The following is a 106519-nucleotide window of genomic DNA, read 5'->3' on the forward strand; positions in this document are numbered from 1 at the left end:
ACTGCAATGCGCTTCAGGCTTCGGGCACGAATTTCAGCGGCCGCCAGACGGGGATTCCCGTGAGGAGGTTCGGTAGCTTCTTCATCACCGAGCCCATCAAGGACGGGAAGAATATCTACGTCGAACTGGTCGACATCACCGGCAAAGGCGGCAACGGTACGCTCGACAACTACCTGCGCGACGAAGCGCAGCTGTATCGGTGACCGCGATGTTCAAGATGCTGTCCCGATATCTCAGTCGATTTCGTCGCGATCAACGCGGCGCGGTGATTGTCGAGATGACACTGATCACGCCGCTGATGCTGGTTTTGTCCGCGGGAGTGTTCGAGTTCGGCAACCTGATCCATGACAAGCTGCTTATGGAGGCCGGGCTTACAGACGCCGCTCGCTATGCCGCGCGCTGCAACAGTCAGCTTTATACCGACTCCGGGCTGGCGGCGATCAACTGTACCACCATTGCCGCCAACATCGCCGTCTACGGCAAGCCATCTGTAACCGTTGTCAACGGCGTCGTGACCGATACTCCGCGCGTCAGCGGCTGGCAGACATCTAATGTCACCGTGACCACCAACAACTCCTGCCAGGATACCGTGGTGGGCGGCGTTACCCAATATCGCTCCACCACCGCACAAGTCTGCACCGTGCGCGCATCCGGGACCTACCCGTACACCGGTGTCGGGATGCTGTCGTTCATCGGCATCGGGCCGATCACGCTTCAGGGCTCCCACGACGAGCGGTTGATCCGGTTCTGACCATGATCCAGCGTTTCGCAAAATCAGAAGACGGCGCGGCGATGGTGGAAATGACCATCGTATCGACGCTGCTGTTCTCGCTTGTCCTGGGCTTCGTCGATTTCGGCTATGCCTTCTATCAATGGAACGCGGCCACCAAGGCGGTGCAGGTCGGCGCCCGGCTGGCGGCGATATCGGATGCGGTGGCAACCAACCTCGCGACCGCGGGTCCGATCTCGTCTCCCGGCGCCCCGATTGTCGCCGGCGCCTATGGTCCCTTCGTCTGCACCTACACCGCCGGCACGGGCGGCTGCAGCAATGGCGGCGGCTTCAGCGCCGCCAATTTCAGTCGCATCTTTCGTGGCGACACCGCAAACACCAATGATGACGCCTGTCCCAATCTGGCCACAAACCAGCGGCCGGGCATGTGCCACTTCTTCCCGGGCTTGCTGCGCAGCAACGTCGTCGTCACTTACTCGGCCACCGGCCTTGGCTATCAGACCCGGCTAAGCGGTCCGGTGCCGACAATCACCGTCAGCCTGCAGAACAGAACCTTCCAGTTCTTCTTCCTCCAGGGACTGATGGGTTTCGCCAACATCAACATGCCCTCCATGCTGAGCACGGTCACGGGCGAAGACATCAAGAGCACCTGGCCATGAATGCCATCAACACCAAGGTTACACCGACCAAGCGCAAGCAGGTGGCGCTGTTTTCGTCGGATCCGAATTTCAAGCGCGACGTGGCGACGCGGCTCGATGCGCTGGCGATCTATGACGTCAGGGTTTCCGAGACGGACGATTTTCTCAAAGGTCCGCCGGCCGATACGCGTCCCGGCATCGTCATCCTCGATCTCGGCGCTGGCGAGTTGCTCGGCAAGCCCGGCATCGTCGAGGCGCGCGCGCTGTGGGCGACGGTGCCGCTGATCGCGGTTTCCGATGAGCTGACGTCGGAACAGACGCGCGTGCTGGTGCGCATGAACGCCTCGGACTGGCTGCACAAGCCGCTAGACGGCAAAGAACTGCTAAATGCGGTGACCTTCCACGATACAGGCAACCAGGGCACGAAAAGCCGGATCATCACCTTCATCAGCGCCAGCGGTGGCGCCGGTGCCACGACGCTCGCTTTGTCGGCGGCCGAATTCCTGGCCTCGAAATCGGCCGAGCGCGCGGCCTCGACCTGCCTGGTCGATCTCGACTTCCAGAGCGCCAATTGCGGCGCCTATCTCAATCTGTTCAACCAGTTCGATCTCGCGGGCATTATCAATCAGCCGGAAAGGCTGGATGTCGAGCTGATGGATGTCATCAAGCTCATGCGCCCGTCCGGTCTCACCCTCTATGCGTTCGAGAGGCCGCAACTGCCCTTCGAGCCGCACGGCAGCGATTTCGTCTTCCGGCTTCTGGACCTCGTCGCCTACCGCTTCGACGACATCGTCATCGACCTGCCCAATATCGAAACGCCCTGGCACAATTCGGTGCTGTCGACCAGCGACGAGATCTTCATAGTCTTCGAACTCAACGTCGCTTCGCTGCGGCAAGGCAAGCGGCTCTACAAGAAGATCCGCGAACTGCGCGGCAATGCGGTCAGCATCACGCTGGTCGCCAACAAGCACAAGCGCAAATGGTTCGGGAACCATTTTTCGCGCAGCGAGCTAGAGAAGATATTCAAGGCGCCGCACATCAAATCGGTCGCGCTGGACAATGCCCTTCTGACCGATGCCTTGAACCGGGCGATCCTTCCCTCCGAAGTGGACGGCAGGGCGCGCTTCAACAAGGATCTGAAGAAGATGTTCAAAGAGCGGCTCGATGACGCTGCCCGGTAGAGATGGCCTCGTCTCCAGGCTGGCCGGCACCTGCGTGCTCGGCCTGGTGCTGGCGATGTCCGCCCAGGGCTTCGCCGAGGCGCGGTCGGGGCTTTCAGACCGGCCGCCGCTGCCGGCGATGGGCCCCAGCCTGCGCAAGGCGGTTGCCTTTGCGACCACCGAGCAGCCGGGAACGATCATCATCCGCAAGAGCGAGAAGGCACTTTACCTGGTGACCCGCCAGGGCCAGGCATTGCGCTACCAGATCAGCGTCGGGCGTGACGGATTTGGCTGGACCGGGGTGGTGAAGGTCGGCGCCAAGACGGAATGGCCGCAGTGGCGCCCGCCCCGGGAAATGCGCGCCCGCCAACCGGAACTGCCGGAGTTGGTGCCTTCGGGTCCCTATAACCCCTTGGGCGCGCGGGCGCTGTATCTGCTGCGGGACGGACACGACACGCTCTATCGCATCCATGGCACCAACGATCCCTCGGGCGTGGGATTCGATGGCACGTCGGGCTGCTTTCGCCTTACCAACACGGATGTGATCGATCTTTTCAAGCGCGTGCCAGTTGGCACCAAGGTGGTGGTTCAATGACGACGATCAGCGACCCGCATGTACCGACTGTCTCGGCCGAGCCGATTGAACCGCAACTGCTCGGCAAGGATGCGAGCCGGTCGCGGCTGGCCGTCGTCGTCGGCGTTGGATTGACCCTGTTCGCCGTGCTGAACGCAACCGCCGCCATCTACCTCTATCGAGGCATCAACGACCTGCGTACCGTGGAGGGACGTCTCGAGGAACTCGGTGCGTTCGAGCAGCGGATCGTTGCCCGGCTCGATACGGTCAACAACGGTTTTCAAAGCCGATTTGAACGGCTGGACAGCCAACTGCAGGGCAATTTCAACGAAATCAACGGCAGCATATCCAGGTTGGCACAAAACCCACCCTCGGCGCGCGACGACAGCAGCATCGGCGCGGCTGAACCCGTCGTCGTCACCAGCACCGTGGCGGACGCTTCTTCCGACACCAGCGATGTCGCGGCCGAACCCTCGGCTGTCGAGACGCCACGGCCAATCAAGCGCAGGAGTGCCGCACCCCCTGGCCCGAATCCCGCCTACCAGCGAACGGAGACGCCGGACGGCAAGGTCTATTATCGCAAGATCAACTGAGGCGTATCGGGGTTCCGGTGAAGCCGGACGGAGCTGAGCCTCATGCAATTGCCGACGTCCGGACGTTTCGAAACGCCCTATGCCAGACTAAAGATCCCGTCCCAAAGTCATGAGCCGCAGGGCCAGAGACTCACCGCGCAGTCGCGTCTCGCGAAGGAACGCGACATGACAGTACGCGCAGGCCACGAAGCCCAGAACGAGCACCAGGCTGTTCTGCCAAGTAAAATCGATCTTCAGGGCGAATTGGAGGCCGTTGGACATCGGAAATGCCGCGACCGTGCTCGCCGTCTCCGAATGACTGCTGGAAGCGATCATCAGTCCGGCAAAGAGCAGCGCGACGTGGTTGGCCAGGAAGAAGGCGGCCGCCGGTCTCACCCGGCAAGCGCTCCAGAACACCAGTGCCGCGGCAACCAGGATGACGGCATCCAGGGCCATCGAACCATAGAGATACGGGTCGATCTGTTGCCAGAACATCGCCGACAAGGGGCGCAGTTCAAGCCAGATCCTCCACATTGCGGGGCTTGCGGGATAGCTCCCGAGTAGCATGGTCGCTATTCGCTCGCAGGCCAAAACCACCAGGATGAAAGCCGGAAAAGCGAAGAGTAGTATCGGCCTGCGCTTCATTTTAACCTCGACAATCTGGCGTCAGCATAGATTGCAGAGATTGCGCAAGGCTTAACGCAAGGGCGCCACTATGCCCGTGCTTGGCAGTTCATTCGGGCAGCCCTCAATCCACTATCGGCCCTTGCTGCCGTGGTCGCATGGTCTTGGCCGAACGCCGTCCAATTTCCACGGCTGCCTTCCGGCCCATGCAGGCTTTATACGATTCTGCCGGCATTGAGCCGTATGTGCGTCTGGACTTTTCCACACCAGGCAGCGTTTGGCTGAAGCCGCAGCCAACCTCTTTTGTGCCATTTTTGCTACATTTCCCAACCTTGTGGATCAGACCGGTGATTTAGGCTCCCCTAAATTAATAATAACTCACATATTTTCTTGAAATTGTTGGATAGTTGCCTGAGACAGGCTCAGGCTTGGGTCAGCGCCCGCAAGGGCGCAGGGGAAACGTTGGGGCGGGTTAGATGAATACGAGAAGCATCTCGACTGTGGGCAAGCGCCTAGGTCTTTTGATGGCGGCTACGATGCTGACATGCGCAAGTGCGAGTGCGCTTACGCTCAAGGAAGCGATGGCGGTTGCGGTCGAATCCAATCCTGAAATCGGCCAGGCCATAGAAAATCGCGAAGCAATCGAGTTCGAGCTGCGTCAGGCCAAGGGCCTCTATCTTCCCAGCGTCGACGTGGAAGCGTCAGCCGGGGCTCGCCGTCTCGACAATTCCTCCCGACGCGCGCTCTCGATAGAGGATGACGCACTTTATCCGGCGGAAACCGATCTGACGGTTTCGCAGACGCTCTATGACAGCGGCGCAAGGCGGGCCGAATTGAACCGCCAGGCCTCGCGCGTCGACGGCGCGTCGTTTCGTGTGCTGGAGCGGTCTGAATTCATCGGACTCTCGGTTGTCCAGGACTACCTCGAATACATGCTTCAGGCTTCGATCGTGGCAGAGGCAAAGAAGAACCTGGGCTTCCACCAAGCAATCCTCCACGACATCCAGGAAGGCATTGCTGGCGGTGGCTTGAACGAGGCCGACCGGCAACAGGCCGAAGAGCGCCTGTTTGCGGCCAAGGCCCGCATGCAGGAAGCCTCGGAGGAACTGGAGGCCTCGAGGATCCGGTTCTTCAAGACCGTCGGGAAGCCGTTGACCAATGCATCGAGGCCGGCCGATGTTTCCGGCACGCTGCCAAGGTCGCTGGACGATGCGATTGGCCTTGCGCGGGAGAGCAATCCGCGCGTCCACATGGCCAACAGCGATATCGCCGCCGCGGCCTCGCTGGTGGATGCGGCTCGCGCGAAATACGGCCCCTCGATTGTCGCCGAAGGCGTCGCCCGGGCTGGGTATGACATCGACGGTGACAATGGCGACACATCCGACCTGCAGGCACGCCTGGTGCTGCGGTGGAACTTGTATCGGGGCGGCATCGACAAGGCCAATGAGCAGGAGCAGATCCGTCGCACCAGCGAGCAGCGGCTTGCGCAGCACCAGGTGCTGCGGGAAATCGAAGAAGCCGTTCGCACATCGTGGGATCGCCGCTTCCGGCAAGCCGACCTGGCAAAGACGCTGAAGCTGCAGGCCGCTTCCAACGAGAAGCTGGTCGCGTCCTATCGCGAGCAATTCAAGGTCGGGCAGCGCTCGTTGCTCGATGTGCTGGATGCGCAGAATACGCGTTTCAACACGGCGACACTGGCCGACACCGCATCCTACGCCTCTCTCTTCGCCCAATACCGGCTTCTCGCGGCCACCGGGCAGTTGCTGAAAACGATGGACATCCGCCCGCCAAAACAGGCCGCGGCCTATGCGCGGACCGAGTTCGGCGCACCGGAAACGGCCGACACGGAAACCTATGCGCGCACGCCGTCGGAACAGAAGAACGACCTGCCATTCGATATCCTGGCACCGGTCAGGAAAAAGTAAGCGGATGTAAGGACCGATCGAAAGTCCCTAAGGGCAGATCGTGAATCAGCAACCCAACATCCTCTCCCCGAAGGAGGCGTTCAAGGCCTGCTTCTCGGCCATTGCCGGGTATCTCGGCAGGCCGAGCGCGCAAACGGTGCTGTTCGCTGGCGTGCCGCTGTCGGACACGCGTATCGACATCGAAGCCATCCGGCATATTGCCGAGCGCATCGGCCTCGAAATCACCGAATTCAGCCATCGCGAGTTTCTTCGGGGACGCATCGACCTCCCCGCCATCGTGTTTCGCGTCAGTCAATTGCCGGTTGCCCTGCTGGCCGAAACGGAGGACGGCGCATTCACGACCGCTCCCCAGGAAGACGGCCGCGTAACCATCACGAAATCCGAATTGGCCGCCAGCTACATCAGTGGCGGCGTTTCCTTCTCGATAACATATGCCAACACTGCCGAAGGGATGAATGTCGGTTCGGCGCCGAAGATCGAGCGGCGACATTGGCTGACGGGAACGATGGGTCCGTTCTGGCGCACCTATTCGAAGGTTATCCTGGCGGCAATCTTCATCAACATGCTGGCCATCGCCTCGCCGATCTTCACCATGAACGTCTATGACAGGATCTTGCCGAACAAGGCGATATCGACGCTATGGGTGCTGTCGATCGGCATCGCCGCGGTCATCCTGTTCGACCTGCTTCTGAAGACCGCCAGAGCGTCCCTCATCGACTATGCCGGGCGCAAGGCGGATCTGCGCATTTCCTATTTGCTGTTCGAGAAAGTGCTGAACTCGTCCCTGTCGGCGCGGCCAGGCTCGACAGGCGAATATGCAAATCGGGTGACGCAGTATGAATTCGTGCGCGAATTCTTCACGTCCAACACCATCAGCGTGTTTATCGACACCGCCTTCGTGTTCGTCTTTCTCCTGGTCATCTATGCGATCGGCGGATGGCTGGTCATCATACCGGCGCTGGCCTTCGTGGCTTCCGTGATCGTCGGGCTGATCACGCAACAGCGCATCGGCAAGCGTGTCGCGGCCTCCATGAACGAGGCCTCGCAACGGCAGGCCCTGCTGGTCGAATCCATCTCCACGCTGGAGACGATCAAGTCGCTGCGGGCCGAGGCGTATTTGTTGCGAAAATGGGGAGAGCATTCCAAGAACGCGTCCAACACATCCGAGAAGATCAAGCAGCTTTCGGCCGCCGCTGGCAACATAACGCAGGCCATCCAGCAGATGGTCACCGTCGCCCTGATCGTGGCCGGCGCCTACGCCTTCTCGGAAGGACACGTCTCCACCGGAGCCATTATCGGCACCGTGATGCTGGCCAGCCGGGCGGTGTCTCCACTCGGCCAGATCGCCATCACCTTGTCCAGGCTTCGCCAGGCCATGCTCTCCCTGCGCATGGTGAACTCGATCATGGCGCAGCCGGAGGATCGCCCGGATACGGTGGGTTTCGTCAACCGGCCCATTCGCAACGGCGCCATGGTGTTCAGGAATGTCGGCTTTGTCTATCCGGGCTCCGAGAACGAGGTCCTGACCGGTCTGAATTTCTCGGTGAAGCCAGGCGAGCGCATCGGCATCATCGGCCGCATAGGTTCGGGAAAGACAACGATGGGCCGGCTGATCGGCAGGCTCTTCCTGCCGACATCAGGCGAGCTGCTGTTGGACGGGATCGACATCCGCCAATACCACCCTTCGGAGGTTCGCGCCGCGGTCGGGATCGTCGCACAGGCCAACGATCTGTTTTCGGGTACCATCAAGGAAAATCTCCTGATGGCATGTCCGGAGGCGACCGATGAGCAGATCGTCGAAGCGGCAAAGGCTGCCGGCGTCGACGATTTCGTCTCCCGTCACCCGCGTGGCTACGACATGAATGTCGGCGAGCGCGGCACCAATCTCTCGGGCGGCCAGAGGCAGACGATGGCGATTGCCCGTCTGTTGCTGACCAAACCGAAAATCGTCTTCCTGGACGAGCCGTCGGGTTCGATGGACCTGGCTTCCGAGCGGCAGCTGATCAAGCAGCTCAAAGTGGCTTTCGACCGGAACACGACGCTGATCGTTTCAACGCATCGCTTCAGCATGCTCGAACTGGCCGACCGTCTTATCGTCATCGAGCAAGGCAGGATCGTTGCCGATGGACCAAAGGACCAAGTGATACAGGCGCTGCAGAAAACAAGCACCTGAAAAACAGACTTATTGAACGCATTCAATGCGTTGGGGTTGTAGGACATGCTTGCAAGGGAAGACCGGCCGCCGCTTTTCGCGTCGGCGTCCTTGTTCATCATAGGGGCACTGTTTGTGTCTTCCGTCGCCTGGGCGTCCTTTGCCGAGGTCGACGAAATCGCGCGCGGCGAAGGCAAGGTCATACCGGCTTCCAAGACCCAGATCATCCAGGCCAGCGAGCCGGGCGTCGTTCAGGAAATTGCCGTGAAGATCGGGCAGATCGTCAAGAAGAACGATCTCATCATCCGCCTCGACAACACGATGAACACGTCCAGCCTCGGCGAGCAGCAGGCCAAGGCAAGGGCGCTCCGGACGCGCATTGCACGGCTGAAATTCGAGCAGACCGGCAATATAGACGGTCCATTTCCCTGTCCGGCCGAAATTCAGAAGGTCGCGCCGGAAATCTGCGACAACGAGCAGAAACTGCTCGTTGCGCGCCGTGACAACTTCCAGGTCAAGCTGTCGGTCCTCAAGTCGCGTCTCGATCAGCGCCTGAACGAATTGGACGAAGCCAACGCCAATCTCGATCGCCTCACCAAGAATCTCGAAGTCAGCGACCGGGAAACGGCGCTGGTCGAATCCATGGTCAAGAAGGGGCTGATGGCCAGGACCGAGCAGATCCGCGTCGAGCGGGAGCAGACCGAACTGCGTGGGCAGCTGAACCTCGCCGGTGAATCCATCAAGAAAGCCAAGGCGGCCATCACCGAAGCCCAGCTTCAAGTCAACGAGCTCGGCCTGCAGCTGCAACAGGAGGCGCTGAGCGACCTGACCCAGGCGCTGGCCGATCTTTCGGTCGTCGATGAGACCATACGCGGCGCCACCGACAAGGTGGCGCGCACGGACATCCGCTCGCCTGTCGACGGTATCGTCAACACGCTTGACATCAACACGGTCGGCGCCTTCGTGCAGCCCGGCGCGGTCGTGGCCGGCATCGTGCCCACATCCGAGACGCTGCTGGTCGAAGCGCGGGTTTCACCGCGCGATGTTGCCTTCATCCGGCCGGACCAGGACGCGCTGATCAAGATTACCGCCTATGATTTCTCGATCTTCGGCGGTATCGAGGGCAAGGTCTCCAACATCACCGCCGACAGCCTGGTCGACCAGAAGACGGGCGAGCCCTACTACCAGGTACGCGTCGCCACCGAGAGGTCGACGCTGACGCGAGATGGCAAGACCTATTCGATCATCCCCGGCATGATCTGTTCGGTCGATATCAAGACCGGACACAAGACCATCCTCACCTATCTGCTGAAGCCGATCAACAAGGCACGCGAGGAGGCAATGAGTGAACGATAGCGTCACGTCTCCCGCCGCCGATCGCGAGCAGCTGCTGCCGCCCATGGCGACAGAGGATTTCGGGCTGGAATTCCGGGTCGTGGCACGTGGCGGCACGCGACGCGGCATTCGTCTGGAGCGGGCGTTCTGGACCGCGCTGAAGCAGATGGCCGAAAGCCGCAAATGCACGATCGGCATGCTGATCGACGAGATCGCCGACAGCCATGCCCACACCGGAAACCTGACATCGGCAATCCGGGTGGCCTGCATGCGCGGACTGGCCGACGAAAACCAGACCTTGCGAAGGCTTGCGTCGATCAAGACGATCAACGCCATTCTGGTCGCCTGCCCGTCACCGGCTTTTGCGCTCTCATCGTCGAAGAGGATCCTGACCTTCAACGCGCCGTTCCAGCAGCTGGTCAGGCGCCAATTGCCGGTCGCGCCAAGCGAAGATGCGCGCCACGACCTGAAGCTTGCCCTGGATCTCAATGTCGCTGACATATTCGCGCGGCTCGACGCCAATGGCGAAACGCCGGTCGCCACCGGTTTCGTCATCGGCGCGGGCGACCGCCGCTACCGGGGGCAATTGAATGCGGCGCGGGCGCCGGTGCTCGAGCCGGAGCTGCTGATGGCCTTCGTCTTCGGCGGCTAGTGCATATCGCCCGAAAGTGACCCCAGTTCTGGGGAGAAGACATGAGAGCGAAGGCGTGCCGAACCGGGTGCTTCGCTTGGCTATGCTATGGCTGCAGGCCCTCGCCAGGTGCGACCGTCGCAAGTCCGCCCTTGATATCGGCGACTTGGGCCGCGCCGGGCCTGGTGCCGTGGATCCACGCTCGGTCGGTGCTGAACGAGTACAATGGCACGTAGTCTGGAAGATCGCTGTCCCGCGAGACGACGTTGCTCAGGCTGTCCAGAATAAAGACGCCGCTGCCGGTGCTGACAGACAGCACGGCATGAAAGAAACCGCGCTTGCGATCTTGCAAGACGACGAGCGACATGCTCTGCGCCGGAATGCCGGCACGCAGCAGCGCCGCCATCTTGAGAATGGCGAAATCCTCGCAGTCGCCCGCCCGCCGCTCGAGAATTTCGGAAGGTTTGGCCCAGTAGTCGAGCTTGCCGTAAACCACGCTGTCCTTCTTGTAGGCGATCGCGTGATTTATGCTTGAGTTGATGAAGGACAGCTTGTCGACAAACCGCTTGTCCTTGGCGGCGTTGACGATCGCGGTGAAGATGCTGTTCTTGCCGTCGCACGCAGTGCCCGCGGAACAGTCGACGATTGCCTTGTAGACCGGTGCCCAACGCGCGGAAACCGGAAAATTATGCATGGACAGCGCAACCGATCCGAACACGCCGGGAATGATCGCCGCCGTCTGGATGGGATCGATCCCGGCGTTGCCTTGCGCCGTCGAAAGGCCGGTTTCCTGACCGCTGGTGGCCGGACCGTAGCTGCCGAGAACCATGCCTATTCTGTAGGCCGAGGCCGGCTGCCAGGGCTGCCGCCGCAGCAGCGAAATGCCCCCGAGGACAGGAGGCGTTTCGACGTTCGCCAGCAGCGAATCGACACGATCGGCGCCGGCTGGGACCGTGCTGGCGAACGATGGATGCGACAGGCCGAAAATGCCGATTGCCAGCAGCAGCGCTTTGAGCCCGGTTGCCCCCAGGGCAGATTTTTCTTTTGTCATAACGCCCACCTTTGACTGTGGACGCTACCAATCTCGTCTCAAATTATTGGAAAAGAAGGTGGATAAATTTCCTGTACTTCATGACAGTTGTTTTGTGTAAAATTTTACACAAATTTATACTTCCATTTGCCAAGCAACCGAGGCCGGACCCCGCCAAGCGGATTGCACATCGGCCAATGTATATCAGGTTATATGTTTCGAGTTTACCACGCATAAAAAATGCCGAGGCCCGCATATCATAATATATGAAACAGATTGCGGGATAGTTGCAAAGTAGAAGTGGCCCATGTCTCTTTCCGGGAAATACCGAAGGGGTTTGGCTATGACCACCAGTAACGATTTGGACACCGTCTCTCATTCCTGGGACGAGCACTCTGAACATAACGGCCTGCCGTCGCAGGCGCAGGTCGCGGAGGCCAACCCGGCGCAAAAGGCGGCTCCGGCCGCCGCTGAACCGGTTCCCGTCGATGTCGGCAACGGCACGCCCGTCAAACCGGAAGCACCCGCGGAAGCCAAGGCCCCGGCGGCAGCCGCGCCGCACGAATATGTGGCCGACGCCAACCATGTGGTGAAGCTTCCGGCCAACGTCTCGATCGACAACATCAAGGTCGATGGCCATAACCTCGTGCTCGAGCAGGCGGACGGTTCGGTGATCGTCATCAAGGACGGCGCCCTCAACGTGCCGACCTTCATCATCGGCGATGTAGAAGTGCCGCGCGTTGCCTTGATCGCGGCGTTGGAAGCAAGTCATGTCGACGTCGCCTTCGGCGCCGACGGATCGATATCGGCAGGCGCCGGCGGTTCACCCTCGAGTGCCGGCGGAGACTTCTCGGTTCCCCCTGGCGGTATCGGTGACGGGTTCGGCCTGTCGGCGCTGTTGCCGCCGACGGATCTTGCGTTCGGCCAGCCGGAACATCGCGAACTGTTCCCGAGCCTGCTGCCCAACTCCACGCCGACGATCCTCGACCTGAACCCTGAGACCAGCGGCGGCGACACGATCGTGTATGAACACGGCCTGACGTCGGTTGCCGACACCAGCGAGATCAACACCGGAACCTTCGCCATTTCCTCGCCCGACGGAATCGGTTCGCTGACCGTCAACGGCCAGGTGATTTCGGGCGCCGCGCTTGCCAACAGCGCATCGGCGCCGATCAACATCACCACGCCGCTCGGCAACACGCTGACCATCAACGGCTTCGACGCCGCGACCGGCAAGGTGAGCTACAGCTACACGCTTGAGCATAGCGAGCAGCATCCGGCAGGCGCCGACAACAATTCCATCTTCGACAACATGACGGTGACGGTCACCGACACGGACGGCGACGTCTCGGCTCCCGGCACACTGTCGGTTCAGATCGTCGATGACATGCCGGTTGCGCACAATGCCGATGCCGGCGCGCTGACCGAGGACGGCGCCGCGACCACCGTCGGCGGCAACGTCACGACCGACTACAACAACACGTTCGGCGCCGATGGCCCGGCAGCAGCGAGCCCAGTGACCTGGGGCACGGCGACCGCCATGCTGAACGGTGGCGCTGTCAACCTGACCGACTACGGCACGCTGACGCAGAACGCCAACGGCACCTGGAGCTTCGTGCTGGACAACAGCAAGCCCGCGACGCAGGCGCTGGAGACCGGCGATACCATCAACGTGTCGCTCGGCTATACGCTAACCGATCACGACAGCGACGCCGACAGCAAGACCATCACCTTCGAGATCAATGGCGCCCACGACAGCTCCACCGTCACGGTCACGCCGAGCGACGACGCCAATGCCGGTGGCGCTTCCAATGTCGTTTACGAACACGGCCTGACCTCGGTTGCCGACACCAGCGAGACCGACACCGGCACGTTCAAGGTCACCGCCACCGACGGCATCAAGGACGTGACCATCGGCACCGAGACCCACACGCTGTCCGACTGGCTCGGCAAGACCATCAACACGGGTGAAGGCACGCTGACGATCACCGGCGTGACGCCGGCGGGAGCCGGCACGGAAGCCACCTTCGCCTACAGCTACACGCTCAATGCCGCGCAGGCCCACCCTGCCGGCAACGGCAACAACACGCTGCCCGACAGCGTTGCCGTCGCGGTTGACGGCATCGGCGGGACCCACGGCGACGGCACCATCAGCATCGTCATCGTCGACGACGTGCCGGTTGCGCACAATGCGAATGCCGGCGCGCTGACCGAGGACGGCGCCGCGACCACCGTCGGCGGCAACGTCACGACCGACTACAACAACACGTTCGGCGCCGATGGCCCGGCAGCAGCGAGCCCAGTGAACTGGGGCACGGCGACCGCCATGCTGAACGGTGGCGCTGTCAACCTGACCGACTACGGCACGCTGACGCAGAACGCCAACGGCACCTGGAGCTTCGTGCTGGACAACAGCAAGCCCGCGACGCAGGCGCTGGAGACCGGCGATACCATCAACGTGTCGCTCGGCTATACGCTAACCGATCACGACAGCGACGCCGACAGCAAGACCATCACCTTCGAGATCAATGGCGCCCACGACAGCTCCACCGTCACGGTCACGCCGAGCGACGACGCCAATGCCGGTGGCGCTTCCAATGTCGTTTACGAACACGGCCTGACCTCGGTTGCCGACACCAGCGAGACCGACACCGGCACGTTCAAGGTCACCGCCACCGACGGCATCAAGGACGTGACCATCGGCACCGAGACCCACACGCTGTCCGACTGGCTCGGCAAGACCATCAACACGGGTGAAGGCACGCTGACGATCACCGGCGTGACGCCGGCGGGAGCCGGCACGGAAGCCACCTTCGCCTACAGCTACACGCTCAATGCCGCGCAGGCCCACCCTGCCGGCAACGGCAACAACACGCTGCCCGACAGCGTTGCCGTCGCGGTTGACGGCATCGGCGGGACCCACGGCGACGGCACCATCAGCATCGTCATCGTCGACGACGTGCCGGTTGCGCACAATGCGAATGCCGGCGCGCTGACCGAGGACGGCGCCGCGACCACCGTCGGCGGCAACGTCACGACCGACTACAACAACACGTTCGGCGCCGATGGCCCGGCAGCAGCGAGCCCAGTGAACTGGGGCACGGCGACCGCCATGCTGAACGGTGGCGCTGTCAACCTGACCGACTACGGCACGCTGACGCAGAACGCCAACGGCACCTGGAGCTTCGTGCTGGACAACAGCAAGCCCGCGACGCAGGCGCTGGAGACCGGCGATACCATCAACGTGTCGCTCGGCTATACGCTAACCGATCACGACAGCGACGCCGACAGCAAGACCATCACCTTCGAGATCAATGGCGCCCACGACAGCTCCACCGTCACGGTCACGCCGAGCGACGACGCCAATGCCGGTGGCGCTTCCAATGTCGTTTACGAACACGGCCTGACCTCGGTTGCCGACACCAGCGAGACCGACACCGGCACGTTCAAGGTCACCGCCACCGACGGCATCAAGGACGTGACCATCGGCACCGAGACCCACACGCTGTCCGACTGGCTCGGCAAGACCATCAACACGGGTGAAGGCACGCTGACGATCACCGGCGTGACGCCGGCGGGAGCCGGCACGGAAGCCACCTTCGCCTACAGCTACACGCTCAATGCCGCGCAGGCCCACCCTGCCGGCAACGGCAACAACACGCTGCCCGACAGCGTTGCCGTCGCGGTTGACGGCATCGGCGGGACCCACGGCGACGGCACCATCAGCATCGTCATCGTCGACGACGTGCCGGTTGCGCACAATGCGAATGCCGGCGCGCTGACCGAGGACGGCGCCGCGACCACCGTCGGCGGCAACGTCACGACCGACTACAACAACACGTTCGGCGCCGATGGCCCGGCAGCAGCGAGCCCAGTGAACTGGGGCACGGCGACCGCCATGCTGAACGGTGGCGCTGTCAACCTGACCGACTACGGCACGCTGACGCAGAACGCCAACGGCACCTGGAGCTTCGTGCTGGACAACAGCAAGCCCGCGACGCAGGCGCTGGAGACCGGCGATACCATCAACGTGTCGCTCGGCTATACGCTAACCGATCACGACAGCGACGCCGACAGCAAGACCATCACCTTCGAGATCAATGGCGCCCACGACAGCTCCACCGTCACGGTCACGCCGAGCGACGACGCCAATGCCGGTGGCGCTTCCAATGTCGTTTACGAACACGGCCTGACCTCGGTTGCCGACACCAGCGAGACCGACACCGGCACGTTCAAGGTCACCGCCACCGACGGCATCAAGGACGTGACCATCGGCACCGAGACCCACACGCTGTCCGACTGGCTCGGCAAGACCATCAACACGGGTGAAGGCACGCTGACGATCACCGGCGTGACGCCGGCGGGAGCCGGCACGGAAGCCACCTTCGCCTACAGCTACACGCTCAATGCCGCGCAGGCCCACCCTGCCGGCAACGGCAACAACACGCTGCCCGACAGCGTTGCCGTCGCGGTTGACGGCATCGGCGGGACCCACGGCGACGGCACCATCAGCATCGTCATCGTCGACGACGTGCCGGTTGCGCACAATGCGAATGCCGGCGCGCTGACCGAGGACGGCGCCGCGACCACCGTCGGCGGCAACGTCACGACCGACTACAACAACACGTTCGGCGCCGATGGCCCGGCAGCAGCGAGCCCAGTGAACTGGGGCACGGCGACCGCCATGCTGAACGGTGGCGCTGTCAACCTGACCGACTACGGCACGCTGACGCAGAACGCCAACGGCACCTGGAGCTTCGTGCTGGACAACAGCAAGCCCGCGACGCAGGCGCTGGAGACCGGCGATACCATCAACGTGTCGCTCGGCTATACGCTAACCGATCACGACAGCGACGCCGACAGCAAGACCATCACCTTCGAGATCAATGGCGCCCACGACAGCTCCACCGTCACGGTCACGCCGAGCGACGACGCCAATGCCGGTGGCGCTTCCAATGTCGTTTACGAACACGGCCTGACCTCGGTTGCCGACACCAGCGAGACCGACACCGGCACGTTCAAGGTCACCGCCACCGACGGCATCAAGGACGTGACCATCGGCACCGAGACCCACACGCTGTCCGACTGGCTCGGCAAGACCATCAACACGGGTGAAGGCACGCTGACGATCACCGGCGTGACGCCGGCGGGAGCCGGCACGGAAGCCACCTTCGCCTACAGCTACACGCTCAATGCCGCGCAGGCCCACCCTGCCGGCAACGGCAACAACACGCTGCCCGACAGCGTTGCCGTCGCGGTTGACGGCATCGGCGGGACCCACGGCGACGGCACCATCAGCATCGTCATCGTCGACGACGTGCCGGTTGCGCACAATGCGAATGCCGGCGCGCTGACCGAGGACGGCGCCGCGACCACCGTCGGCGGCAACGTCACGACCGACTACAACAACACGTTCGGCGCCGATGGCCCGGCAGCAGCGAGCCCAGTGAACTGGGGCACGGCGACCGCCATGCTGAACGGTGGCGCTGTCAACCTGACCGACTACGGCACGCTGACGCAGAACGCCAACGGCACCTGGAGCTTCGTGCTGGACAACAGCAAGCCCGCGACGCAGGCGCTGGAGACCGGCGATACCATCAACGTGTCGCTCGGCTATACGCTAACCGATCACGACAGCGACGCCGACAGCAAGACCATCACATTCACGATCAACGGCACCAATGACACACCCACGATCACCGGAGACAGCACGGGTGCGGTCGTCGAAGCCGGCAATGCCGATCCCGGCACTGTGATTGCCGGCACGACCTCGACCGATCCGGGCGCACTGACGGCCGGCACGCCGACGGTGAGCGGCACGCTGACCGCACACGATCCCGACGTGGGCGCCACGGCCACCTGGAGCGGCAATGCCGCCGGCACTTATGGCAGCTTCGCCGTCAACCCGACCACGGGCGTGTGGACCTACACGCTGGACAACAGCAAGCCCGCCACCAACGCGCTGGCCGAAGGCGCCAGCGCGACCGAGACCTTCACCGTGACGGTGACGGACGACAAGGGCGCGACCTCCACCCAGAACGTGACCGTCACCATCACCGGCGCCAACGACAGCCCGGTCATCAGCTATGCGGCGGGCAATGCGGCCGGCGGCGTGACCGAAGACGGCACGCTGACCACGGGCGGCCAACTGGCCTCGGCCGATCCCGACACCGGCCACACCGCCGCCTGGAGCATCAGCCCCAACAGCCCGCAGGGCACCGGCACGGCTTACGGCACCTTCAGCGTCAACAGCAGCGGCCAGTGGACCTACACCCTCAACAACGCCAGTGCCGCCGTCCAGGCGCTGGCCCAGGGCCAGAGCGTGACCGAGACCTATACGGTGCGCGTCACCGACGACAAGGGCGCCTGGGACGACCAGCAGGTCACCGTCGTCATCAACGGCACCAATGACACACCCACGATCACTGGAGACAGCACGGGTGCGGTCGTCGAAGCCGGCAATGCCGATCCCGGCACTGTGATTGCCGGCACGACCTCGACCGATCCGGGCGCGCCGACGGCCGGCACGCCGACGGTGAGCGGCACGCTGACCGCACACGATCCCGACGTGGGCGCCACGGCCACCTGGAGCGGCAATGCCGCCGGCACTTATGGCAGCTTCGCCGTCAACCCGACCACGGGCGTGTGGACCTACACGCTGGACAACAGCAAGCCCGCCACCAACGCGCTGGCCGAAGGCGCCAGCGCGACCGAGACCTTCACCGTGACGGTGACGGACGACAAGGGCGCGACCTCCACCCAGAACGTGACCGTCACCATCACCGGCGCCAACGACAGCCCGGTCATCAGCTATGCGGCGGGCAATGCGGCCGGCGGCGTGACCGAAGACGGCACGCTGACCACGGGCGGCCAACTGGCCTCGGCCGATCCCGACACCGGCCACACCGCCGCCTGGAGCATCAGCCCCAACAGCCCGCAGGGCACCGGCACGGCTTACGGCACCTTCAGCGTCAACAGCAGCGGCCAGTGGACCTACACCCTCAACAACGCCAGTGCCGCCGTCCAGGCGCTGGCCCAGGGCCAGAGCGTGACCGAGACCTATACGGTGCGCGTCACCGACGACAAGGGCGCCTGGGACGACCAGCAGGTCACCGTCGTCATCAACGGCACCAATGACACACCCACGATCACTGGAGACAGCACGGGTGCGGTCGTCGAAGCCGGCAATGCCGATCCCGGCACTGTGATTGCCGGCACGACCTCGACCGATCCGGGCGCGCCGACGGCCGGCACGCCGACGGTGAGCGGCACGCTGACCGCACACGATCCCGACGTGGGCGCCACGGCCACCTGGAGCGGCAATGCCGCCGGCACTTATGGCAGCTTCGCCGTCAACCCGACCACGGGCGTGTGGACCTACACGCTGGACAACAGCAAGCCCGCCACCAACGCGCTGGCCGAAGGCGCCAGCGCGACCGAGACCTTCACCGTGACGGTGACGGACGACAAGGGCGCGACCTCCACCCAGAACGTGACCGTCACCATCACCGGCGCCAACGACAGCCCGGTCATCAGCTATGCGGCGGGCAATGCGGCCGGCGGCGTGACCGAAGACGGCACGCTGACCACGGGCGGCCAACTGGCCTCGGCCGATCCCGACACCGGCCACACCGCCGCCTGGAGCATCAGCCCCAACAGCCCGCAGGGCACCGGCACGGCTTACGGCACCTTCAGCGTCAACAGCAGCGGCCAGTGGACCTACACCCTCAACAACGCCAGTGCCGCCGTCCAGGCGCTGGCCCAGGGCCAGAGCGTGACCGAGACCTATACGGTGCGCGTCACCGACGACAAGGGCGCCTGGGACGACCAGCAGGTCACCGTCGTCATCAACGGCACCAATGACACACCCACGATCACTGGAGACAGCACGGGTGCGGTCGTCGAAGCCGGCAATGCCGATCCCGGCACTGTGATTGCCGGCACGACCTCGACCGATCCGGGCGCGCCGACGGCCGGCACGCCGACGGTGAGCGGCACGCTGACCGCACACGATCCCGACGTGGGCGCCACGGCCACCTGGAGCGGCAATGCCGCCGGCACTTATGGCAGCTTCGCCGTCAACCCGACCACGGGCGTGTGGACCTACACGCTGGACAACAGCAAGCCCGCCACCAACGCGCTGGCCGAAGGCGCCAGCGCGACCGAGACCTTCACCGTGACGGTGACGGACGACAAGGGCGCGACCTCCACCCAGAACGTGACCGTCACCATCACCGGCGCCAACGACAGCCCGGTCATCAGCTATGCGGCGGGCAATGCGGCCGGCGGCGTGACCGAAGACGGCACGCTGACCACGGGCGGCCAACTGGCCTCGGCCGATCCCGACACCGGCCACACCGCCGCCTGGAGCATCAGCCCCAACAGCCCGCAGGGCACCGGCACGGCTTACGGCACCTTCAGCGTCAACAGCAGCGGCCAGTGGACCTACACCCTCAACAACGCCAGTGCCGCCGTCCAGGCGCTGGCCCAGGGCCAGAGCGTGACCGAGACCTATACGGTGCGCGTCACCGACGACAAGGGCGCCTGGGACGACCAGCAGGTCACCGTCGTCATCAACGGCACCAATGACACACCCACGATCACGGTTGATACCGGCAATCCTGGTGGCGCCAACGACATGGTGTACGAAGCCGGCCTGCCCGCGGGCTCCAAGGTCGGTCCAACTACCATCGATGTCGACGGCACATTCAAGGTTTCAGATCCGGACGGCCTGAGCGATGTTGCCTCTGTCACCATCAAGGGCACGACCATCCTCATCGCCAACCTGGGCAACAACAATGTAATCAACGGTGATCACGGCACACTCACGATCACGAGTTACAATGCCGCAACCGGGGTTGCGACCTATGTCTATCACCTGACCTCTCCAACCACCGATTTGCCCAACGCAACGGAAACCGACGTCTTCGGGCTAACGGTCATCGACAAGACCGGCGCCAATGCCCAGGCAGCGATCACCATTGAGATCGTCGACGACGTTCCGACTTTAGGCCCCGTGCAGAATCAGCAGACCAACGACGATCCTTCGCAGACACCTGCGGTCGGCACGCTCCATTTTGTCGCCGGTGCCGACGGCGTTGGGTCAACCGTGGCGATCACAGCCGATACGACCGGTCTGACCTCAGGCGGCCACAACCTGGTTACAGTTCAGAACGGCAACGTCCTGACAGCCTATGCCGACAATGATGGCAGCCATAGCTTCACTCCGGGCGACACTGCGGTTTTCACCCTGACCGTGAATCCCACCGCCGGCGCGTCGGGGCAATATGTATTCGATTTGCGGGCACCGCTCGATGGCACGTTAAACCCTGTTTCGATCGGGAGCGGCAGTTCTTTCGGCGCAGGCCCAACTGCATCCATCGTTGTGGATGTGAGCAAGACGAACCACGAGCATATCGTCATGGTAACCGGCTGGGGCGCGTCTATCGATAACAAAGGCGACGTCTCATCCCCAATGTCCTCAAGCCAGGAAGCGGCGTGGCTATTGGGGGGCAACCCGGTGTTGAAGCAGGACGTCAACGTGAACGGCTCGGCATCCGGTTGGGGACTGGACAACAATAATTTCGATCAAGGGGAGTTCATGCGTTTCGACTTCGGAACGCCGAACTCTTACGCAAACTCTTACACCGATCCAGCTGGCACCAATCCCTACGCTGCACCAAATGGTATCACCATGGATAACGTCTCCTATGCGACGTTCACCTTTGGTGCGGTTGATCCAATCACCAACAAGATTGAATTCGTCGCGCATTACATCGACGGAACATCGCAAGCCTTTACTCCAGCGACCGGCGCGACGTCGGTGACCATCCAATCGCCCACCGGGTTACAGATTGCCTGGATCGATGCGTACGAGTCCTCGGGCTCGACGAAACTCAACCTGACGAGCGTCGGGGCGATTTCCACCAGTGTCGACCATACGATCCCCTTTACCCTGCAACTCACGGATGGCGATGGGGACACGACAACGACCGCCAGTTTCTCAGTCCACGTGAAAGATGGCCTGACGCCCAATCTCGCGACTCCAGTCGTGCTCGACCTCAACCACGACGGTGTCCACACGACCGATCTGACGCACTCGACGGTTTCGTTCGACTATAACGGCGACGGCGTCGCTTCGAAGACGGCCTGGGTCGACACGCATGACGGCATCCTGGCGATCGATCTCAATGGCGACGGCAGGGTGAACAACGGTTCGGAGATCGTCTTCACACAGCATGCCGCCGGTGCTCCGACCGATCTTGCCGCACTCGAGCAGCTCTATGACACGAACCATGATGGCAAGCTGACTGCCGCCGATCACGACTTTGCGCAATTTGGTGTCTGGCAGGATGCCAACGGCAACGGCGTGTCGGATCCAGGCGAGTTCAAGTCTCTGGCGGCCTTGGGCATCGTTGAGATCGGTCTTGAGAGCAACCACCAGCAGTCGGTGTCCGTCGACGGCTCGGTCGTGACCTATGGCGAAGCCGCGTTCACTACCGCCGACGGCGCGACAGGTGAGGTGGCTGACATTGGCTTCGGCAATTTCGATAACGCCAGTTCCGGGAGCACCGCGACCATCGCCGGCACTTCGGGCGCCGACACATTCAAGATCGACAATCTGAACATCAAGGATCTGGTCGCCGACTACCATGGCGGCGAGGGCGACAAGATCGACTTGAGCGCGCTGTTCGACACGGCGCCAGCCAATAGCATCAGCAACTACGTGCACTACAACAGCGCGACCAGTACTGTGAGCGTCGACACCAGCGGTTCCGGCAATGCGGCCAACTTCGTGGATGTTGCCGTTCTGCAAAACGCGCCTGCCGCCGGAACAATCAACATTCTCTACGACGACTCGAACCACGTGCAGCACACGGCCACGATTTAGCACTTATGCGTGGCCGAGCTGGCGTGCTATATATTAGCGAAGAATAAAATGGCGGTTTGGAGAGGGACTTAAATGAAGCGTTGTACAAAATTGCTGGCTTCGGCCGCGCTGCTGCTGCTGGCTGGAACGGCGAGCTTCGCCGCCGACATCATCGAAGGGCCAACAGGCGACTATTGCCGCGTCGTGGGGACGTCCAACCTGGTCCTGAACGACAACATCGTCGACCTCAAGCAGCAGGTGGTGAAGCTGATGGACGAATCGGTTGCCGTCGCCAACAGCTCGGAATGGATCAACTCATCCCGGCCTGCCTTCGTCTGGGCTTCGGAAGCCAAGGTCGCCTGCGGCATGGCCTATGGCTATCTGAAGACGAACTACAAGGACGAAGACACGCTCAACAAATGCGAGTGTTTCCACGATCGCATGGTCGAGTACATGCACTGACCGGATGAGCCGCGCCTGTTGGCCATCATGACATCAGACGGATCAATTCCATGGGCGATCGCCGCAACGATCGCCCTGTTCAGCCTTGATCTGTCTGCCGCGCAGGCCGGTGCCGATTGCGTGCGCGGCGCGTTCGTACCCGGGCCACGACAGATGAAATGCTACCGACTATCGCGCCGCCAGGCGCGTCAAGGCACCGACTCCCGGCTGTCGACGGTTGAATAACAGCAAGACGGCGCGGCAAGTCCGCCCTAACATGAGTTGAGGACCAGACCGGGAAATATCCGGCGGCAGACGGGGTGGACCAATCATGGAAGCTGTCCGACAGGGCCGCAGTCCGCAGATCTGGGCGATAGCCCTGGCGCTCGCCGTGCCGTTATCGGGCTGCCAGTCGAAAGGCGGCGTTTCCGAAGTGCTCGATCCGGCCGCGGTCGCCGCGCCTGCGGGACAGAATGGCGCCGCCAGCACCAGTCCGGCCCAGGCGAGCCAGTCGCTCGGTACCGGTTCGGCCAAGGTCACGATGCTGCTGCCCTTGTCCGCTTCCGGGACGTCGGGGGAAACCGGCAGGAAGATGCTCGACGGCGCCAAGCTGGCGATGACGGATATCGGCAATGGATTGCTGACGCTGACGATAGAGGACACGAAAGGCGACAGCGCGCAGGCCGGCAAATTGGCCGTGCAAGCCATCACGACGGGATCCAAGGTCGTCATCGGCCCGACTGAACTGCCGGCAGCCCAGCATATTGCCACGCTGTCCGGCTCGACGCGCCCTCCGGTTCTGGCGCTTGCCGACAATTTCGCCGGCAGCGCCGGGGTTTATGCCGTGCGTCTCAGCGAAGGCGACAGCGCCGCGGCGGGTGCAGCGGGGCTCGCCGCGAAAGGCCGCAAGAAGTTCGTGTTGCTTGTCGCGGAAGGCTCGAACGCCAGCGCCGTGGAGAAGCGGGTGGCGAACGGCCTCAGCATCTATGGCGCGACGCTCGCGGTCACCTTGCCCTATGCGGCCGGCGACGGGGGCACCAAGGCTGTCGACCAGATGGGCTCACTCGTCGACGCTCCCGACGCGGTCATTGTTGCCAGCGGCGATGCCAGCCCCGCGCCCGTCCTTGCCGCCCTCAAATCAAAGGGCATTCCGGGGAAAGCGGTTTCAGTCGTCGGAACCGACCGTTGGCTGGAGCGCCCGATGGATCCGCTGTTCGAGGGGGCATACATCGCCACGCTCGATCCAGGCGAAACCGGACCGATCGCCGACCGCTTCAGGACGACATACAACTACCCTGCCGACGTCAATGTGGCCTATGCCTATGATATGGTTGCCCTGACGGCAGGGATCGCCAGCGCGGTCGGACCCGACGGCTTCAGCAAACAGACCCTCGAAAACCCGAACGGGTTTCGCGGATCGACAGGTCTGTTCCGTTTTCGCGCTGACGGTTCCAGCCAAAGATCGATGCCATTCTATCGGATAGAAAAGGGTGCGCTCAAACTGGTTGCCAAATCGACGTCGGGTTTCTGACCGGCCGCCGGCGGGTCATCGCGCGAACGCCGCGCCGGCCTGATGGGTTGGCATGCCCGCCTGGTGATCGCGATCGGGGGCCTCGAGCTCGTGCTCGGAATTGTCCTGATCATGCGGGCCGGAGCCTTGCTTTCTCTCGACCGGCCCGTCCCTGCGCCATCCCTGGAAATTGCCGGCAAGCAAGCACCCCCGGCAGCCGCGGCCATTCCCGACCGACAGTTGCGGGAACCGGCGCGGCGGATTGCCGAGAGCCTTGTCGCCCCGCCACCGGTCGACCTGTCGGAAATCGAGCGGGTCGAAGCCCGGCCGCCGCTCGGCGAACTCGGCCTAGCAATCCGCCCCAAAACGCCCATGCCGCAAAACTGGCGCGAAACCCTGCTCTACCGTCCGATTGCAACGTCGTCGGCGACTTTCGAATCGATGGGATGGAAACTGGCGATCAGCGGAGCTCTGGACATCGGCGTGGACCAGACCTGTTCGTTTCGCGACGAGGTCTGGCCCTGCGGCCAGCGGGCCCGCGCGGCCTTCAATGCCTGGCTGCGGGGGCGCGCGCTGAACTGTTTCCTGCCGCCGGAAACCGAGCGCTTTGCCATCGCAGCATCATGCCGGCTGGGCAAGCAGGATGTCGGCGCCTGGCTGGTGTCCAATGGCTGGGCGACGGCGCTGCCGGGCGGTATCTATGGCAAGGCGGAAGCAGTTGCCAGGAATGCCGGGATGGGCATCTTCGGACCGCCGCAATAGGCAGCAGTTGATCGTCAAAACGCAGGGTTTTTCGCAAACCGGCTTCGCCCCAGTTATGGAAAAACACCATTCGGCCTTTTTCCATCAAATTGTACAGTTCGGCGAAACCGAAATTACGGCAGGCAGGCCTTATACCAGCAGACCTGACAGGAGATCGGCCGATGACGAGACCAATGGCGACCACCACTGCCCGGCCCTGGAAGCAGGTCGCGTGGCTGACATTGCTCGGAACCGCCGGGAGCCTCGGCCTTTCCCTTGGCCTCAACTACCTGCTCCTGTTCAGCGACGCGCTGACGCCGTTCGCCCGCAGCATGATCACCGCGGGACTGCTGCCGGTGATCATCGGCCTGCCGCTTTTCGCGCTGGTCGGCTGGAATCGGGTCGAAATCCACCGCTATCGGCAGGAACTCAACAGATCCGGGACGTATGACAGGCTGACGGGCTGCCTGAACGGGCCGGTCTTTACGTCGATGGTCGAGCGACGGGCAGCCAGGCGATCGGGGCCAGGACCGCGCTCGGGCGCCTTCCTGATCATCCATCCCGAACATCTACGGTCCATCAACATGCGCTTCGGCCTTGAATGGGGCGACGAGGCCTTGCGGCTCATCGTCTCGACCATCCAGTCGTCGGTGCGCGAGGAGGACCTGATCGGACGCATCGGGGCCTCGATGTTCGGAGTTTTCCTCTCGGGCGCCACCGAAGCGGAGGCCAAGGAGATCGGCGAGCGTATCCGCACGCGCATCGCGCAAGTCTACTTCGCGCCAAAAGGCACCGAGGATGTCCTCACCATCAAGGTTGGCGGTGTGATGCTGGAGAGCGAAATGGAGTTCTCGGACATGTTCCGGTCCGCCGAACAGCACCTGTCCGACGCCCAGGATGACGCCGGGTTTGAACTGACGCACCTCCACAGCTGACAGCAGCCGGCGGCGCCAAAGAGGGTCAATTCAGGAACCAGGGAAATCTGGTGCTGCGAGAGAGGATTGAACTCTCGACCTCTCCCTTACCAAGGGAGTGCTCTACCACTGAGCTACCGCAGCAACGGGCGTCTGAATAACCGGTGACGCCTTGAATTGCAAGGCGTTGAGCCCGCTTTCGACATCATGCCGCGATTTGGTGCGTTGGTGCCAATATGGCACCAGACGGGCACGACACAGCCTTGAGCCTGCACCATCCGGGAGAGAGCTACACCATTTCTGTAACTCGATCGGTGCCATTCTGGTTGCGATTTGAATAGAGCCCCGTACAGAGGTTTCTCGCACCCCCTGCCTTCACTCACTACCCGCGACACCCTTCGCGCGCGTCCTTGGCCCCGCCACGGCTCGAATTGATATGGTTGCGAGGTTTCCCCTGCTACCGATTCCAAGTTGGATGCCTCCTTGTCGCGGACCGGGCGGAACATGTATCCTTAGACGGCGAGCAGGTGGGGGCAACGGGCATGTACAACGGCTGGGCACTTTTCGTTGCCTTGATCTATAGCTTTGCAGTGTTGCCGACATTGCTCGAAAAACTGCGGGCGATCAGGTCAACTGCACCCCGCATCGCCGCATCCGGAGTGGGCATCATAAGTTCTGCGTACCTAGTTCTATGTGGCGGGATTTTGCTGACAGACTGGTCAAATCCTTTCAAAGGGCAAGAGGTCGCCCTAGGCTCGGCCATCCACAACCCAAAGGGCTGGTTGATAGTGGGGGCGATTATTGTCTGGCCATATCTCCTGATCCTGGTGGGATTGGTGATCGGCTACATAGCCGCTCGCGAACTGCGATGGGCGATACGAAGTTCAAACTGACCCGCGATCAGACGCCCTTCGCCTGGGCATAAGGCGACGGCTTTGGAGACGTGTTGGCCAGGTACGCGGTGAACTCTCGCTCGAGCGCGGCCACCGCTTCGGCCTTGGTTGCTGCGCGGCCTCGCTGACCACCGTGCTTGCGCCACCGGTCGTCGTGGGTGGCTATCGACCATGACCAAGAGCCAGCGTTGGGGCCATGCTGCTCGCCGATGATACGGCCGACGGTGTCGGAGCCCAGGAACGTCGGCGAGAAATCGAATGGCAGCGCTCGGCCGCTGATGATCGTCCGGTCCCAATCAAGCCAGAGCCGTGCGCCACGATCTCGGACAAATCGAACTGCCTCGACTATGGTTTCGCAAGACCAGATCGGCTCCCCATCCTCCAGCACCTCGTAGCCATCGGCCGCCGCGTCGCGGACCTTTAATCGATCAGCCGGCACGTTGACCTCCTGCCACCTCGCTGCAGTCGATGCAGCGCTCTAAAATTCGCAACTGGCCTAGCGTGTAGGCCTCTGTTACTCATTGCCATCGGCGCCACAGGATAAGCCATGAGCAACACTGAATCGTCAAAGCCCTCCAAGAGAGGGCCGAGCGTGTTTGTAATATTCGGCTTATTCTTTCTGTGCGCAACTATCCTGGCGTTCGCCGCTAAGGTAGCTTTCCCCACAGCATTCCTGCCCGAAACACCGGCTCAAAAGCAGCAACGAGAGAATGCTGTTTTAGCAGATATCGAAGCAAAAACGGCGGATGCCAAAGCAAAAGCCCAACAGCAAAAGCGCACAAAAGATCTGTGCCATTGGGCTGACGTTTGCTCGACCTATGGGAAGGCCCGCCAGGACTGCGCCGTTGCGGGGGATTTCCAGAATTGCATAGACGTGAAGATGGGCCAAGAGACATGGCGCATCCCCCAATGCGCAGACGACGGGACCCTGCTTCAGCCGCCAGTTGATATGCCCGGCGCGATCGAATGCGCGGGGGTTCGCTTGGAATCCGCCTTAGGCCAGTGAATCGCCAATTTCCCGTAGATCCTGCACCGACGCGTGGCGCAACTTCGATTCGCCACGAAGATAACGCACCCGCGCCGTCATGCCAGGCCCGACCCATTCGACATTGGAGCCTGTCACCGCCGTCGGCACCCCGGCCGGCTGTTCGGCCCGGTTGCGCTCCAGCCGCTGCAATAACCGTTCCTTGATGGAACGGTTTGTGGCGATGACGGCGGTCCCGACGTATTTCCCGTCTCGGGCCATGAGACCCTGTGTTTGCTTGCCGCGTTCGCGCTTCACGCCGATCAGCTCGAAATCGGCGACGTCCCAGCATTTCACCTTCACCCAGGAATCGGACTTGCCGGCACGATAGGGGCTGTTCCTGCGCTTCGAGACGATCCCCTCGAGTCCCATCTTGTCGACGGCCGCGAAGAACTCGGCGCCGTTGCCCTCGACGTGCTGGCTATACTGGATGATGCCGTCGGCTGGCTTCACCAGGTTCCAGAGCTTCGCCTTGCGCTCGATCGCCGGCAGCGCGCGAAGGTCCTGCCCGTCGAGGTACATGATGTCGAAGGCGACGAAGGCGAGCAGCTCGGCGTTCCACGCCATGCGGGAATGCATCTGGTGGAAGTTCGGCCTGCCGTCAGGATCCGGAGCGATCATCTCGCCATCGATGATGAAGGACTTTGCCGGAAGCTTCTCGGCCGCGTCGACGATAGGCCAGTAGCGTTTCGACCAGTCGATCCCGGTCCTGGTCAAGGCGCGAACGCCCGCCCAATCGCGGATCAGCTGGGTCCGGAAGCCGTCGTATTTGATCTCATGGAGCCAGTCGTCGCTAAGCGGTGGCTCCAGGACCAGCAGCGGCTCCTGTGGTTTGATGAACTTAAGCCGGTCCTCGGCGTTACGCATGCACAAAACTCCAAACGCGATTCAAGGCGCGTGTGCCGTTTTGGTTGCATTTTAGCGAAATTGAACTTGGAAATCGTTATGAAGATCGAGGCTGAGGAGTGCCGTGCAGCGCTCACCCTTATCAGGCGCACGATCGAAGACCATTGCCCGCCCGGCGTCCTGCCGAGCGAAGAGATGGTCAATGGGCTCTACGGCCCGGAGCTGATGGACGAGGCCGAGGCGATCGCCACCGCCATCGTCGCGACCGTCGCGAAGCTCCATGTCGCGGCGACGGTGAAGCCGCCGGCGCCGACTATCAAGGCATAGCTGCTGGGGAGAACATCTCGCGAACGTTGACATGCTATCGGCGATAGCATACCCGTCGATGCTATCAGGCGATAGCAACGGAGTTTGATTCGATGGGCGCAGGGCATTCCAAGGCTGGCAAAGCCAGATTGACGCAGATGACGGCAGCGGCTCGCAGCGAGGTCGCGCGGGCCGGCGCGTTGGCGAGATGGGCCAAGGCTGACCCGGCCAGGGCAAACCTGCCCAAGGCCATTTACGGTGCCGATGATCGGCCGCTTCGCATCGGAGAGATGGCAATCCCGTGCTTCGTCCTTCAGGATGAACGCCGGGTTCTGATCACCGGCGGCATGCAGGACGCGCTGCGGATGGCTCGCGGCGGTTCGATGGTCGCAGGCATGAGTCGCTTCGAGCTTTTCGCATCTGGCGATCGCATTAAGCCGTTCGTTTCCAACGAGTTGATGGAGCGATTCCGCAACCCGATTTTGTTCCTCACGCCCACCGGCCAGCGGGCGCATGGCTATGACGCCGACATCCTGGTCGAACTGTGCGAGGCGGTGCTGATGGCGCGCGCTGCCGGGATGCTGCAAAAGCAGCAGATGACCATCGCGCAGCAGTGCGAACTGATCATGCGCGGCCTTGCTCGAGTCGGCATCGTTGCGCTAGTCGACGAGGCGACGGGCTTTCAAGAGGTTCGCAAGCGTAACGCCCTCCACAAGATCCTTGAGGCCTATATCTCGCCGGAGCTTTTGAAGTGGGCGAAGCGGTTTCCCGATTCCTTCTATCGTGAGATGTTCCGCCTTCACGGCTGGGATTATGACCCAGAATCCGTCAGCAGGCCCGGTGTCGTTGGCAAGTTCACCAACACTTACATTTACGAGCGGCTTCCGCCCGGCGTGTTGAAAGAGCTTCACACCATCAATCCGAAGGACGAGCACGGCAGACGGCGCAATCGCCATCACCAATTTCTGACCGAGGACGTCGGCAATCCCCACCTGGAGCGCCAGATATCAGCTACGACGGTGTTGATGCGAGCGTCCGACGACTGGCCGAGCTTCAAGCGCCTTTTCGCCAAGGCCTTTCCCCAATCCGGCGATCAGATCGAATTGCTGCCGGAATAGCTCCAGAACGCAAAAAAGAACCCCACCGGCCGAAGCCGGTGGGGAGACTGGTGATGATGTGGGTGTCAGGTTAGTTCAGGGAGAGCGCCTGTGCGACCTCCAAATAGAGCAGCACGCCGATCGCCCCGGCCAAGAGGAAGATCAGGCCAGCCAAAACGTCCGATGAGGTGCCCGGCAGCCTCACGGCCTCGGTCCTTTCACTTGGTCGATGATCTGCGTCACTGCCAGTAACAACCCGGCAACCGTCAAAATGATCCACATCGATGTGGAACCGAGCCACCGAAGGCGCGTCCAGAGCTTCACCACAGCGAAGCCGGCAGCGAAGTGATCCTCATCGAGACCGAGGAATTCATCCAGCCGGGCGCGCTGCTCCGGGTTGAGCCGGCCTGCCCAAATCAGGGCTTCGCGCTGCTTGCTATCGAGGCGATCGAGCCAGAGGATCGTTTCCGGATCGAGATCCCGCAGCCGACTAGGCACTTCCTTCATTTGCATTCGCCCCGATGCCCTTCAAGTGCATGCTATCTACGCGGCCGCGGCGGGTGCAGGAGCCGGTTCTGCCGGAGGCGGGACGACTACCAACGTCGCGGCAGCGGCCACTGCCGAGGCAGGTTCGACCGACAGACGGGCGATGATCTTCTCCTCGATCGACGAAACACCGCCCATCCATGTCACCAGCCGCCCGGGCGCATGGTCGATGACATATTGCAGCGATTTGGCAGTGACCTCGTTGGCGACATCGACTTTCAGCACCTTGCCCTGTTCCGCGCCAGCGACGGCGTTGATGCCGTAGCTGATGGCTTTGGTGAGGAGCTGATCGACCTGCATGGTCTGCAGGACCTGGACGACTGCCGATGGAAGCTGACGCATGGCCCATGCGACTAGCGCGCCGGCGACGGCGATGATGACTTCGGCGCTGCCGCCAAGCCAATCGCCGATCGGGATGCCGACCTGCGTCGTGGTCTGGACCGGGCTGTTTGCCGCCGTGGCGACGGTTGAGACGGTATCGGCCAGAGCCGGCGCCGCAAGGGAAAGAGCGACGCTGGCAATCGCCAGCGCCGCAAGAGCGAACTTGCGCATGGATGGAATCTCGCTGGTTTGAGGGTTTACTGTGCGGCCGGCTGCGGGGTTCGCGCCGCCATGTAGGCCGCGAGAGCGGCGTCATAGGAGGCATCGATCTGGGCGTCCAGCGCCTTGAGGGCGGCGACCTGGTCGGGCGTGACCGAGCTGCTGTTCGACAGCGCGGCGATGATGTTGCGGATCAGAGGCACGACGTCCTGTGCCTCCTGGACGGCGACCGGGATGATGTTGATCAGCTGAGCGATGATCTCGTTGATCTTGGCCGAGCTGGTGATCATCGGGATCAGGGACAGCAGGGTCTGAAGCAGAGCGGCAAAGGCGGACCAGTTCACGTGGGTATCTCCTTGAGGGGGTTCGACGTTCAGCCGTGGTAGGCTGAAACAATCTGTTGGATGGTGTCGGTGGCGGTCTTCAGCGCGTCATAGACGCCCGCGTCGCCGAGCTCTCCCGGATGCGAAGCCAGGAAATCCTCAAGCGAGTTGCGCGCCGTGGTGCCGGCATTTATTGCCGGGACGAGCTTGGCCTGGATGGCGCTGTCGTCGCAGCCAACCGGCGCGGGAACCGGCGTGCAGTAGACGAGATAGTTCTTGGCCGTGACCTTCGCGGCGTCGAACGCGTTGACGGCGATCGCCACCGAGGCGGGCGAGACCTTGCTCGAGGTGATGGTGTCGATCGCGCTGGTGACATTGGCGCAGCCGGCGAGCGCGAGCATCGCCGCTGCGGCAAACAGCAGTTTCATGGAAGCATCCTTCGATGTGGATTGCCGGCGACCGGCCGGCGCGGTTTGATCAGCAGTCCCGCAGCACGCCGTGGTGCAGGAAGCCGTGGAAGTCGGGAACGGCAATCGAGCCAGCACCGGCAGCGCAAGTGTGGCCGTTCTTGTCGACGTGGAGCGTGCCGTCTTCGGGTGAGCCATGGCGCACCCAGCAAAAATGTTCGTTGTCGTCGGGCATCGTGCAATTGCTGGCGCGGCTATCGATTTGCCAATCGCGATTGCCCGGCAGTCTCACCACCAGCGAGCGGTGATCCGGCCCGACCATGTATCCACAGCCGGTCGGGCCGTCCTTCCTGCGCTCGGATATCCACCAAGCGTCCCAGCAACTGCCGACCGGAGCTTGATCGAGTGTCGTCCGCTCCCCGGTGGCCTCGCAGACATAGACCTGCCGACCGAAGAGCTGAAACGGATCTTCAGCCGCGAACGGCCGGCCGCAGGCGCCACAGGCTGTTGGCCATCGCGGATCATCGACGGGCGGCTTGCGATCTTCTCGCCCATCGATATAGCCGTCCTTGGTGTAGAGGATATCATCCTCGCCAATCTCGAACATGGCGTTGCAATAGCTGCCGCTCGCCACGCATTTGTGCTTGTCGCTCGACGTATACCTGCGAAGCCAATAGCGCTCACGATCGGTCGGCGCCCACCAGGTGCAGCGATATTCGATCACGCGGGAATCTCCGTGCTGCCCTCGTCGGTCGGCCGCTCGTCGCTCGTCTTGGTCCAAGCGACCAGCTGCAGTCCTTCCGGATAGACGCTGTCGGGAAGGCGAGAGAGGGACGCGAAGGCGGCGTTCGCCGGCGCTTTGTCGAGTTCCAAAACCCGTTCGGCCAGCCGCACAACGGCATCGGTCTGATGGTCGGGCGTGAAGTAGAGCGTCGCCTTCGGAACGTCGCTGCTACCCCAGGTGAGCGCAAAGATCGTCGGCCGCACCGGCGGCGACCAAGGCGTGTCCGGCTTGCCCTGCCAGAATTTGAAGCGCGCGGCGAGCTTGGTGTCATAGCCGTTGCGGGCATAGCCGGGGCCGTTGTAGCCACGGGCGAAAGCGGCCCATTGATGGGTGCGCAGCTCATCGTCCAGATGGTCGGCCTTGATGAAGTTGACCGCAGCCTGCAAGCCTGCCGGCTCGCCGCCAGTGACCATATCTGTGACCATGTCCTGAACGCTGTCATAGCCAGCCGAGACATAGTTCTCGCCGAGAACCTGGCCGATCTGCCAGGACGCCGATTTCAGCGCTGCCGTCTCGTCGATCGCCATGGCGGCGATGAGATGCGGGTAGCTGTCGGCCGGATAGGGCTTCTCGCCCCAATTCGGATAAGCGAGGCCTTGGCTGACCGCTGCGGCGCGCTGGGCGCCGGCGAGATTGCGGTAGAAGACATGCGGCTCGAAAAGCATCTTCGGCCGCCCCTCGCTGTCATAGCCGCCGCCAAGCGTCTCGACGTCGAGGAAGGCATGCACCTCATCCTCGCCGACGCCGATGCCGTAGCCGATGCGCGGCAGATCGGTGTTGCTCAGGCGCACGATCGCGCTCTTGAACGATGTGTCCATTTCGGTTCCTTCCAGATTGCTTGGGATGGGGCCATGGGCTAAACACCACGGCCATGGATCAGGTAGTCGAAGCCAGGACGACCACGACTGGCGTGAAGAACAGCGAAATCGAGATGCTGCGCGCCGTCGCAGTTTTACTTGTCATTTTGAACCACATCACAATCCTGATCCCTTGGGAGCAAGACGTTTGGTGGCCTCTGTTCGCGCGCGCCAGATTCTGGTACGGCGTCGACATATTTTTCGTGATTTCCGGCTACGTGGTCACGGCGTCGCTGTTGCGCGAATACAGCCCCGAAATCCGCCCTGCCAAGTTTCTGGCCTCATTCGCCGTGCGAAGGGCTTATCGCCTCTTGCCGCTATCGTGGGCTGTACTGGCCTTTGTCATTCTGCTGTCGGCCGTCTGGAACTCGCTGGGGTCTTTCGGCACGCCCTACGCCAACCTCGCAGACGCCGTGTCCGTGCTGTTCTATTCGGCGAACTGGCATTCCTATTCGTGCTGGAAGCAAACGGTGAAGGCCTGTGGGATCAACAACGGGCTCTATTGGTCTCTCTCGCTGGAGGAGCAGTTCTATATCCTGCTGCCGCTCGCCATGGTCTTCGCGAGAAAGCACCTGGTGGCAATTTGTATCGTCGGGATCCTGATCCAGATCCCGTTCGACCGCGTCGCCACGCAGGCTCTATGGTTTACCCGAACAAGCGGCCTGCTCTTCGGTGTCTTGATAGCCTTGGCTCGCGCCAACCCAGACAGCTATTTTTTCAAGCCGAGCCTGTTGAGGAACGACCTGATCCGCATCCCGCTCTTCGCCTTCATGTTGACGGGGCTGGGGATGATAGCCATGGGCTCGATCGTTACGTTCCCGCTCTTCCTGCTCGCCCTCGGCAGCGCGGCTCTGGTCTGGGTGGCATCCTTCGACGAAGGCCTGCTCTTCAAAAAGCGGCACCCCCTTTTGATTTGGATCGGCAGTCGATCCTATGCCATCTATCTGCTCCACACCGTCAGCTTCCTCATCGTGAAGGAGCTTCTGGCCCGGATCGCTGGAGCCGCCAACATCGTGACGCCCACCTATTCGGTGATCTATCTGGTGGCCAGCCTTGGCCTCACCGCGGCGTTAGCGGAACTGTCGGCGCGCTATTTCGAGAAGCCCTTGCAGCGACAGGGGCGGCTTATCTCGCAACGCATACGAAACACCCCGGAAGGATACCGATCATGATCACCGCAGAAAACCCGCTCGGCGGCGAGCTGCTGCCATTCAAGACCCCGGAGGAGCTCGCGGCGCTGGTCGGGCGCAAGGTTCGCTACCTCACGCCCGACCACATTCAGGACATGGGCGGCAAGCCGCACTTTTTCCCTGATGCCGGCATCGTCACAGCCGCCGATCGATCCTCCATCCAGCTCGACAACGGGGTGTCGCTGCCGGTCGAGCGCATCAAGGTCCTGGCTGCCGGCTAGGCCAATTCCCTTTTACGGAACGGCGACACCAACGGAATTTCCGGTGCCGGCATTTGTCGTCGGCGTCGTCACCAGCGTATAGGAATTTGTCGCACAGACCCAATGGCTGGAGTTTGTGTTGAGCACCACGCCGTTGCTCAAGTGGAAGAACACGTTGCCCGTGATCACGCCGCCGCTGTTGGTTGGATCATTGTCATTTGCCACGATGCCAAAGCCGCCGACCACGCCGACATTCTCAAAGATGTTGCCACGGATCGAAAACCAGATGGCAGCATGATTGTTGATGAAAATGCCATGGAACGATGCGGGCACCGTGAAGGTGCTGTCGTGAATTTGCATCCCATCGATCGCCGCCAGGACGGCAATCTGCTCCTGCGACGTGTTGAACTGGCTATCACCGACGACAAGTTGCGCCGTGTTCACCGAGGCCAGCGGTACAGAAATACCGGTCACGCCATTGGTGAAGTTGGACGATGTAATCGTGACGCCCTGCGCATAGGTGCCGTATAGAAAACCAACCGCAGTGTTGATGAAATTGGTCTTGCTCACATTGAGGATGAGCGCATAGCACGACGGCGCGTTGTTCGACTGATAGATCAGCCCGTTCGGGTGGTTGCCGGTATCGCCCCAAAAGTCGACATCGGTGACATTGACGAAGGAAAGCGTATTCAGCACCAATTCCGAGGTCCAATACAAAGTGGACGGATAGGAACCGGCGCCGCGAAACGACAGATCGCGAAACTCGGAAGAGAATTTCGATCCGGTGCAGTCCAAGCTATTAACGGTCAACGCCCCATGTGTGTTGGCACTGCCGCTTTCGAAATCCAGACCCACAACCTGCACCGACTGTTCATTGCCGGTGTTCAAGGTCATGCCGCTGACATTGGCATTCCACAGAAGATGCGAGACGCTTTTGCCCATGCCAAAGATCTTGATGCTCTGGCTAGGCGTCGCCGTCGCGTTGGCGCTGAACAAATAGGTTCCCACGCCGAATTTGATGCAGACATCTTTCGTGCCGAAGGATGCGACAGCGCTGTTCCATGCAGCGAGGTTGTCTGTCGAGCCGTCGCCTACCCCTCCGAATGCCTCGATTGCCACGCAGCCTGAAACGAAATGCTGGCCAGCGGTGTTGGTCACATCGTCGCCGGCCGCATTGGTAAAGCCCAAATTCGTCCGAGCTGTTGCCGCGCTCGCAAGGTCAGAGAGATTGTTGGCCTTGAGCGCTGCAAGCGGGTAGTCGGCGGCGACCAGCGCACGCATGGTGGGAGCGCCGGAACTGCCATTGGGGGCTGCAAAGACCGTGTTGGCTGCGGCGCTCGAATTGTTTGCCCCGGTACCGCCATTGGCGACCGCAACAATTCCCGTGACATTCGTTGCCGTTGCGGCGTTGCCGGTCGTGTTTTGGTTCAGTGTCGGCACATCGTTGGCAACGATGCCCCGAAACACCGGAGCGCCTGCGGATCCGTTTGGAGCTGCGAAAAAGGTATTGGCGGTTGCCAATGAATAGTTGGCGCCAGTGCCGCCGGCATTGAGCGCCAGGGGGGAGATGCCGGTAATCGAGCCGCCAGTGATGGCAACCGCACTCGGATCCTGCGTTGCGATGGCGCCAAGCCCGAGATTGGTCCTGGCGCCGGCAGCGGTCGACGCGCCCGTGCCGCCATCGGCGACGGCGAGATCTGTGATGCCGGTGATCGTTCCCCCGGTGATGGCGACGGCGCCGGCATTTTGCGCCGCCATCGTGCCGAGGCCGGAGATGTCTGCCACAGCCGGCTGGCCAAACGTCATGGTGCCGGTGGTGTCGATGCCCGTGGCGAATTGATGCGACGGCGCGCTGATCGAGATGACGCCGCCGAGAACCGACACCGTCGGCGCCGGCAAGCGGGCACCGGCAAGCGTTCCGGAATTGATCTCAAAGGCGCTGATGCTCTTGTTTGTCAGCGTTTGAATGTCGGTCGTGCCGACGACATCGCCGACCGGCAACGGCTTGCCGCTGTCCACAAGGGTGGACCCTGCCGTGTTTCCGAAGACCGGGATATCGCCGATAATCGTCGAGGAAGGCCCCAGGATGGGCGGTGAGCCAAGCCAATCCTGCTTCTGCTCGAACCAGGTGTTCCACTGCGCGACGGTCGGCACCATGCCATAGGACATGGCCGGGTCGTGCGGTGCCGACTGAGCAAGAGATGCGGTCGCATAGCAAATGAATGCCAGCGCCGCCGTGAAGCGTCGCAACATGAGAGATGTTCCTATTTTTTAGGGAAGGGGTTGGGGAGGCCGAGGCCTAATCAGGCGTATTCTTCGACGATGATGAGGCCAGCCGCGCCGTTGCCGCCGGCCAGAGCCGTCGATACTCCGATGGCAGCCGCGCCCGAGCCGCCGCCTCCTGGTCCCGTAGCTGTGCCGCCCGGACCGGTCCCGGAAACGAACGGGTTCGCGCCTGCGCCGATGATCGATGAGCCGCCAATACCGCTCACCATGTCCGTTCCGAAAAACCCGACGCCATAGCCGCCCGTCTGACCAGGAGATTGGATCAGGTTGGCACCACTCGGCACGCCTCCCTGCCCGCCAGCAGTCACCGATGGGATCGAGAAGTTTCCGCCGAAGGTGCCGCCTGTGCCGCCAGTCACCGAAATGAAGCCACCGAAGGAGGTGGTGCCGCCTTGACCGCCAAGACCTCCGGCAACACCCACGCCGCCAGCTCCTATGGTCACGGCAACGGAACTGAAGCCCGACGTCAGCCGCGATTTGCCGTAGCCACCGCCGCCACCGCCACCGCCCGTCTTGAACTCGCTGGTGTTCAGCGCGACCACGCCGCCGCCTGCGCCGCCGGCGCCAACGACCGTCACCTGAATGGCTTGCGTGCCCGGGCTCGGCGTGTAGGTACCCGTCGCCGAAATGACGCGCGTGGCAATGAGGCCGCCGGAGGCCGAGAACCGCCTCCAGCCAGCGCCGCCGGTGTCGGGGTTCGAGGTGTTGTCATCGACGGTGCACAGCCACCAGAGGCCGGGTATCGTCACCGAAGCGACGAGGGCACCATTGGGATAGCCGCCGATCGCGGTTTGAAACGTCGCGTCGTAGGCGATCGGACCGCCGGCCGAGGCCCACTGTAGCCAGGCCGTCATCTGCTTGATGATGCCGTTCATGTCCTGGCCAAACGGCGGAACGCCACCGGCTCCCGTTGGCAGGAAGTTCAATGGCGGGAAACCGTCGGTCAGCGATGCCGCGCCGTTCCTGATGCCGATCTGCGAGGCGACGGGGATCGGATTGATGTAGCCGGCGCCAGCATTGTTTGCCCACGGGATCGGGAATTTCGCCGGGATGGAGTTTGACTTCACCTGAATGCTCCTATGGGGCCACGATGACCGACGCGAAGACGCCGGTTGATTTGGGCAACACGCCGCTGGACTGGACGATCGCCAGCTCCACCGGCGTCAGCGCGAACTTGAAGGTGTAGGTCATCGTCATGGTGATGATCGGCGACCCGGAATAGAACGGCGCCTGGTTGAAGCCCCAGGCATTGATGGACTCCTCGAAACCGAACCAGTCCCCGTTGAAGGCCCCCTCGGTCACGTAGCAATTGCCGCGACCGGGAAAGAGGTTGAGCAGGATCCGGTTGATCGCCGGGATCGAGCCATTGGTGATGTTGGCCGCGGCCTTCGCGAAGATCAGCAGGCGGTAAGCCTCATCCGACAGCGCATAACTGTTGGTGAGCGGCGCGCCCGAATAGAAGGGGCCTTGGCCAAACGTATCGGAGCCTGGCGTGGCTTCCTTGAAGCCGAACCAGTCCCCCACCTGGACCTGCAGGATGCGGTTGACGCCGACGATGCGGCCCCACACGTCGAGGCCATAGCCCTGTGCGGTATCGACGTTCCAGATGAAGTCGAAGAACGCATCGAAGTTGGCGGTCTGGTCGAGGTAGTCAAAGATGTCCTCGATCAGCCGCGTCAGGATCGGGCTGTTGGCATATTGCGAGATGATGGTGCGCCACACGTCGAACGGCGGAATGTCGCCAAGCGGGCTGACGCCTATGACAAAGCTGCCAATGGCGTTGCTGCCCGCCATCGGGGGATGCGGGTAAGGAGGACCGGTGTCTGCCATGGATCAGCTCAGCGTGACGACGATGTTGGCGGCCGACAGTGTCGGCACCTGGTCGATGCGCACGTTGAGATCGAACAGGTCGGCGGCGGCCGAACTCATCGGCTCGCTCCCCACGGTCTGACTGTTGTTCACCGTATAGGTGCCGACCCCTCCAGTTCCGGTGCCAAGCGCTACAATGCGCGTGCCGGGCACGACGTTTCCGCTGGCGTCGAAGATGGTCTGGCCGACCGCCAGCGCACCGCTGGTCACTGCCGAAACCGTCAGCGTTGGGCCGGAGATTGCCCCGGTGAAGACAGCCTCCGGATTGTTCGGCGAGCCGACCTCGATCGAAACGATCCGCACCCATGAGCCCAGGAGGGCAACGGGGGCGTAATAGCGGCTTGCGTAGAGGGTCGCGCCGATCTTGGCCCGGATGCCGCCATCGCCACCGGCAAACGCGCTGATCAGGGCGTTCTGGACCTGCGTTGCCGCATCGGCCGGCACAAGCGCGCTGCCGACCAGGTTGACCGAGAAGACGATCGGCAGCGGGTCGGGGATCTCGAACGCCACGCTGTAGGCAGGGTATGGCGGCGAGTATCCCGGGCTTTCGTCGAGCACGATGACGGTCGTGTTGCCATTGTAGGCGCAGCCCGGCGCCTTCCTCGTCCAGATGGCGCGGGCGATGTCGTCGGCATTGCCGCCCACGGCCGCGACATAGAGCGAGTTCGGATAGAGCGAGACGCCGCCAATGACCTGGATTCCGTTGGAGTTGTTTTCGGTCACGAACGCATCGATGACGTTGGGCACGGCGAGCACCGCGCCAAGCACCGAAGGCAGGGAGCCCTGCGAGTTCAACGCGACGGAAGCCGCCCGCCGAGCCTCGAAAGCCGATCGGCTCTCGACATTGTTGCCGACGATGCCGTCTTCGGGATTGTTGATGGAATCCCAGCCCGGGATCGCCCGGAAAATCTGGTTCAGCGTATCGGCGGGGCAAGGAATTGGCCCGTAGACGGTGCACTGGAACGGCAGGACGACAGTGCCATCCGTGCCAATGACGCCATCCTCGGTGCAAAGATACTGATTGCCGTCTGCTGCCAGTGCCAGCGATCCGGCAGGGATCGAGACGCCCGGCAGGCCATTGCAGAGTGCCTGCACGACCGTCGGCTGCGCCGGGTTGCGCTCGAGGAAGTAGATGCGCGCGATGGCGTCCTGCATGCGGCCGGAGGCGAAAGCAGGATCGACCTGGTTGGTGAAGTAGAGAAAGGTCGCGTTGACCTCGTCGATCACCGCTGTTTCGCTGCTGGCGAGCTGCCCCTGCGGCGTGTCGAGAGCCGGATTGAGCCCGCCCCCGAAGGCGGCGTTGATGTCTTCCGTGACGCCGGCGAGGACTTCCGCGGCCGACGGGATCAGGAACCCCGTGTTGGTCCACTGCGGCGGGGGAACGTTGGTGGTATCGACCATGTGCTAGAAGCCCGCTGCGGTGGTGTTACCGTCGGCGTCCGTCACCTGCACTTGGCCGGTGATCGCGCGATCGGTCCATGACTGGATGAAAGTCTGCGCCTTGACGACGCCGGGCACCGTCAAGGCGGCCCGGTTGAAGTACGCCTTCATGAGCGAGATCGGGGGGGCCCGGCCGAGGATCTGCTCGAAATACGGAATCCCCTGTGTGGTGTCGTAGTAGAGTTCGCCCTGGAACAGCCGGATCGCGCTCGCCGCGTCCTGCGCCAGCGAATAGGCGTCATCGGCCACCGCGATATTGCCCGAGGTGTCGGCCACCAGGTCCCACGTGTCTGTGGTCAGCAACAGCGTTTTCATCAAGCCGGCTCCGGCGGTCCCGAGGTTCCGCCGCCGGGGTCGACGCCGGAGTGGATATGGTTGAGGAGGCTTATGTTGGCGCCTCCAGACCCGGCGATGACGTCTCCGGTTACGAGTAGCTGCGCCGTGGTGATGGTGATGGAGCCGGCCGCGAACTCGATGACCTGGCCGTTCTTGTCGAAGAGCTTGATCCCGCCCTCCGTGAACTGGACCGCCTGATCCTGGTTGGCCGGGTTGACGATCGCACCCTGATAGATGCCGTCGGACATGTGGCCGCGACGGAAGCTGCCCGGGTTCGACTGCTTGCCCGCATTGGCTTTCAGCGACGAGATGTCCCGGTCGGGAATTGTCATATGGCCGATGTCGCCGACCTTCGGGTCGTTGATGATGCCGTTGGTGCCGCCCTGGTTTCGCATCGTGGCGACGCCATAGATGGTGCCATGGGGCGTCTGGTTGCCTTGCCCGTCGGTCTGATTGATCAGCGGCATCACGTCGATCGTGGGCGGCGCGCCGACGCCACCGCCATGCACGGCAACGACCTTGACCGGGATGCCCGTGCGATGCTGTGCCAGCTCCTGGCGGATGAGGAAGCGGAGCCGGTTGATCTCGCTGGTGTCATCCGAGGTGGTCTGCTGACCGAAATAGCCCTGCGCGCTCATGCCGGCGCCTGCGCATCAATGGCGATGCATTCGAGCAGCATGAACCACTTTCCGTGCGGCATCTGGGACTCCAACTGATACTCGAGACGGTTGACCTTCCACGTGCCGCAGGCTGGCGTCAGGTCGCTCCTGATCTCCACCTTGCCCTGGTATTTGACGGCCGGGTTGTAGAGCGCCCGGACCAGGACGAACGCCTGCTGGAAGAAGGGGTAGCCGACCATGCCGGTCTGCGCCGAGATCAGGACCGTGTCGCTGTCCCGCGCCTTGCCCGATGGCGTGATGACCATCGTGCCGCGATCGATGCCGACGTCGAAATTGCCATCGCGCGCGATCGCCAGCGCCTGGGTCCAAGCAGTGCCGGGGTAGTAGGGGTTGGCGAACTTGACCTTGACGCCCGCATCCTCGAACGCGAGGCCCATCTGCCCCGCCAGGCTTTTCATCATCTGCGAGGCGTCGCCCGAGCCCTTGATGCTCAGCGGCGGGATCGGCTTTGCGGCATGGAAGACGCCAGGCAGGGAGCTGATGCGGAAGCACACGTCGGGCATTGCCTGCGCATCGACATAGGCATAGACGATGGCGCCCGTCCACACGACGTTCTGGCCGGTCTCGTCATCACCGGCGAGTACCGAAATCCCGTTCTTGTACATCTGGAGATACTGTGAACCGACTGTGGATAGCTGGTTCATCACGGCCAGCGGCAGCCCCCAGATGGAGATTTCAGCTTGCCCCGAGCCCTGCCCTGCGTTGACGATGTTGCAGGACACGCGCAAACCGAAGACTTCTGCGGTGTTGCCGCCGCCCTCAAACTGCCCGTTGGCCAGCTCGAACTCGACGGAAATTCGCTTCTGGCTGAATGCCATCCCGACCACCGCCTGCCATGAAAAAGGTTACGACCATGAAAGTCCTTGCCGCCGCGACAGCCGCTCTCCTCGTTTTCACCATCGCGCCAGCGCTGGCGAAGCCGAACAAGGCCGCGCTCGAAAAGACCTATCTCGAACTGAATGACCGGTGCCGCGGCGGCTCTGGCGACGATCCCGACACCATCAAGGCGTGCGACCAGCGCGAGGCGGTGTCGGCGCAGCTGAGCCACATGCACATCTGCTTTGCCGGCGACCGGTTCAAACGCTGCAGGTGATCAGCCGAGGCCGGCCGGAAGCTCGCTCGCCGACACGTAGGCGAGGCTGTAGCGCGTGCCGAGCCCGGTATAGTTCGGGTCGGTGTCGCCCTGGTTGTCGATGAAGAGCAGGTCGCCCGAAAACCCGAGATAGAGAGACCGGACGATCCGGTTGAGGTTCTGGCAGATCACGCCGCCGATCACCAGAACGTTGTCGACATAGAGGTCGATGAACAGGCCGGTGCTCTTCTGGTAGAGGCTGATCTGCGAGACCTGGCCGTCGAGCGTCACCCCGACGGCCTGGTTGGGCACCGCCTGCAGGGGGATGATGACCATCAGAAGCCTCCGATCGGCAGTCCGGACGCGGCGAACTTTGTGACTTGCGCATTGCTCGCCGGCGCTGTCTGCACCGTGCCGCCGTTGACCTGAGACGCGCCGCTCGGATCCTGCGTATTCGACATGGCGGCGCTGGGTGCCTCGCGCACTTCGATCATCCAGATATCGACCGAGAGAAGCCCCATCCCCTCATTCGCGCGCCGGCTGTAGTCGTAGTGGGTGAAGTTGCAGGACAGATAGACCGCCTCCGGCGTCACCACGTCATAGAGGTTGGTGTCGCCGGCGACGGCTGCGATCGACGCCAGCATGGCGGCGCGGTTGGCCGCCGATCCGCCGGCGGTGAAGCGCAGCCGCGCATCGTAGGGGATTTGGACCTTGTCGTAGCTCTCGAAGGCCCCGCGCTCGACCGGGAAGTCAGAGATCGACCATTGCTGGCGATACTGCACCTCCACGACGTTGTCAGCGATGATCACCGGCACGCCGCCGAAGTAGATGCCCCAGAGTTGCTGCGAGAACGCACCCGACAGCAACCCGATGGCGTCTTGTGTGAGAAGCTCCAGAATGCCGGCCATCACGCCAATCCACTATTTGCCTGAGCGGTGAAAAGACGCCGGTTGAGCGCGTCGTTGATATCCGAGGCAACGCCATTGGCGTCAGTCGCCTGGGAATGGACCTCGACCTTGCCGATATGGTTCTCGACCGAGCTGTTCGACGTCGTGGCGGTGTGGGTGCTCGAGATGTTCGAGAGGGCCGCACCCTTTGCTCCGGTGTTGATGCCGCGCATGCCCCGGTACGTCTTGCCGGTGAAGTTATCCATGCCGTTCCAGGCATTGAAACCCTCGGCGCGCTCGTACATCGATGCGCCGGTGGCGCCCTGCGCATCGGTCTTGGCATTGCGCAGCGCGCGGCCGGCGGCACTCTCTGGACCGTTCAGCTCCGAGAGCGAGAACTGCAACTGCGTGTCGAAGTCGTTCCAGTCCTTGCCATGCGCCTTCGCGTAGGCCATGAGGCGCGCCTTGCGGGGGCCAAGCCATTGCGCCATGCCGGTCGCCCCGATGCTGTTGACCGTGCCAGGACCGCCGCCCGCCTCGACATTCATCCAGCGAGACACGAGCCCCCGCGCGCCGGCATCAGAGAGGCCGCCGGCCGTGAGCGTCTGGTAAGCCTGCGATTGCCGCTCCGGCGTCCACCAGCCCTTTGTGCCCCCTGATGCCCGTTGAGGCCCACTGGGGCCGTCCGCGCCCACCATGCCACCAGCCAGCCCGCCGAGCTTGCCCGCTGCCGTGCCGGTGCTGCCAGCGCCGAACAGGCTGCCAATGCCGTTGACCAAGCTGCTCCAGAAACCGCCGCCCTCGCTCTTCTGGTCGGTGATGGTGACGGGAAGCGGATTGCTCTTTGAAACAGTCTTGCCGTCGACCGTCGTTTCCGGCGGCTTGCGCAGATGCTTCATCAGGAAGTTGCCGATCGTGCCATGGTCGCCGGCATGAGGATCAGCCCGCAGATGCGAGCCACCCCATTTGATCCCGGCCGCACCGGCAAAGAGCAGCCCGACACCGGTGGCGAGCGTGCCGAGAAGGCCCATCCCTGCACCGGCCCCGGCGGCACCGGCACCGCCCGCGGCGGCTCCCCCGCCAGCGAGCAGGCGCATATTGCCCAGCACGCGGAGGAACTTTGATCCGAGCCAGAGACCGAACAGGATTTCGGTCGCATGCACGATGCCGCCGAGCCCGTCGACCACGTCCTTCGCCCCGCTGGCGAAATTCTGCATGCCGGCGCCGACGGCGTTCCAATCGATCTTTTCGAGGAAGTCGATGAACCTCTTCACCGCATCGACGATGCCGGTCTTGATCCAGTCCTGGTTCTTGTCGATCCATGCCGACATCTTGTTGGCCGCATCGACCAGGACCGGGCCGAGCTTGTCATAGATGGCGTTGGCGAGCGCGATGATGTTCTGGAGGAGTTCGTTCCAGCTCGCCTGGAGCTTCTGCGCGGACTCGATGGCCGCGTTGCTCGGCGACAGGCTTTTCTCCAGCTTGCCGAGATACGTGTCGATGTTGCGGCCCATCTGGTACATGAGCTGCTCGGTGGCCGGATCGATGCCCAGCGCCTTGGCGACATTGTGTGCCGCCGAAGGGTCGATGTTGTGCAGCCGCTGCAACGCGGCCGAGACGTCCGAGAGATACCGGTCGAGCCCATGGTTGGGGTCGATCGACATGCCGGTCCACGCCTGCAACTGCGAGAATTCGCGTGGCAGCGCCTGGCCGTTCTTGTTCAGGTCGTAGAGCTGCTTGTTGACGCGCTCCAAGGTCGAGGCGGTGGCGTCGGCCGAGCCGCCGAACCGCTCAGCCGCATTCTCCCAAGCCGCGATGCGCTGGGGCGATTCCCCAAGGCTCGAGGCGAAGCGGCCAAGCGAGGCGTCGGCGTTCGTGATCTTGCGCACGAACTCGCTCAGCGCCTGCGAGCCGGTGACAACCGCGAAGAGTTCGAGCACGCGACGGGTGATCAGGTTGACCGTCTCGGCAGCCTTTTTCGAGCTGTCTTCGATCTCCTTGCCGCCCTTGCGGAAACCGTCCTGCGTCTTAAGCCATGCGTCGGCCTGCTTCTTCTGGCCCTTCTCGAAATCGGTCGGATCGAGGCCGAGCTTGACGATCAGGCTGTCAATGACCGTTGGCATTCTCGTCTCTCTTCCTGAGCAGCATCATGTTGTGGGCGTCGACCATCGCCACCTCAAGGAGGTCGTGGACGTCCTCGATCGACAGCCACTCGTCTAGTTCCCGGAGCGAGGTTTTGCCCTTTGAGAGAACCTGACCGATGGCCCTGGAGACGTTTCCGTATTCGACGAGCTGGACACCGGCGACGGCAAGTTCGAGGTCGATTTCGACTGGCCGCCTTTGGTAAAAAAACCGATGTGAAGGTTGATCACCTCCTGGCGCAGCTGGATCAGCGTCGCGATCTCCTCGATGTCGCCCTCGAACAGCGGGCGCACGATCGCCGGATTTTCGAGGTTTGGCTTGAAGGTGACGCACTCCATCATCTCGTCGAGCAGCGGCTCGGCTTCATCGAAAGCGATCTTGGTAATCGCCTTGATGCCCATGATGGCGATGCCCTGCATGCCCATGCTGGTGAAGTCGTCGGGAAGGTCGATGCCGGAGCGCGCCACGGCGAGCAGGGCACGCATGGCCCATTTCTCCGCGCGCGTCGCCGGCATCTCTTTGATGTGGAACGTCTTGCCCTCATCACGGCCATCGTCCGTGATGGTGACGTCGATCTCTTTACGCATGTCTTACCCTCAGTTCGGAACGCTTTGAACGCTCTCCCAGCGGATCGCGAAACGACGCGGCTGCAGGATCTTGCCCGCCGCCGGCATCGGCGGCATGCTCACCAGGAAGCCCTTGGTCGAGATGTAGGAACGCCCCACCGACACCAGCGTCGTGCTGCCGTTGGCGGTGTAGACGTCCTTGGCTTGCCTCTGTGTCGCAGCCCAGGTTTCGAAGAAGGCGATCGACGGGGAATCGGCCTGCAACACAAAGGTCTGGTTGGTCGGGTTGAAGACGAAGCCGCCCGACAGGATGCCATCGACGCCCATGGCGGTCTCGACCTGGTCGACGTTGTCCATGTCGTAGATGTTGTCGGCGGCGAAGCCCTGCAGTTGGATCGGTGTCGGGAACACCAACGGCACCGTGAGGGTAATGACCGCGTTCGCGGCCGTCAGAGACGTCATGGTCTAAGCTCCTATCGAGGAATGGGTTGCCGCTTACTGGACGAGGGTCGAGGTCAGCTCGATCACCTGGACGGACTCGCCATCCATGTACCAGAAGTTGATCGGCGGGCTCTGGCGGGCCTGGCGCACCTGCGGGGTGGCGTCCTTCACCTGGAGGTACCAGCCTTGCAGCTGGAGGGTGTCGCTCGCCTTGACGCCGGCCGCCGAGTTGATCTGCGCGATCTGGAGTGCCGACAGCGTGACGCCGGCGCGGATGGCTCCGAAATTCAGCGCCTGGTTGATCGGGTCGAGGCAAGCGGCCTTGATCAGCTCATAGCCCGCCGCGTTGTAGGGCACCGAGTTGATGTTCTGGAGGAGCTCCATGAGGGCGAGCTGGAGCTGGTTGTTCAGCCAAATCTGGTTGATGTAGCTGTCCAGCCATTCGAACTCGCCCGACACCGTGCCGTTCTGGTACTCCAGGAACTGCTGCGCTGCCGTCGCGTAGGCGCCGTAGAAGTTGTAGCCGTTGGCGATGAGGTTGCTCGCCACCGTCGCCGTCGTCACGCCTGCCACCAGCCCATCCTGCCCCCGGAATGCGAAGGTAATGCGACCGTTGGTCTGCTGGAAGTCGATCGAGGCGGCGGTACCGCAGATGAAGGCGGCGATCTGCGCCGGCGTCGTCATGCCGCCCGAGGGCTGATAGATCGTGCAGACGCCGTCGAAATTGTCGGTCTTGACGATGTTGCCGAAGCTCGACGTGGCATCGCCGCTTTCGGTCGCGGTGATGTCGGTATCCCACGCGATATAGGCGAAGCGCTTGTTGGTGTTGTTGACCCATTCGGCGAAGGCCAGCTTCTGCGCCGTGCCCGAGCCGCCATCCGGCTCAAACATCGTCATGAAGGTCGCCCAATTCTGGGTGAGCTGGGTGATCGCCGCCATGAACGCTGCAGGCGTCGTCCCATCGGCACCCTGGGAGAGCGTCCCACCGGTCGCCTGCGTCAGGAAGAGATCGTCGGAAACCGTGCCGGTCGCGAAGGCAACGGTCGACGCCGCGCCGTTGATGCCGGAGGTGATGACGAAGCCGCCACCGACGGAATCGTAGGAGACGCCCAGAGGTGTCGCCGACGCCGTGACAGTGCCGCTCGCAGCCGTCTGCGTCTTGTCGACGAAGTACGTGCCGGTAAGGCCTTGGCCGCTGCCAAGCTGCATGATGCGGGTGCCAGCGGTCACGCCGGTACCAGAAAGGGTCTGGCCGACCGACAGCGTTCCGCTCACGATAGCGCTTACCGTGAACGTGCCATAGGTGGCCGAGATCGCCTCGCTGGCGACCTCCTGTTCGATCGAGACCGCATATTGGCCGATGCCGCCAGGGGTGCCGGAAAGCTGGTTGGTGATCTGGGTTCCGGCCGCAACGCCGGTGCCCGACAGGAGAGCGCCGGCGACGAGCGAGCCCGACGTCATTGCCGTCACATAGAGGACGTTGCCCGCGATCGAGCCGGTCACTGCGGCAGTCGCGGCCGCGATCGCGCCGGTCACTGTCGCTGCCGCCGGCGGGCTCGCATTGAGGCCGGTCTGGATCAAAGCCGCCGCCGCCGAGAAACTTGTGGCGGTGGAGAGATCGATCGCGTTGGCGGTGCGGACATAGCCATCCACGTCGATGATCAGCGTGCCGGCCACCGCCTGGAGTTGGGCGAGCGAAAGCTGGTTGGCTCGGCCGCCGCGCAGATAGGCCGCGACCGAAGCCGACGGATACTGCGCAAACAGGATGGTGGCGGGCCTCTGCGTCGAGTTGTTGAAGCCGTTGAAGTAGACCGCGGCGATCTCGGTCTCCTCAGCGGAGGCGCCGAAGAAATTCGCCACCGAGACGCCGTCATTGGGGAAAGACAGCACCGCGCCGACGGGGACGCGGGTGTTATGGGTCAGCACGAGGCCGTTCATCACGAGCGCGTTGCCGCCCGCATTGAGAACGTTCGGAATGACGTTCACAAGCTGCGAGGCCGGGATGGTCGTCATGGACCAGGTCCTTTCTGTTTCGATTGAGGGTTTAGGCCGGATAGGTCGCTTCGACGGTGAAAACGTCGATCACGGCCTGGTCGGCGAATTGCTGCGGCAGGCCGATTGCCTGGTTGGCCTGCACATGCACGTCGACGACATAGCGGGTCTCGTATTGCTGCTCGCCGTTGAGGAACGGAACCTGCCGGGGATCCTCGGCATAGAGAGGCGCGCCATCCATGCCGGCATCGGCGAAGTACCGTGTCGCCCGCTCATCGCGGATCAGGGTGGCGATCGTCTGCGCCATGTCGGAAGCGTTGCCATCCGACGCGCTGTGCACGTCGAGCTGGATCACCACGTCGGTCGGCTGCATGATGGTTTCGGCGCCACTCGACAGCTTCTGCGCCGTCACGGTCTGCGCCGGCGATACGGTATAGGTACCGTCTCCGCCGGGCGTGCCGTCGATCTGGGCGCTGATCAATGTGCCGTCGGCCACCGGGCCGCCGAAGACGGTCGCGCCCGCCAGGAGCGCGCCGAACTCGACCAGGGTTACAGTCATCACCTCATCAGCGATCGACGCCTCGAACGCGCAGTCCTGGAACGTGTCGACGTTGGTCGAGAGGCGACCGCGGCGGATGACGTTCATGGTGACGAAATCGCCGGCGGGTTCGGGGACGCGGTTGTCCTGCGCGCTCACCACCTCGACGCCGGCGGGCAGGTATTTCAGAAGGAGGCCGCGCAGCACCGTCTGGATGGCGGATTGGTTGGGTACCGGGCCGCTCATCAGACGCCAGTGCCGATCCCGCGCACCGTGCCGTCGGCCGCGCCGAGCGGCATGCACCAGAGCACGTCGCCCGTAGCGAGCGGGAAGGTCGCGAGGATCTCCGACAGCAGAACGAACTCAGTCAAGTCGGCGGCCGGCTCGACCGCCGCGATGGCAGCCCTCACATTGCCGACGCTGGTCTTTTGCAGCTGCACAGAGGCATAGGCCTCGCCGGCGGCAACCTGCGTCCACACGCCGGTCGGGCAAGGCACCGTGAAGGTCGCGTTCGCCATTTTCAGGCTCCATCCATTTGTAGGGTCAAGGCGCACTTGCACCAGTCGGGCCACGACTCGAGCACGTAGGCGACGAGCCAGGTGTTGCCTTCCGGGAAGGTGCCGGCGGGAAAGACGAAGAGATCGCCGCCGGTTTGCAGCTCGCGCACCACGCCGAGGGCCGAGCCGTTCAGGTAGACGGCCCGGCGCACGCCCTGAATGTTCAGGCCGTCAAGGTGCTCGAGATCACTGTAGCTCAGCGCCTGCGCCTGCACGGGCACGCCAGGCACGTCGGTATAGCTTGGCGTGCGCGTCCCATCGGCCGCCGTGGCATAGCCGGTGGACCGTTTCAGCGTGGCGGTTACGAAGGGGTTGACCGTCGCAATCGCCGCCGAAACGATCCCGTGCAGGTTCATGGCGATCAACCGACGCGATAGACGGAGAAGGTGTTGGGGGCAGTGCTGCGGAAGCGCAGTATTCCGCTCGACGGGATGGTCGGGCCGCTATGCGCCGGGAAGTCCATCGAGCCGACCAGCGTCATGCCGGCGTTGGTGGTGATGGTCGCATCCTCGGCATCGACGATGGAGGTGTTGATCACCGAGACGTCGAAGGAATCGTTGACCTGGAAGTCAGCCGGCAGCGCAGCCTGGAGCGCGGTACCGGTCGGCAACTGCTGCGCCGAGGGAGCGGCACCGCCCTGGTTGATGGTGATGATGCCGGCGAGCAGCTGGGCCGCTGTCAGCGTGCCCGAGACAGTGACCGCCGCCGGTGCGCCCTGCGTGTTGCCGATCGCGCCGGTGGGGGTCCAGATGGCCGCGCCGACGGTCGCATCGACACAAATCCATGCGGTGTCGCTGGCGGTGTTCACCCACGCCGAGCCGACCTGGTAGCCCTCGTTGGCGTCATCGGTCACGGCAGGATCGCTCACCGCGGCGAAATTGTTCTTGAATGCCAGGTCGGCGGGGATATCGCCGACGTTGCTCGAAAAAAGGACGGCCTTCATCTCAGTGGTCTCCGGTTCAGGATTTTACCGCATAGTCGACCGAAGCCAGCATGTGGCCAGTGTCCACAAGCTGCTTGTCGTTGCCCTTTCGGGCGATGGTGGCGGGTTGCAGGGGTGGGCCGTCATAGGCGGTGATAGCCGCCTGCAACTGGCCCTTGATGGCTGCGCCGGTCTGGCCGAGCGTCTTGTCCGCGTCATAGTCGTTCGCGATCAGGAGGTTGCCAACGGCATCGGGCCATTCGGGGCTCTTGTCGGCGATCATGCCACGAAAGAACGGGCGCGGCGGCGTGTCGCCGCTGCCGAACTCGTTCAGCGCCGCGACCAGCGCGACGGGTGTGCCGTCGGGATAAGTCGCGTCCTCCAGGAAGCCGATTTCGACAGACGTCGCTTTCTGGAGGCTCCTCGATATCTCGGCAAGCCTGGCGGCGAGCTTGTCGCCGCCCATGAGCTGCACCATCGCCTTACGCGCTGCCCTTGGACGCCTTTGCCTTGACGTCGACAGCGGCATCGGTGGCGTCGATTGCGCCCGTCGCGCCGGTATCGCCCGTCGCGCCGCCCGTGGCGCCGGCATCGCCGGTTGCGCCCGTCGCTCCAGCCGTCTCGGCATCGCCCGTCGAACCGGTGGCACCGGTGGTGCCCGTGTCGCCGGTCGCGCCCGTCGCTCCGCCCTCGGCACTTACCGGAGCAGCAGGCTCGGCAGCGGGTGTCTCGTCGGAAACCACGGGAGCCGCCGGCGACTCGAGGCGAGCACTGCGCTCAAGAGCCTGGATGCGGTCTTCGGCGTATTTACGGAAGGCGCGGAACTCGCGCTGCAATTGAAGGAGGAGGTCCATGGATGATGTCCTTTACTGGTTGAGCCAAGGGTTGAAGAAGCGGACCGGCCCGGGCATGTAGCGCATCGTCCGGTAGGCAGCCGTGGCCTGCCAGAAGGCCGCGCCGAAGGGGGTCTGCATGAACCAGGCGTTGCTTGGTGTCATCGGGAAGTCGGCCGCCACCGAGACGCTGCCCTCGGATGCATCCGAGACGCGCCCGACGATGCCCGACGGCTGCTGGCCGTTGGCGCCGTACATGAGCTGGCAGATGTGCGCGACCATCAGGTTGAGAAGCGTGGTCTGCGTCTCGGCCTTGGTGACGGGGCCGCCGCCATCATTGCGGCAATAGAGCACCGCCACCGGCAGCGCGCCCTGCTCAACCTGCGGCTGGCTGAGCGAGGCGAACTGCGGGTAGATCGCCACGAAGGTCGCATAGCTGAAATCGACGATGACGCCCATGATGGACCTCCCTGGGCGTTGTCGTGTTAAGCCGCCTTTTCGTCCGCCTTGTAGGCCTGGATGCCGCGCGGCAGGTTGTTGGGATCGATCGGCTCGAAGCCTGACTTCTGCCTGTCGTATTCCTTGATGAAGCCCTCGACCATGTCGGTCTCGGAGTGCGCCCAGATCAGGTTGTTCTTGACGGCGTCGAGATCCTTGTTCTGGTCGAGCCACTTCTTGAAGAAGTCGGCGTCGACGCCGTGGGTCAGCGCGTAGCTGCTGCCGATCGCGGCCGGCGCCTGGTCGGTGCCGCGATTGTAGCGGCGGTTGTAGCCTTTCAGGACGACAGGCTCGCCGATCACCTGGGCGCGCTTCACCTTGCGAAAGCCGCCGCCGGCGGTCGGCTCGTTCATGTCCTCCATCGTGTGGAGGCGCATGATAAGGCCATGGGGAAGCTTGCAGGCGACGGTGACAGTGGCGGACATCGTTGTACTCCGGTTGAAAAAGGGGGCGTTAAGACAACGCTTCGTCGACGACGCGATAGGGGCAGCGCAGCAGTGCGGCGATCTCGGTGCGCTTGCGGCCGATGCCTGCCAAGCGCCGGATTTCAGCGGTGTTGTCGGCCGCTGGCGCGGGCAGCTCTGCGACATCGTCCGCTGGCTCAGCGATCACGACGCGCGTCTTCTGGTTGATGTTCGGACCGCGCTTGCGGCAGTTGGCGAGGTTGCGCCGCTTCAACCGGAGGCGCCCCGCGAGTTGGCTTGGGTAGCTCTCCGAGACGCCGTACCGTGACGCGATCTCGAGGGTTGGAACGCCCGCGAGATAGGCGCTCATGATCGCGTCCCGTTTCTCTTCGCTAACACGGTGCATTGCGGCTCCTGGGGTCGTCCGAGCCGCGGCAGAGATGATCAGAGGTGCCCCCACCAACTATCACCAGTGACGCGGCCCGAACGCTGGAGCGGATGCCAGGTGTCAATCCTGGCTCAGCGCCTGTGGAACAGGCACCTCTCACGGAGCATCCGCAAACTGTGGTGGGAGACCCGCTCAGCGCACCCGGCAAAAAGCGCGCCGAGCAGGTCCCCTGGCTCCCCTTGCGGGAACCGTTGCGAGGCTGCGTTGCGCGCCTCGCTGTCCTGGGAGGACATCTTGAATTCAGAGGGCGAGCGCGGTGCCGGTCCGTCCGTTTACCCGCTCGCCCCATACGGGCCTTCGTTCCCGCTTATCGGCGCAATCACACAAGCATTGGCGCTCGTGGAGTTTGAACGTTTCACGATCGTCGCGACCGCCCTTATGTTCAGGGAGCCTCCGGCTAACTTTTCGGTGTCCCGGACCTCTACCCGTGACCGCGTGGAGCGCCGTCACCGACCTTTCTCGAGAATGGTTGCCCGGCCTTCCATCCGAGCTGGCCGCCGGGCTCTTCCATGGAAGAGCTTTCTCGACAGTCGGGGCGCGGCGGCTTCCCCTTGGATTGGTGCCCGGTCTTTCACCCGGGCTGGGCCAGAGGCTTGCCTTTAGCGCCATCCTCGCCTTTCAATCTCGGTTTCAGCGCCAACGCATCGACGAGATGTCCAGGGTCTGGATTTGGTTGCGGGGGTCCGATTTGAACGGACGACCTTCAGGTTATGAGCCTGACGAGCTACCGGCTGCTCTACCCCACCGACGGATTGGTGCCATATTGGTTACAAACGTGTCAAGAGTGGTAACAGGCGAACTTGCGCAGAAACGCAAACTGACCCGAATGCTTGCAGATGGCGGATGGAGAGGGATTCGAACGCGTCAAAACCCTTGTTCTACTTCACACGGTGGAGATATGTTTCCGCCCCTGCGCGGGTCATGGTTTTGCCCCCGCCCATTGTGAGGGAACCGATGGCGAAATCACACGTGACGGCGCTGGACGCCGAAATCTTGCGGTCTGCCTTCCTGAAAGAGGTCCACGAGCGCGACGCGCCCGAGAGTCAGTGGCGGGAGATGGCTATCCAGCTAGTCCGATCATATACCGGACAGAACGAAGTCGATCCCAACATGCTGGAATGGCTCATACGGAAATGAAAAGCCCCAGCGCCGAGGCGGCGCTAGGGCTTAGGCATGTACGCTGTACCGGCATGACCTAACGTTAGACTGCGCTCATATAGTGAACGAATGGTGAAACGCGGCCAGGCCGGCGTCGCTTAGACGCCGAGCATCTGCGAAATGCCCATCGGCTGGCGGATGATCGCGCCCCAGGTGCCGCTGGTCATTTTCTTCTTCCACGAAGACATCGCGCGGATGATGGGGTGCGTGCGAAGCTTTTCGTTGAAGGAGCAGTAGCCGGTCTTCTGGCCGTCGATGGCGTCAGCGATCAGCTGCACCAGGTTGCCGCCCGCGATGCCGACAGGGTTGATCGCGGTCTGCGCGCCATACTGCACAGCCGTCTCAACGCGCAGGTTGGGGAAGTTCTTTTTCAGAAGATCCTCGACGTTGACGTTGAAGGAGTTGGTCGCAGTCATGGCGAGCTGCGATTCCGGCGACAGCGCCAGCGTCATCTTGGTCTTCTGGTCGATGAGGCCGGCGGTCTGGGTGACGAGTTGCAGCCAGAGCGACTGGATATCGGCGTAGATTTCGTTCGCCGTGGCGACGATCTGGCCGTTGTTGATCCACTTCACGCCGCCATAGGCCTTCGGAGCCGGAGTGACCGGAGCCGCAAGGTTCGGATCGTTGAGCAGGCCATAGTTCTGGAGGCCCTGCACACCCTTGAAATAGGTGGTGTTCAGGAAGCGGGCGAGCACGGTGGTGCCGGCGCCGTCGACCTCGCCAACCCAATTGACGCGGCCGAGGCCGGCGCGCTCGATCTCCAGCTCGCCATACTCGGCGATCGTCTGGAACAAGTAGGACTGGCGCTGCGGCCAGTTCATGTTCGCGCCAGAGCGACCGTTGTCGTTATAGTCGCCATAGCTCGACACCTCGCCCGTCTGCTCGACGGTCGGGAACATCGCGGTCTGGTCGATCCAGGTGCCCTTGCGGGTTTCGCCGAAGATCTCGGCGGCCTGCGTCGGGGCGAAGAGGACGCGGTAGACCTCCGGGTCGACCAGCGTGGTCAGGAACGCCGGAATGCCCGAGTTCGCCGTGGTGGCCAGCTGGGGCTGCGCATCCATGGCGAAGTGGTTGGTGCGGTAGCCCTCGACGATATAGGCGCGGGCCTCGGGCAGGTAGATGCCGGCCGCCTCGAACATGGGGCGATGCTGCGCCCAAGTTGCGGCGGCCGTGTTGAAGTCGTGGAATTGCATGGTGGTTCTCCTCACAGACCGCCGGCTTCACGGGCCGGCGCATGGTTTCGAGGTTGACGGGAGGGGTTGGTTTAGCCCTGCGGCCAGGAGCTGATCTTCATCAGCTCGCCCGGCTGGGCGAAGGAACGCACGGTCCACTTGGTCTCGACGTTGGTGGCCGCGGTGAGCGCCGCCGATGCGACGACGGTGTTGACGTCGACGGCATAGGTGCCGGCGCCGCCGGCAGGACCGGTAAGCTGCTGGCGGATGGTGGTGACGGCGCTGATGCCGGCACCGGTCAGCGTGTCGCCGACGCCGAAGACGCCTGCGATCGTGCCGCCCGCCGTGAACACGCCATAGGTGCCGGCAATCACGGTACCGGGATCGACGTCCTGGTCGGGAATATTGACCGCATAGGTGCCGACGCCGCCGGGCGTGCCGGTGAGCTGCGAGACGATCTTGGTGCCGCTGGCGACATCGGTGCCGGAGATCGTGGTGCCGGGATAGATCGTGCCCGAGTTGACCGCCGTGACCGCCAGGACATTGCCGACGATGGAGCCGACGAAGCCGCTGGTGGCGGCAGCGATCGAGCCGGCCGACGTGGTCGCGCCGTTCGGCGAGCCGGTCGCTGCGGCGGTGGCCTTGCCGTCGGCGTAGTTGGCATAGACCTTCATGCCATCCAGAGCCGGGGTAGCGCCGTTGTTCTTCACCCAGAAGTCGCCGCCATCGAAGACGGTGATCGGGAAGCCGGCAGGAACCAGCATGGTCGATTCCTGCAGATACTGCTCGATCAGGCCCTGCTGCTCGCGGTGGATGAAGCCGGCGACCGGGCCGGTGCCGAAGTTGTTGACGACTGCCGGCGCATTGTCGCTGTCGACCTGGGCATAGCTCTTCCAGGCAAAGCGGCCGATGATGACGCCGAGCGCGCCGGCGACCAGAGCGCCAGCCGCTGCCATCACGGTGGTGCGGGGGTTGGTGGAAGCGAAGTCGCCCTCAACAGCCGGGGCGGGATTGTAGGCGGCCTGCGTCTGAAAGCCAGACATGGGCGATTCTCCTCATGAAAAAAGCCGGCTCGGTGGCCGGCTCGAAGGGGTTTCAGGAATTAAGCCGCTCGCCTTAGAGCGACTTGACGATGTGGGTCTTCGTGACCGGAAACATCTCGTGGAACGAGTTGACGCCGGCCGCGTCCATGGCGACGCGGTGCTGCGGCTGCGCCGGGGTAGAGCCCGGCAGCGGCTGAGCCTTGAGGATGGCGGGAAGCGCCGACGGGTGAATGCCCTCGATGTCCACGCCAAGCGAGGTGAGCGCGGTGCGGTAGACGGCTTCGGCGCTGTCATGGGCCATGGCCAGCTTGCCGATGTAGGGGCGCACCGCCTCTTCGGCGACGCGGATATCGTTCGCCGTCTTGATCATCTCGGCGCGGACCTCGGACTTGGCTTTCGACACTGCGGAGGCAATGGCCGAATCCATGGCCTTTTTGCCGACCTTGTCGTCGTCTTCCTCGGCATCCTCGGCGGCCTTTTTCTTGGCCTCTTCCTCGGCGGCGTCCTTGGCGGCTTTCTCCTTCTCTTCTTCTTCGGCGGCGTCTTTGGCGGCCTTCTTCTTGTCTTCGTCTTCGTCGTCGTCCTCGTCCATGGCCTCCTGCGCGTCGGCCTCTTCGTCGAGGGCGAGCAGAAGGGCGTCGAGGCCGTCGAGCTTGGCGTCAGCGGCGAGCTTGCCCTTCGCGGCCTTGCCGACCGCATCGATGAGCGCGGGTCGCTTGGCCTTGAAGTTCTTGGCAGTGATGCCAGCCAGAGCCGGGCGCAGATCGATCTTCTGATCGGCGGCCAGCTTCGGCATGACGTGGGCAAGGATCGCGCCGTGGGCGACAGACGCCATGCGCGACAGCAGTGCCGTTTTCTTCATTTCCGTGATCTCCTGTTTGCTGTCGCCGACAACCACATCAGGCCCGGCGCGGCCTTCCTCAACCAAGGCGACGTGATTGGCGGAAATGTCCCGCATCACGCCGTCGTAGGATTCTCCAGCGAGCGTTCCGGGCGTCATGTCGGCCCGGTAGCGATAGCTGCTCGAAAGTTCTTTCTGCCGATCGGATTCGATCAGCGCGATTGCTGCCCCATCCCAGATGCTGAGCGGCGCCATGAGGTAGGGCGCATGGAACTCGACGGCATCGCCCAGAGCTCCGACAACGGCTTCGCGCGGGTGTTCCTTGGCGCTGACCGGAATGTGCTTGAGCAGGAGCGGCTTGCCGACGAACGTCGGGGCGGCCTTGGCCAGTTCCTCGGCATCGCGGTAGAGGTAGTAGAGGCGTTCGGGATCAAGCCCCAGCGCCTCGAAATCCGGGATTTCCCTGCCGTAGTAGGGGCAGACATTGGCCTTCGAAATCGGCGTCATCTCGACGCGCAGGTGGCCGTCCTGGTCGAACGTGCGCACGCTGTTGCGATCCATGGCCAGCGCATCGTTGGCCTGCTTTGGTCGTGCCATGCCGGTGCCCTCGCATTCGTCGCAGACGATGCCAGGACCGGCCAGCTCACCGGTTCCACCGCAAAGCTGGCAATCGCCGGCGACGTCCTCATCCCTCGCCCACTTCACGAAGTTGGAGCGCAGTTGATCCCACGCCTCGGGAGCCATGTCGGCAGCGATGCCAAGGCGCTCGTCCAGCATGTCGCGCAGGCCCGGATGCACCGGCTCAGGCAGCGAACGAAGGGGGGCCCAGGCATATCCCGAGTGCTCGGCTGACAGCGTCGGCTGGAACTTCTCGACCACCGGCTGCGCATACGTGTAGTGCAGCCAGCTCTGTGGCGTAGGGCGCACGTCCAGCAGTTTCGCCGGGCCGGCCTCCAGGAACATCTCAGCCCCGGTCGCTTCCTCTGCGGTCTCGCGCGTGGCAGCCTGGAGGGGCGTTTCGCCTTCCTCGGCCTTGCCACCGGGCCAGCACCAGTGGCCGGGCCAGTTGGTGTCGGTCGACGAGCGCCGCAGCACCAGGACGTCGCCATCGGGCGCGATCAGCATCATCGAGGCGGCTTGGCCTGCGCTATCCTTGCCGACGAACTCTTCGGCGACGGCTTTCGGGATGCCGAGCACGCCCCGGCCCTCGGCCGCAGCGTACATCGCGCGGCGTTGGGATTCTGAGGTGGCAGGCATTCGTTTTCCAACCTATGTTTCGATTGACCGTGCATGCATTATCTGCTTGCAATTCAGGGGTGCTTGCATATATTGCTTGCATGAACAGCAAGCAGACAAGGACCCTCGCAGCGGTGTTCGCCAACCCGGTTTCGGGCACCATCGCGTGGGCGGATATCGAGAGCCTGCTGCTCGCTGTCGGATGCACCATCATCGAAGGAAACGGCTCTCGCGTCCGGTTCGTCTTCGACGGCCATGTCGCCAGCTTCCACCGCCCTCATCCGGCCAAGGAGGCGAAACACTACCAGGTCAGAGACGCCAGAGACTTTCTCGCGCAGATAGGAGTAAGGCCATGAAAGGCATGATCTATAAGGGTTTCGGCGCCCGGATCGAATTCGATTCTGGCGACGAAATCTTCAGCGGCAAGATCGCCGGCATCAGCGACGTAATCGGCTTCCACGCCGACACCGTTGCCGGTCTAAAGACCGCCTTCCACGAAGCCGTCGACGATTATGTGGAGACCTGCAAGAAGGTCGGCAAAGAGCCGCAGAAGCCCTATTCCGGCAATCTGATGCTGCGTGTTGACCCTCGGGTTCATTCTGCGGTCGCCATCGCTGCCGAGCTGGCCGGCAAGAGCCTCAACGAATGGGGCGAGGAAGTGCTGGCAAAGGCCGCCCGCGCCAACGACAACTATGAAGAGGGTCGGTTTCTGGCCACTTAAAGGCCGCCACCCAGCGCGTTACGAGAACCCCTTGATAACCGGCTTGCCGACACAGCGGCAACCCGGCTCCTCACCTGGTCGGATGAAGCGTTTGACGGCCGGGTCGTACCAGCCCCTCGAAATCTTGTAGCGGACCTTTTCACGGCCAGCCGCGACGTGCGTGGGGCGAGGTTCTTTCCCGCCGCCGCTGTGGTGCCATTCGGCTTCGTCGATGCCGAGCGCCAGTTCGCGCGCCGTGGTGAAGGCCGACGTCGCCTTGTTGTTCTGGTCGAGCGCGATGAAGGCAGCGCGCCGCCTCGAGATGCCCGAGAAGCGCTCCAGCTCCTCCACCAGCCCGGCAAGGTCGCGGCCGGTCTGGACCGAGCGCATCACCGCGCCTTCGACCTGGTCGAAATACTGCGAGGGGATCGACTTGATCAGCGAGACGTTGGCGTTGACCGTCGCGTCGACCACGTCGCGCATCTCTGCCGTCATCTTGAAATCGACCGAGATGCCGCCCTCGCGCAGGATCTTGCGAAGCGCAGCACTGGAACGTTTCTCGACCGAGAGGGCGAAGTAGTCGCCCAGCCGGTCCGATGCGACATCGAAGCGCTTGGTCCACTGCGCGGCGAGCTTGCGGATCGATCGGCGCAGCGCATCCGCCGGCGTCTCATCCTGCGCCATGCGGGGCGTATTGGCCCGGTAGGAGGCTTTGAGCCAGTAGATCACGCTATCGCTCATAGCGTCGATCAGGCGCGTCAGGCGGCCCCTATAGGCGACCTCAATCCCGACGTTGGGTCGGACCGGGGGCAGCACCTTTTCGTTGCGCTTGGCCGTCTTTCGGCTTCGGAGGCTCGACATCACGATCCCTCAGCGTCTCGGCGATCTCGCGATCGTCGGGCGTCTGTGCTTTGAGGAGTTCCCAGAGGTTGAGCGTGATCAAGCGGTGCCGGCGTTGTCCGTGACGGGAGCCGCACTATCTGCCGGCTCCTCGACATTGGCAACATCGGCGTCCCAGATAAACCGTTCCAAGCTGAGAACGGTTTCGATGATGTTGTCGGCATGGACGCTGGAATCACGCCCCACGAGTTCGAGAACCCGTAGCCGAATTTCGCGCCTCTCGTTCATGCCGCTTCCTCTTGCTGGCCAGAGCCGCCCTTGACGACAAGGCCGTCCTCTTCCTCTTCCTCCAGGTCGGGCACGTCATCGACGTCGATCGACGAGAAGTCCGAGTCCGGATCGGCGGCAACGCGCTTGCGCGATTCCTCGGGCGCGATCACGCCGGCGTCGATCAGGATCACGTCACGCTCGGCCTTGGTCTTTTCAACCTCGGCCGCTTCCTTCTCGTTGGTCTCCTCGAGTTTCTCGAACTCGAAGTCGATGCCAGGATCGACCTCGCCCCAGAGCGAGATCATCACCAGGCCGAGCAGGCGGTGCAGCGGGTGCCGGAACAGGTGTTCCTGGAACGAGTGCACGTAGTCGTTGAAAACCCTGATCTCGCCCTCTGAGGAGGCGTTGAGCCCTGCCGGCTGGGTGCCGAGCAGCTTGACCAGCGGAATGTGGCTGACCGATGCCATGTGCTCCTGCGACTGCGCCTGGAGCATGTCGAGGCCGGAGAGCGACGCGGAGACGTTCTTGAAGTCTTCCGTGTCCTTGTCGATCATCATCAGGCCGCGATTGGACCTGACCAAATTGAAAAGTTCGGCGCGCTTGAAGAGCTGGTCGCCATCCGCCTGCAGGGTCTCCTGCAGGTTGCTCGCCAGCACAAACACCGTAAACGCGCTGATGATGTCGTTCACCGACTGGCGCGTCTCCAGCCAGTTGTCGACATAGGGCTTCACCATCTGCGACAGCGACAGGCCGCCGAAGGAATAGGTCGGCTTCAACAGGTCGGGGACTTCGCGCCCGATCAGGGTGATCAGCCGCGAGGTGTGAACGATCTTGGCCTGCACATACCAGCTATCGGGCCGATACCAGTTGTCCTTGAGGGGATCGTTCGAGTTGTAGTTGGTCGGATAGCACCAGACCGCCTCGACCGTGCGCAGCGCCGTGATCGGCTTCTTGGCGAGCTTGGCGGCCGAGAGCTTGTCCCAGCCGTCGCCGATCGGCTTTTGCAGCTCGTCGGGATTATCGGTGTCGCCGGTGTCGATGTAGATGTGACCGCGGCCGAAGAAGCCATCCTGCTCGGCAGCGCGGCAGAACATGTCGCGCACGTTGAGGCGCTTGAACTCGGCCTCCAGCTCCGTGATCTTGTCGGCCTTGTCCTCGCCGTCGTTCGAGGTGAAGCGAATCCACTTGCGCGTCATCTCGGTCGCGATGGTCTCGGAGATCACCCGGTATTCCGGGCGCTGCGCCAGCTCCGACAGATAGGCGTAGCCGAGGAAGGTGATCCCTTCCGAATAGTAGCCGCTCAGCGCAAAGCCGTTGGCCCAGGATTGAACCGCGCCGACGGCGCTGTCCATGGCGAGGCCAGTGTTGCCGTTCGGCAGAACGCTTGCCGGGTGCTGCGGCAAGGTGAACACCGGCGCTTGCTGCGCCGGCGCTGCCTTCTGGCCACGCAGAGCCGACAGCATCGCTTCCGAGATGCGGGTGGGTCCGCGCGTGCCTGGTGGCATGGCGGCCAGCGGCGCGGCGTTCTGCGCCTGCACGGCTGGCTTGCGCTTCAACAGGCGGCGAGCGGCCCTGAAAAACCTCCTGATCATCGCGGCCCCGGCTGGGCGGCGCGGCGAAGCACGTCGTCGCTGATCACCATGGCCCCCTTGATGTTGAGCAGCCTCGTAAAGGCGCCGGAAGATGCGTCGACCTGGTCCATGAGCTTGCCGGACGGGAAGATGCAGAGTTCGTCGAGATAGAGTTCGTTCCACTCGCCTTCGACGATGAAGACGTTGCCGTATTCGCACTGAGCCGAGAACGGCTCGGCGCGCGTGATCTTGTCGCCGGTTTCACCCTCGGCATGGACGCGGTAGCCGGCCAGATCGGACACATAGTCCTGCACCTGCGCCTTGCCGGCCTGCCCCGGATCCTGTGGCAGGCTGATGTTGACGGTCTTGCCGTCGATCGCTGCCGTGGCCTTGATGGTCTTGCGGACCGACTTGCCTTCCTCGCGGAGGGTGACGACATGGCCGACGTAGTAGTGGCCGTCTTGATCGCGGCCGAGCTTCACGCCAGCGGTGCGCGCGCCAGTGCCGCCCTTCGTGCCGGCCAAGTCCCAATGGCGGACCCAGACCGTGCCCTTCGGGGCTTGCCGTACAAACTGGCCGTCGAACCAGGCGCGCTTGAACATGCCGCCTTCGCGCGGCGCGGGCCGTTGCTGGAACTGCCCCGCCGAGGCGTGGCTGCCCATGATCTTCTTGTCGCGCTCCACGACGTGCTTGGGGAACCGCTCGACGAACAGCAATTCGCCATCTTCGGTTCGCGGATCCTGGGGGTAGACCGTGCGGGTCTGCGCCTTGGCAGCTTCGGGATCGTCGGCATTGGCCGGATCGTCGAAGCGCCAGGCATGCTTCTTGCGGTCGTAGCGCCCCTCGACCGGTTCAGTCTCGAAATAGGACGGCTTCACGACCGAGTAGCAGCGCCGTTCGGGCTCATACTCCATCGGCAGCATGACGTGCTCATAGCCGTAGTCGTTCGCCAGGATGACGCCCGAAGGGTCGTCCTCGTGCAGGCGCTGCATGATGACGATGATCGCCGACGAGTCGGGGTTGTTCAGACGGGTCGGTAGCGCTTCCTTGAAGGTGTCGTTCGCCGTCTCACGCTCGACGTCAGATTTCGCCATCTGGACGGAGAGAGGATCGTCGACGAGCACGCGATCGCCGCGCGAGCCAGTCATCGAGTTGAAGGCCATGGCTTCGCGGAAGCCGGTCTTGTTGTTCTCGAACTTGGTCTTGGTGTTCTGGTCGCCGATCATGGCGAAGCCATCGCCCCAGCGTTTCTGATACCAGTCGGACTGGATCAGGCGGCGGGTCTTGACGTTGTCGCGGATCGCCAGCGAGTCCTTGTAGGACGTGCCCATGAACCGCAAATGCGGCATGTTGCGCGGTCCCCATTCCCACGCCGGGAAGAAGACGCCGCATGCCATCGATTTCATGGTGCCGGGCGGCACGTTGAACAGCAGGCGAGTGATTTCGCCCCTGCTCACCGCCTCCAGGTGATCGCCGATGGCATCGATGTGCCAGCCATGCCTGTACGGCTGACCGGGCTCGAGCACATGCCATCCGCGCTTGATCAGCTCGACCATGGAGCGACCACAGGCCCGCCGGTCTAGCTCAATGCGAATGTCGTCCGGGGTCGGCGGGATGACGCCTGATATGCGCGCCATGTGTCACTTTCCGCCGGCTGTGCTCTCCCGCTTTTCTGCGGCGCGCAGCAGGATTTCCAATTCCTCGTCCGACATGTTGGCGAGATCGAGCTTCTGCGCCGTCTCGACCGGGCCGCCGTTCTTGCCCGTGGTCTCGACGCGGCGCACAAAGCCCCGATCCTTGCCTTTAAGCTCCAGGTACCAGCGCACCGTCTGCATATCGCCGGAGCGAAGCGCGATCACCACCTGGCCCTCGGCCACGTCGAGCAGCTCGTCCGCGATCTCGGAATCGGCCTCCTGGATTTCAGGGTGCTCGTTCAGGAAGGCGTAGAGCGTCGTGCGGCCGACGTTCAGCCGCTCGGCCGCAACGGTCTTGATGCCACCGCACTGGCGCAGCATCGCAATGACGCGCGGCACGTCGCGGACGGTAAGCTTGGGCGATGCGCCGCCCTTGCTGGCCTCTGCCGGCTTCGCCTCTGGCGCTGCCTGCGGTGCCGGCTCAGCCTTGGGAGCGGCTGCAGGAGACACAGGAGGCTTCGGCTTGCTGGCCGGTTTCTTCTTGCCCCGCGCCGGCTTTTTTTTCGGCCCCGCCGCCTTGCCTTTTGCCGGTGCAGCCTTGGGCTTTGCGGTCGGCTTTGATGCCGTCACGCTCGACTTGGTCTTGATCACCGGACGACTCGCGCGTGTGAGTGTTCGGAATGTTCGGGATGGCCCCCACCTGCTGCCAAGTCCCAACCCACGATGAACATGGTACCGCGAGGGCAAACGACGACGGAGTAATCATCCTGCAAAGCCTTGCTGGGCTTGCCGTTGGTTGACTTGAGCAGAAATGCAAACTGGCCCGTGTGCTTGACTGCCGCTGCCATGCTGACCACCGACGCTGTGCTACGCATGTCTGAATGCATGGCGATCACACAAACAGGACGCGTGCGAGACAGACGAGGAAGCCGAACGCGAGGAATGCGCCGACGATGATGGCGGGTGTCGCGGAAGCGGGCGCGGCCGGGATTGCGCCGGGCTCGGAGAACGCGCCGCGCAGATTGGGAAGCTCATGCCGCATCTGGTTTGTCCTCCGCTTCGGCTTCGAGTTGATCGAGCCGTTCGCCGGCAAGGCGCGCCATGGCTGCAAGCGCAATGCCCGAGTTGACGATGTTGAGCCCCTGCTTGGTGCGAACGATGGTGTCGAAGAAGTCATCGAACCTCGACTGCGGGGCGGCATGGATGCGGAAGCGCTTCGCCCTTTTGGCGATGGCGTCCATTTCGACCTCGAACTGCACGCGCTCCTCCGGGAGGAAGGCGAACAGCAGCTCGTCGTATTTGATGTTGGCGCCGCCGAGTGCCGCGGCACCTGGTCCCTTGTCGCCGGAAAGCACGCTGTCATCGAGACCGGAGAACTTCTTCGCATCGATGTCGAGTGAGGCGTAGAGCTGGGCGAGCAGCGACTGGTCATCTTCGCCGTTGATCGAGTTGTGGCTCAACTGGATCGCCACCTTGCGCTTTTCGCTGAGTGGCGAGGTGATGACGAGCGCGTCGACCAGCGGCAAGCCGGCCTCGATCGCGGCGGCGGTGCGGTGATGTCCCGACAGGATCTCGAGAGAGCCGTCCTTGTCCTGGCACACCAGGACCGTAGTGGTCAGGCGGCCGTCGATTTTGACATTCTCGACGAGGCGCTTGAACATGGCAGGCGCCATGTAGTGCGCGTTCTTCTCGCGGCGCCGGAGCGTCTTCGGGTCAACCTGCCGCGCCTCGACATCGAGGGACTTCCAGTCAACGGTTGAAGTGCTTGCCATACCACCACTCGAACGCTTGTTGCGGCGTCTCATCGATGCGGGCGCCGACGTAATGCAGTCTGAATTTACCTTCCGGCCCGTCGATCTCTTCGCGCTTGGTTTGCTCGAAGATGCCGCGATATTTCATCGAGACCGGATGCTCGGAAAACGCTGACGTCTGGACCTTGTTGAAGCGGTCGACAAAGCGCTTGCCCATATCGCGCAGGATCTCGCCGTTGCAGGCGAGCCTGGTGACGAGCTTCGACAGCCTGCCCTCACGCGAGATGGAGAAATCCGACAGCAGGTAGATCGACTGGCGCGCGAATTTGTCGAGGTTGTAGATGAGCCCGCCGACCAGCATGTCATCGACGCGCACCAGGTAGTTGACCATGCCCGGCGTGTGGGTGATGCCCTTTTTCAGGTAGACGTCCTTGAGGAACGTCATCTGGGCGGCATCGGCCCGGGCGATCGTCACCACCGAATCCGGCTTGATCTTCTCGATGTCGATCGGCTTGTAGCGGAAGGGAGCCGACCGCGGCACGAGCTGCAGATACGACGACTTGCCCGTCGACACGTAGCAGTAGTGCGGGTGCCCCCGGCCGGAGACGAATTCCAGCTCCGGTTTCAGATCGTCGTAAATCTGGTCCGAGAGGATGCAGTAGGGGACGCCCGCCTGCCGCACGCGCTCGATGAGACCGCGCAGCGCCTTGGGGTCGAACAGCTCATATCGGGGAGCGTCCCATTTGATGTTCTCGGCCAGGAACTCGAACATCTTTTCGTAGCCGCCCTTGTAGAACGGCGGATAGGAGAAGATCGCGGCCTTGCGGTCGATCGCCTCCTCGAGGTGCAGGATCCAGTCGCGCGGCGAATAGCTCTTGATCGGGATCATGCCCGGCAGCTTGCGGACCTTCTCCAAGGTGCGCTCGACGTAGCCGGCGAAGTTCGCGACCAGGTGGTTGCGGTGGCTGGTCTTGTAGACGTTGGCCTTGCCGCCGGCGAAGCGGCCGAGATTGAAGCCGACGGCAAGTGCTGCCAGGCGCTGATCAGGTTCCCTGAAATCGAACTCGTTCACGAAGTCGAGCGCGCCGTGGAATTCGTAGTCGATCGGCTTGCCTAGCACATAGCCGGCAATCGCCGAGGAGTAGAGGCTGACATCGTTCGAGTGCATCTCGACGCCGGGGAACGTGGCGAGCGTGATCTGCTCAAACCGGAACGTCCCAGAGCAGCAGTTATACACCCTGCCCCATTTGTCGACTTCGGAAACGCGAAGGATTTGCGCGATGCACTCCTTCGGCACAACGCCCTGAAACATAACGCAAAACGCCTTGTTTTTTCTCTTGCAATAGGGGTGTAACCCAATAAGTTACTTGTAACCAAATTGGTTACTTCCCTACTGCGAAGGACGCCCGAAATGAGCCTCGTCACCATCACCGAAGGCCTTCACAAGAAATCCGGTTTCACCGGTCCTCGCCTGCAGGCGGTCACGTTCGCGACCGCGCTCGTCATGGCCGATTATGCGGGCTCCGAGCATCAGGACTATTTCCGCCGGCGCTTTCGCGAGACCTTGGAAACGCTGGATGGCGAAGCCGTCAGTGACGTCGTCGGCTTCATCGCCGGTCAGCTCGGCATCAAGCCGGGACCAGTCGAAAACGCCTTCTGATTTGGGGGAGCGGCCCGAAGCGCACAGGAGAATCAGGCTGCCTGTTTTTAGCTCGTCCCCCCCGGCTTCTGTCAATAGACATTTGCAACCATTTTGACACCACCCCTACCACGGAGAAGACCAGTGACCACCGCGAACGCCATCATCGCTAGAGAGCGACTGGACTATTTCACCTACATGCTTCGAGCCTCGGGCTGGAGCGAGGATGACGGCCATTGGCTGGCGCCGCTGCATTTGCGCGAGCAGCTGGGGAGGGTCGTCGGCAGAGGGCACGTCGCGCTCTGGATCGCGGTTGCCGCGCAGATTCAGCTCGATACCGAAGTCGTCAAGCTCGGCGGGGAGGCACGGTAATGGCCAGCTACCTGTCACCCACCGGGAGCCCGATCACCGGCACCCTGGAGCGCCTGACCGGGCGTGCCCACCTCCTCGATATCGACCCGGAGACCGGCGAGCCCGAACACTCCGGCGGCACCGAAATCTTCTGGAACGATCAGGAGACCGCCAAGCGCAACGGCAAGATCGTGTTCCTCGACGAGGAGGGAGACGAGTGGACCTTCGACCAGCTCACCCGCGAGGACGGGGACGAGGAAGACGAGGAGGCCGCGTGATGCCCCGCTACCTCGTCACATGGGAGATCGACTACGAGGGCGAAGGCGATCCCGAAGCCGCTGCTCGCTGGGCGTGGGAAATCCTGCGCAAGCCGCACTCCACCGCGAACGTTTTCACGGTGATCGACGAAGACGGCAACGAGACAAAGCTCGACCTGGCCGAGATCGACGAGGAGCGCCGGGAGCGCGCCATCACCAGCGTCGGCGACGTGCTGCACAGATTGCGGGAGAGATTGCAGGGGGGTGACGATGCCCATCGGTAGTCACCATTCCGCGGCGGCCGGCACAGACGTCTGGTTGACGCCTCCCGCTATCCTGGCCGCGCTCGGCGGCGCTGAAAGCTTCGACCTCGATCCCTGCGCGCCGCTCGATCGGCCGTGGGACATGGCGCGCCAGCACTACACCGTGGCCGACAACGGTCTACCCCGGTCCTGGCACGGTCGCATCTGGTTGAACCCGCCTTACAGCAACAACGTGATCGGCCGCTGGATGGGCCGTATGGCCGACCACGGCCATGGAATCGCACTGATCTTCGCCCGCACCGAAACGCAGGTGTTCCACGATTTCGTGTGGCGCGCGGCCGATGCGCTGCTGTTCATGGAAGGGCGGCTGCATTTCCACGACGCCGGCGGGACTCGAGCCAAGGCCAACGCCGGCGCGCCGTCGGTGTTCTGCGCCTATGGCGCCGATGACGCTGACCGCCTTGCCGCCAGTGGCATTCCCGGCGCGTTCGTGCCGCTGCGGCTGCGCTCGCTGATCTTCGGCTTTGCCGCCGTCGGCTCATGGGTCGACGAGGTGTTGAAGGTGATGCAGCGCGCCGGCGACGCCGTGCGCCTGGACGATCTCTACCGCGAGATGGCCAGCAATCCGAAGGCCGGCCGCAATCCGAACTGGCGCGCCAAGGTGCGCCAGACACTCCAGCGCGGGCCGTTCGAGCCGCTGGGCGACGGTGTCTGGCAAGTCGCAGAAGGGAGGCTGCTATGATGGCAAAGGCGAAGAAGGAACCGAAGAAATTCGCATGGCAGATGGAGGCCGTGGCGATGCGCCGCGAGCAGGACGAGATCGTCGCCATGCTGCGCAACGGCCCCGGGATGACTATCTGGTGTCGATCGCCCGGGAAGCCCTCTGCGGCTACCACGCCGCGATGATGTCCTTGCTGTGCACCCTCGCCCAACATCAAAAGCGTCGATGTCTATCGGGTAGGTGGCCACCTACATTTCTTCACCCTAGTTGCCGCAGTTCTTGATCTTGGCGGAAAAATCCCTCAGCGATTTGGCGTATTCCACCAAGGCGAATTGCGCGGAAACCCGAGCATCCGCGACGTCGGCGGCCGGCGATTTGGCCTTCTCGGGCATATACGGAATCGCGTCGCGGAAGACGTCCCCACTAAGGCTCTTGATCACCTCGTCGAGCTTCGCGGCGCTACTATCGGCCGAAGCGCTGAGAGCGTTGCAGCCGACCGGGCTCATTTGAGCCGCGGCCGGGGTCGCAGAGATGATCAGCGCAGCAAGGAGGATCTTCATCGGTAAAGCTGAACCTCGTCACGAAGGAAGTTGTCTAGCGTGCCGTTGCCGGCCTTCGTGGTGATATCGATGATTTCACCCCAGATATCTGCGTCCGGCGCGCCGCCAGCGGGCTCAGTCAGGAACACGCTCGCAAAAGCTTGGACGGGATAGTTCCCACCTGAGCCTTTGACCTGGTTGGCCACGCAATCAAGTAGAGCGACGTAGATCATTCGGCGCTTCGGATCAGTTGATGCTTGCTGCGGATTGCATTGCGGTGACGACGCTTCGGAGCCAGTTGCCGGGTGGGTGAGTTCGTAATTGTACACCTCCCATCGACTGGCATTAACATCGAGTCCTGCTGGCGGCCATGCGGCGCCATGGTTGACGGTCCAATATCCGGCTCGATCCCAGGCGCCATCGCCGAGCCTGGTCGGTATGGCGGTGCTGCAAGCCGGTAAGCATGTATCTTGGGGGAGTGCCATATAGCTTGATGCCTGCGCCGCCGTGGGCGCCACGTAGGAGCAATTGCCCTTGTTGTCTATCTGCTTGACCATGCCCTTAAGGACATTCGGGGCCGGTGGGTAAGTTGCCGGGTCGTATCCGTTCTTGGCGTAGATATCGAAGCGGACGTTGATGCCGTCATTGACGGGCGGGATGTTGCCCGGCTTCGTGTCGACGCCGTCATCCTGGTAACACGCTTGCGGTTTCGTGGAAGCGAACATGCCAGTGATATCCTGTGTCGCTGAGCTTCCGGATGGCGTTTGAAGAAAGCCGTAGTCGCCCGGACCATACTGCACGCTGGCGCCTCCGCTCTGTATTTTGAGATGCATCATCGGCCGCTTGTGGCCGCGCAGCGTTGCGCCCAAGGACTCCAGGTCGCTATAAGGGTTACACATGAACATCGGGGTGAAATCGCAGACAGAGCTCGAAAATCCTGCGACGGCGGTTGCGCCTACATTGAAAGAATTGCTGGCGCTTGAAGACAAAAAAGTGGCCGGGAAGATCGCAGCGAAACCGACCGGGGTTACCTTGATCTCGACGTAGCGAGCCAGTTTGGCGTCGGTGATTTCGTCGGTGATGACGTTTGCTGCGGCGATCGGCAGATTGTCGGTGGCGGGGAGCGACTTCAGATAACGCCGCGTCACACCGGCAGCGGTAAGTGCGGGTGGCGGCCCGGCGGTGGTCGAGAATGTATACTTGTTGCCGGTCACGATGTTCGCCAAGGCGCGGTCCGCTCGCACGATGCTATCCGATCGACCATCAAGTTCGGCCGCCGTTGCAAGCGCCAGCGCATCGGCGCCCTTCTGCAAATCGTTGTGAAGGTTGTTGACCCGGCTCATGTCGATCGCCAGCAGCGAAAAACCGATAAGCGCCGGCAGTGTAACTGACACCAGGATCAACGCGATACCGCGCTGATCATTCCAAAAATTACGCAAGACACGAAACATCGCAGCAACCCCTAGCCATGCCGCAACAATTTTCCCCGTTGTCAAGCATAGGCGCGGCGAAGGAATGCAGCAAGGGGTTGAATTAGCAATTGGTTAAACACCTCAAGCAACCTGCCCCGCAAAGGCGGAAGGACACGTAATGGCATCCGCCCGTGAAAAGTAAGCGCTTGCACGGGTGCTCGCTCATGAGGCGGCTATGTGAACCCTCCAGCCGACCTTGGCGGCGGGGTGTCAACCAGCGTCGATGACGCCTTGCGCAGCGGCAAGGGCACTGGTCGCTCTTGGGCCGCGCTTGCGCTAGCGCTTCGACTGCTGGAATACGGCATCGACATGGCTCGGCTGGGAGCTCGCCGTGCCCGACGGGGAATCCCCATGTACGGCCAGCCGGGCCGTTTCATCCTCTTGATCCATGTCTGCAGGAACGACGTCCAGTATCCCGGCCTATTCGGCCTCGACGGGCGCGTCATCGACACGCGGCAGCCGTTGCGAGGGTCATGGCAACCACCCTGCTCTTGGCCATGACGGGAGAGACGTTCATGCTCAGCTCGCAGCCGATCTGGGTCCGCAACGTTGCCGTCGCGCTCGCAGTCGACGACCGTGGAAATATCCCCCTGGAGGACCTTGCAGCATGAAAGACATGACCCCCGGCGTGCTCGCCGTCTTGCTATTCTTCGTTGTCGGCGCATTCGCCACCAATCCCATCCTTGGCGTTGTGGTCTGTGTGGTCTGCGTGATCTGGGCGAACATCGACTACAGACGCGAGCAACGCGAGAAGCGCGACCAAGACGACCGCGACCGCTAAGGCCGCATCCTGCAAGTCAACATCGGTGCCGGTGGGGCTCCAAAGTAACTTTTTCTGTAACCTACTTGTAACCAGATTGGTTACAGTCTAAGTTATTGTTGTTACTAGTTATTCCCTACCACGGAGCCCCACGATGACCACCGCACACACCTTCGAGCTTAAGGCGATCAGCTACAATAGCCGCCTAAGCGAGGAAACCAGCTGCTACTCTGCCAAGCTCTACATGGACGGCAAGCACATAGCCGACGTTGGCAATCGCGGCCATGGCGGCTGCGACGAGCAACACCCGATCAACCGGTTCGACCTCGACGCGCTCAACCTCGAGATCAAGGCCACCTATCCCAAGACCGTATTCCACGGCATGGAGTTTGACCAGGACCTCGAGAGCATCTGCGGCGACCTGCTTTCCCGCTACCTCACCTTGCGCGACATACGCCGCCCGATGGGCAAGGCGATCGTTTTCCTCGCCAAGGGCGACGCCATCGCCGAGGGCGTCCGGACCATGAAGTACAAGGTCACGATGACGCCGGAAATGAAGGCGCAGGCGATCGCCAACGTCAACGCCAGATACCCCGGCGCTCTGATCCTCAACGACATGACCGACGACGAAATCATGGCGCTGGTCGCTGCCCAGCCGGTCGAGGCTTAAGCCGATGTTCTACTGCGACGAATGCCTGGACCCCTGCCGCTGGCACGATTCCGGACTTTGCGCCGGATGCCGCGAGCGCCGCGCTGACGCTATCGCGGCCGAAGAAGCGGACTTCGAATACGACGCAACGGCCGAGGGAGGCGCGATGCAGACATAGAGCAAACCATCCCCTTCGATAGGGCGGTGGGAGTCGTCCCGCCGCCTGTTCCTACCCCCTACCACAGAGACCAGGACCATGAACAAGCCCACCGAATACGAGTTTACCCTGCCCGACGGCAGCAAGCGCTACGAGATCGTGATCGAGCGCAAGGACGTCTTCACCTTCAAGGCGATGCACGGCGCCACCAGCGCCAAGCCGGTCGAGGCGAAGCCATGAACGCGCTGATCCCCCGCAACACCGTCGAGCAGATCGTGGCCTATCGCGATGCAGCGGTGGCCGCCTATCACGGCGCATTCGCCTTTATCGAGCAGGCCGACCGGGAATTGAAGAAGGCCGCGGCGCTCTGGAAAGCGGCGGCCGGCGAACATGCCTCCTCTCGCTACGGCGAGCGCGACAACCGCGAGGTCAGGGCATTTTTCGATGCAGTCGATCTGCCCGACGCCGAGCAGTGGAAGCGGACGGCGATCCGCCTGATCGACATCTCGTGCTGGAATTATCTGGTCAAGATGACGGACCTGGAAGTCCTGATGGACAAGCAGGCCAAGGACGAGCTGCGCGACACGTTGAAGTGGGTGCCAGAGCGCTACGACCACCGCCACGGCGACGGCAAGGAACTGGTCAATCTCGACGAGATCATGGGGATCCCGCCGGTCACGGTCGACAACGTGTACGCCACAATCGACAAATGGGCCGGCGAATCCGAGATGATCTTCCGGCGCGGCATAGCGACGGCCTTTTCCAAGCTCGACCGCCGTTTCCGCTCTCACGACGGATTCAAGGTCGGGAGCCGCATGATCCTGACCTATGCATTCGACCGCGACCATGGGCACGTGTCGTATGGTGGCACGTGGGACACCGTTCGCGACATCGAGCGCACGTTCTCCGTCCTCGACGGCAAGAAGCCGTCTTACAACAGCATTGAGAACGTGGTCCGCGCCGAGCGCAAGGGCTACCAGCCCCAACAATCCGAGCATCATGGCGAGTATTTCAAAATCCTCGCCTACAAGAACGGCAACGCGCACCTGTGGTTTACCCGCGACGACCTGGTCTTGAAGGTCAACAAAATGCTGGCCGAATATTACGGCGAGGTGATCGGCGACGCGCAGTCCAAAGAGCCCGATGACCTGTTCCGCAACCGCAAGACGACGCCGGCGAAAAACTTCGGTTTCTTCCCGACACCGGACGGCGCGGCCGAGCAGCTGATCAATGGCGTCCCGCTCCTCCAGCCGATCGAAAAGCCGCGCCTCACCATCCTGGAGCCTAGCGCCGGCACCGGCAATCTGGCGCGCCGCTGCGTCTCCAGCATCAAGGATTTTGCCGACCACCACGGCTACGGCCAAGCCGAGCGCATGGACCGGTGGCGCAAGGAATACCGGTTTGACAACCAGGTCGATTGCGTGGAGCTGCAAGGGCCGCTGGCCGCCGCGCTCGAGGCGCAGGGGATTTACCGGAAGGTCTACGCCACCGACTTCCTGTCGCTGCGCCCATCCGTCACCGGGCTTTACGATCGGATCGTGATGAACCCGCCCTTCGACATGGAGCGCGATATCGACCACCTCGTCCACGCCCTCGACTTCCTGAAAGACGACGGTTGCCTTGCTGCCATCATGTCGGCCGGAACCGAGTTCCGCGAGACGCGCAAAGCCATCGCCTTCCGCGCCCTGATCCAGAAGCTCAACGGCAGTTTCCGCGACCTGCCCCATGGGTCTTTCGCCGAGGTCGGAACCTACGTCAACACCATCACCGTGAAGGTCTGGAAGGACGGCAGACGAAATCACTTTTAGGTTGACCTAATTGTAACCATTTTGGTTACACTATAGATCACTATTGGCACCACGGAGACTGTCCCCATGATTCCCCTACGAACCCCACCAGAAGACGAGGAGGACCGGCGGCGCCGGCAACCTTCCATCACCCAAGCCCTCGACATGTGGTCCGCTTGGCATTGCGATTGGTCGCCTCTCGGCGCCACCGGCAACTACACGCTGGACATGCAGCTCGGTGACGCGTTCCGCCATCTGCTCTACCGCCCGGTCCTGGGCGATCGGCTGTCGTGGATCGAACGCCAGCTTCGCCGGCCACGCCGGCGCGGTCTGGACGATCGCTACCAGGCCGAGCTGATGAAATGGTGGCTCGACCTTTTCGAAGCCGAGAAGCTTCCCCTCATCGATCAGCGATCCAAGGCGAGGAGCCCGCAATGCGCTTTATCCTGATCGACGCGAGCAATCGCAAGGTCTTCGACATGATGACCCCTCACCGCATCGACGAGAATTTCATCGCTCGCACCCTGCGCCGCGACTGCGTCGAGCGCGTCGAACTGGCCGACGATCTTGATCTGTGGGTGTCATCCGAGCCGGTCAGAGATCGGTTCCGATTCTTCTCCGACGGGCCGGAATATGTGGGGAGCGGCATGCTCACCGGTCGCACATGGCTCGGCGACTTCAAGAGCCTGCCGCGCTGGTTGACCTATGAGGCGATCAACGGGTGGGTGGCCTGGCCGCGCTGCTACGAAGCCCCCCAGGCTCGCCGGAAAATACAAAGGCCGACCGGGTTGCCCCTGATCGGCCGCTCCCTCGACCCCTACCACAGGATCCTGCCCGAAAGCGCGAGAGAGAACCCGTATCTAATGCAGATGTACGGTTAGGACAACGCACCAAATCGGCACCAAACAGTTCTATTTTGGTTGCAGCAGAAGTTCCACAAGTTTACAATTTGGACGTGACCAAACCCCTACCACGGAAGGCTACAAGATGCGCATTTTTACCTCCAGCTGGTTTCATCCCCTGCCCAGCACCATCCAGAAAATCGGCGTCTCCAGGGGAACGCCGCGAGGGTACGCCGCCGGCTACCGCAAAATGCCGGAGCTGGCTCCAGGCCCATGGTTCAAGACCGCCAGCGAACGCGATTACAAGCAGCTCTATTTCGAAATCCTGGCAAAACTCAATCTCGCCCAGATCGTTGCCAAGTTCGAACAGCTCTCGGGCGGCAAGGACGTTGCCCTGCTCTGCTACGAGGCACCGACGGACAACCAGTATTGCCACCGCGCCTACATCTCGGTGTGGCTGAAAGAAAGGCTCGACCTCAATGTCTTTGAATATGGGTTGGAGAGCCAGGGTTGCGGGTGGAGCCACCCCAAGCTGCCGGCGCAATACCGCCTGCCGGCAAAGCCCGAACCCCTCCAGGTGAGCCCCTACATCGGCGCCGTGGCACCAGACGCGCAAGGCCGCCTCTGGACCGTGGTCGGCATCAATCCAGATCAGGTCGACCAGGCGCTGGTGCGCTCGGGAGAAGACAGGCGCTCGATCTCGGTCGACGTCCTGCATAGCCGGTTCCAGCCGGTCAGCTGATCACCGCCGAAGTGGTTGAATTTATTGGCTTTTTTAGTTGGCACCACTTGTAACCGTTTTGGTTACAGGCTAAGTTATTGAAGTAACTTAGAAATCTGGACCAATGTCGCAAAGCCGCTTCCTTTCACCACTGCAGTCTTTGTCAGAACAACCCGACGAATGCGGGCTGGCAACTGGTGACTTCTCGCTCATTCATCCGGCGGCCGAAAGCCGCTCGGGAGCGCGGGCCGGGCACAGCACAGCCGCATGCGAGACATCGGTCTTCCCTACCACTGGAGACCAGACCATGCCTAAGCCCATCGAAGTCCACACCTACCTCTACGAGCGTTCCCATGGCCGCAAGCCGAAGGGATTTGGCGGCTGGGGTTTCATCGTCATGGACGAGAGCTGCGACCGTGAGGTCGAGTTCTTCTTCACCCCGGCAATGACCCTGTCGGACGCGAAGGTTTGGGCGAAGGCGCATGTCCGCACGAACTTCGCCGAGCAGGTGGCGACCGGCTACCTCGGCCTCGAAGTCGCCCCCTGATCGAGCGCCGCCCTTCGGGGCGGCGTTTTGCTTTCCAACCCCTACCACCAAGGAGAAGAGAAATGTTCATCGTTATCGTCATTCACAATGGCGAGAAGTGGCCGCTGCGCGGCACCGTCTGGGCCTACAGCATGGATCGCGCCGAGCAGTTCCCCAGCGAGCAGGCGGCAAAAGCCGCGCTCGACAAGGCCAAGAAATTCATGAAGCCGGCCATTTTCAAGAAGGCCCGCATCGAGCCGGTGTCGGCATGAGCGCGGCCCGGTTCCACAACGCGCTGCGCATCCTGCTCAGCCTGGACGGCTACGACCTGATCAACGCCGGCGTCGCTGACGAGAATTGGGGAACGCCCGAGGCCTCCGAACGCGACCAGATGGCCGCGTTCCTTTCGGATCCTGCCCGCGAGGCGATCCGTATGCCGGATGCCAATTTCGACCGGCTCGTCGCGCTCCTCGAGAGCCGGCAGCCGTCGGCGCCGGTCGCCACCAATCGCCCCGGCGATCAGGCCGCGATCTATGCCGAAGAGACCGGCGTCGACTACGCGACCGCGCTTGTTCACTGCAACATGGATTGAGGAACTACACCAATGTCTGACCGGATATTCATCAGCGTCGCGGCCAACGGCCACTCAACGCCTGATCTCGACCACGTTTACGTCTCGTTCTACGGCCCCAAGGGCGGCACGAGAGGCACCGAAACCATCACCCTCGAATCCGCGAAAAAGCTTCGCGACGATCTCACCCGCGAGATCGCCAAAGCGGAGGGCCAGGCCAATGGCTGACCTTCGCACCTCCGACGAGCTGATACAGGCGATCAAAGCGCTGGCGCCGGGCGGTAGTGTCTCAGTTTGAAATTAGGGCTTGGGTCGAAGCGCGATAGCGGCCGTGTCAAGCATTAAATGTTCAGTTTGAAACGACAAGGCGGATACCTGGACGCCCACCGAGATAAAGCCGCTCAACGTCTTCTGGCCTGAAAGCTAAAAGTTCGGCGAGATCGTCGGTTGAATATTTCAGCGTCTCCCGGTGGAAATCCACGATCTTTTTCAGGCGATTTGGGGTTTCAATTTCAATATCGATTGGCTCCTCGCCGTGGAAAACCTTGTTGTACTGAATACTCATAAATTTGTATTGAGATGGGGTGATTATCTTTAGATCATGTGTTCGCCGGATAAGAGCCTTGATCGAAACTTTCCAGTAGGCCTTCACCCTACCAAGGTTCCCGATTTTTGCCCCGGCGAGATATGGCTTGATTTCAGCCGCCGGCATTAAAAAGGCGGCGGCAAAACGATGTGCCTCACTTTCCATTTTCTCGTCTTCGTCGGGAACTGAGTGCATAACCATGTGCCCAAGTTCGTGAGCAAGGGAGAAGCGAAATCTGTCCCCGGGCACATCTTTGTTCATGAAAAAGAGCGGCGGCATTCCTTCGATGCGGAAACTGAGGCCGTCCAGAAGGTTCGTGCCGAAGCGCGCGAGAATGACTATCCCACCGGCATCCTCTATTAGTTCGACAACGCTTTGAATTGGGCCGCGAGGGACCATCCAGTATGCACGGAGGCGCTCGGCTACCTTCTCCGGCGTGAGACCAGCTTCGTCCAGATCAATTTGGGGAATGGGCTTTGCGACCTCAAATTCGTAGGAGCGCAAAAGCTTCGCAATGTGTTGGCGGCGGATATTGATCACAGCACCAATGCGCGCGAGCGGCTTGGCGCCCAACTTGGCGCGCTTCCTGAAATGGAAATGCGGGAACCCCAACGCTCTCTCTCGTTGAAAGAAAAAAGCTCTTGGGAAGCCCAGTGCCGCTGAAATGCGGTCCAAGGCATCGTCACCCGGTTGAGTGTTCAGGCCATGCTCAAGCTTGGAGATGAAAGCTTGCGTTATTCCAGATTTTTGCGCCAGCTCGGCTTGCGTAAACTCGCGCGCGTCCCGCGCGAGTTTCAGCATATCCGGGTTGAATACGTCGCTACCCACCACGCCTCTCTCTTGCTCGCTCTGCATCGAAGTCCGCCCCCTCCATGCCGCCGAACCTTCTCGGCGTGATATCATCCCACCGGGCGACGCCCTCGATCATCGTGACCTGCGCCGTCCAGAAAATGTTATGGCCAATAGGCCGCGCGATCATGATCCGCTCCAAGGCGCTACCAGACGCGTCCATCTGATAGCCGGCGGTGAGCCGATATGCCGGCTCGGGGATTCCTGGCAGCGGTATTTGGTCGTCGTAGTCCTGCTGCTGGCGGGTCTGGTAGTTGCGGTGCTGGCCGTTGGCCCCGACCTTCTTGAAGCGGGTAAGGGTGCTGTCCATGTAGTTCAGAACGTGCAGGCCCCTTACCTTGATCGAATGCAGACCAGCCATTTCGTCGGCGGCCCCGATCATACGTTTTTCTGCATGGGAATAGATGCAGTTCGCCATGGCGCGGTTGTCGTGTTCCGCGCGCGCCTCATTCGAATAGGCTTCGCTGAAGTAGAAAGAAACGGATTCATCAAGGATGCGGTAGATTAGCGGCAGAACCGGCGCTGCCGCCTCCATCGCTTCGTTCTGGTCTGTCTCACGATCAAGCATGACGTGCTCCATGATTCGAAGCAGAACCCTGCTCTCAATCTTGAGCGAAATCAATGCAAAATATAACTGGAAAAATAACTATTCGCGGAAGCGGTGTTTTATCAGTCTTTTTTCCAGCGGCTTTCCGCCGCCTTCTTGGCGATCTCGGCGCGCCTTTCTGGCGTCATGTTCTCGGCGCGCTTCTTGCCGCCCTTCGCGCCAAGAGCCTTGGCGGCAGGGTCTTTGCCATCGTCAACGATGTCGTCAGCTTCCTCGCCAGTAGCAATGCGCATGACGCGGACGGCATTGCCGATCACGTCGGCGGGGCGCTTTTGGCCTTTAGGTCCGGTCGGCATCTTTGTATGGCCTACCTGTGAAACATCGACTGGCGCGGGTTGAACTTCCCTTGGTGCTGTCGTCGATTTTTTTTCTTCTTTTTCTTTTTGGGTATTGGGGGAGCGTCGGGGCTCCAGCCCCAACCCGATGAGGACAGGACGGTTGAACCGCCCCGGTAATCACCACCGCTCTGCCTGCGCACCATCGCGCCTCTCCCCCTATGCTTTCCGCTAAGCATATAGGAGTTTGGTGCGGATCGCGACAAGCGCGGCGTTAAATTTCAAACTGAGACACTACCCGCCGGGCTATTACACCGAGCGCGACGGCTGCAACTGGTATTGCCTCACCTCATACCACGACCGAGTCGCCGAGGAGTTCGCTCGGCGAGACGACGCACGTCGGTGCATCCTCTGGCTCGCCGGCGAGCCGATGCCGGAGGGTTGGCGCATCACCAGGATCAGCAATCTCGTTGCGATCTCGACTGCGGCCAAGGCTACCGCGCGACGATCTGGACACGATCGGTTGCGAAGGCCTTCCCGCTTCGCGCTGCCGCTCTGGAAATTTCTTTGTAACCCACTTGTAACCGGATTGACTACAACCTAAGTTATTGATGCTACTAAGAAATTCCCTACCACGGAGACCAAGACCATGAAGAAGCGCATCGCCCTCGACCTCGTCATCCCGAACCCGAACCAGCCGCGCAAGCATTTCGACCCGGTGAAGCTCCGGGAGCTGGCGGAATCGATCCGCGAGCGTGGCCTTATCCAAGCCATCAGTGTTCGCCCGGTCGACGGCAAGTTCATGATCGTGGGTGGTGAGCGCAGATGGCGCGCTCACCAGCTGATCGAGGCGTCCGACATTCTCTGCGAGGTCGTCAAGATCGACGAGAACGAAATGGCGCTGCAGGCGATCGTGGAAAACCTCGCCCGCGCCGACATCAAGGCGATGGAAGAGGCCCGCGCGTTTCAGGCCATGCTCGACCGCGGCTGGACGGTCGAGAAGCTGGCGAAGGATATCGGCGTCCAGCAGGCGCGCATCACTGCCCGCACGGCGCTGCTCAATCTGGACGAGACCATCCAGTCGCTGGTCGACAGCAATCAGTTCCCGCTCGGACACGCAAACTATCTGGTCGACCTTCCCAAGCACGATCAGATGCAGATCGTGAAGGCATTCACGAGTGGGAAGCTGAAAGACTGGTCGGGCGTCCGCGCTGCCGCGCAGTCGGTCCGCGACCGCATCGAGCAGGGCGGCATGTTCGACGACGACAACACGCCCGAACCTTCGAAGGACGATATCGCTGCCATGAGCAGGATGGAGAAGACGGTCGAGCGCATCATCGCTGCGATCGCCGGCGGCTTCAAGGATGGCGAATGCGTCGCCTTGAAATCGGTCGACCCGACCAAGGCCGACAAGTGGGCCGACACACTGGCAGCGGCTTCGCGCACCATCCGGTCGATGGAGTCGCAACTGCGTCAGGCACATGCCCGCTCGGTGTTGATGTAGGAATCCGCACCGCCGGCTCCGGCCGGCGGCTGTGGTAGGGAGGGGCAGCGGATTGGTCTCCGCTGCCCCATTTTTTTGTCGAGTGTAGAGGCACCGCCAGCGCGCGTCAGTCGCCGGCCTTCCCGTCACTCATGCGACGGTCGTAACGCTCGTCCTTGGCCGCCTCTGGCGGCGCAGTGTTCGATTTCGAGAGTTCCTTGTCTCTCAGCTTGGCGCACCGCTCGCAGCACTGCGAAGTGATCTCCGGCGACAGCCAGCCCGACGGCGCGTCCTGCGCACCGCAAAGCGAGCGGGCGAGACCAACTCCGAGCCGGCGAAAGTAGTGGGGAGTCCCTGCGACGCCCCTCTTTGCCCAGCCCTCGGTGAAACCCTTTTTGTCAGTCATGGCTATCGATGCTCCACCGGGATCACGCGGCCTTTTCGAAAGATGCGCTCGGCCGCGTCGCGGGCGCTGGTGATGGTTTCGCCATCTCGCCTCAAATGACCATTGAAGTAGCGCAACAGGTTCTCCGTGACCGCCTTCCATGCCTCCAGCTCGGTCGGGAAGACCCTTGGCGCGCCACAGGGTCCAAGCACTGGCTCGGCTCTGCCATCCTCGGCAAAGCGCAGCATGGCGTGATGACCACCGACGACAGGCGTTGTGAAGCCCGCGAAATGGTTCAAAGCATGCACTCCTGGCGGACAGAATTGGGGTGTGGTGGTATGACCTTGCGCGGGACCTCCATCGGCAAGTCCGCCTCGGCGAAAGTCTTGGCGAGAAGGTTGGTTGCAGACGGCTCGCAGAGAATATTAGCGATCGGGAACATACGGCTCCTGCGGGAGTTTCTTGGCTGAAGGGACCTCTGGGAGGTTGCTATGAGAAAACTGTTCCTTGCGTCGGTGATTGCGATCGCCTCTGCCGCAGCCACGGTCGTGCCTGCGGATGCACAGTTCTTCGGTCTTGGCCCGTTCGGCGGCTTCGGCCCGTTTGGGGGTGGCCCGTTCTACGGCGGCGGCCCGTTTTACGACTATGGCGGCCGCTATTACGGCCCCCGCTACTATCGCGACGGCTACGTGGTCCGCTACCCGCATCGCTACTACTACCGACACCGTGACTATCGGCGCTGCCACGTGAAGTGGGTGAGACACTGGCACCATCACCGCCGGGTGGTGGAACGCGTTCGGGTTTGCCGGTACTGACAAGGCTGAGATCGGCTGCGGTTGCTGGATCTTAACCTCGGCTGACGAGCGGATGTGCTTCATGCTGCCGCTCCCGGCTGATAGTGCTTCCAGTCGACACGGTTGATGATGGTCGGCCCGGCATATTCCCCGACAAGGTTTTGCTCCCAGACCACCCAGCAGGTATTCATGCGAGACGATGCTTCGTTGCCATCCCAACCATCGCGGTGCATCATCGGGAGACGGCGGGAGAAGATGTGGACGCGCGCCGGCTTGCACTCGTCCATGGCGTAGTTGCGGTCGGGATCGTCGAAGCCGCAGAGGAAATTCAGGTTGAGCAGCAGCGCCATTTTCGGCGGCCGGTGCACGCGCAGCGCATGCGCGACGAAAGCATTGAGCACCGAGCCGTAGGGCGGGTTGGAGACGATATCATCGCCGCCCTCGCCTGCCTCGCTGGTGAGGAAGTCTTGCACGTCCTGCACGACGCCATGGCGATCGATGGTGCCATAGTCGATGAGATCGGAAAGCACGACTTCGTAGCCTGCCGCCTCCAGCATGCGCGAGATTGCGCCGCGACCGCATGCCGGTTCCTTGATCCGGCCGGCGAAGGTCTCCAGCGCCAGGAGCGTGTGCATCGCTTCCGGACACGTCTCGTAGAGATTGTTGCCCCGCTCGGCGGCGCTGGCGCTGTCGGTGCCGATCGCCACGCGCAGGTTCGCGCGGCTCGGCTCGAGTCCGGCGGCGACGCGGCCGGCGATGGCGCGCTCGACAATGCCAGGATCTCGCCGCTCGGCATCGGCCAGCCTGCGCGCTTCGTGGATTTCCCTTCGCGTCAGTCCCGCCTCGGCCGCAGTGAAACCGTTCTCGTCTGGAACGGTTTTTTTCGGTCGCCCGCCCTTCGATGCCTGGCCTTTTTGCTGCGCGGCGGACCATTCGGTTGCGATCGTGATTTTGGCGCGGGTCTCGATCAGCAGGGCATCGCCTTGAAGCCGTCGTGCCTTGGCAATCAGATGCTCGCCGGCATGGAAGCGCGCGGCATAGCTGCCTGCCGCCTTCGCCTGGTCGTAGGCACCAGAGGCCAGCATCCGAGCGAAGGCGACGTCACCGTCGTCGAACAGCATCCGGGCTCGCTCGATGACCTGCGCGAGACCGGAATCGTCGAAAGGGACAACAGCGTCCATGGCCTATGCCATTTCCGCCAGCTTGGCCCGCGCCGGGTCGATCACGTCAAGCGTGGTGCGTATCTGGAACAGATCGGCATCAGTGTCCTGGTGGCACTTGTCGCGAACCGCCTTGGCGTCGGCCACGATCCTTTCATAGTCGGCGGTCGCGGTGGCCTTGATCGCCTCCAGCTCGGCTTCCTTTTTGCGCGCCTGTTCGACGATGCGTTTCAGGACGTTGCCGGCATTGGAGATCATGGTGCGAACTGACCGCTTCGGCTTGTCAGCTTCGGCGGACAGCGCATTGTCGACGGCTGCGAGCAGATCATCATCGTCGTCGATCGGCTCACCGGCGGAATTTTGTACGACTGGCATGTTCATTTCAGCTGATCCTCAGGTGAATGCCGCGACACGACACGCGCGGGATTGCGCGGCCGCGAAGACGGCGAAAGAAACGGGAAAGGCGGGCGCTCATTGCGCTTGATCGCCGTATTGATCGGCAACGACGGCGCCGACGATTTCGTCGATCCACGCCTCGCGCCACCAAGCCGTCTTGCGGTAGGTCGGAAGGTTGCTGGCGGCAGACCCCATCCCGGAGCCGTAGCCGCAGCATCTGGCGATGCTGATCCTGCGAGCATCGGGGAACGCGTCGACCAGAGCCGCGAAGGCAATGTGCCGTCCGCGTGACTCCCGCTGCGCAACCTGCCCGAGGGCCGTCAAGACAGGGTTCGTCCCAGCCAGACGACAGGCCATGACGATGGCGAACGCGATCTGATCGGCTGTCGGAAACATCAGATTACCCCCGCAGCGAACCGGTCAGCTTCCCGATCAGCTTGCCGTTTGAGGAGTGCGATCAGCTCGGCATGGGACCAGACGGTCGAGCGCAGCGCGGCGGCTTCGGCCATGAGCACGCTGTTCAGCGTTTCGAGACTGGCGCGGTACCAGTGCTGCCCGAGATGACCGTTCGCCAGGAACCGCTCGGCCGCCAGCACAAGGGTGCGCGCCACCACCAGCCCGGGCGTCCAGAGGACGTTGGCGAAGTGAAGCCTCTCCCATCGGCCAGGTTGCAGCTGGGGGAGCAGCGCTTCGATATTCTCGGCCGGGGCAAGACGGAACACGCCGGGATCGGCATCGAAGCCGACGGCAGTGACCGCGGCATAGCCGGCGCTCTTGCGGCGCTCCACCAGGTTGCGGCTCATCGCGATGTCACACGGCATTTTCTTGGGCCTCGCGCCGGCGACGGTTTTCCTCGCGCTTGCGTTCCTTCCGGCGCCGCTCGATTTCCCGGATCGTCAGACGACGGAAACCACGGCTAGTGCGGACCAGCCCGAACTCCTGCTCGATGCCGGCGAGGATCTGGCCCAGCACCCGGCTCTTGATGTCGTGCAGCGACTGCCTCGACATGATGTCGATGCGGTGTCTGTCCCAGACGCGGGTGCAGAACTCCGGACCATGACCGCCGGCGTGGGCGAGGAAGGTGCGCTTATAGCGGAGCGCATCTTGGCCTTGCCGTCCTGCCCGCACGAAGCGCAGCAGGTCCATGATGTCGACCATCCGGTCGGCGGCCGACTGGTGAACCACGATCCGAACTTCGGACGTGTCGTATTGGGGCATGCCGTCCTGGAGGCGCGACCGCTCGCGGATAAAGGCCTCGCCTTCGGTCTCTCGGGACGAAGGCATCGCCGACCCCATCCGTGACACCATGCGGCGCTCGACGTTCTGCATCTGCCGTTGCGTGTCGACGGCATCGGCAAAGAGCAGCCAGAGCAGATCACGCGGCGTGGGCAGGCCCCGCTTGTTCTTCGTGAAAAAGATGTCCTCGGCATGCCGCATGTGCTCGATGAAGCGGTCGATCCGCTTCTCCTTGTCGGCCGGCGTATCGAGAAAAAGACGTCCCATTCAATCAATCCCGACCTGCCGAAGCAGGTGCCGTTTCAGTTACAGATGTTGCCATTTTGGTTACACTCTGGGCAAGCGAAAGATCGCTCGGCCACCGTGTTTTCCGCAGGATGCGGCGACACTTAATCGTGCTTTCCACGCCCCTCTCGCCATATTGGCGACGGATGGAGCCCAGCCATGCGCCCCACTCGGGCCGCTCCGGCGTGATGACAAAATCCCCGTCCTTGTCGATCGGCGGCGCGCCATGGAACTCGAGGAACAGCTGCTTTTTCATGAAGGGGATCATCAAGGGCTTTTCCTTCCGAAGGATCATGGTCGTTCGGTAGGGCTCGGCCTCAGCCAGGACGATGGCGCGATGCTCGGCGCTGAGCCTGAAGAACTCTTTCGACGCGGCCTCACGGCTGTCAGGGCGCGACTTCTCAGGCCATGTCGACCACAAGATATCAAAATCCCCCCCGCCTAGCGCGTCAGCGCGCCCTGGAGGTTCTCTTACTGGTTCTCTTACAAGGTTAGTGTCCGGATTCCGGACACGGCTATTGGCATTTTCCGGACACGGCTTTGCCTCTTTTCCGGACACGGCTCCGTGTCCGGATTCCGGACTCGGCACCACCACATCTTGTTCCGCCACGAAGTCGGCCTCGAACGAGAACCGGTAGCGCGTGTTCTCCTGCTGCTTGGTGCGGGGGTTGATATGCTGCTCGCGGCGGATGAGGCCGATGCGCTCCAGGATCTTGAGATGTTCGTTGAGCGCGGACCGCGACATCTCGCAGTCATAGGCAAGCTTGTCCTGGGAGGGGAAGCAGCCGAGGTCGGGGTTGTGGCGGTCGCAGAGGTGCCACAGCACCACCCTGGTCGCTGGCTTCAATCCGCGCTGGGTGATTGCCCAATTGGTTGCAGCGTGGCTCATGCCCCTGCACCACGGGTGGGCGCATAGGTGCAGGTGTATCCGCAGCGCCGCCACGGATAACCCGACCCCGCTTCTGTTTCGACGTACATGTCGCTCTCTCAACGTGAGGAGCGGCAATTCCTACAAATTACAAATGGTATTGCCGTTCAAATTCTAGCTAAGCACCGCCCCGATTGCCGTAATCGTGGCGGCAAGTATTTCCTTCGTTTTAGCCGCGCCGACCGTCTCTTCGAGATATGCCGCCGCCGCGACCATATGGACTGTCGCCGCGCGCTCGGCGGCAGACAATCCAATGCTCCTGGCTATCATACAGAAGCCGGCCATCACGGTTTTTACTTCACCGTGTAAGGTCGGTCCGTCGTCCGTCTGCTTCATTTATTTCAATTCCTCCTTAAATGTTTCCGACTGAAACATTTCGCGTGGCACCAATGGTGCCAAGTCGACGAAGAATGAAATCAAGTCTTCGCGCGCAAGGGCCGTGGCATAGTCAACGCCGCTCTCTGGCATCAGCAACCTTCGCCAATGGATCGTTTGCCGGCGCCAGCGAGGACCCGGCTTTCTGGCAAAGGCGGTTGTAGCGGCCGAGCAGATCGAAGATGGCTTTGCCGTTCCAGTTGGACGCATTGCCGTACCACGCCTCACGGACGCGCCAGTGACCGCGCGGATAGCCCAGGTTGTCACAAGCCGCGTTGATCTGCGCCTTGATGCCCATGCCCGGTTTGATAGGACCCGCGGCCTTGAAGACCACGTCTTGTAGCTCTGCTGCAATGTCTTGCATCGATTCCTCACGAACAACAGGAGAAGGAACGACGAACAGTCGGGATTCTCGGATGCCCTGTCGGACACCTCCAACGATTTCCGCGTCAATGTCGCGACCGGGACAAGGAGGCTGCGGATGACCGATGACGACAACACCTGGACACCCATAGGCCTCGCGGCCTGGAGCGTTGTCGAGAATACCGACCAACTTCGGACGGATAGAGGGAACTTGTTGATTGTACCTCGGGCTAGGCCGAAGCCAGTCGCTTCGCAACGACATCAGCTGCCTCCTTGCCCAACCAATCGCTTGCCGTCACCTCGCCGTCGGTCATAACGACGATACGGTCGAGGTATGGTTGCTTCGGCATCCGGCCAGCCTCGTAGCGGTCGACCGACAATCGGGTGCAACCGATTTCGCGGCCGACCTGGGCCGTACTCAGGCCGCGCCCCACGCGCCACTTCTTCAGCCGCGCGCCGGGTGCCGTTTCAAGGGGATGATCAGCTTCCATGCGCTGGATTTGGCACCAATCTGGTTACAAGTCAACGTTTGTAACCAGATTGGCACAGTTTCGCTGTGAAATAATTTGCGGTAACGACTCGATATGAGCAATGGCATCAAGCACTTCCGCGAGAAGAAGGGTATCAGCAAGGCTGAGCTGGCGCGACGCGTGGGCATCACTCGCCAGCACCTCGGCCGCCTGGAGGAGGATGAGCGGAAGCTGTCGGCAAAGTGGGCTGAGAAGATCGCTCCATTTCTCGATTGCCAGCCGCAAGAGCTGCTTTTTCCAGACCTTAGCCAGATTGATCTGACCAAGTTCAACAGCGTCTTCGAAATCCTCAAAGGCAATGATCCCAAGCCGGAATCCCCGGCTATTGCGCTCGACGCCGACTTCCTGGAGCGCATGGTGCCAGACGTGTCTGCGCACAACCTCCGGTTCATGATGGTCGACGCCTACCAGGCCAACGGACTTGTAACCAAAGGTGATGCGCTTGTCATCGATACGGATGACAGCGAGCCGAATCGACCGGGCCTCTATGCCCTTGACATCGCCGGCGTGGTGCAGTGGCGGTACCTGTCCCCTATGACGTCAGGCGCCGTACAGGTCCACAGCGACAACAGCGCTGCGAACAATGAGACCGTCGACCCGAAGGATTTGAAGGTCGTCGGCCGCGCCCGCCTGCGGATTTCGACATTGTGAGGTGATTTTTTTTGCCCCGGTTGTAACCATTTTGGCTACACCCCTTGCAAAACGAACCAAATCGGTTACGATCACTTCACGCAGAAGGATCGCTAGACCGATGGCCCAGTTTCCCCTGGTTGTATTTCTCCATCAAGGCTCGCGGTCTGGTGTCGAGTATCTGCGTGTTCCCGGCCGGGTTGGTGCCTGCACCCCCGCACCCCACGTCCAGCACCAGCTCGGTCGGGTTCTCCCAATCTGAAGGCAGACCGCACCCACGACCGCTTTGTCGTGCCCTTTGTGGTGCCAAAATGGTTTCACGTGTAACGCAAAAGGATACAGACGATGACGGTGGACCAATACGCCTGGTGGCGTCAGGCCCTAGAACTGGCTGGCGGATATCGCGAGCTGACCCACGATCAACTGCTCCAGCTTGGCCCCTCGGCCGACAGCCCGGAGTCAGGATTTTTCAGGAACCGTCCGTTCAAGGATGCGCCGCTTGTTCCCGTCGCCATCTGGCGCGACGCGTCGGGCACAATCTTCTGCCTGCAGAACGACAAGGAAGCGGAGGCCGACAAGGTCTGGAATTACGCCTGCCGCAACCCGATCACCGAAGCGCTCTATCATTCGGTGCTGGCGGGCGGCGCATGGCCGGACGAGCCGCCGTCGGTGGCCAAGGAACATAACCTTCCGCCGAATACTGGCGACCTCCACAAGGATCTCGCGAGTGAGCTGGCGGCCGAGAAAGAGACGGTCGAGAGATTCCTGAAAAAGCCGATCGAGACCCAGGAGCAGGCCGATCAAGCCGGTGTGTGGGCAAAACGGCTCGCCGGCATTGCCAAGAAGGCGGATGAGCAATTCACGGTCGAGAAAAGGCCGTGGCTCGATGGCGGCAATGCCGTCGACGAGAAATGGCGCGACGTTCGGACCGAATCCAGCGGTCTCGCCAAGAAGCTGAAAAAGCACGGTGAGGCTTGGCTGCAGGAGCAGGACCGGCTGGAGCAGGAACGCCAGCGCAAGGCCCGTGAGGAAGCCGCTCGCATTCAGCGCGAGGCCGAGGCCGCGGCACAGCGCGCTGCCGACGCCGCGCGCGGCGCCGAGGAGGAGAAAGCCAGGCGTGAAGCCGACACCTCTCCCGGCATCGCCAGCTTGTTCGCGCAGGAGAGCGAACAGGAAGCCAAGCGCCTCGAGGCCGAGAAGGAAGCCGATCGCTTGGCCCAGCAGGCGGCAGATGCCCAACGCGAGGCTCTGGCCCGCCCGGTGTTCGCCGGCAGGACCGGCGCGAAGGTGTCTCTCCACACCTATTGGGTCGCGAAGATCACCGATTACGACGCGCTCGTCCTGGCCTTGAAGAACGATCCCGAGGTGCGGGACGCCGTTGAAAAGGTCGCCGGTCGCCTCGCCCGCAACAAAGACGCCACCCTGCCAGCCGGCATGGAGCGGGTTCCAGACAAGAGGGCAGCATGACCGACCAGAAGATCGTCGCCGTGAAATTCGGCGAGGGTGACAAGACCTATGACTATTTTGCCGGGGCCTTCGACGTCGCAGTCGGCCAGCGCGTCATGATCCCGGTTCGCGGCAAGGACATGTCGGTCACGGTCGCAGAGGTCAAGGACCATTCCGAAGCGGCCAAGGTCGCCATCCTCGGAATAGACGTGCGCACCGACGAGCAGCGCGCCGCCAAGCACCCGAACAGGCAGCGCCAGTGGGCGCCCGACGGGACATTGCTAGACGAGAACGGCAACCGGTCGATCTTCGACGACGTGGACCAGTAGCCATGAGCTGGGTGCGCCTCGCCATCATCATTCTCTGGCTGCCGGTCAGTCTGTTCGCGTTTTTCGGAACGCTACAGCGCGAGCTCCGGTCGGCCTTGTGGTTCGCGTGGAACGCCATGCGGATCGAACACGACGCAATGCGCCACACCTGGCGCGTCAACCGCTTCAACCCCGAGGATTGGCAATGAACGAACGAGCACAGGTACCGGCTCTAATGGTCGGCGGCGCTATCAGCGCCATCATCCCTCAGTCGATCGAGGAAACGTGGCGTCTCGCGACCATGATCGTCGAGGCAGGCCTGGCACCGCAGGCCCTTGTCGGCAGAGAGCCAAATGCGGATGCCGGCGACGAAGCCTATAAGCGCTGGGGCAAGAAGGGCACCAGCGCGGTCGCGATCGTCATCATGTCGGGCGCGGAACTCGGGCTGCCGCCCATGGTGGCGTTGCGCAGCTTCACCGTCATCGGCGGTAAGCCGGCGCTCTACGGCGACGGTCTGATCAACGTCGTTCGCAAATCGGGCAGAGCCAAGTCGCTAGAGCTGGGCTATCTGCGCGATGCTTCGAAGGAAGCGCTCCTCAATCTCGGCCTGTCCAAGGACGTGGTCGCTCAGATGAACACCGTCGACGAGCGCACCATAGGCTGGTGCAAGGCGGCGCGCGCCGACACTGGAGAGGTGAAGGTCGAGGCCTACTCGGTCGCAGATGCCAAGCAAGCCGGGCTTTGGGACGAACGCCCGACCCGTCGCGGCAAGGTCTGGAAGAACAACCAACAGGTGTGGGACGATGTCCCCAACGACTCCTCTTGGTTCCGTCATCCCAAGCGGATGAAGCAATGGCGCGCGGCGGGCTTCTGCCTACGCGAGCTTTTCGGCGACGTCCTGGGCGGTATCCGAGACGAGTTCGAGGCCCGCGACATTGCCGGCGACGTGATCGACCATGACGACGAACCGGTCGCCGTTACGAGGAAGCTCACGCCACCATCGCCGCCCAAGCCGCCGAGCCCGGATGCGCCACGTGGCATAGACAGGATACCCGACAACGGCTTCGACAAGGACTTGCTCGACGTGCGCGACGGCGACGAAGAGGGCGAGGCTTTCAGCTACGGGAAGTTCTTCGATGACTTTCAGAACGCAATCGACAGCACCGCCAACGAGGCCGAGGTTGAGGACGTCTGGACTGACTTCGACGTGGAAGCCCGGTTCCAGGACGACGCCGACAGCCGCCGATTGGCGGACGATATCAAGGCGCGTCGGCTGACCGCAATCTCGTCGCACGGCGGCTGACATGGCCGGCCGCATCGCAATCCTTCCCGACCATGGCGCCCAGGTTCTCGGTCCGCCCGAGAACTGGCGGCCGCGCGCGCTCAGCGTCCGCGAAAAACTGGAGATCGTCGTGCGCCAAGGGGGCAAAGAGCCCAGCGGCGCCCGGCTCAACCCGCTCGACGGGGTCCAGTTCGACCACGACCCGGCGCTACAGCGGCGGCGCTGGAGCATTGAAGCGCAGGACACTATCCCGCCCTCGTGTTGCCTTGAGCACATTGTTGCGCTGAACAAGCCGACCCACGGGAGCAAGACGGCCAAGGTCGACGTGCCCGAGATCGCAAAGCTCAAGCGCCTCGAGGGGCGCACCGGCCAGAAAAAGATCAAGCGGAAGATCCCCGGGCAGAAGCTGCAGTCGAGACCCTTTCCGAAGCTCAAGAGAGGGTTCCGGTGATGCGTTCGAGCTACAGCGAAATGGCCGTGACGCAGGCCTTCGTGTTCATCACCGACAACTGCCGGCCGGGATCGATGAGCGTCACCAATGACGCCGAGCGCGTGGTGCAGGAGTGCCTCGGCATCTACGGCGAGCGCCGCATCATCTACCGCGACAGCGAAGGCGAGTGGGCCGAGCTGCTGCACACCGGCATCCAGTTCCGGGGCTTCGCGCCGTTCGAGGGCGACATACCAGGTCAGGAGCGGGCAGCATGACGCCGGTCCAGAAGAATCTCGCCCGCCATGCACTTGGTCTCGACGGCCGGCACAAGCAAACCTGGCGCAACCACTTCGTCACCGGCGAAGGCAGCACCGACTATCCCCATTGGGTGGCCATGGTCGAGGCTGGCTGGGCGACGAGACGAACGGGCTCGGTCCTTACCGGCGGCGATGACCTTTTCCGCCTCACGCGGGCCGGCGCGGAATTGGCGGTGAAGCGCGGCGAAGCCCTCGATCCGGAAGCATTTCCAGTGGTGCCGGCATGACGCCGATCGAGTTTGCCCAGCGCTGCGCCAGGATTGCATCAAGAGCGTCGGCATGGGCCGGCGACGTTCTCGATACCAGCACCGAAAAACCGGCCCGTCGCGAAGATGTCGAACGCTTCATCACCGAGATGCGCGAACGTCTCAATTACATCGAGGAGAAACTGAATGGCTGACCAAATCACGCATCCCCCTCGCCTCTCTGACCTGCAGTTGCAGATCACGCAGGCGCAGACGCAGGCAAAAATGGATTTGCTGGAGCGCACGAACGAGAGACTGACGAGCCACCTGCAAGCGATCTTCGACGGCATCGGCCGCAACGAACAGGTCGAGCTGGTCTATCCCGGTGGCGAACTGGTGTTGATCACCAAGGCTCGGCCGCGCCGGGCTGGCGAGGGTGGCGAGTGATGCCGATCCTCTCCGTCTACATCGACGAAAAGACGGCAGCTCGCATGCGCTCGATTGCGGCCGAGAAGGGCCGGTCGGTCGAGGAGCTTGCAGAGTGCGCCGTCTCCGAAGCCGCGCTCAACTATTTCAGGCTCGCGCCAATCAACTCGGATCCTGGTCGTGCCGATGGCGGCACGAAGATCATCACCACCCACACCAACATCGCGGGGGCATCATGAGCGCCGCCTTCCTGTTCCTCGGCGCGATCATCCTTCTCGGGGCGGTCGCGCATAGGGCATACATCGAAATCACCGGCAACGGCATGGCGGTTGAGACCTCCGTGCTTCTGATCTGGATCGCGAGTTTGGGTGCCTTCCTTATCGTATGCGGCGCGCTGTTGGGAGCGCTGTGATGGACAGTGCATTTGGACATGTCCAAACCGAAATTGATCCGCGAGACGTGGCGCTGATGAAGCTGCACGACATGCTCAAGGCACGCAACGCGCCTAAGCCCGGCAGCTTCATCAGTCTCGACGAAGATCAGAAGCGGGAATATTTCCGCGTCGCGCGCCAGCGTAACCGGGCCAAGGTGCGCGCCGCCCCCTCGGTCGCCGCCACCGCAGCCAACATCAGTCAGGCGCTCGCCGACGCGGCGCTGATGATCCTCGCCACCGGCGCGCCCGGCGCCGACCAGGTGCGCAAGGTGCTGCAGACGATCTTCGCGCAGCGGCCGGGTGTCCCTATCGCGGTCGAGACCAAGGCGAAGAAGGGCAAGCTCAAACCGAAACTGATCGCCAGGAGTGACCCATGAACGGTCTGCCCGTCCTGCCGGCGAAATGGATGCTGCCGGGCAAATCCCAACCTCCAACCACCGACATGCAAGGATCGCTTCTATGAGTGGCATTCAAGAATTGAAACGCGACCAGCTCCTATCCGAGATCGGCGAAGACGTCGTCACCGCCGACATGCTGGCGGCGAGACTCGGCATCTGCACCCGCACTGTCTATCGCTACGTGAGCCAGCTCCGCGAGCGTGGCCACAAGATCCTGTCGGGGCCAGGCTTCGGCTACCTGAGACTCGAGCGCCGTCCGGAGGTGCAGCCATGACCGCCGGAGAGACAAAAAAGCCCGACGCCACCGCTCGCAAACAGTCCGATCGAGAGGCGTCGCCGATCGTCATGGATCACCAGACGATGCTCGTCTATCGCGATTTCATGCTGGCCGGCGGTGCCGAGATGGGCGAGCGACCCGCACCAAGACCTGACCACAAATAGACAGCTTTTCTACTTGACTTCATTGTAACCAAAATGGTTACGTGATGCATCGATTTGGCTACACCAGGAACCAGAAATGAACGAGTTGCCCGCCATAGTCGTCGCCGGCTTAGGTCGATGCGGGACATCGTTGATGATGCAGATGCTGCATGCCGGCGGCGTGCCCTGCGTTGGGGACTGGCCAGATTTCGAGACGAACGCCAGCATGTTCGGTCAGTTCGATCCCAAGGCGTTCTCGGCCCTTCGCGGCAAGGCGATCAAGCTCATCACGCCCGCGGACCTGCCCATTGGCCCGATGCCGCGCCATGTCGTCATCTGGCTCGATCGAGACCCGCAAGAGCAGGCCAGATCGCAGTTGAAGTTGCTGGACCGGATCGGGGCTCCGGTGGCGAACAACCGGAAATCGATGCGCGTCTTCGTCGCCGGCCTGCGCCGCGAACGGCCCTTGAACATGGCGGCGGCCGGCGTCGGGCGGCTTCCAAATCTGAGGCTGAGTTTCGAGCGCCTGATCACGCGGCCAGCCCATACCGTTGCCGCGCTCGAGGCGTCCCTGCTTTCGTACGGATACGACACCGTCGACAGCCGGGCGATGCAGCGGCAAATCCGTCCGCGCTCGCCCGCCTGCTACCCCGGCATGATGGAGTTCGAGCTGCTCAATTCCCAAAGCTTCGAGCGGCAACGCTCGCAACCAGGTCGCCCCGGGGCCGCCCTTTAGGTCCCACGACGTCAACCCCTACCACGGAGAGTAACAATGGAAGACAAGAGCCTACGCCTTATCGAACTGACCGCCGGGATTGTCTCGGCCTATGTCGCCAACAACCCGGTGCCGGTCGGCCAGCTGCCCGACCTGATCGCCAGCGTCAGCGGCGCCGTGAACAAGCTTGACGCCCCTGCGATCGTCAACGCGACCGCGCCCAAGGAGCCGGCGGTCAACCCCAAGAAGTCGATCCTTCCCGATCACATCATCTGCCTGGAGGATGGTAAGAAGTTCAAATCCTTGAAGCGTCACCTTCGGACCGAGTTCGGCATGACGCCCGATGAATACCGCGCCAAGTGGAACCTTCCCGCCGACTATCCGATGGTCTCGCCGAATTACTCGGCGACGCGCTCGGCGCTGGCGAAATCGAGCGGCCTCGGCCGCCACGCCAAGGTTGTGCCGATCCGCGCCAAAGCCGGCGCGCGCCGCGCTTTCGCCTAGGCAGGGCAATGAACGTCAGCACCGTCGTAGATCGGCTCGCGAAGGGCGATCACCTGCACCTCGGCTTCTCCAGTGGCCAGAGGCGTTGGTGGTTCGAAGGGCCATTCCAGGCCATCCCCGAGCATGTCATTCACGCGGCGGTGCGTGATGGGGCTGTCGCCGTGATCGAGGCCGGCGACAGCCTTTTCGGCCTCAAGGGAAATTCGCAGACTTGGCTGGTCGAGGAGGGTTCCGATGTCCGGTGATCCATGGGCCAGCTACGACGCCTGGAAGACGACGCCGCCCGACTGGCACATGCCCTACTGGATGGACCCGGACCGCGACGAGCTGGCCCGCATGCACCGCAACTACGATCTCACGCCGTTCTTCGATGGCGACGAGAGCCGATACGAATGGCTTTGTGAGGAGCGCGACGAGCTGGCGCGCATCGATGCCCATGAACGTGCGCCCGAGGATGATGACTTCGAGGAGATGGAAGCATGAGCAGGTCAGGCTACGTCGACGACATGGACGACCAATGGGCACATATCCGCTGGCGCGGCGCCGTCAAGAGCGCCCTGCGCGGCAAGCGAGGGCAAGCCTTCCTGCATGAGATGGCGGCCGCGATGGACGCAATGCCAGTCAAGCGCCTTGTGGCCATGGAGCTTGAGACGGCCGGGGAAGTCTGCGCCATCGGCTCCGTCGGCCGTGCGCGCGGCGTCGACATGAGCAAGCTCGATCCTGAGGACTATTCGACCGTCGCCGGCACCTTCGGCATCGCTGAATGCCTCGCCCAAGAGATCGTCTACATGAACGACGAGTTTTGGTACTGGTCCTGCGACGAGAAGGGCTACATCAACAAGGATGAGGCCGGCCGGCACCTCAAGATCACGCCCGAGGAGCGGTTTGCGAAGATGCGCGCCTGGATCGAAGGGCACATCTCCAAGCCTGCCAAAGCGAAGGCGTCGCCATGATCGAGCGCCTGGACGACAAGATCGAGCTTTGTTGCAACGAATGCGGCGAAAGCGCCGGCCGCGTGTTCGACCGCGATGACTTCGACGTGATGATCCAGCACGCCAAGGACGGCGGCTGGCGCGTTTTCAAGGTCGGCCGCGAATGGCAGCACAACTGCTCGGACTGCCGCGATGACCGTTGAATGCAGCCACACGATCACGCGCGGCCGGCTCGGCGCCAAGGGCTCCTGGTGCGAAGGGTGCGGGATCAAGGTGCTGGAGGTGCACGACCGCCCTTGCGGCGAGTGCCGGCACTACAAGCCCGACGGTCCACGGGTTGGCATCTGCCTGCCCAAGCTGATGATGGTCACGGCCGACATGAACGTTACCTATTACGTGGTCGACGGGCCGGGCCGCTACGGGCTCTGCTTCGAGGCGATTGAAGGGACACCGTCATGACCTGGCTCATCATCCCGATCGCCATCACCGCGTTGATCGCCCTCTGGCTGTGGCGCCGGCGCGGCCGGCGCGACTTCAATGCGATCGACGACCTCGAGATGGCCATCTATGCCGTCATCACCACATGGCTGTTGTATGCCGTGCTTCTCACCGGAGGCTGGCTTTGAGCGAAGCGCCCGTCTTTTCGGCATCGTCATGAACGACCAGCCTCCCGAGGTGCTGACCGTCGCCAAGACGCCAGACTACTGGTCGTCGCTTTTTCACGACAAAGGGTTGCGTATGTCCGCGAGGTCGTTGCGCGAGAAGGCCATCAAGGCTGGCCTCTGCTACCAAGTCGACAAGAAAATATTGATCTCGCCGCGGCAGATCGACGAGTTGTTTTTGTGGAGTAAGTCATGCCGCTCACCATCTACAAGCGTGGCCGGTTCTACTGGCTCACGGGAACAGTCCCGACCAGAGAAGGCGAGCACCGCGTACACGAGAGCACGGGCCAGACTGACGAAAGGCAAGCGGACAAGGTCCGGCTGAGCCGAGAGAACGCCGCGCAGAGGGAGATCGACCTCGATCCCAAGGACCGCTACACCTTCGCCCAGGCCGTTGAGCTTTACCTCAACGCGGGCAAGGATGACCGTTTCGTCCTTCCGCTGCTTGATCACTTCAAGGACACCAGGATCTCGGACATGACCGGGACGGACGTGCGCGCCGCCGCCAAGGTGCTTTATCCGACTGCGGTCTACACGACGTGGAACCGGCAGGCGGTGAGCCCGGCCCGGGCCGTCATCAATTTCGCGGCCGACGAGGGCAAGTGCCGTGAGGTGTTGATCAAGGGCTTTTCGAAGAATGACCGCGATGCGCGCCGGTCGAGCGCGCCGCCGAAGCGCGCCGTCGATCGATCCTACATCAACACGTTCCGCGACCACAGCGACGACCCGAGGTTGAGCGCCTTGATGCTGTTCCTGTTCCAGACCGGCGCCCGCATCTCCGATGCACTCAAGCTGGAGGACGAGTCGACCGATATCGACCTGGTGAACCGCAAGGTCATCTTCCGCGACATGAAAAACGGCGAGGATGGCGAGGCCGACCTCACCATCGAAATGGTCTATGAAATCCAACAGCTCCGCGAGTGGAAGCGGGAACGACTGGCCGCATGGGAGGTGCGCGTCCCTTGGGATCGCAAGCGAGCTGGCGAGCGTCACAGCGGGCGCGGCGCGAAAAAGCCGAACAACAGGCTGTTCGGCTATATCCAGCGCGGCTCGGTCTACAAGGACATCAAACGCATCTGCAAACTGGCAGGCCTTCCATATCTCGGCACGCATCAGCCAGGACGCCACAGTTTCGCAACCGAGATGATCGTGCGGCACGGTGTCGACGTCGCCACGACGGCCGCCAAGGGCCGGTGGAAGACCAAGAAGCTGCTCATGGAAAACTACACCCACGCCGAGAAGGGCACGGGCGTCATCGACAAGGTGTTCGGGAAGAAGAAGCCGCGCCCGCCGGCGAATGGTGACAACGGAACCAAAGTGGCACCGAGACCTTACACCAGCCGAAAACGACCAGCCTGATAACGATATGAATTTGTTGGGAAAAGTGGCTTGGTGCCAGTTTGGTTACTCCCTTACCAAGGGAGTGCTCTACCACTGAGCTACCGCAGCCGCTGATGGCGGGGCTTCTGCCATATCGAACCGGCAAGCGCAAGGCCAAGAACAACGCTTCTGTGAAAGCCTTTGCCGAATAGCTTTCAATGACATGGCGGCGCCACAATGTTGGCTATCCCTGAACGGCAGGTTTGGCCGGGTCGTCGGCCGGGACGGGACGATGAGCGACAAGACGATATCACCGAAAAAGGGCGGCACGGACCGCAAGGACCGGCTCGCCGAGCAATTGCGCGCCAATCTGCAGAAGCGCAAGGCGCAGTCGCGCTCGCGCCGCACGGGTGAAGCCGACCAGAGGCCGGACGGGCTCGGTGCGGCCCAGGAAATACGGAAAGATTAACTCAAATCGGCCACTCTTGGCCCGGATGCGTGGAAATCCTATTTCTTGAACCACACCGGCCAATGGTCTAGACGGGCCGATACTCAAACGATTGAACCGGCCTTTTTGGCCGAGAGGGACATTCTCCAATGGATCGCATCAGAATTGTCGGCGGCAACAAGCTTGCCGGGAGCATTCCGATCTCGGGCGCGAAAAACGCCGCTTTGCCGCTGATGATCGCCTCGCTGCTGACCGACGACACGCTGACGCTGGAAAACGTGCCGCATCTGGCCGATGTCGAGCAGTTGATCCGCATCCTCGGCAATCACGGCGTCGATTACTCGGTCAATGGCCGCCGCGAGAAGCAGAATGAAGGCTATTCGCGCACCATCAACTTCTCCGCACGCAACATCGTCGACACGACGGCGCCCTACGAGCTGGTGTCGAAGATGCGGGCTTCATTCTGGGTGATCGGCCCGCTACTGGCCCGCATGGGCGAGGCCAAGGTATCGCTGCCCGGCGGCTGCGCCATCGGCACGCGCCCGGTCGACCTGTTCCTCGAAGGCCTGCAGGCGCTTGGCGCCGATCTCGACGTCGACACCGGCTATGTCATCGCCAAGACCAAGAATGGCCGCCTGGTCGGCAACCGCTATGTCTTCCCCAAGGTCTCGGTCGGCGCCACCCATGTGCTGATGATGGCGGCTTCGCTGGCCAAGGGCGAGACAGTGCTGGAAAACGCCGCCTGCGAGCCTGAAATCGTTAACCTCGCCGAATGCCTCAACGCCATGGGCGCCAGGATTTCCGGCGCCGGCACACCGACCATCACCATCGACGGTGTCGAATCGCTGTCGGGCGCGCGCGTGCGCGTCATTCCCGACCGCATCGAGACCGGCACCTATGCCATGGCGGTCGCCATGACGGGCGGCGACGTCGTGCTCGAAGGCGCGCGGCCGGAACTGTTGCAGACCGCGCTGGACGTGATTTCGCAGACGGGTGCCGAGATCACCCAGACCAATTCCGGCATCCGCGTGAAGCGCAACGGCGCCGGCATTTCGCCGGTCGACGTGACGACGGCGCCCTTCCCGGCCTTCCCGACCGATCTGCAGGCGCAGTTCATGGGCCTGATGACCATGGCCAAGGGCAAGTCGCGCATCACCGAGACGATCTTCGAGAACCGCTTCATGCACGTCCAGGAACTGGCCCGGCTCGGCGCCCACATCACGCTTTCGGGCCAGACGGCGATCGTCGACGGCGTGGCGAAGCTGAAAGGTGCGCCGGTCATGGCCACCGACCTTCGCGCTTCCGTCTCGCTGGTCATCGCCGGCCTCGCCGCCGAAGGCGAGACCACGGTCAACCGCGTCTACCACCTCGACCGCGGCTTCGAGCGGCTGGAGGAAAAACTGTCCAATTGCGGCGCGGTGATCGAGCGCATTTCCGCCTGACGATCGAACGGCGGCAGCTTCGGACGGAGGCTGCCCGGGCGGCCTTCATCCCCCTGCCAGCACCGCAAAGCCGAGGCAATTGCCTCGGGCGGAAGTCGTGTCGCGGTTGCACCGGCCGGAAAGACCGCCTAACAGAGGGCTGAAACCAACCTTAGGTACAAATCCCGCATGGCCCTCAAGCTTATCGCGCTCGACGACCAGGATCTGAGCATCGTCTCGGCCCATGTCCAGGACGCCGTGATGAAGGTGTCGGACCTCGAATTCCTGCCTGCGGCCAAGCGTTTTGTGCTGACCATGAACCGTTTCGTCTGGGAGGCGAAGTCGGGTCTGTTCCGCCAGCACAATGAGCGGCGGCAGGCCGTGCTGCATTTCGACCGGGTGCTGGGCGCCAAAACCAATGGCATTGCCCGCGACAAGCCGGCCGAGGTGCTGTCCCTGCTGGCGATCAGCTTCATCGAGATCAGCAAGCCGGCCGGCATCGTCGAACTCATCTTTTCGGGCGGCGGCACCATCATGCTCGATGTCGAATGCATCGAGGCCCGCCTTGCCGACATAGGCGGCGCGTGGGAAGCCACGTCGCGCCCCATCCACAAGGCTTGAGTGCCCATGGCCATCACGCTTCGCCAGTCCGACGCCGATTTCGAGCAGCGCTTCGCCGCTTTCCTGACGACCAAGCGGGAAGTGTCCGAGGACGTCGACGCAGGGGTTCGCCAGATCATCGCGCGTGTGCGCGCCGAAGGTGACGCGGCACTGATCGACTATACGCAACGATACGATCGGGCCGATTTGAAGAGCCTCGGCATTGCCGTGTCGAAGCAAGACATTGCGGCCGCTTACGAGACGGCCGATCCAAAGGCGATCGAAGCGCTCGAATTCGCGCGCGATCGCATCCGCTCCCACCACGAGCGGCAGCGGCCGAAGGACGATCGCTACACGGATGCCGCCGGCGTCGAGCTCGGCTGGCGCTGGACAGCGATCGAGGCGGTTGGGCTCTATGTGCCGGGCGGCACGGCGAGCTATCCAAGCTCGGTGCTGATGAACGCCGTGCCGGCCCGGGTGGCCGGCGTCGAGCGCGTTGTCATGGTGGTGCCGGCGCCGGGTGGCATCATCAATCCGCTGGTGCTGGTGGCGGCCGACATATCAGGCGTGACCGAAATCTACCGCGTCGGCGGCGCGCATGCGATCGCTGCCCTTGCCTATGGCACAGAGACCATAAAGCCGGTTGCCAAGATCGTCGGACCGGGCAATGCCTATGTCGCGGCGGCCAAACGCCAGGTGTTCGGCACGGTCGGCATCGACATGATCGCCGGCCCCTCGGAAGTGCTCGTGGTGGCCGACGGCAGCAACAATCCCGACTGGATCGCCGCCGATCTGCTCGCCCAGGCCGAACACGATGTGTCGGCGCAATCGATCCTGATCACCGACGATCCGGCCTTCGGCAAGGCGGTCGAACAGGCGGTCGAACGGCAATTGCAGACCCTGCCGCGCGGTGAAACGGCAGCGGCGAGCTGGCGCGATTTCGGCGCGGTGATCGAGGTCGCGACTATCGAGGCCGCGCTGCCGCTGGTCGACCGCATCGCCGCCGAACATGTCGAACTGGCCATCGACGATGCCGAAGGTTTCCTGTCGCGGATGCGCAATGCCGGCGCCGTCTTTCTCGGGCGCCACACGCCGGAAGCCATCGGCGACTATGTCGGCGGCTCCAACCACGTGCTGCCGACGGCACGCTCGGCGCGCTTCTCGTCAGGCCTGTCCGTGCTCGATTTCGTCAAGCGCACCTCGATCTTGAAACTCGGGCCGGAGCAATTGCGCGTGCTCGCGCCAGCGGCGATCGCGCTCGCCGAGGCGGAAGGGCTCGACGCGCATGGCCGCTCCGTCGCCATCCGGCTGAACATGTAGGCCGAGATGACGGGCTCCGATCAAACCCGCGCAAAACTGATCGATGTCGAACTCGATGAATCGATCGGCCGTTCGACGCCCGATGTCGAGCATGAGCGGGCAGTGGCGATCTTCGACCTGATCGAGGAGAACAGTTTTCAGCCCGTCAACGACAGCGGGGCCGGCCCCTACCGGCTGAAACTGTCGCTGGCCGAGCAGCGTCTGGTCTTTGCCGTTACCCGCGAGGACGGTACCCCGGTGGTCACCCACATCCTGTCGCTGACGCCGCTCAGGCGCATCGTCAAGGATTACTACATGATCTGCGAAAGCTACTACGACGCCATCCGCTCCTCGACGCCGAGCCATATCGAGGCGATCGACATGGGCCGGCGCGGCTTGCACAATGAAGGTTCGCAGACGCTGATGGACCGGCTGTCCGGCAAGATCGACATCGACTTCGACACGGCGCGCCGGCTGTTCACGCTGGTCTGCGTGCTGCACTGGCGGGGCTAGCCCTGGCACCCGGCGCCCTGCCCCGCTCGATCCTGTTCGTGTGCGGCATGAATGCCGTGCGCTCGCCAATGGCCGAGCAACTGGCGCGCCGGATGCTGCCCGCCACTATCTTCGTCGCTTCGGCCGGCGTGCGCGCCGGCGAGCGCGACCCATTCGTCGATGCCGTGCTGGCGGAGGAGGGCCTGTCGCTGGGCGAGCGTCATCCCAGAACGCTGGACGATCTCGAGGACGACTATTTCGACCTGATCGTGACGCTGGCGCCGGAAGCGCACCATGCCGCGCTGGAACTCACCCGCTCGCTCGCCGTCGAGGTCGAATACTGGCCGACACAGGACCCGACTGGCGCCAGCGGCACGCGCGAACAGATCATGGCGGCCTACCGCGAGGTGCGCGAGCGGCTGAAGTTGCGCATAAGCCGACGTTTCTTGGCTTCAGAGGCAAAAAACGCGACGGATTAAGCGTGTTCACAAGCGGACGATTATCATATAGGTTCCGCCGAAATTCCAGCCGGGGCGCTGGAACTGCCATCCAAGCAAAGGTATCGAATGCCGAAGGAAGAAGTCCTCGAGTTTCCGGGTGTCGTGACGGAATTGTTGCCGAACGCGATGTTCCGGGTGAAGCTCGAAAACGAACACGAGATCATCGCCCATACGGCCGGCCGCATGCGCAAGAACCGCATCCGCGTGCTGACCGGCGACAAGGTTCTGGTCGAGATGACGCCATACGACCTGACCAAGGGCCGCATCACCTACCGCTTCAAGTAAGATCAAGCCTGACTGGTCCGCGATGAGCATTTTGCAGAAGCTGGTGCTTGCTTCGGGTTCGCCGCGCCGCATCGAACTGTTGCAGCAGGCCGGCATCGAGCCGGACCGTATCCTGCCAGCCGATATCGACGAAACGCCGCTGCGTGCGGAGCATCCGCGCTCGCTGGCCAAGCGGCTATCGACGGAAAAAGCCGAGAAGGCGTTCGCCTCGCTGAAGACCGAGACGGACTATGCGCCAAGCTTCGTTCTGGCCGCCGACACGGTGGTCGCGGTCGGGCGGCGCATCCTGCCCAAGGCCGAAACGCTGGACGATGCCGCCAACTGCCTCGGGCTGCTGTCCGGCCGCTCTCACCGGGTCTATTCCGGCATCTGCCTGATCACACCGGGCGGCAAGCTGCGCCAGCGGCTGGTCGAGACGCGGGTGCGTTTCAAGCGGCTGCCGCGCGAGGAGATCGAAGCCTATGTCGCCTCGGGCGAATGGCGCGGCAAGGCCGGCGGCTATGCCGTCCAGGGTCTCGCCGGCTCGTTCGTCGTCAAGCTGGTCGGCTCCTACACCAACATCGTCGGCCTGCCGCTCTATGAGACGGTGGCCCTGCTATCGGGCGAAGGCTTCAAGATCCATCAGAACTGGCTGACCGCACGGCCATGAATTCCGACTCCAAAGTCACGCCGCTGCGGCCAAAGCGCCCCTGCCCCGAATGCGGCAAGCCGTCGGCGCGCGACACCTTTCCGTTCTGCTCAGCCCGCTGCAAGGACATCGACCTCAACCGCTGGCTGAAGGGCGCCTATGTCATCAAGGCCCGCGACGACGAGGAAGAACCCGACGCCGACGAGCCCAAGTAAGACCGAGATCGCCCGTCAGGCAGCCTCGGTCTTGCGGCTCACGCGCGCCCAGGCCGGCAGCCAGTCGCCGTGAGCGGCCAGGAGATCGTCGACCAGTGACCAGATCTGGTCGAGGTCGAGTTCGGCCGCCGTGTGCGGATCCATCATCGCCGCATGATAGATGTGCTCGCGATTCTCGCTCATCAGCGCCCGCACCGTCAGTTCCTGGACGTTGATGTTGGTGCGGATCAGCGCCGTCAGCTGCGGCGGGAGATCGCCTATATAGGTCGGCTGGATGCCGGAAGCATCGACCAGGCAGGGCACTTCGGCAGCGCAGTCGCGGGGCAGCGAGGTGATGCAGCCATTGTTGCGGACATTGCCGTAGATCACCGACGGTTCGCTGGTCCAGACCGAGTTCATGATCGAGGAGGCATACTCCCTGGACTCCTCGACCTCGATGCGCTGCGCCGAGCGGTAGGCCTGCGCCTGGTCTTTCCAGCGCTCGATCTGCTCGATGCAGCGCTTGGGGTATTCGTCGAGCGGAATGCCGTATTTCTCGATCAGATCGTGGCGACCTTCCTTGATGAAATAGGGCGTGTATTCGGCGAAATGCTCCGAGCTTTCGGTGACAAAATAGCCAAGCCTGGTCAGCATCTCGTAGCGCACCTTGTTGGGGCAGCGCGGATTCCAGCCCGGCTTGGGCGCGCGACCTTCGCGATAGGCGCGCACGAGATCCGGATAGAGGTCGCGGTAGGAGCCGTCGGGCTGGCGGTGCTCGAATTTTAGGTAGAAAGCCATGTGGTTGATGCCGGCCGAGCGGTAGCGGATGTCTTCGTAGGGAAGGCCGAGATCATGCGCCAGTTCCATCGCCGTGCCCTGCACCGAGTGACAGAGCCCGACCTGCTTGATGGCGGGGTATTTCTCTGAAATCGCCCAGGTGTTGATCGCCATCGGGTTGACATATTGCAGCATGATCGCTTCGGGGCAGACGGCGAGCATGTCCTCGCAGATCTTCCACAGATGCGGCACGGTCCTCAGGCCGCGCATGATGCCGCCGACGCCGAGCGTGTCGGCGATCGTCTGGCGCAGGCCATATTTCTTCGGCACTTCGAAATCGGTGACGGTGCAGGGCTCGTAGCCGCCGATCTGGAAGGCGACTACGACGAAATCGGCGCCGGCAAGTGCCTTGCGCTGGTCGGAATAGGTCTCGGCCTTCGCCTTCACGCCGAGCGTCGCGATCAGCTTGTTGACGACGATGGCGCTCTCTTCCAGCCGCTGCGGATTAATGTCCATCAGCGCGATCGTCGCGCCCGAGAGTGCTGGCCGCTGCAGCACGTCGCCGACAATGTTCTTCATGAACACGGTCGAGCCGGCGCCGATGAAAGTGATCCTGGGATGTCTTGCCATACTAACCTCCGGCATATGTTCAAGCCACGTCGAAAGCGGCTCGGACGAGCCGTTCGGTGTAGGCGGTCTTGGGATTGGTGAGGACCTCGTCGACAGGTCCCTGCTCGACGATCTTGCCGTGCTGCATGACGATGACGCGGTGGCACAGCGCGCGCACCACCTTGAGATCGTGCGAGATGAAGAGGTAGCTGAGGCCGCGCTCGTCCTGCAGCTTGCGCAGTAGGTCGATGATCTGCGCCTGGACGGAGAGGTCGAGCGCGGATGTCGGCTCGTCGAGCAGGATGAATTCGGGCTCAAGCGCGATGGCGCGGGCGATCGCGACGCGCTGGCGCTGCCCGCCAGAGAATTCGTGCGGGAACCGCGACAGGATATCGCCCGGCATGCCGGCGCTGACCAGCGCCTCACGCACCCGGTCCACCCGCTCCGCCCGCGTCGCGCCGATGCTGTTGACGACCAGCCCTTCCTCGATGATCTGGCCGATCGTCATGCGCGGATTGAGCGACGAGAACGGATCCTGGAAAACGATCTGCATGCGCGAGCGCAGCGGCCGCATCTCGTTGCGCGACAGGCCCTGGATCGGTTGGCCGTCGAAACGGATTTCGCCGCGCCTGGTGTCGATCAATCTCAGCAGCGCCTGGCCGAAGGTGGTCTTGCCGGAACCGGATTCACCGACCAGCCCCAGCGTCTCATGGCGGCAAAGCTTGAGGCCGAGATCGTCGACGGCGACCAGTTCGCGCCAGTCCGGCTTCAGGAAACCGCCGTGGCGCAGCATGAAGCAGACGCGCACATCATTCGCCTCGAGGATGGCGCCGCTGCCCTCAGGAAGCGGTTGCGGACGCCCGTGCGGCTCCGCGGCGAGCAGCCGCTGCGTGTAGGGATGCTGCGGGTCGGCAAACAGCCGTTCGGTGACGTTGTGCTCGCACATCGCGCCATGCTGCATGACATAGACATAGTCGGAGAATTTGCGCACCACTGTGAGATCGTGGGTGATCAGGATCACCGCCATCCGCAGCTCTTTCTGCAGATTGCGGATCAGGTTGAGGATTTGCGCCTGGACGGTGACGTCGAGCGCGGTGGTCGGCTCATCGGCGATCAACACGTCAGGATTGTTGGCCAGCGCCATGGCGATCATCACGCGCTGCCGCTGACCGCCCGAAAGCTGGTGCGGATATTGCTTGAGCCGTGCTTCCGGCTCGGGGATCTGGACGTGCCGCAGCAGCTCGAGCGCCCGTGCCCAGGCTTGCCGGCGGCTCACCTTACGGTGCACCCGGATCGCCTCGACGATCTGGCTGCCGACCGTATAGATCGGGTTAAGCGAGCTCATCGGCTCCTGGAAGATCATCGAGATGCGGTTACCGCGCAGCTTGCGCCGCTCGCTCTCGGGAAATTTCAGGATGTTCTGGCCGTCGTAACAGATGCTCGATTTCGGCGACACGGTGGCCCGGCGCGACAGCAGCCCCATGACGGCGCGAGCCGTCACCGACTTGCCGGAACCGGATTCGCCGACGATGGCAATCGTCTCGCCACGATAGAGCTGGAACGAGATGTCCTTGACCGCTTCGACAACACCGTGCTCGACCTTGAAGGCGACCTCGATATTGCGAGCGTCGATGATGGGCTGGTCCTGGCGCCCGTCATGGTCATGACGGACGGTGGGGGCGAAGGATTCGGCGAGTACGACGGTCATCCCAGCCACCTCAATACGGATCGACGGCGTCGCGCAGGCCGTCGCCCAGCGCGTTGAAGGCAAAGACGGTGGCGAGCACGAAACCGACTGGCGACAGGATCCAGGGATAGGTGCCGATGACGGAATAGGTCGCGGTGTCCTGCAGCATCAGGCCCCAGGAGATCAGTGGCGGCTTGACCGCGAAGCCGAGGAACCCGAGGAAGCATTCGAGCAGCACCACCGTCGGGATTGCCAAGGTGACGGCGACGATCACGTGGCTCATCACATTGGGCAAGATGTGCTGCAGGATGATGCGCCGGTCGGTGGCGCCGACCGCCATGGCGGCGCGCACATATTCGATGCGCGCCAGCGCCAACGTCTTACCGCGCACCTCGCGCGACATCTGCGCCCAGCCCAGCGCCGACATGACGATGATGACGAAAGCGAGGAAGACATTGGTCGGCGCGGTGACGGGGATCAGCGTCGTCAGCGCCAGATAGAGCGGCAGCTGCGGGAAGGCGAGCACCAGTTCGACGAAGCGCTGCATCCAGATATCGAACCGGCCGCCGAAATAGCCGGAAACAGTGCCGACCGTGGTGCCGATGACGGTTATGATGAAGACGACCGTCAGCGCGATCATCAGCGAGACCCGTGAGCCATGGATGGCGCGCGACAGC

The 106519-nt window shown here is 62.6% G+C and carries 140 protein-coding genes and 2 tRNA genes (2 of these 142 cut by a window edge); 78 read left to right on the forward strand and 64 right to left on the reverse strand.

The window, feature by feature from the left end; translation table 11 throughout:
- The 6 genes in view from JG747_RS30785 to JG747_RS30810 are tightly spaced (at most 5 nt apart) and all read left to right on the forward strand, a layout consistent with a single transcriptional unit that may run on beyond the window.
- A protein-coding gene (locus JG747_RS30785; protein ID WP_202360685.1) for a TadE/TadG family type IV pilus assembly protein crosses the window boundary here: on the forward strand, positions 1-203 show its final stretch. Its footprint begins 1300 nt before the window's first position; 203 of the gene's 1503 nt are visible here — the last part of the coding sequence; its start codon lies beyond the left edge, outside the window; it ends in the stop codon at positions 201-203.
- Positions 204-208: 5 nt separating this feature from the next.
- Positions 209-751 (forward strand): TadE/TadG family type IV pilus assembly protein, encoded by a 543-nt coding sequence (locus tag JG747_RS30790; RefSeq protein WP_244748280.1) that lies wholly within the window; start codon positions 209-211, stop codon positions 749-751.
- Between the two features lie 2 nt (positions 752-753).
- A complete protein-coding gene (locus JG747_RS30795) occupies positions 754-1389 on the forward strand; it encodes a TadE/TadG family type IV pilus assembly protein (RefSeq protein ID WP_010914078.1) in 636 nt (211 codons plus the stop codon).
- Positions 1386-2549 carry an AAA family ATPase gene (locus JG747_RS30800; protein ID WP_202360687.1) on the forward strand — a complete coding sequence of 388 codons (1164 nt, stop codon included), beginning with the start codon at positions 1386-1388 and terminating at the stop codon, positions 2547-2549. Before JG747_RS30795 ends, JG747_RS30800 begins: the two co-directional genes overlap by 4 nt.
- Positions 2533-3123: a L,D-transpeptidase gene (locus JG747_RS30805; RefSeq protein ID WP_064980361.1), complete on the forward strand. Its 591-nt coding sequence runs from the start codon at positions 2533-2535 to the stop codon at positions 3121-3123. The genes JG747_RS30800 and JG747_RS30805 overlap by 17 nt, the downstream gene beginning before the upstream one ends.
- Positions 3120-3695, forward strand: a complete 576-nt coding sequence (locus JG747_RS30810) for a hypothetical protein (protein WP_202360688.1) — start codon at positions 3120-3122, stop codon at positions 3693-3695. Before JG747_RS30805 ends, JG747_RS30810 begins: the two co-directional genes overlap by 4 nt.
- An 87-nt stretch (positions 3696-3782) precedes the next feature.
- Here JG747_RS30810 and JG747_RS30815 read toward each other — a convergent pair whose 3' ends face one another.
- A complete protein-coding gene (locus JG747_RS30815) occupies positions 3783-4319 on the reverse strand; it encodes a hypothetical protein (RefSeq protein WP_064980365.1) in 537 nt (178 codons plus the stop codon).
- A gap of 455 nt (positions 4320-4774) precedes the next feature.
- Here JG747_RS30815 and JG747_RS30820 point away from each other — a divergent pair, with 455 nt between their 5' ends.
- The 4 genes from JG747_RS30820 to JG747_RS30835 are packed head-to-tail and all read left to right on the forward strand — an operon-like array spanning position 4775 to position 10362.
- Positions 4775-6223: a TolC family protein gene (locus JG747_RS30820; RefSeq protein ID WP_081295854.1), complete on the forward strand. Its 1449-nt coding sequence runs from the start codon at positions 4775-4777 to the stop codon at positions 6221-6223.
- Positions 6224-6263: 40 nt separating this feature from the next.
- Entirely contained in the window at positions 6264-8396 is a 2133-nt protein-coding gene (locus tag JG747_RS30825) for a type I secretion system permease/ATPase (protein ID WP_019860379.1), read from the forward strand.
- A gap of 45 nt (positions 8397-8441) precedes the next feature.
- A complete protein-coding gene (locus JG747_RS30830) occupies positions 8442-9731 on the forward strand; it encodes an HlyD family type I secretion periplasmic adaptor subunit (RefSeq protein ID WP_202360689.1) in 1290 nt (429 codons plus the stop codon).
- Positions 9721-10362 (forward strand): ribbon-helix-helix domain-containing protein, encoded by a 642-nt coding sequence (locus tag JG747_RS30835; RefSeq protein ID WP_019860381.1) that lies wholly within the window; start codon positions 9721-9723, stop codon positions 10360-10362. The genes JG747_RS30830 and JG747_RS30835 overlap by 11 nt, the downstream gene beginning before the upstream one ends.
- A gap of 85 nt (positions 10363-10447) precedes the next feature.
- Here JG747_RS30835 and JG747_RS30840 read toward each other — a convergent pair whose 3' ends face one another.
- Positions 10448-11392, reverse strand: coding sequence for a transglutaminase-like cysteine peptidase (locus JG747_RS30840; RefSeq protein ID WP_038644568.1), 945 nt, complete (start codon positions 11390-11392; stop codon positions 10448-10450).
- Positions 11393-11714: 322 nt separating this feature from the next.
- On the opposite strand from JG747_RS30840, the gene JG747_RS30845 reads away from it, so the two are divergent.
- From JG747_RS30845 to JG747_RS30870, 6 genes are all read left to right on the forward strand, one after another.
- Positions 11715-22262 carry a beta strand repeat-containing protein gene (locus tag JG747_RS30845; RefSeq protein ID WP_202360690.1) on the forward strand — a complete coding sequence of 3516 codons (10548 nt, stop codon included), beginning with the start codon at positions 11715-11717 and terminating at the stop codon, positions 22260-22262.
- A gap of 72 nt (positions 22263-22334) precedes the next feature.
- A complete protein-coding gene (locus tag JG747_RS30850; protein WP_027047245.1) occupies positions 22335-22703 on the forward strand; it encodes a hypothetical protein in 369 nt (122 codons plus the stop codon).
- Positions 22704-22721: 18 nt separating this feature from the next.
- Positions 22722-22928: a hypothetical protein gene (locus tag JG747_RS30855; RefSeq protein WP_141700907.1), complete on the forward strand. Its 207-nt coding sequence runs from the start codon at positions 22722-22724 to the stop codon at positions 22926-22928.
- Positions 22929-23013: 85 nt separating this feature from the next.
- On the forward strand, positions 23014-24213 hold the full coding sequence (locus JG747_RS30860; RefSeq protein ID WP_069091282.1) for an ABC transporter substrate-binding protein: 1200 nt from the start codon (positions 23014-23016) through the stop codon (positions 24211-24213).
- 63 nt (positions 24214-24276) lie between these two features.
- The gene (locus JG747_RS30865; RefSeq protein WP_236952272.1) at positions 24277-24954 is read left to right on the forward strand and encodes a thermonuclease family protein; all 678 of its coding nucleotides are present in this window, start codon (positions 24277-24279) and stop codon (positions 24952-24954) included.
- Between the two features lie 161 nt (positions 24955-25115).
- Positions 25116-25868 carry a GGDEF domain-containing protein gene (locus tag JG747_RS30870; protein WP_027047246.1) on the forward strand — a complete coding sequence of 251 codons (753 nt, stop codon included), beginning with the start codon at positions 25116-25118 and terminating at the stop codon, positions 25866-25868.
- Between the two features lie 48 nt (positions 25869-25916).
- Here JG747_RS30870 and JG747_RS30875 read toward each other — a convergent pair.
- Positions 25917-25991, reverse strand: a tRNA-Thr gene (locus JG747_RS30875).
- A 398-nt stretch (positions 25992-26389) separates the two neighbouring features.
- Here JG747_RS30875 and JG747_RS30880 point away from each other — a divergent pair.
- On the forward strand, positions 26390-26740 hold the full coding sequence (locus JG747_RS30880) for a hypothetical protein (protein WP_244748282.1): 351 nt from the start codon (positions 26390-26392) through the stop codon (positions 26738-26740).
- Between the two features lie 7 nt (positions 26741-26747).
- On the opposite strand, the gene JG747_RS30885 is transcribed toward JG747_RS30880, so the two are convergent.
- Positions 26748-27179 carry a hypothetical protein gene (locus JG747_RS30885; protein ID WP_202360691.1) on the reverse strand — a complete coding sequence of 144 codons (432 nt, stop codon included), beginning with the start codon at positions 27177-27179 and terminating at the stop codon, positions 26748-26750.
- Between the two features lie 108 nt (positions 27180-27287).
- On the opposite strand from JG747_RS30885, the gene JG747_RS30890 reads away from it, so the two are divergent.
- Positions 27288-27746 carry a hypothetical protein gene (locus JG747_RS30890; RefSeq protein ID WP_202360692.1) on the forward strand — a complete coding sequence of 153 codons (459 nt, stop codon included), beginning with the start codon at positions 27288-27290 and terminating at the stop codon, positions 27744-27746.
- On the opposite strand, the gene JG747_RS30895 is transcribed toward JG747_RS30890, so the two are convergent.
- Entirely contained in the window at positions 27735-28631 is an 897-nt protein-coding gene (locus JG747_RS30895; protein WP_202360693.1) for an ATP-dependent DNA ligase, read from the reverse strand. The two genes, JG747_RS30890 and JG747_RS30895, sit on opposite strands and share 12 nt — an antisense overlap.
- A gap of 78 nt (positions 28632-28709) precedes the next feature.
- On the opposite strand from JG747_RS30895, the gene JG747_RS30900 reads away from it, so the two are divergent.
- Complete coding sequence (locus JG747_RS30900; protein WP_202360694.1) at positions 28710-28937, forward strand: hypothetical protein; 228 nt, start codon at positions 28710-28712, stop codon at positions 28935-28937.
- A 326-nt stretch (positions 28938-29263) separates the two neighbouring features.
- Positions 29264-30034, forward strand: coding sequence for a P63C domain-containing protein (locus tag JG747_RS30905; protein ID WP_202360695.1), 771 nt, complete (start codon positions 29264-29266; stop codon positions 30032-30034).
- Between the two features lie 180 nt (positions 30035-30214).
- Here JG747_RS30905 and JG747_RS30910 read toward each other — a convergent pair whose 3' ends face one another.
- The 6 genes from JG747_RS30910 to JG747_RS30935 are packed head-to-tail and all read right to left on the reverse strand — an operon-like array spanning position 30215 to position 33431.
- Positions 30215-30520, reverse strand: coding sequence for a hypothetical protein (locus JG747_RS30910; protein WP_202360696.1), 306 nt, complete (start codon positions 30518-30520; stop codon positions 30215-30217).
- 36 nt (positions 30521-30556) lie between these two features.
- Positions 30557-31111, reverse strand: coding sequence for a hypothetical protein (locus tag JG747_RS30915; protein ID WP_202360697.1), 555 nt, complete (start codon positions 31109-31111; stop codon positions 30557-30559).
- A 26-nt stretch (positions 31112-31137) separates the two neighbouring features.
- A complete protein-coding gene (locus JG747_RS30920) occupies positions 31138-31443 on the reverse strand; it encodes a hypothetical protein (RefSeq protein WP_202360698.1) in 306 nt (101 codons plus the stop codon).
- Positions 31444-31472: 29 nt separating this feature from the next.
- Positions 31473-31850 carry a hypothetical protein gene (locus tag JG747_RS30925; RefSeq protein ID WP_202360699.1) on the reverse strand — a complete coding sequence of 126 codons (378 nt, stop codon included), beginning with the start codon at positions 31848-31850 and terminating at the stop codon, positions 31473-31475.
- Positions 31851-31899: 49 nt separating this feature from the next.
- A complete protein-coding gene (locus JG747_RS30930; RefSeq protein ID WP_210384459.1) occupies positions 31900-32553 on the reverse strand; it encodes a hypothetical protein in 654 nt (217 codons plus the stop codon).
- Positions 32550-33431 carry an N-acetylmuramidase family protein gene (locus JG747_RS30935; protein ID WP_202360701.1) on the reverse strand — a complete coding sequence of 294 codons (882 nt, stop codon included), beginning with the start codon at positions 33429-33431 and terminating at the stop codon, positions 32550-32552. The genes JG747_RS30930 and JG747_RS30935 overlap by 4 nt, the downstream gene beginning before the upstream one ends.
- A 53-nt stretch (positions 33432-33484) precedes the next feature.
- Between JG747_RS30935 and JG747_RS30940 the strand changes: the two genes are divergently transcribed.
- Positions 33485-34642, forward strand: a complete 1158-nt coding sequence (locus tag JG747_RS30940) for an acyltransferase family protein (RefSeq protein WP_202360702.1) — start codon at positions 33485-33487, stop codon at positions 34640-34642.
- On the forward strand, positions 34639-34881 hold the full coding sequence (locus tag JG747_RS30945; RefSeq protein ID WP_202360703.1) for a hypothetical protein: 243 nt from the start codon (positions 34639-34641) through the stop codon (positions 34879-34881). Before JG747_RS30940 ends, JG747_RS30945 begins: the two co-directional genes overlap by 4 nt.
- Positions 34882-34893: 12 nt before the next feature.
- Here the strand turns inward: JG747_RS30945 and JG747_RS30950 are convergent, their stop codons facing one another.
- The 7 genes from JG747_RS30950 to JG747_RS30980 are packed head-to-tail and all read right to left on the reverse strand — an operon-like array spanning position 34894 to position 42289.
- A complete protein-coding gene (locus JG747_RS30950; RefSeq protein ID WP_202360704.1) occupies positions 34894-37113 on the reverse strand; it encodes a beta strand repeat-containing protein in 2220 nt (739 codons plus the stop codon).
- Positions 37114-37163: 50 nt separating this feature from the next.
- Positions 37164-38213 (reverse strand): glycine-rich domain-containing protein, encoded by a 1050-nt coding sequence (locus JG747_RS30955; RefSeq protein ID WP_202360705.1) that lies wholly within the window; start codon positions 38211-38213, stop codon positions 37164-37166.
- 10 nt (positions 38214-38223) lie between these two features.
- A complete protein-coding gene (locus JG747_RS30960; protein WP_202360706.1) occupies positions 38224-38976 on the reverse strand; it encodes a DUF2612 domain-containing protein in 753 nt (250 codons plus the stop codon).
- A gap of 3 nt (positions 38977-38979) precedes the next feature.
- Complete coding sequence (locus tag JG747_RS30965; RefSeq protein WP_202360707.1) at positions 38980-40416, reverse strand: baseplate J/gp47 family protein; 1437 nt, start codon at positions 40414-40416, stop codon at positions 38980-38982.
- Between the two features lie 3 nt (positions 40417-40419).
- The gene (locus JG747_RS30970) at positions 40420-40770 is read right to left on the reverse strand and encodes a hypothetical protein (RefSeq protein WP_202360708.1); all 351 of its coding nucleotides are present in this window, start codon (positions 40768-40770) and stop codon (positions 40420-40422) included.
- Complete coding sequence (locus JG747_RS30975; protein WP_202360709.1) at positions 40770-41429, reverse strand: hypothetical protein; 660 nt, start codon at positions 41427-41429, stop codon at positions 40770-40772. The genes JG747_RS30970 and JG747_RS30975 overlap by 1 nt, the downstream gene beginning before the upstream one ends.
- Entirely contained in the window at positions 41426-42289 is an 864-nt protein-coding gene (locus JG747_RS30980) for a baseplate hub protein (RefSeq protein WP_202360710.1), read from the reverse strand. Before JG747_RS30980 ends, JG747_RS30975 begins: the two co-directional genes overlap by 4 nt.
- Positions 42290-42324: 35 nt before the next feature.
- Between JG747_RS30980 and JG747_RS30985 the strand changes: the two genes are divergently transcribed.
- Positions 42325-42564, forward strand: a complete 240-nt coding sequence (locus JG747_RS30985) for a hypothetical protein (RefSeq protein ID WP_202360711.1) — start codon at positions 42325-42327, stop codon at positions 42562-42564.
- On the opposite strand, the gene JG747_RS30990 is transcribed toward JG747_RS30985, so the two are convergent.
- The 19 genes from JG747_RS30990 to JG747_RS31080 form a co-directional block, all read right to left on the reverse strand.
- On the reverse strand, positions 42565-42879 hold the full coding sequence (locus JG747_RS30990; RefSeq protein ID WP_202360712.1) for a phage baseplate plug family protein: 315 nt from the start codon (positions 42877-42879) through the stop codon (positions 42565-42567). It abuts the gene before it with no gap.
- Positions 42879-43451 carry a hypothetical protein gene (locus JG747_RS30995; protein ID WP_202360713.1) on the reverse strand — a complete coding sequence of 191 codons (573 nt, stop codon included), beginning with the start codon at positions 43449-43451 and terminating at the stop codon, positions 42879-42881. Before JG747_RS30995 ends, JG747_RS30990 begins: the two co-directional genes overlap by 1 nt.
- On the reverse strand, positions 43451-45553 hold the full coding sequence (locus tag JG747_RS31000; protein ID WP_202360714.1) for a phage tail tip lysozyme: 2103 nt from the start codon (positions 45551-45553) through the stop codon (positions 43451-43453). The genes JG747_RS30995 and JG747_RS31000 overlap by 1 nt, the downstream gene beginning before the upstream one ends.
- A 93-nt stretch (positions 45554-45646) precedes the next feature.
- Positions 45647-46159: a hypothetical protein gene (locus tag JG747_RS31005; RefSeq protein ID WP_202360715.1), complete on the reverse strand. Its 513-nt coding sequence runs from the start codon at positions 46157-46159 to the stop codon at positions 45647-45649.
- A gap of 9 nt (positions 46160-46168) precedes the next feature.
- Positions 46169-46600 carry a phage tail fiber protein gene (locus JG747_RS31010; protein WP_202360716.1) on the reverse strand — a complete coding sequence of 144 codons (432 nt, stop codon included), beginning with the start codon at positions 46598-46600 and terminating at the stop codon, positions 46169-46171.
- Positions 46601-46633: 33 nt separating this feature from the next.
- A complete protein-coding gene (locus JG747_RS31015; protein WP_202360717.1) occupies positions 46634-48592 on the reverse strand; it encodes a DUF3383 domain-containing protein in 1959 nt (652 codons plus the stop codon).
- Between the two features lie 31 nt (positions 48593-48623).
- Positions 48624-49355, reverse strand: a complete 732-nt coding sequence (locus JG747_RS31020; protein ID WP_202360718.1) for a phage neck terminator protein — start codon at positions 49353-49355, stop codon at positions 48624-48626.
- Positions 49355-49627, reverse strand: coding sequence for a hypothetical protein (locus JG747_RS31025; protein WP_202360719.1), 273 nt, complete (start codon positions 49625-49627; stop codon positions 49355-49357). The genes JG747_RS31020 and JG747_RS31025 overlap by 1 nt, the downstream gene beginning before the upstream one ends.
- 2 nt (positions 49628-49629) lie before the next feature.
- Complete coding sequence (locus JG747_RS31030; protein WP_202360720.1) at positions 49630-50022, reverse strand: hypothetical protein; 393 nt, start codon at positions 50020-50022, stop codon at positions 49630-49632.
- Positions 50023-50027: 5 nt separating this feature from the next.
- On the reverse strand, positions 50028-50609 hold the full coding sequence (locus tag JG747_RS31035; RefSeq protein ID WP_202360721.1) for a hypothetical protein: 582 nt from the start codon (positions 50607-50609) through the stop codon (positions 50028-50030).
- Positions 50610-50625: 16 nt separating this feature from the next.
- Positions 50626-51054, reverse strand: coding sequence for a hypothetical protein (locus JG747_RS31040; RefSeq protein ID WP_202360722.1), 429 nt, complete (start codon positions 51052-51054; stop codon positions 50626-50628).
- A gap of 16 nt (positions 51055-51070) precedes the next feature.
- The gene (locus tag JG747_RS31045) at positions 51071-51442 is read right to left on the reverse strand and encodes a hypothetical protein (protein ID WP_202360723.1); all 372 of its coding nucleotides are present in this window, start codon (positions 51440-51442) and stop codon (positions 51071-51073) included.
- Between the two features lie 12 nt (positions 51443-51454).
- Positions 51455-51880 (reverse strand): DUF4054 domain-containing protein, encoded by a 426-nt coding sequence (locus JG747_RS31050; RefSeq protein ID WP_202360724.1) that lies wholly within the window; start codon positions 51878-51880, stop codon positions 51455-51457.
- A 26-nt stretch (positions 51881-51906) separates the two neighbouring features.
- Positions 51907-52344, reverse strand: coding sequence for a hypothetical protein (locus JG747_RS31055; protein ID WP_202360725.1), 438 nt, complete (start codon positions 52342-52344; stop codon positions 51907-51909).
- A 28-nt stretch (positions 52345-52372) separates the two neighbouring features.
- Complete coding sequence (locus tag JG747_RS31060) at positions 52373-52693, reverse strand: hypothetical protein (RefSeq protein WP_202360726.1); 321 nt, start codon at positions 52691-52693, stop codon at positions 52373-52375.
- A 748-nt stretch (positions 52694-53441) separates the two neighbouring features.
- Positions 53442-53517, reverse strand: a tRNA-Met gene (locus tag JG747_RS31065).
- A gap of 510 nt (positions 53518-54027) precedes the next feature.
- The gene (locus JG747_RS31070; protein ID WP_202360727.1) at positions 54028-55122 is read right to left on the reverse strand and encodes a hypothetical protein; all 1095 of its coding nucleotides are present in this window, start codon (positions 55120-55122) and stop codon (positions 54028-54030) included.
- A gap of 71 nt (positions 55123-55193) precedes the next feature.
- The gene (locus JG747_RS31075; protein ID WP_202360728.1) at positions 55194-56144 is read right to left on the reverse strand and encodes a structural cement protein Gp24; all 951 of its coding nucleotides are present in this window, start codon (positions 56142-56144) and stop codon (positions 55194-55196) included.
- A 73-nt stretch (positions 56145-56217) separates the two neighbouring features.
- Complete coding sequence (locus JG747_RS31080; RefSeq protein WP_202360729.1) at positions 56218-58242, reverse strand: DUF2213 domain-containing protein; 2025 nt, start codon at positions 58240-58242, stop codon at positions 56218-56220.
- A gap of 80 nt (positions 58243-58322) precedes the next feature.
- Here JG747_RS31080 and JG747_RS31085 point away from each other — a divergent pair, with 80 nt between their 5' ends.
- Positions 58323-58577, forward strand: a complete 255-nt coding sequence (locus tag JG747_RS31085) for a type II toxin-antitoxin system HicA family toxin (protein ID WP_202360730.1) — start codon at positions 58323-58325, stop codon at positions 58575-58577.
- Positions 58574-58942, forward strand: a complete 369-nt coding sequence (locus tag JG747_RS31090; RefSeq protein WP_202360731.1) for a type II toxin-antitoxin system HicB family antitoxin — start codon at positions 58574-58576, stop codon at positions 58940-58942. The genes JG747_RS31085 and JG747_RS31090 overlap by 4 nt, the downstream gene beginning before the upstream one ends.
- Positions 58943-58960: 18 nt before the next feature.
- Here the strand turns inward: JG747_RS31090 and JG747_RS31095 are convergent, their stop codons facing one another.
- From JG747_RS31095 to JG747_RS31130, 8 genes are all read right to left on the reverse strand, one after another.
- Positions 58961-59782, reverse strand: a complete 822-nt coding sequence (locus JG747_RS31095) for a phage head morphogenesis protein (RefSeq protein WP_202360732.1) — start codon at positions 59780-59782, stop codon at positions 58961-58963.
- A 78-nt stretch (positions 59783-59860) separates the two neighbouring features.
- Complete coding sequence (locus tag JG747_RS31100; protein ID WP_202360733.1) at positions 59861-60049, reverse strand: hypothetical protein; 189 nt, start codon at positions 60047-60049, stop codon at positions 59861-59863.
- Positions 60046-61623: a DUF1073 domain-containing protein gene (locus JG747_RS31105; protein ID WP_202360734.1), complete on the reverse strand. Its 1578-nt coding sequence runs from the start codon at positions 61621-61623 to the stop codon at positions 60046-60048. Before JG747_RS31105 ends, JG747_RS31100 begins: the two co-directional genes overlap by 4 nt.
- A complete protein-coding gene (gene terL, locus JG747_RS31110) occupies positions 61620-63239 on the reverse strand; it encodes a phage terminase large subunit (protein ID WP_244748284.1) in 1620 nt (539 codons plus the stop codon). Before terL ends, JG747_RS31105 begins: the two co-directional genes overlap by 4 nt.
- Positions 63240-63242: 3 nt before the next feature.
- Positions 63243-63887, reverse strand: a complete 645-nt coding sequence (locus tag JG747_RS31115) for a helix-turn-helix domain-containing protein (RefSeq protein WP_202360735.1) — start codon at positions 63885-63887, stop codon at positions 63243-63245.
- A 241-nt stretch (positions 63888-64128) separates the two neighbouring features.
- The gene (locus JG747_RS31120; RefSeq protein WP_202360736.1) at positions 64129-64278 is read right to left on the reverse strand and encodes a hypothetical protein; all 150 of its coding nucleotides are present in this window, start codon (positions 64276-64278) and stop codon (positions 64129-64131) included.
- On the reverse strand, positions 64268-65008 hold the full coding sequence (locus JG747_RS31125; protein WP_202360737.1) for a ParB/RepB/Spo0J family partition protein: 741 nt from the start codon (positions 65006-65008) through the stop codon (positions 64268-64270). Before JG747_RS31125 ends, JG747_RS31120 begins: the two co-directional genes overlap by 11 nt.
- Positions 64986-66299, reverse strand: a complete 1314-nt coding sequence (locus JG747_RS31130) for a putative antirestriction adenine methyltransferase (protein ID WP_202360738.1) — start codon at positions 66297-66299, stop codon at positions 64986-64988. The genes JG747_RS31125 and JG747_RS31130 overlap by 23 nt, the downstream gene beginning before the upstream one ends.
- 99 nt (positions 66300-66398) lie before the next feature.
- Here JG747_RS31130 and JG747_RS31135 point away from each other — a divergent pair, with 99 nt between their 5' ends.
- The 6 genes from JG747_RS31135 (at position 66399) to JG747_RS31160 (ending at position 68403) form a co-directional block, all read left to right on the forward strand.
- Positions 66399-66647 (forward strand): hypothetical protein, encoded by a 249-nt coding sequence (locus JG747_RS31135; RefSeq protein ID WP_202360739.1) that lies wholly within the window; start codon positions 66399-66401, stop codon positions 66645-66647.
- 123 nt (positions 66648-66770) lie between these two features.
- Positions 66771-66998, forward strand: a complete 228-nt coding sequence (locus JG747_RS31140; RefSeq protein ID WP_202360740.1) for a hypothetical protein — start codon at positions 66771-66773, stop codon at positions 66996-66998.
- A complete protein-coding gene (locus tag JG747_RS31145; protein WP_202360741.1) occupies positions 66998-67255 on the forward strand; it encodes a hypothetical protein in 258 nt (85 codons plus the stop codon). The genes JG747_RS31140 and JG747_RS31145 overlap by 1 nt, the downstream gene beginning before the upstream one ends.
- Positions 67255-67518, forward strand: coding sequence for a hypothetical protein (locus JG747_RS31150; RefSeq protein WP_202360742.1), 264 nt, complete (start codon positions 67255-67257; stop codon positions 67516-67518). The genes JG747_RS31145 and JG747_RS31150 overlap by 1 nt, the downstream gene beginning before the upstream one ends.
- Positions 67505-68239: a DNA N-6-adenine-methyltransferase gene (locus tag JG747_RS31155; RefSeq protein WP_202360743.1), complete on the forward strand. Its 735-nt coding sequence runs from the start codon at positions 67505-67507 to the stop codon at positions 68237-68239. Before JG747_RS31150 ends, JG747_RS31155 begins: the two co-directional genes overlap by 14 nt.
- Entirely contained in the window at positions 68236-68403 is a 168-nt protein-coding gene (locus JG747_RS31160; RefSeq protein WP_202360744.1) for a hypothetical protein, read from the forward strand. The genes JG747_RS31155 and JG747_RS31160 overlap by 4 nt, the downstream gene beginning before the upstream one ends.
- Before the next feature lie 78 nt (positions 68404-68481).
- Here the strand turns inward: JG747_RS31160 and JG747_RS31165 are convergent, their stop codons facing one another.
- Together JG747_RS31165 and JG747_RS31170 are read right to left on the reverse strand one after the other, a co-directional pair.
- Positions 68482-68778, reverse strand: coding sequence for a hypothetical protein (locus JG747_RS31165; protein ID WP_202360745.1), 297 nt, complete (start codon positions 68776-68778; stop codon positions 68482-68484).
- Positions 68775-70208 (reverse strand): TadE/TadG family type IV pilus assembly protein, encoded by a 1434-nt coding sequence (locus JG747_RS31170; protein WP_202360746.1) that lies wholly within the window; start codon positions 70206-70208, stop codon positions 68775-68777. The genes JG747_RS31165 and JG747_RS31170 overlap by 4 nt, the downstream gene beginning before the upstream one ends.
- 494 nt (positions 70209-70702) lie before the next feature.
- Between JG747_RS31170 and JG747_RS31175 the strand changes: the two genes are divergently transcribed.
- The 12 genes from JG747_RS31175 to JG747_RS31230 all read left to right on the forward strand — a co-directional run bounded on the left by JG747_RS31175 (position 70703) and on the right by JG747_RS31230 (position 76470).
- Positions 70703-70840, forward strand: coding sequence for a hypothetical protein (locus JG747_RS31175; protein WP_202360747.1), 138 nt, complete (start codon positions 70703-70705; stop codon positions 70838-70840).
- On the forward strand, positions 70837-71010 hold the full coding sequence (locus JG747_RS31180; protein ID WP_202360748.1) for a hypothetical protein: 174 nt from the start codon (positions 70837-70839) through the stop codon (positions 71008-71010). Before JG747_RS31175 ends, JG747_RS31180 begins: the two co-directional genes overlap by 4 nt.
- A 133-nt stretch (positions 71011-71143) precedes the next feature.
- Positions 71144-71659, forward strand: a complete 516-nt coding sequence (locus tag JG747_RS31185) for a hypothetical protein (protein WP_202360749.1) — start codon at positions 71144-71146, stop codon at positions 71657-71659.
- Positions 71660-71894: 235 nt separating this feature from the next.
- Complete coding sequence (locus JG747_RS31190; protein WP_202360750.1) at positions 71895-72035, forward strand: hypothetical protein; 141 nt, start codon at positions 71895-71897, stop codon at positions 72033-72035.
- Positions 72032-73603, forward strand: coding sequence for a DUF4942 domain-containing protein (locus tag JG747_RS31195; protein ID WP_202360751.1), 1572 nt, complete (start codon positions 72032-72034; stop codon positions 73601-73603). Before JG747_RS31190 ends, JG747_RS31195 begins: the two co-directional genes overlap by 4 nt.
- 66 nt (positions 73604-73669) lie before the next feature.
- Positions 73670-74032, forward strand: coding sequence for a hypothetical protein (locus JG747_RS31200; protein ID WP_202360752.1), 363 nt, complete (start codon positions 73670-73672; stop codon positions 74030-74032).
- The gene (locus JG747_RS31205) at positions 74017-74463 is read left to right on the forward strand and encodes a hypothetical protein (protein WP_202360753.1); all 447 of its coding nucleotides are present in this window, start codon (positions 74017-74019) and stop codon (positions 74461-74463) included. The genes JG747_RS31200 and JG747_RS31205 overlap by 16 nt, the downstream gene beginning before the upstream one ends.
- 106 nt (positions 74464-74569) lie before the next feature.
- Positions 74570-75166: a DUF488 family protein, N3 subclade gene (locus tag JG747_RS31210; RefSeq protein ID WP_202360754.1), complete on the forward strand. Its 597-nt coding sequence runs from the start codon at positions 74570-74572 to the stop codon at positions 75164-75166.
- Positions 75167-75452: 286 nt separating this feature from the next.
- Positions 75453-75692 carry a hypothetical protein gene (locus tag JG747_RS31215; protein ID WP_202360755.1) on the forward strand — a complete coding sequence of 80 codons (240 nt, stop codon included), beginning with the start codon at positions 75453-75455 and terminating at the stop codon, positions 75690-75692.
- Between the two features lie 62 nt (positions 75693-75754).
- Entirely contained in the window at positions 75755-75943 is a 189-nt protein-coding gene (locus JG747_RS31220; protein ID WP_202360756.1) for a hypothetical protein, read from the forward strand.
- The gene (locus JG747_RS31225) at positions 75940-76263 is read left to right on the forward strand and encodes a hypothetical protein (protein ID WP_202360757.1); all 324 of its coding nucleotides are present in this window, start codon (positions 75940-75942) and stop codon (positions 76261-76263) included. The genes JG747_RS31220 and JG747_RS31225 overlap by 4 nt, the downstream gene beginning before the upstream one ends.
- Positions 76264-76275: 12 nt before the next feature.
- Positions 76276-76470 (forward strand): hypothetical protein, encoded by a 195-nt coding sequence (locus JG747_RS31230; RefSeq protein ID WP_202360758.1) that lies wholly within the window; start codon positions 76276-76278, stop codon positions 76468-76470.
- 121 nt (positions 76471-76591) lie between these two features.
- Here the strand turns inward: JG747_RS31230 and JG747_RS31235 are convergent, their stop codons facing one another.
- The 3 genes from JG747_RS31235 to JG747_RS31245 all read right to left on the reverse strand — a co-directional run bounded on the left by JG747_RS31235 (position 76592) and on the right by JG747_RS31245 (position 78541).
- Positions 76592-77683, reverse strand: coding sequence for a helix-turn-helix domain-containing protein (locus JG747_RS31235; protein WP_202360759.1), 1092 nt, complete (start codon positions 77681-77683; stop codon positions 76592-76594).
- On the reverse strand, positions 77649-78245 hold the full coding sequence (locus JG747_RS31240; RefSeq protein ID WP_202360760.1) for a hypothetical protein: 597 nt from the start codon (positions 78243-78245) through the stop codon (positions 77649-77651). Before JG747_RS31240 ends, JG747_RS31235 begins: the two co-directional genes overlap by 35 nt.
- Before the next feature lie 101 nt (positions 78246-78346).
- Entirely contained in the window at positions 78347-78541 is a 195-nt protein-coding gene (locus JG747_RS31245; protein ID WP_342216758.1) for an RNA-binding protein, read from the reverse strand.
- Between the two features lie 667 nt (positions 78542-79208).
- Between JG747_RS31245 and JG747_RS31250 the strand changes: the two genes are divergently transcribed.
- Entirely contained in the window at positions 79209-80063 is an 855-nt protein-coding gene (locus tag JG747_RS31250) for a ParB/RepB/Spo0J family partition protein (RefSeq protein ID WP_202360761.1), read from the forward strand.
- A gap of 106 nt (positions 80064-80169) precedes the next feature.
- Here JG747_RS31250 and JG747_RS31255 read toward each other — a convergent pair whose 3' ends face one another.
- Both JG747_RS31255 and JG747_RS31260 read right to left on the reverse strand, forming a co-directional pair.
- Positions 80170-80448 (reverse strand): hypothetical protein, encoded by a 279-nt coding sequence (locus JG747_RS31255; protein WP_202360762.1) that lies wholly within the window; start codon positions 80446-80448, stop codon positions 80170-80172.
- A 2-nt stretch (positions 80449-80450) separates the two neighbouring features.
- Complete coding sequence (locus JG747_RS31260) at positions 80451-80726, reverse strand: hypothetical protein (RefSeq protein ID WP_202360763.1); 276 nt, start codon at positions 80724-80726, stop codon at positions 80451-80453.
- 192 nt (positions 80727-80918) lie between these two features.
- Here JG747_RS31260 and JG747_RS31265 point away from each other — a divergent pair, with 192 nt between their 5' ends.
- Complete coding sequence (locus JG747_RS31265; protein WP_202360764.1) at positions 80919-81242, forward strand: hypothetical protein; 324 nt, start codon at positions 80919-80921, stop codon at positions 81240-81242.
- A 59-nt stretch (positions 81243-81301) separates the two neighbouring features.
- Here the strand turns inward: JG747_RS31265 and JG747_RS31270 are convergent, their stop codons facing one another.
- From JG747_RS31270 to JG747_RS31310, 9 genes are all read right to left on the reverse strand, one after another.
- Complete coding sequence (locus tag JG747_RS31270; protein WP_202360765.1) at positions 81302-82402, reverse strand: SAM-dependent methyltransferase; 1101 nt, start codon at positions 82400-82402, stop codon at positions 81302-81304.
- A gap of 3 nt (positions 82403-82405) precedes the next feature.
- Complete coding sequence (locus tag JG747_RS31275; RefSeq protein WP_202360766.1) at positions 82406-82762, reverse strand: hypothetical protein; 357 nt, start codon at positions 82760-82762, stop codon at positions 82406-82408.
- A gap of 90 nt (positions 82763-82852) precedes the next feature.
- A complete protein-coding gene (locus JG747_RS31280) occupies positions 82853-83173 on the reverse strand; it encodes a hypothetical protein (RefSeq protein WP_202360767.1) in 321 nt (106 codons plus the stop codon).
- Positions 83173-83580: a hypothetical protein gene (locus JG747_RS31285; RefSeq protein ID WP_202360768.1), complete on the reverse strand. Its 408-nt coding sequence runs from the start codon at positions 83578-83580 to the stop codon at positions 83173-83175. Before JG747_RS31285 ends, JG747_RS31280 begins: the two co-directional genes overlap by 1 nt.
- 7 nt (positions 83581-83587) lie before the next feature.
- Positions 83588-84280, reverse strand: a complete 693-nt coding sequence (locus JG747_RS31290) for a hypothetical protein (protein ID WP_202360769.1) — start codon at positions 84278-84280, stop codon at positions 83588-83590.
- A gap of 4 nt (positions 84281-84284) precedes the next feature.
- On the reverse strand, positions 84285-85187 hold the full coding sequence (locus JG747_RS31295) for a helix-turn-helix domain-containing protein (protein ID WP_202360770.1): 903 nt from the start codon (positions 85185-85187) through the stop codon (positions 84285-84287).
- A gap of 153 nt (positions 85188-85340) precedes the next feature.
- Positions 85341-85562, reverse strand: coding sequence for a hypothetical protein (locus tag JG747_RS31300; protein ID WP_202360771.1), 222 nt, complete (start codon positions 85560-85562; stop codon positions 85341-85343).
- Between the two features lie 112 nt (positions 85563-85674).
- On the reverse strand, positions 85675-85965 hold the full coding sequence (locus JG747_RS31305; protein WP_202360772.1) for a hypothetical protein: 291 nt from the start codon (positions 85963-85965) through the stop codon (positions 85675-85677).
- 229 nt (positions 85966-86194) lie between these two features.
- The gene (locus tag JG747_RS31310) at positions 86195-86455 is read right to left on the reverse strand and encodes a helix-turn-helix domain-containing protein (RefSeq protein WP_202360773.1); all 261 of its coding nucleotides are present in this window, start codon (positions 86453-86455) and stop codon (positions 86195-86197) included.
- A 93-nt stretch (positions 86456-86548) separates the two neighbouring features.
- Here JG747_RS31310 and JG747_RS31315 point away from each other — a divergent pair, with 93 nt between their 5' ends.
- The 33 genes from JG747_RS31315 to yacG all read left to right on the forward strand — a co-directional run bounded on the left by JG747_RS31315 (position 86549) and on the right by yacG (position 102790).
- A complete protein-coding gene (locus JG747_RS31315) occupies positions 86549-87145 on the forward strand; it encodes a helix-turn-helix transcriptional regulator (RefSeq protein WP_202360774.1) in 597 nt (198 codons plus the stop codon).
- A 324-nt stretch (positions 87146-87469) separates the two neighbouring features.
- Entirely contained in the window at positions 87470-88591 is a 1122-nt protein-coding gene (locus tag JG747_RS31320) for a hypothetical protein (protein WP_202360775.1), read from the forward strand.
- Positions 88588-88899 carry a hypothetical protein gene (locus tag JG747_RS31325; protein WP_202360776.1) on the forward strand — a complete coding sequence of 104 codons (312 nt, stop codon included), beginning with the start codon at positions 88588-88590 and terminating at the stop codon, positions 88897-88899. Before JG747_RS31320 ends, JG747_RS31325 begins: the two co-directional genes overlap by 4 nt.
- A 2-nt stretch (positions 88900-88901) precedes the next feature.
- Positions 88902-89087 (forward strand): hypothetical protein, encoded by a 186-nt coding sequence (locus JG747_RS31330; protein WP_202360777.1) that lies wholly within the window; start codon positions 88902-88904, stop codon positions 89085-89087.
- Between the two features lie 26 nt (positions 89088-89113).
- On the forward strand, positions 89114-90181 hold the full coding sequence (locus JG747_RS31335; RefSeq protein WP_244748286.1) for a hypothetical protein: 1068 nt from the start codon (positions 89114-89116) through the stop codon (positions 90179-90181).
- Between the two features lies 1 nt (position 90182).
- Entirely contained in the window at positions 90183-90611 is a 429-nt protein-coding gene (locus JG747_RS31340; protein ID WP_202360778.1) for a hypothetical protein, read from the forward strand.
- Complete coding sequence (locus JG747_RS31345; protein ID WP_202360779.1) at positions 90611-90865, forward strand: hypothetical protein; 255 nt, start codon at positions 90611-90613, stop codon at positions 90863-90865. The genes JG747_RS31340 and JG747_RS31345 overlap by 1 nt, the downstream gene beginning before the upstream one ends.
- Positions 90862-91134 carry a hypothetical protein gene (locus JG747_RS31350; RefSeq protein WP_202360780.1) on the forward strand — a complete coding sequence of 91 codons (273 nt, stop codon included), beginning with the start codon at positions 90862-90864 and terminating at the stop codon, positions 91132-91134. The genes JG747_RS31345 and JG747_RS31350 overlap by 4 nt, the downstream gene beginning before the upstream one ends.
- Positions 91131-91307 carry a hypothetical protein gene (locus tag JG747_RS31355; protein ID WP_202360781.1) on the forward strand — a complete coding sequence of 59 codons (177 nt, stop codon included), beginning with the start codon at positions 91131-91133 and terminating at the stop codon, positions 91305-91307. Before JG747_RS31350 ends, JG747_RS31355 begins: the two co-directional genes overlap by 4 nt.
- On the forward strand, positions 91300-91539 hold the full coding sequence (locus JG747_RS31360) for a hypothetical protein (protein ID WP_202360782.1): 240 nt from the start codon (positions 91300-91302) through the stop codon (positions 91537-91539). Before JG747_RS31355 ends, JG747_RS31360 begins: the two co-directional genes overlap by 8 nt.
- Entirely contained in the window at positions 91539-91757 is a 219-nt protein-coding gene (locus tag JG747_RS31365; protein WP_202360783.1) for a ribbon-helix-helix domain-containing protein, read from the forward strand. Before JG747_RS31360 ends, JG747_RS31365 begins: the two co-directional genes overlap by 1 nt.
- Positions 91754-91930, forward strand: coding sequence for a hypothetical protein (locus JG747_RS31370; RefSeq protein ID WP_202360784.1), 177 nt, complete (start codon positions 91754-91756; stop codon positions 91928-91930). The genes JG747_RS31365 and JG747_RS31370 overlap by 4 nt, the downstream gene beginning before the upstream one ends.
- Positions 91931-91986: 56 nt before the next feature.
- Complete coding sequence (locus JG747_RS31375) at positions 91987-92328, forward strand: hypothetical protein (protein WP_202360785.1); 342 nt, start codon at positions 91987-91989, stop codon at positions 92326-92328.
- Between the two features lie 82 nt (positions 92329-92410).
- Positions 92411-92623, forward strand: coding sequence for a helix-turn-helix domain-containing protein (locus tag JG747_RS31380; RefSeq protein ID WP_202360786.1), 213 nt, complete (start codon positions 92411-92413; stop codon positions 92621-92623).
- Entirely contained in the window at positions 92620-92790 is a 171-nt protein-coding gene (locus tag JG747_RS31385; RefSeq protein WP_202360787.1) for a hypothetical protein, read from the forward strand. Before JG747_RS31380 ends, JG747_RS31385 begins: the two co-directional genes overlap by 4 nt.
- A 142-nt stretch (positions 92791-92932) precedes the next feature.
- Positions 92933-93505, forward strand: coding sequence for a hypothetical protein (locus JG747_RS31390; RefSeq protein WP_202360788.1), 573 nt, complete (start codon positions 92933-92935; stop codon positions 93503-93505).
- Between the two features lie 36 nt (positions 93506-93541).
- Positions 93542-93988 (forward strand): MucR family transcriptional regulator, encoded by a 447-nt coding sequence (locus JG747_RS31395; RefSeq protein WP_202360789.1) that lies wholly within the window; start codon positions 93542-93544, stop codon positions 93986-93988.
- An 8-nt stretch (positions 93989-93996) separates the two neighbouring features.
- Positions 93997-94233: a hypothetical protein gene (locus tag JG747_RS31400; RefSeq protein ID WP_202360790.1), complete on the forward strand. Its 237-nt coding sequence runs from the start codon at positions 93997-93999 to the stop codon at positions 94231-94233.
- Positions 94223-94471 (forward strand): hypothetical protein, encoded by a 249-nt coding sequence (locus tag JG747_RS31405; RefSeq protein WP_202360791.1) that lies wholly within the window; start codon positions 94223-94225, stop codon positions 94469-94471. Before JG747_RS31400 ends, JG747_RS31405 begins: the two co-directional genes overlap by 11 nt.
- Positions 94468-94941 carry a hypothetical protein gene (locus JG747_RS31410; protein WP_202360792.1) on the forward strand — a complete coding sequence of 158 codons (474 nt, stop codon included), beginning with the start codon at positions 94468-94470 and terminating at the stop codon, positions 94939-94941. Before JG747_RS31405 ends, JG747_RS31410 begins: the two co-directional genes overlap by 4 nt.
- Positions 94938-95123 (forward strand): hypothetical protein, encoded by a 186-nt coding sequence (locus JG747_RS31415; RefSeq protein ID WP_202360793.1) that lies wholly within the window; start codon positions 94938-94940, stop codon positions 95121-95123. The genes JG747_RS31410 and JG747_RS31415 overlap by 4 nt, the downstream gene beginning before the upstream one ends.
- Positions 95113-95379, forward strand: a complete 267-nt coding sequence (locus JG747_RS31420; protein WP_202360794.1) for a hypothetical protein — start codon at positions 95113-95115, stop codon at positions 95377-95379. The genes JG747_RS31415 and JG747_RS31420 overlap by 11 nt, the downstream gene beginning before the upstream one ends.
- Positions 95376-95546 (forward strand): hypothetical protein, encoded by a 171-nt coding sequence (locus tag JG747_RS31425; RefSeq protein WP_202360795.1) that lies wholly within the window; start codon positions 95376-95378, stop codon positions 95544-95546. The genes JG747_RS31420 and JG747_RS31425 overlap by 4 nt, the downstream gene beginning before the upstream one ends.
- Positions 95547-95774: 228 nt before the next feature.
- Positions 95775-96941: a tyrosine-type recombinase/integrase gene (locus JG747_RS31430; protein WP_202360796.1), complete on the forward strand. Its 1167-nt coding sequence runs from the start codon at positions 95775-95777 to the stop codon at positions 96939-96941.
- 184 nt (positions 96942-97125) lie between these two features.
- The gene (locus JG747_RS31435; protein WP_019860403.1) at positions 97126-97371 is read left to right on the forward strand and encodes a hypothetical protein; all 246 of its coding nucleotides are present in this window, start codon (positions 97126-97128) and stop codon (positions 97369-97371) included.
- A gap of 128 nt (positions 97372-97499) precedes the next feature.
- Positions 97500-98792: a UDP-N-acetylglucosamine 1-carboxyvinyltransferase gene (gene murA, locus JG747_RS31440; protein WP_010914066.1), complete on the forward strand. Its 1293-nt coding sequence runs from the start codon at positions 97500-97502 to the stop codon at positions 98790-98792.
- A 168-nt stretch (positions 98793-98960) separates the two neighbouring features.
- Positions 98961-99392: a DUF2948 family protein gene (locus tag JG747_RS31445; RefSeq protein ID WP_019860404.1), complete on the forward strand. Its 432-nt coding sequence runs from the start codon at positions 98961-98963 to the stop codon at positions 99390-99392.
- Positions 99393-99398: 6 nt separating this feature from the next.
- On the forward strand, positions 99399-100691 hold the full coding sequence (hisD, locus tag JG747_RS31450; protein ID WP_019860405.1) for a histidinol dehydrogenase: 1293 nt from the start codon (positions 99399-99401) through the stop codon (positions 100689-100691).
- Positions 100692-100697: 6 nt separating this feature from the next.
- A complete protein-coding gene (locus JG747_RS31455; protein ID WP_019860406.1) occupies positions 100698-101183 on the forward strand; it encodes a UPF0262 family protein in 486 nt (161 codons plus the stop codon).
- 47 nt (positions 101184-101230) lie between these two features.
- Complete coding sequence (locus tag JG747_RS31460; protein ID WP_019860407.1) at positions 101231-101641, forward strand: arsenate-mycothiol transferase ArsC; 411 nt, start codon at positions 101231-101233, stop codon at positions 101639-101641.
- A gap of 87 nt (positions 101642-101728) precedes the next feature.
- A complete protein-coding gene (gene infA, locus JG747_RS31465; protein WP_006200926.1) occupies positions 101729-101947 on the forward strand; it encodes a translation initiation factor IF-1 in 219 nt (72 codons plus the stop codon).
- 22 nt (positions 101948-101969) lie between these two features.
- The gene (locus JG747_RS31470) at positions 101970-102596 is read left to right on the forward strand and encodes a Maf-like protein (RefSeq protein WP_038644546.1); all 627 of its coding nucleotides are present in this window, start codon (positions 101970-101972) and stop codon (positions 102594-102596) included.
- Positions 102593-102790, forward strand: a complete 198-nt coding sequence (gene yacG, locus JG747_RS31475) for a DNA gyrase inhibitor YacG (protein WP_019860409.1) — start codon at positions 102593-102595, stop codon at positions 102788-102790. The genes JG747_RS31470 and yacG overlap by 4 nt, the downstream gene beginning before the upstream one ends.
- A 15-nt stretch (positions 102791-102805) precedes the next feature.
- Here yacG and melA read toward each other — a convergent pair whose 3' ends face one another.
- The 3 genes in view from melA to JG747_RS31490 are tightly spaced (at most 19 nt apart) and all read right to left on the reverse strand, a layout consistent with a single transcriptional unit that may run on beyond the window.
- Entirely contained in the window at positions 102806-104176 is a 1371-nt protein-coding gene (melA, locus tag JG747_RS31480) for an alpha-glucosidase/alpha-galactosidase (protein ID WP_202360797.1), read from the reverse strand.
- A 19-nt stretch (positions 104177-104195) separates the two neighbouring features.
- Positions 104196-105863: an ABC transporter ATP-binding protein gene (locus JG747_RS31485; protein ID WP_202360798.1), complete on the reverse strand. Its 1668-nt coding sequence runs from the start codon at positions 105861-105863 to the stop codon at positions 104196-104198.
- Between the two features lie 10 nt (positions 105864-105873).
- A protein-coding gene (locus tag JG747_RS31490) for an ABC transporter permease (protein WP_019860413.1) crosses the window boundary here: on the reverse strand, positions 105874-106519 show its 3' portion. The gene runs 494 nt beyond the window's last position; 646 of the gene's 1140 nt are visible here — the last part of the coding sequence; the start codon falls outside the window, past its right edge; the stop codon is at positions 105874-105876.

It is taken from the genome of Mesorhizobium sp. 131-3-5 (genome assembly GCF_016756575.1).
GTDB lineage: Bacteria > Pseudomonadota > Alphaproteobacteria > Rhizobiales > Rhizobiaceae > Mesorhizobium > Mesorhizobium jarvisii.

Coding starts and splice junctions, on each gene's coding strand:
- JG747_RS30910 (WP_202360696.1), bottom strand. CDS start 30,520: ATGAAGGAAGTGCCTAGTCGGCTGCGGGATCTCGATCCGGAAACGATC.
- JG747_RS31445 (WP_019860404.1), top strand. CDS start 98,961: ATGGCCCTCAAGCTTATCGCGCTCGACGACCAGGATCTGAGCATCGTC.
- JG747_RS31195 (WP_202360751.1), top strand. CDS start 72,032: ATGAACGCGCTGATCCCCCGCAACACCGTCGAGCAGATCGTGGCCTAT.
- JG747_RS31180 (WP_202360748.1), top strand. CDS start 70,837: ATGAAAGACATGACCCCCGGCGTGCTCGCCGTCTTGCTATTCTTCGTT.
- JG747_RS31070 (WP_202360727.1), bottom strand. CDS start 55,122: ATGCAATTCCACGACTTCAACACGGCCGCCGCAACTTGGGCGCAGCAT.
- JG747_RS31310 (WP_202360773.1), bottom strand. CDS start 86,455: ATGGAAGCTGATCATCCCCTTGAAACGGCACCCGGCGCGCGGCTGAAG.
- JG747_RS31045 (WP_202360723.1), bottom strand. CDS start 51,442: ATGGACCTCCTCCTTCAATTGCAGCGCGAGTTCCGCGCCTTCCGTAAA.
- JG747_RS30870 (WP_027047246.1), top strand. CDS start 25,116: ATGACGAGACCAATGGCGACCACCACTGCCCGGCCCTGGAAGCAGGTC.
- JG747_RS30805 (WP_064980361.1), top strand. CDS start 2,533: ATGACGCTGCCCGGTAGAGATGGCCTCGTCTCCAGGCTGGCCGGCACC.
- JG747_RS31060 (WP_202360726.1), bottom strand. CDS start 52,693: ATGAGCGCCTATCTCGCGGGCGTTCCAACCCTCGAGATCGCGTCACGG.
- JG747_RS31320 (WP_202360775.1), top strand. CDS start 87,470: ATGACGGTGGACCAATACGCCTGGTGGCGTCAGGCCCTAGAACTGGCT.
- JG747_RS31085 (WP_202360730.1), top strand. CDS start 58,323: ATGAACAGCAAGCAGACAAGGACCCTCGCAGCGGTGTTCGCCAACCCG.
- JG747_RS31145 (WP_202360741.1), top strand. CDS start 66,998: ATGGCCAGCTACCTGTCACCCACCGGGAGCCCGATCACCGGCACCCTG.
- JG747_RS31155 (WP_202360743.1), top strand. CDS start 67,505: ATGCCCATCGGTAGTCACCATTCCGCGGCGGCCGGCACAGACGTCTGG.
- JG747_RS31425 (WP_202360795.1), top strand. CDS start 95,376: ATGACCTGGCTCATCATCCCGATCGCCATCACCGCGTTGATCGCCCTC.
- JG747_RS31275 (WP_202360766.1), bottom strand. CDS start 82,762: ATGAACATGCCAGTCGTACAAAATTCCGCCGGTGAGCCGATCGACGAC.
- JG747_RS30940 (WP_202360702.1), top strand. CDS start 33,485: ATGGATCAGGTAGTCGAAGCCAGGACGACCACGACTGGCGTGAAGAAC.
- JG747_RS31365 (WP_202360783.1), top strand. CDS start 91,539: ATGCCGATCCTCTCCGTCTACATCGACGAAAAGACGGCAGCTCGCATG.
- JG747_RS31035 (WP_202360721.1), bottom strand. CDS start 50,609: ATGAAGGCCGTCCTTTTTTCGAGCAACGTCGGCGATATCCCCGCCGAC.
- JG747_RS31355 (WP_202360781.1), top strand. CDS start 91,131: ATGACGCCGATCGAGTTTGCCCAGCGCTGCGCCAGGATTGCATCAAGA.
- JG747_RS31280 (WP_202360767.1), bottom strand. CDS start 83,173: ATGTTTCCGACAGCCGATCAGATCGCGTTCGCCATCGTCATGGCCTGT.
- JG747_RS31460 (WP_019860407.1), top strand. CDS start 101,231: ATGAATGCCGTGCGCTCGCCAATGGCCGAGCAACTGGCGCGCCGGATG.
- terL (WP_244748284.1), bottom strand. CDS start 63,239: ATGGCGCGCATATCAGGCGTCATCCCGCCGACCCCGGACGACATTCGC.
- JG747_RS31415 (WP_202360793.1), top strand. CDS start 94,938: ATGATCGAGCGCCTGGACGACAAGATCGAGCTTTGTTGCAACGAATGC.
- JG747_RS30845 (WP_202360690.1), top strand. CDS start 11,715: ATGACCACCAGTAACGATTTGGACACCGTCTCTCATTCCTGGGACGAG.
- JG747_RS31255 (WP_202360762.1), bottom strand. CDS start 80,448: ATGACTGACAAAAAGGGTTTCACCGAGGGCTGGGCAAAGAGGGGCGTC.
- yacG (WP_019860409.1), top strand. CDS start 102,593: ATGAATTCCGACTCCAAAGTCACGCCGCTGCGGCCAAAGCGCCCCTGC.
- JG747_RS31325 (WP_202360776.1), top strand. CDS start 88,588: ATGACCGACCAGAAGATCGTCGCCGTGAAATTCGGCGAGGGTGACAAG.
- JG747_RS31375 (WP_202360785.1), top strand. CDS start 91,987: ATGAAGCTGCACGACATGCTCAAGGCACGCAACGCGCCTAAGCCCGGC.
- JG747_RS30840 (WP_038644568.1), bottom strand. CDS start 11,392: ATGACAAAAGAAAAATCTGCCCTGGGGGCAACCGGGCTCAAAGCGCTG.
- JG747_RS31190 (WP_202360750.1), top strand. CDS start 71,895: ATGAACAAGCCCACCGAATACGAGTTTACCCTGCCCGACGGCAGCAAG.
- JG747_RS31030 (WP_202360720.1), bottom strand. CDS start 50,022: ATGAACCTGCACGGGATCGTTTCGGCGGCGATTGCGACGGTCAACCCC.
- JG747_RS31130 (WP_202360738.1), bottom strand. CDS start 66,299: ATGTTTCAGGGCGTTGTGCCGAAGGAGTGCATCGCGCAAATCCTTCGC.
- JG747_RS31020 (WP_202360718.1), bottom strand. CDS start 49,355: ATGAGCGGCCCGGTACCCAACCAATCCGCCATCCAGACGGTGCTGCGC.
- JG747_RS31000 (WP_202360714.1), bottom strand. CDS start 45,553: ATGCCAACGGTCATTGACAGCCTGATCGTCAAGCTCGGCCTCGATCCG.
- JG747_RS31185 (WP_202360749.1), top strand. CDS start 71,144: ATGACCACCGCACACACCTTCGAGCTTAAGGCGATCAGCTACAATAGC.
- JG747_RS31380 (WP_202360786.1), top strand. CDS start 92,411: ATGAGTGGCATTCAAGAATTGAAACGCGACCAGCTCCTATCCGAGATC.
- JG747_RS31105 (WP_202360734.1), bottom strand. CDS start 61,623: ATGATCAGGAGGTTTTTCAGGGCCGCTCGCCGCCTGTTGAAGCGCAAG.
- melA (WP_202360797.1), bottom strand. CDS start 104,176: ATGGCAAGACATCCCAGGATCACTTTCATCGGCGCCGGCTCGACCGTG.
- JG747_RS31410 (WP_202360792.1), top strand. CDS start 94,468: ATGAGCAGGTCAGGCTACGTCGACGACATGGACGACCAATGGGCACAT.
- JG747_RS31270 (WP_202360765.1), bottom strand. CDS start 82,402: ATGGACGCTGTTGTCCCTTTCGACGATTCCGGTCTCGCGCAGGTCATC.
- JG747_RS31345 (WP_202360779.1), top strand. CDS start 90,611: ATGCGTTCGAGCTACAGCGAAATGGCCGTGACGCAGGCCTTCGTGTTC.
- JG747_RS30985 (WP_202360711.1), top strand. CDS start 42,325: ATGAAAGTCCTTGCCGCCGCGACAGCCGCTCTCCTCGTTTTCACCATC.
- JG747_RS31135 (WP_202360739.1), top strand. CDS start 66,399: ATGAGCCTCGTCACCATCACCGAAGGCCTTCACAAGAAATCCGGTTTC.
- JG747_RS30850 (WP_027047245.1), top strand. CDS start 22,335: ATGAAGCGTTGTACAAAATTGCTGGCTTCGGCCGCGCTGCTGCTGCTG.
- infA (WP_006200926.1), top strand. CDS start 101,729: ATGCCGAAGGAAGAAGTCCTCGAGTTTCCGGGTGTCGTGACGGAATTG.
- JG747_RS31385 (WP_202360787.1), top strand. CDS start 92,620: ATGACCGCCGGAGAGACAAAAAAGCCCGACGCCACCGCTCGCAAACAG.
- JG747_RS31055 (WP_202360725.1), bottom strand. CDS start 52,344: ATGTCCGCCACTGTCACCGTCGCCTGCAAGCTTCCCCATGGCCTTATC.
- JG747_RS31330 (WP_202360777.1), top strand. CDS start 88,902: ATGAGCTGGGTGCGCCTCGCCATCATCATTCTCTGGCTGCCGGTCAGT.
- JG747_RS31470 (WP_038644546.1), top strand. CDS start 101,970: ATGAGCATTTTGCAGAAGCTGGTGCTTGCTTCGGGTTCGCCGCGCCGC.
- JG747_RS30945 (WP_202360703.1), top strand. CDS start 34,639: ATGATCACCGCAGAAAACCCGCTCGGCGGCGAGCTGCTGCCATTCAAG.
- JG747_RS31120 (WP_202360736.1), bottom strand. CDS start 64,278: ATGCGGCATGAGCTTCCCAATCTGCGCGGCGCGTTCTCCGAGCCCGGC.
- JG747_RS30960 (WP_202360706.1), bottom strand. CDS start 38,976: ATGGCAGACACCGGTCCTCCTTACCCGCATCCCCCGATGGCGGGCAGC.
- JG747_RS31435 (WP_019860403.1), top strand. CDS start 97,126: ATGGCGGCGCCACAATGTTGGCTATCCCTGAACGGCAGGTTTGGCCGG.
- JG747_RS31005 (WP_202360715.1), bottom strand. CDS start 46,159: ATGCGTAAAGAGATCGACGTCACCATCACGGACGATGGCCGTGATGAG.
- JG747_RS31170 (WP_202360746.1), bottom strand. CDS start 70,208: ATGTTTCGTGTCTTGCGTAATTTTTGGAATGATCAGCGCGGTATCGCG.
- JG747_RS31250 (WP_202360761.1), top strand. CDS start 79,209: ATGAAGAAGCGCATCGCCCTCGACCTCGTCATCCCGAACCCGAACCAG.
- JG747_RS30990 (WP_202360712.1), bottom strand. CDS start 42,879: ATGGTCATCATCCCCCTGCAGGCGGTGCCCAACCAGGCCGTCGGGGTG.
- JG747_RS31010 (WP_202360716.1), bottom strand. CDS start 46,600: ATGACGTCTCTGACGGCCGCGAACGCGGTCATTACCCTCACGGTGCCG.
- JG747_RS30900 (WP_202360694.1), top strand. CDS start 28,710: ATGAAGATCGAGGCTGAGGAGTGCCGTGCAGCGCTCACCCTTATCAGG.
- JG747_RS31215 (WP_202360755.1), top strand. CDS start 75,453: ATGCCTAAGCCCATCGAAGTCCACACCTACCTCTACGAGCGTTCCCAT.
- JG747_RS31455 (WP_019860406.1), top strand. CDS start 100,698: ATGACGGGCTCCGATCAAACCCGCGCAAAACTGATCGATGTCGAACTC.
- JG747_RS30880 (WP_244748282.1), top strand. CDS start 26,390: ATGTACAACGGCTGGGCACTTTTCGTTGCCTTGATCTATAGCTTTGCA.
- JG747_RS31400 (WP_202360790.1), top strand. CDS start 93,997: ATGAACGTCAGCACCGTCGTAGATCGGCTCGCGAAGGGCGATCACCTG.
- JG747_RS31285 (WP_202360768.1), bottom strand. CDS start 83,580: ATGAGCCGCAACCTGGTGGAGCGCCGCAAGAGCGCCGGCTATGCCGCG.
- JG747_RS31350 (WP_202360780.1), top strand. CDS start 90,862: ATGACGCCGGTCCAGAAGAATCTCGCCCGCCATGCACTTGGTCTCGAC.
- JG747_RS31230 (WP_202360758.1), top strand. CDS start 76,276: ATGTCTGACCGGATATTCATCAGCGTCGCGGCCAACGGCCACTCAACG.
- JG747_RS31095 (WP_202360732.1), bottom strand. CDS start 59,782: ATGTCGAGCCTCCGAAGCCGAAAGACGGCCAAGCGCAACGAAAAGGTG.
- JG747_RS31360 (WP_202360782.1), top strand. CDS start 91,300: ATGGCTGACCAAATCACGCATCCCCCTCGCCTCTCTGACCTGCAGTTG.
- JG747_RS31290 (WP_202360769.1), bottom strand. CDS start 84,280: ATGGGACGTCTTTTTCTCGATACGCCGGCCGACAAGGAGAAGCGGATC.
- JG747_RS31125 (WP_202360737.1), bottom strand. CDS start 65,008: ATGGCAAGCACTTCAACCGTTGACTGGAAGTCCCTCGATGTCGAGGCG.
- JG747_RS31210 (WP_202360754.1), top strand. CDS start 74,570: ATGCGCATTTTTACCTCCAGCTGGTTTCATCCCCTGCCCAGCACCATC.
- JG747_RS31225 (WP_202360757.1), top strand. CDS start 75,940: ATGAGCGCGGCCCGGTTCCACAACGCGCTGCGCATCCTGCTCAGCCTG.
- JG747_RS30790 (WP_244748280.1), top strand. CDS start 209: ATGTTCAAGATGCTGTCCCGATATCTCAGTCGATTTCGTCGCGATCAA.
- JG747_RS31200 (WP_202360752.1), top strand. CDS start 73,670: ATGATTCCCCTACGAACCCCACCAGAAGACGAGGAGGACCGGCGGCGC.
- JG747_RS31370 (WP_202360784.1), top strand. CDS start 91,754: ATGAGCGCCGCCTTCCTGTTCCTCGGCGCGATCATCCTTCTCGGGGCG.
- JG747_RS31015 (WP_202360717.1), bottom strand. CDS start 48,592: ATGACGACCATCCCGGCCTCGCAGCTTGTGAACGTCATTCCGAACGTT.
- JG747_RS30830 (WP_202360689.1), top strand. CDS start 8,442: ATGCTTGCAAGGGAAGACCGGCCGCCGCTTTTCGCGTCGGCGTCCTTG.
- JG747_RS31175 (WP_202360747.1), top strand. CDS start 70,703: ATGGCAACCACCCTGCTCTTGGCCATGACGGGAGAGACGTTCATGCTC.
- JG747_RS31430 (WP_202360796.1), top strand. CDS start 95,775: ATGCCGCTCACCATCTACAAGCGTGGCCGGTTCTACTGGCTCACGGGA.
- JG747_RS30995 (WP_202360713.1), bottom strand. CDS start 43,451: ATGGCCGGCATTCTGGAGCTTCTCACACAAGACGCCATCGGGTTGCTG.
- JG747_RS31405 (WP_202360791.1), top strand. CDS start 94,223: ATGTCCGGTGATCCATGGGCCAGCTACGACGCCTGGAAGACGACGCCG.
- JG747_RS30980 (WP_202360710.1), bottom strand. CDS start 42,289: ATGGCATTCAGCCAGAAGCGAATTTCCGTCGAGTTCGAGCTGGCCAAC.
- JG747_RS30970 (WP_202360708.1), bottom strand. CDS start 40,770: ATGAAAACGCTGTTGCTGACCACAGACACGTGGGACCTGGTGGCCGAC.
- JG747_RS31220 (WP_202360756.1), top strand. CDS start 75,755: ATGTTCATCGTTATCGTCATTCACAATGGCGAGAAGTGGCCGCTGCGC.
- JG747_RS31075 (WP_202360728.1), bottom strand. CDS start 56,144: ATGTCTGGCTTTCAGACGCAGGCCGCCTACAATCCCGCCCCGGCTGTT.
- JG747_RS31390 (WP_202360788.1), top strand. CDS start 92,933: ATGCTGCATGCCGGCGGCGTGCCCTGCGTTGGGGACTGGCCAGATTTC.
- JG747_RS31305 (WP_202360772.1), bottom strand. CDS start 85,965: ATGCAAGACATTGCAGCAGAGCTACAAGACGTGGTCTTCAAGGCCGCG.
- JG747_RS30950 (WP_202360704.1), bottom strand. CDS start 37,113: ATGTTGCGACGCTTCACGGCGGCGCTGGCATTCATTTGCTATGCGACC.
- JG747_RS30915 (WP_202360697.1), bottom strand. CDS start 31,111: ATGCGCAAGTTCGCTCTTGCGGCGCTGGCGATTGCCAGCGTCGCTCTT.
- JG747_RS30810 (WP_202360688.1), top strand. CDS start 3,120: ATGACGACGATCAGCGACCCGCATGTACCGACTGTCTCGGCCGAGCCG.
- JG747_RS30800 (WP_202360687.1), top strand. CDS start 1,386: ATGAATGCCATCAACACCAAGGTTACACCGACCAAGCGCAAGCAGGTG.
- JG747_RS31300 (WP_202360771.1), bottom strand. CDS start 85,562: ATGAAGCAGACGGACGACGGACCGACCTTACACGGTGAAGTAAAAACC.
- JG747_RS31340 (WP_202360778.1), top strand. CDS start 90,183: ATGGCCGGCCGCATCGCAATCCTTCCCGACCATGGCGCCCAGGTTCTC.
- JG747_RS31485 (WP_202360798.1), bottom strand. CDS start 105,863: ATGACCGTCGTACTCGCCGAATCCTTCGCCCCCACCGTCCGTCATGAC.
- JG747_RS30975 (WP_202360709.1), bottom strand. CDS start 41,429: ATGAGCGCGCAGGGCTATTTCGGTCAGCAGACCACCTCGGATGACACC.
- JG747_RS30935 (WP_202360701.1), bottom strand. CDS start 33,431: ATGGACACATCGTTCAAGAGCGCGATCGTGCGCCTGAGCAACACCGAT.
- JG747_RS31160 (WP_202360744.1), top strand. CDS start 68,236: ATGATGGCAAAGGCGAAGAAGGAACCGAAGAAATTCGCATGGCAGATG.
- JG747_RS31165 (WP_202360745.1), bottom strand. CDS start 68,778: ATGAAGATCCTCCTTGCTGCGCTGATCATCTCTGCGACCCCGGCCGCG.
- JG747_RS30795 (WP_010914078.1), top strand. CDS start 754: ATGATCCAGCGTTTCGCAAAATCAGAAGACGGCGCGGCGATGGTGGAA.
- JG747_RS31100 (WP_202360733.1), bottom strand. CDS start 60,049: ATGAACGAGAGGCGCGAAATTCGGCTACGGGTTCTCGAACTCGTGGGG.
- JG747_RS30895 (WP_202360693.1), bottom strand. CDS start 28,631: ATGCGTAACGCCGAGGACCGGCTTAAGTTCATCAAACCACAGGAGCCG.
- JG747_RS31150 (WP_202360742.1), top strand. CDS start 67,255: ATGCCCCGCTACCTCGTCACATGGGAGATCGACTACGAGGGCGAAGGC.
- JG747_RS30905 (WP_202360695.1), top strand. CDS start 29,264: ATGCAGGACGCGCTGCGGATGGCTCGCGGCGGTTCGATGGTCGCAGGC.
- JG747_RS30860 (WP_069091282.1), top strand. CDS start 23,014: ATGGAAGCTGTCCGACAGGGCCGCAGTCCGCAGATCTGGGCGATAGCC.
- JG747_RS30890 (WP_202360692.1), top strand. CDS start 27,288: ATGAGCAACACTGAATCGTCAAAGCCCTCCAAGAGAGGGCCGAGCGTG.
- JG747_RS31050 (WP_202360724.1), bottom strand. CDS start 51,880: ATGGGCGTCATCGTCGATTTCAGCTATGCGACCTTCGTGGCGATCTAC.
- JG747_RS30925 (WP_202360699.1), bottom strand. CDS start 31,850: ATGAAACTGCTGTTTGCCGCAGCGGCGATGCTCGCGCTCGCCGGCTGC.
- JG747_RS31265 (WP_202360764.1), top strand. CDS start 80,919: ATGAGAAAACTGTTCCTTGCGTCGGTGATTGCGATCGCCTCTGCCGCA.
- JG747_RS30965 (WP_202360707.1), bottom strand. CDS start 40,416: ATGGTCGATACCACCAACGTTCCCCCGCCGCAGTGGACCAACACGGGG.
- JG747_RS31335 (WP_244748286.1), top strand. CDS start 89,114: ATGGTCGGCGGCGCTATCAGCGCCATCATCCCTCAGTCGATCGAGGAA.
- murA (WP_010914066.1), top strand. CDS start 97,500: ATGGATCGCATCAGAATTGTCGGCGGCAACAAGCTTGCCGGGAGCATT.
- JG747_RS30820 (WP_081295854.1), top strand. CDS start 4,775: ATGAATACGAGAAGCATCTCGACTGTGGGCAAGCGCCTAGGTCTTTTG.
- JG747_RS31240 (WP_202360760.1), bottom strand. CDS start 78,245: ATGCTTGATCGTGAGACAGACCAGAACGAAGCGATGGAGGCGGCAGCG.
- JG747_RS31040 (WP_202360722.1), bottom strand. CDS start 51,054: ATGGGCGGCGACAAGCTCGCCGCCAGGCTTGCCGAGATATCGAGGAGC.
- JG747_RS31420 (WP_202360794.1), top strand. CDS start 95,113: ATGACCGTTGAATGCAGCCACACGATCACGCGCGGCCGGCTCGGCGCC.
- JG747_RS31235 (WP_202360759.1), bottom strand. CDS start 77,683: ATGCAGAGCGAGCAAGAGAGAGGCGTGGTGGGTAGCGACGTATTCAAC.
- JG747_RS31395 (WP_202360789.1), top strand. CDS start 93,542: ATGGAAGACAAGAGCCTACGCCTTATCGAACTGACCGCCGGGATTGTC.
- JG747_RS31315 (WP_202360774.1), top strand. CDS start 86,549: ATGAGCAATGGCATCAAGCACTTCCGCGAGAAGAAGGGTATCAGCAAG.
- JG747_RS30815 (WP_064980365.1), bottom strand. CDS start 4,319: ATGAAGCGCAGGCCGATACTACTCTTCGCTTTTCCGGCTTTCATCCTG.
- JG747_RS31080 (WP_202360729.1), bottom strand. CDS start 58,242: ATGCCTGCCACCTCAGAATCCCAACGCCGCGCGATGTACGCTGCGGCC.
- JG747_RS31205 (WP_202360753.1), top strand. CDS start 74,017: ATGCGCTTTATCCTGATCGACGCGAGCAATCGCAAGGTCTTCGACATG.
- JG747_RS31025 (WP_202360719.1), bottom strand. CDS start 49,627: ATGGCGAACGCGACCTTCACGGTGCCTTGCCCGACCGGCGTGTGGACG.
- JG747_RS31295 (WP_202360770.1), bottom strand. CDS start 85,187: ATGAGCCACGCTGCAACCAATTGGGCAATCACCCAGCGCGGATTGAAG.
- JG747_RS31090 (WP_202360731.1), top strand. CDS start 58,574: ATGAAAGGCATGATCTATAAGGGTTTCGGCGCCCGGATCGAATTCGAT.
- hisD (WP_019860405.1), top strand. CDS start 99,399: ATGGCCATCACGCTTCGCCAGTCCGACGCCGATTTCGAGCAGCGCTTC.